At 65.5% G+C, this 85267-nt stretch carries 71 protein-coding genes (2 of these 71 running past the window's edge); 24 read left to right on the plus strand and 47 right to left on the minus strand.

What is annotated here, in order from left to right; genetic code table 11:
- Together QXZ94_RS13690 and QXZ94_RS13695 are read right to left on the minus strand one after the other, a co-directional pair.
- Window positions 1-212 carry the beginning of an AraC family transcriptional regulator gene (locus tag QXZ94_RS13690; protein WP_315720846.1) on the minus strand. The gene continues 613 nt to the left of window position 1, outside the view, so 212 of the gene's 825 nt are visible here — the first part of the coding sequence; it begins with the start codon at window positions 210-212; its stop codon lies off the left edge, out of view.
- 124 nt (window positions 213-336) lie between these two features.
- On the minus strand, window positions 337-1587 hold the full coding sequence (locus QXZ94_RS13695) for an ABC transporter substrate-binding protein (protein WP_172113363.1): 1251 nt from the start codon (window positions 1585-1587) through the stop codon (window positions 337-339).
- A 485-nt stretch (window positions 1588-2072) separates the two neighbouring features.
- Between QXZ94_RS13695 and QXZ94_RS13700 the strand changes: the two genes are divergently transcribed.
- The 6 genes from QXZ94_RS13700 to QXZ94_RS13725 all read left to right on the plus strand — a co-directional run bounded on the left by QXZ94_RS13700 (window position 2073) and on the right by QXZ94_RS13725 (window position 9203).
- Window positions 2073-3212, plus strand: a complete 1140-nt coding sequence (locus QXZ94_RS13700) for a sugar ABC transporter substrate-binding protein (RefSeq protein WP_172134389.1) — start codon at window positions 2073-2075, stop codon at window positions 3210-3212.
- Between the two features lie 76 nt (window positions 3213-3288).
- Window positions 3289-4830 carry a sugar ABC transporter ATP-binding protein gene (locus QXZ94_RS13705; protein ID WP_315720847.1) on the plus strand — a complete coding sequence of 514 codons (1542 nt, stop codon included), beginning with the start codon at window positions 3289-3291 and terminating at the stop codon, window positions 4828-4830.
- Window positions 4827-5807, plus strand: coding sequence for an ABC transporter permease (locus QXZ94_RS13710; protein WP_172113359.1), 981 nt, complete (start codon window positions 4827-4829; stop codon window positions 5805-5807). The genes QXZ94_RS13705 and QXZ94_RS13710 overlap by 4 nt, the downstream gene beginning before the upstream one ends.
- On the plus strand, window positions 5804-6784 hold the full coding sequence (locus tag QXZ94_RS13715; protein ID WP_315720848.1) for an ABC transporter permease: 981 nt from the start codon (window positions 5804-5806) through the stop codon (window positions 6782-6784). Before QXZ94_RS13710 ends, QXZ94_RS13715 begins: the two co-directional genes overlap by 4 nt.
- Window positions 6785-7041: 257 nt before the next feature.
- Window positions 7042-8877: a hypothetical protein gene (locus QXZ94_RS13720; protein WP_315720849.1), complete on the plus strand. Its 1836-nt coding sequence runs from the start codon at window positions 7042-7044 to the stop codon at window positions 8875-8877.
- A 23-nt stretch (window positions 8878-8900) separates the two neighbouring features.
- On the plus strand, window positions 8901-9203 hold the full coding sequence (locus tag QXZ94_RS13725) for a hypothetical protein (protein ID WP_315720850.1): 303 nt from the start codon (window positions 8901-8903) through the stop codon (window positions 9201-9203).
- A gap of 515 nt (window positions 9204-9718) precedes the next feature.
- On the opposite strand, the gene QXZ94_RS13730 is transcribed toward QXZ94_RS13725, so the two are convergent.
- On the minus strand, window positions 9719-11044 hold the full coding sequence (locus tag QXZ94_RS13730) for an FAD-binding oxidoreductase (RefSeq protein WP_315720851.1): 1326 nt from the start codon (window positions 11042-11044) through the stop codon (window positions 9719-9721).
- 239 nt (window positions 11045-11283) lie between these two features.
- Here QXZ94_RS13730 and QXZ94_RS13735 point away from each other — a divergent pair, with 239 nt between their 5' ends.
- Complete coding sequence (locus tag QXZ94_RS13735; RefSeq protein ID WP_172134578.1) at window positions 11284-11760, plus strand: Lrp/AsnC family transcriptional regulator; 477 nt, start codon at window positions 11284-11286, stop codon at window positions 11758-11760.
- Between the two features lie 14 nt (window positions 11761-11774).
- Here the strand turns inward: QXZ94_RS13735 and QXZ94_RS13740 are convergent, their stop codons facing one another.
- The 7 genes from QXZ94_RS13740 to QXZ94_RS13770 form a co-directional block, all read right to left on the minus strand.
- A complete protein-coding gene (locus QXZ94_RS13740) occupies window positions 11775-13430 on the minus strand; it encodes an ABC transporter ATP-binding protein (protein WP_315720852.1) in 1656 nt (551 codons plus the stop codon).
- Window positions 13431-14285 (minus strand): ABC transporter permease, encoded by an 855-nt coding sequence (locus QXZ94_RS13745; protein WP_315720853.1) that lies wholly within the window; start codon window positions 14283-14285, stop codon window positions 13431-13433. It lies immediately after the preceding gene.
- Window positions 14282-15232, minus strand: coding sequence for an ABC transporter permease (locus QXZ94_RS13750; protein ID WP_315720854.1), 951 nt, complete (start codon window positions 15230-15232; stop codon window positions 14282-14284). The genes QXZ94_RS13745 and QXZ94_RS13750 overlap by 4 nt, the downstream gene beginning before the upstream one ends.
- A gap of 85 nt (window positions 15233-15317) precedes the next feature.
- The gene (locus tag QXZ94_RS13755) at window positions 15318-16925 is read right to left on the minus strand and encodes an ABC transporter substrate-binding protein (RefSeq protein ID WP_315720855.1); all 1608 of its coding nucleotides are present in this window, start codon (window positions 16923-16925) and stop codon (window positions 15318-15320) included.
- Window positions 16926-16976: 51 nt separating this feature from the next.
- Window positions 16977-17687: an HAD-IA family hydrolase gene (locus QXZ94_RS13760; RefSeq protein WP_409998748.1), complete on the minus strand. Its 711-nt coding sequence runs from the start codon at window positions 17685-17687 to the stop codon at window positions 16977-16979.
- Between the two features lie 167 nt (window positions 17688-17854).
- Window positions 17855-19231 carry an aspartate aminotransferase family protein gene (locus tag QXZ94_RS13765; RefSeq protein ID WP_315720857.1) on the minus strand — a complete coding sequence of 459 codons (1377 nt, stop codon included), beginning with the start codon at window positions 19229-19231 and terminating at the stop codon, window positions 17855-17857.
- A 13-nt stretch (window positions 19232-19244) separates the two neighbouring features.
- A complete protein-coding gene (locus QXZ94_RS13770) occupies window positions 19245-20087 on the minus strand; it encodes a GNAT family N-acetyltransferase (protein WP_315720858.1) in 843 nt (280 codons plus the stop codon).
- 168 nt (window positions 20088-20255) lie between these two features.
- Between QXZ94_RS13770 and QXZ94_RS13775 the strand changes: the two genes are divergently transcribed.
- Complete coding sequence (locus QXZ94_RS13775; protein ID WP_315720859.1) at window positions 20256-20924, plus strand: haloacid dehalogenase type II; 669 nt, start codon at window positions 20256-20258, stop codon at window positions 20922-20924.
- 14 nt (window positions 20925-20938) lie between these two features.
- Window positions 20939-22213, plus strand: coding sequence for an FAD-binding oxidoreductase (locus QXZ94_RS13780; RefSeq protein ID WP_315720860.1), 1275 nt, complete (start codon window positions 20939-20941; stop codon window positions 22211-22213).
- A 21-nt stretch (window positions 22214-22234) separates the two neighbouring features.
- On the opposite strand, the gene QXZ94_RS13785 is transcribed toward QXZ94_RS13780, so the two are convergent.
- Window positions 22235-23158 carry a glyoxylate/hydroxypyruvate reductase A gene (locus QXZ94_RS13785; protein ID WP_315720861.1) on the minus strand — a complete coding sequence of 308 codons (924 nt, stop codon included), beginning with the start codon at window positions 23156-23158 and terminating at the stop codon, window positions 22235-22237.
- A 198-nt stretch (window positions 23159-23356) separates the two neighbouring features.
- On the opposite strand from QXZ94_RS13785, the gene QXZ94_RS13790 reads away from it, so the two are divergent.
- Window positions 23357-24244: a GNAT family N-acetyltransferase gene (locus QXZ94_RS13790; protein WP_315720862.1), complete on the plus strand. Its 888-nt coding sequence runs from the start codon at window positions 23357-23359 to the stop codon at window positions 24242-24244.
- Between the two features lie 45 nt (window positions 24245-24289).
- Here QXZ94_RS13790 and QXZ94_RS13795 read toward each other — a convergent pair whose 3' ends face one another.
- The 10 genes from QXZ94_RS13795 to QXZ94_RS13840 form a co-directional block, all read right to left on the minus strand.
- On the minus strand, window positions 24290-25798 hold the full coding sequence (locus QXZ94_RS13795) for a glycerol-3-phosphate dehydrogenase (protein ID WP_172113344.1): 1509 nt from the start codon (window positions 25796-25798) through the stop codon (window positions 24290-24292).
- The gene (locus tag QXZ94_RS13800) at window positions 25795-26556 is read right to left on the minus strand and encodes a class II aldolase/adducin family protein (protein WP_315720863.1); all 762 of its coding nucleotides are present in this window, start codon (window positions 26554-26556) and stop codon (window positions 25795-25797) included. Before QXZ94_RS13800 ends, QXZ94_RS13795 begins: the two co-directional genes overlap by 4 nt.
- A 15-nt stretch (window positions 26557-26571) precedes the next feature.
- Entirely contained in the window at window positions 26572-27612 is a 1041-nt protein-coding gene (locus QXZ94_RS13805) for a 2-hydroxyacid dehydrogenase (RefSeq protein WP_315720864.1), read from the minus strand.
- Window positions 27605-29185: an FGGY-family carbohydrate kinase gene (locus QXZ94_RS13810; RefSeq protein WP_315720865.1), complete on the minus strand. Its 1581-nt coding sequence runs from the start codon at window positions 29183-29185 to the stop codon at window positions 27605-27607. Before QXZ94_RS13810 ends, QXZ94_RS13805 begins: the two co-directional genes overlap by 8 nt.
- A 2-nt stretch (window positions 29186-29187) precedes the next feature.
- Entirely contained in the window at window positions 29188-30297 is a 1110-nt protein-coding gene (locus QXZ94_RS13815; protein ID WP_315726250.1) for an ABC transporter ATP-binding protein, read from the minus strand.
- A gap of 15 nt (window positions 30298-30312) precedes the next feature.
- Window positions 30313-31416 carry an ABC transporter ATP-binding protein gene (locus QXZ94_RS13820; protein WP_315720866.1) on the minus strand — a complete coding sequence of 368 codons (1104 nt, stop codon included), beginning with the start codon at window positions 31414-31416 and terminating at the stop codon, window positions 30313-30315.
- Between the two features lie 6 nt (window positions 31417-31422).
- Window positions 31423-32280, minus strand: a complete 858-nt coding sequence (locus QXZ94_RS13825) for a carbohydrate ABC transporter permease (RefSeq protein ID WP_315720867.1) — start codon at window positions 32278-32280, stop codon at window positions 31423-31425.
- A 12-nt stretch (window positions 32281-32292) separates the two neighbouring features.
- Entirely contained in the window at window positions 32293-33219 is a 927-nt protein-coding gene (locus QXZ94_RS13830) for a sugar ABC transporter permease (protein ID WP_315726252.1), read from the minus strand.
- Between the two features lie 104 nt (window positions 33220-33323).
- Window positions 33324-34763, minus strand: a complete 1440-nt coding sequence (locus QXZ94_RS13835) for an extracellular solute-binding protein (protein ID WP_315720868.1) — start codon at window positions 34761-34763, stop codon at window positions 33324-33326.
- 36 nt (window positions 34764-34799) lie between these two features.
- Entirely contained in the window at window positions 34800-35789 is a 990-nt protein-coding gene (locus QXZ94_RS13840) for a sugar-binding transcriptional regulator (protein ID WP_315726254.1), read from the minus strand.
- 180 nt (window positions 35790-35969) lie between these two features.
- Here QXZ94_RS13840 and QXZ94_RS13845 point away from each other — a divergent pair, with 180 nt between their 5' ends.
- From QXZ94_RS13845 to QXZ94_RS13855, 3 genes are read left to right on the plus strand one after another with little or no spacing between them, the layout of a single operon-like run.
- The gene (locus QXZ94_RS13845) at window positions 35970-37244 is read left to right on the plus strand and encodes an FGGY-family carbohydrate kinase (protein WP_315720869.1); all 1275 of its coding nucleotides are present in this window, start codon (window positions 35970-35972) and stop codon (window positions 37242-37244) included.
- The gene (locus QXZ94_RS13850) at window positions 37241-38110 is read left to right on the plus strand and encodes a TIGR01459 family HAD-type hydrolase (RefSeq protein WP_315720870.1); all 870 of its coding nucleotides are present in this window, start codon (window positions 37241-37243) and stop codon (window positions 38108-38110) included. Before QXZ94_RS13845 ends, QXZ94_RS13850 begins: the two co-directional genes overlap by 4 nt.
- Before the next feature lie 12 nt (window positions 38111-38122).
- On the plus strand, window positions 38123-39148 hold the full coding sequence (locus QXZ94_RS13855) for a class II aldolase/adducin family protein (RefSeq protein ID WP_315720871.1): 1026 nt from the start codon (window positions 38123-38125) through the stop codon (window positions 39146-39148).
- A 45-nt stretch (window positions 39149-39193) separates the two neighbouring features.
- Here the strand turns inward: QXZ94_RS13855 and QXZ94_RS13860 are convergent, their stop codons facing one another.
- Both QXZ94_RS13860 and QXZ94_RS13865 read right to left on the minus strand, forming a co-directional pair.
- Window positions 39194-40102, minus strand: coding sequence for an amino acid ABC transporter substrate-binding protein (locus tag QXZ94_RS13860; protein WP_315720872.1), 909 nt, complete (start codon window positions 40100-40102; stop codon window positions 39194-39196).
- A gap of 128 nt (window positions 40103-40230) precedes the next feature.
- Window positions 40231-41130 (minus strand): LysR family transcriptional regulator, encoded by a 900-nt coding sequence (locus QXZ94_RS13865; RefSeq protein ID WP_315720873.1) that lies wholly within the window; start codon window positions 41128-41130, stop codon window positions 40231-40233.
- A 117-nt stretch (window positions 41131-41247) separates the two neighbouring features.
- On the opposite strand from QXZ94_RS13865, the gene QXZ94_RS13870 reads away from it, so the two are divergent.
- Window positions 41248-41880 (plus strand): RraA family protein, encoded by a 633-nt coding sequence (locus QXZ94_RS13870; RefSeq protein ID WP_315720874.1) that lies wholly within the window; start codon window positions 41248-41250, stop codon window positions 41878-41880.
- Window positions 41881-42778: 898 nt separating this feature from the next.
- The gene (locus QXZ94_RS13875) at window positions 42779-43003 is read left to right on the plus strand and encodes a hypothetical protein (protein WP_315720875.1); all 225 of its coding nucleotides are present in this window, start codon (window positions 42779-42781) and stop codon (window positions 43001-43003) included.
- An 859-nt stretch (window positions 43004-43862) separates the two neighbouring features.
- Here the strand turns inward: QXZ94_RS13875 and QXZ94_RS13880 are convergent.
- The 5 genes from QXZ94_RS13880 to QXZ94_RS13900 form a co-directional block, all read right to left on the minus strand.
- Window positions 43863-45314 (minus strand): aldehyde dehydrogenase, encoded by a 1452-nt coding sequence (locus tag QXZ94_RS13880; RefSeq protein ID WP_172113331.1) that lies wholly within the window; start codon window positions 45312-45314, stop codon window positions 43863-43865.
- Between the two features lie 9 nt (window positions 45315-45323).
- The gene (locus tag QXZ94_RS13885; RefSeq protein ID WP_172185507.1) at window positions 45324-46061 is read right to left on the minus strand and encodes an ABC transporter ATP-binding protein; all 738 of its coding nucleotides are present in this window, start codon (window positions 46059-46061) and stop codon (window positions 45324-45326) included.
- Complete coding sequence (locus QXZ94_RS13890; RefSeq protein ID WP_315720876.1) at window positions 46054-47727, minus strand: branched-chain amino acid ABC transporter ATP-binding protein/permease; 1674 nt, start codon at window positions 47725-47727, stop codon at window positions 46054-46056. The genes QXZ94_RS13885 and QXZ94_RS13890 overlap by 8 nt, the downstream gene beginning before the upstream one ends.
- Window positions 47724-48599, minus strand: coding sequence for a branched-chain amino acid ABC transporter permease (locus QXZ94_RS13895; RefSeq protein ID WP_172113329.1), 876 nt, complete (start codon window positions 48597-48599; stop codon window positions 47724-47726). Before QXZ94_RS13895 ends, QXZ94_RS13890 begins: the two co-directional genes overlap by 4 nt.
- Window positions 48600-48677: 78 nt before the next feature.
- Window positions 48678-49895, minus strand: coding sequence for an amino acid ABC transporter substrate-binding protein (locus QXZ94_RS13900; protein ID WP_315720877.1), 1218 nt, complete (start codon window positions 49893-49895; stop codon window positions 48678-48680).
- Window positions 49896-50036: 141 nt separating this feature from the next.
- Here QXZ94_RS13900 and QXZ94_RS13905 point away from each other — a divergent pair, with 141 nt between their 5' ends.
- Both QXZ94_RS13905 and QXZ94_RS13910 read left to right on the plus strand, forming a co-directional pair.
- Entirely contained in the window at window positions 50037-51005 is a 969-nt protein-coding gene (locus tag QXZ94_RS13905) for a helix-turn-helix domain-containing protein (RefSeq protein ID WP_315720878.1), read from the plus strand.
- A 248-nt stretch (window positions 51006-51253) separates the two neighbouring features.
- Window positions 51254-53614 (plus strand): polysaccharide biosynthesis tyrosine autokinase, encoded by a 2361-nt coding sequence (locus tag QXZ94_RS13910; protein ID WP_315720879.1) that lies wholly within the window; start codon window positions 51254-51256, stop codon window positions 53612-53614.
- A gap of 10 nt (window positions 53615-53624) precedes the next feature.
- On the opposite strand, the gene QXZ94_RS13915 is transcribed toward QXZ94_RS13910, so the two are convergent.
- Window positions 53625-53885 carry a hypothetical protein gene (locus tag QXZ94_RS13915; RefSeq protein WP_315726256.1) on the minus strand — a complete coding sequence of 87 codons (261 nt, stop codon included), beginning with the start codon at window positions 53883-53885 and terminating at the stop codon, window positions 53625-53627.
- A gap of 160 nt (window positions 53886-54045) precedes the next feature.
- Window positions 54046-55251, minus strand: a complete 1206-nt coding sequence (locus QXZ94_RS13920; protein WP_315720880.1) for a WecB/TagA/CpsF family glycosyltransferase — start codon at window positions 55249-55251, stop codon at window positions 54046-54048.
- A 303-nt stretch (window positions 55252-55554) separates the two neighbouring features.
- Between QXZ94_RS13920 and QXZ94_RS13925 the strand changes: the two genes are divergently transcribed.
- The gene (locus QXZ94_RS13925) at window positions 55555-56949 is read left to right on the plus strand and encodes an O-antigen ligase family protein (RefSeq protein ID WP_315720881.1); all 1395 of its coding nucleotides are present in this window, start codon (window positions 55555-55557) and stop codon (window positions 56947-56949) included.
- A 39-nt stretch (window positions 56950-56988) separates the two neighbouring features.
- On the opposite strand, the gene QXZ94_RS13930 is transcribed toward QXZ94_RS13925, so the two are convergent.
- Window positions 56989-58977, minus strand: coding sequence for a glycosyl hydrolase family 28-related protein (locus tag QXZ94_RS13930; RefSeq protein ID WP_315720882.1), 1989 nt, complete (start codon window positions 58975-58977; stop codon window positions 56989-56991).
- A 215-nt stretch (window positions 58978-59192) separates the two neighbouring features.
- On the opposite strand from QXZ94_RS13930, the gene QXZ94_RS13935 reads away from it, so the two are divergent.
- The 3 genes from QXZ94_RS13935 (at window position 59193) to QXZ94_RS13945 (ending at window position 62529) form a co-directional block, all read left to right on the plus strand.
- Complete coding sequence (locus QXZ94_RS13935; protein WP_315720883.1) at window positions 59193-60143, plus strand: glycosyltransferase; 951 nt, start codon at window positions 59193-59195, stop codon at window positions 60141-60143.
- Between the two features lie 76 nt (window positions 60144-60219).
- Entirely contained in the window at window positions 60220-61497 is a 1278-nt protein-coding gene (locus tag QXZ94_RS13940; RefSeq protein ID WP_315720884.1) for an acyltransferase, read from the plus strand.
- A gap of 174 nt (window positions 61498-61671) precedes the next feature.
- Window positions 61672-62529 (plus strand): SDR family NAD(P)-dependent oxidoreductase, encoded by an 858-nt coding sequence (locus tag QXZ94_RS13945; protein ID WP_315720885.1) that lies wholly within the window; start codon window positions 61672-61674, stop codon window positions 62527-62529.
- A 39-nt stretch (window positions 62530-62568) separates the two neighbouring features.
- Here the strand turns inward: QXZ94_RS13945 and asnB are convergent, their stop codons facing one another.
- The 11 genes from asnB to QXZ94_RS14000 form a co-directional block, all read right to left on the minus strand.
- Window positions 62569-64509 (minus strand): asparagine synthase (glutamine-hydrolyzing), encoded by a 1941-nt coding sequence (gene asnB / locus QXZ94_RS13950; protein ID WP_315720886.1) that lies wholly within the window; start codon window positions 64507-64509, stop codon window positions 62569-62571.
- 103 nt (window positions 64510-64612) lie between these two features.
- The gene (locus QXZ94_RS13955; protein WP_315720887.1) at window positions 64613-65644 is read right to left on the minus strand and encodes an NAD(P)-dependent oxidoreductase; all 1032 of its coding nucleotides are present in this window, start codon (window positions 65642-65644) and stop codon (window positions 64613-64615) included.
- Window positions 65641-66681 (minus strand): Gfo/Idh/MocA family oxidoreductase, encoded by a 1041-nt coding sequence (locus QXZ94_RS13960; protein WP_315720888.1) that lies wholly within the window; start codon window positions 66679-66681, stop codon window positions 65641-65643. Before QXZ94_RS13960 ends, QXZ94_RS13955 begins: the two co-directional genes overlap by 4 nt.
- Window positions 66678-68009, minus strand: a complete 1332-nt coding sequence (locus QXZ94_RS13965; protein WP_315720889.1) for a glycosyltransferase family 4 protein — start codon at window positions 68007-68009, stop codon at window positions 66678-66680. Before QXZ94_RS13965 ends, QXZ94_RS13960 begins: the two co-directional genes overlap by 4 nt.
- Before the next feature lie 95 nt (window positions 68010-68104).
- Window positions 68105-69604 (minus strand): lipopolysaccharide biosynthesis protein, encoded by a 1500-nt coding sequence (locus QXZ94_RS13970; RefSeq protein WP_315720890.1) that lies wholly within the window; start codon window positions 69602-69604, stop codon window positions 68105-68107.
- A 183-nt stretch (window positions 69605-69787) separates the two neighbouring features.
- Window positions 69788-70945, minus strand: coding sequence for a glycosyltransferase (locus QXZ94_RS13975; protein WP_315720891.1), 1158 nt, complete (start codon window positions 70943-70945; stop codon window positions 69788-69790).
- Window positions 70942-72297, minus strand: coding sequence for a DUF4910 domain-containing protein (locus tag QXZ94_RS13980; protein WP_315720892.1), 1356 nt, complete (start codon window positions 72295-72297; stop codon window positions 70942-70944). Before QXZ94_RS13980 ends, QXZ94_RS13975 begins: the two co-directional genes overlap by 4 nt.
- Before the next feature lie 23 nt (window positions 72298-72320).
- Window positions 72321-73289: a phytanoyl-CoA dioxygenase family protein gene (locus QXZ94_RS13985; RefSeq protein WP_315720893.1), complete on the minus strand. Its 969-nt coding sequence runs from the start codon at window positions 73287-73289 to the stop codon at window positions 72321-72323.
- A gap of 105 nt (window positions 73290-73394) precedes the next feature.
- Window positions 73395-73937, minus strand: coding sequence for a dTDP-4-dehydrorhamnose 3,5-epimerase (locus tag QXZ94_RS13990; protein WP_315720894.1), 543 nt, complete (start codon window positions 73935-73937; stop codon window positions 73395-73397).
- Between the two features lie 10 nt (window positions 73938-73947).
- Entirely contained in the window at window positions 73948-75210 is a 1263-nt protein-coding gene (locus tag QXZ94_RS13995) for a class I SAM-dependent methyltransferase (protein WP_315720895.1), read from the minus strand.
- Between the two features lie 60 nt (window positions 75211-75270).
- Entirely contained in the window at window positions 75271-76308 is a 1038-nt protein-coding gene (locus tag QXZ94_RS14000; RefSeq protein WP_315726258.1) for an SDR family oxidoreductase, read from the minus strand.
- Between the two features lie 331 nt (window positions 76309-76639).
- Here QXZ94_RS14000 and QXZ94_RS14005 point away from each other — a divergent pair, with 331 nt between their 5' ends.
- Window positions 76640-77740 (plus strand): hypothetical protein, encoded by a 1101-nt coding sequence (locus QXZ94_RS14005; protein WP_172185479.1) that lies wholly within the window; start codon window positions 76640-76642, stop codon window positions 77738-77740.
- Between the two features lie 176 nt (window positions 77741-77916).
- Here the strand turns inward: QXZ94_RS14005 and QXZ94_RS14010 are convergent, their stop codons facing one another.
- Together QXZ94_RS14010 and QXZ94_RS14015 are read right to left on the minus strand one after the other, a co-directional pair.
- Window positions 77917-78570 carry a PIG-L deacetylase family protein gene (locus QXZ94_RS14010; RefSeq protein ID WP_315720896.1) on the minus strand — a complete coding sequence of 218 codons (654 nt, stop codon included), beginning with the start codon at window positions 78568-78570 and terminating at the stop codon, window positions 77917-77919.
- Window positions 78567-79364 carry a sugar phosphate nucleotidyltransferase gene (locus QXZ94_RS14015; protein WP_315720897.1) on the minus strand — a complete coding sequence of 266 codons (798 nt, stop codon included), beginning with the start codon at window positions 79362-79364 and terminating at the stop codon, window positions 78567-78569. Before QXZ94_RS14015 ends, QXZ94_RS14010 begins: the two co-directional genes overlap by 4 nt.
- Window positions 79365-79847: 483 nt before the next feature.
- Between QXZ94_RS14015 and QXZ94_RS14020 the strand changes: the two genes are divergently transcribed.
- Window positions 79848-81323 carry an undecaprenyl-phosphate glucose phosphotransferase gene (locus QXZ94_RS14020; RefSeq protein WP_315720898.1) on the plus strand — a complete coding sequence of 492 codons (1476 nt, stop codon included), beginning with the start codon at window positions 79848-79850 and terminating at the stop codon, window positions 81321-81323.
- A gap of 219 nt (window positions 81324-81542) precedes the next feature.
- Here QXZ94_RS14020 and QXZ94_RS14025 read toward each other — a convergent pair whose 3' ends face one another.
- The 3 genes from QXZ94_RS14025 to QXZ94_RS14035 form a co-directional block, all read right to left on the minus strand.
- Entirely contained in the window at window positions 81543-81926 is a 384-nt protein-coding gene (locus QXZ94_RS14025; RefSeq protein WP_315720899.1) for an H-NS histone family protein, read from the minus strand.
- A 1137-nt stretch (window positions 81927-83063) separates the two neighbouring features.
- Window positions 83064-83405 carry a hypothetical protein gene (locus QXZ94_RS14030; RefSeq protein ID WP_315720900.1) on the minus strand — a complete coding sequence of 114 codons (342 nt, stop codon included), beginning with the start codon at window positions 83403-83405 and terminating at the stop codon, window positions 83064-83066.
- 502 nt (window positions 83406-83907) lie between these two features.
- Window positions 83908-84186: a hypothetical protein gene (locus QXZ94_RS14035; RefSeq protein WP_409998483.1), complete on the minus strand. Its 279-nt coding sequence runs from the start codon at window positions 84184-84186 to the stop codon at window positions 83908-83910.
- 419 nt (window positions 84187-84605) lie between these two features.
- Between QXZ94_RS14035 and QXZ94_RS14040 the strand changes: the two genes are divergently transcribed.
- Window positions 84606-85267: the 5' portion of a polysaccharide biosynthesis/export family protein gene (locus QXZ94_RS14040; protein ID WP_315720901.1), read on the plus strand. It continues 634 nt past the right edge of the window; only the first 662 of its 1296 coding nucleotides appear in the window; it begins with the start codon at window positions 84606-84608; the stop codon falls past the right edge of the window.

Genomic DNA, 85267 nt, shown 5'->3' on the forward strand with positions numbered 1-85267 from the left:
ACGAAATTGTGCGGCTCCCACGGATTGACCGCGACGATGGATTCCTCGCCCATGAGATGGCGCCGGTCGCAGACGTCGATATGGGCCGGCGTTCCACCGACGTGAAAGATCAGATGCCCCTCGCGGTGCGCGTGCACGTTGAACGGTCGATTGAGCTGATAGACCGTCGCGCGGCCGAAGCGAGCATGAAAGACGGCGAGCGCCCTACTCATCACTTCCTCACCGAAATGTCTTGTTGTTTGCCCTTCAGCGTCGATCATTGCCCCGGAGAATGCAAGAGACGCGACGACGCGGCCGGAGCGGGCTCCGGCCGCGTTGGCTGCTGACCATAATTGGTCAGTACTTCTTACATTCAGGCACGGTCCGGCTCGGCAGGCCGATCTTGGCGAAGGTCGCCGCGTCATAGCCCAGCGTCTGGTTGACGTCGGGGATCACCTTCACGACCTTGCTGAACAGGGCGCCCTTGCCGTCATCCACCACCTCGGTCACGAAGTTGGTACCGATCGCCTGACGGTTGGAGTCGAGCTTGATCTTGCCGTTGGGCGCATCGATCTCGATCTTGGCCAGCGCCGCCTTCAGTTTGGCCTGGTTGTTCGACAGATCGCCATTGACCTCGCGCAGCGCCAGGATCAGCGCCATCGTCGAGCCGTAGTAGTTGGTGGCAAGCAGCGACGGACTCGGGAAGCGCTTCTCCGGCGGGAACGAGTCCTGATAGGCCTTGACGAATTTCTGCCAGCGCGGATCCTCCCAAGTATCGGCCTGGCCCGACGCCGCGATGGTGCCGACGAGCGCGTTCTTGGCATTGCCCTTCGACGACAGGATGGTCTGGTCGATCATGATCGAGCCGCCCATCAGATGCGCCTTGCCGCCGGCCTGCTGGTACTGGTTGAGGAAATTGACGGCGTCGGCGCCGCCCAGGCCGAGATAGATCGCGTCGACGTCATCGGGCAGCGCCGCGATCACGGACGCGAAGTCCTTGGTGCCGAGCGGCACCCATTGCCGGCTGGAAATCTTGCCGCCGAGGCCGCAGAACTCCAAGGCCAGGCCGAATACCTGGGTATAGATGAAGGAGTAGTCCTCGCCGACGGTTGCGATCTTGCGGTACCCCTTGGTCTCATAGGCGTATTTGCCAAGGCCGACCTGCCACTGCGCGCCATCCATGTTGAAGCGGAAGAAGTTCGGCGCCGGGTCGACGTAGGTCGTCTCCTGCGCGCCGGAGGCGGCATTGACGAAGGTCAGCTCGGGATGCGTCTTGGCGAAGTTCTTGACCGCGATGCCCTCGTCACCCGACAGCGGCGACAGCAGGATCTGCACCTTGTCCTGCTCGATCAGCTTGCGCACGGCGCGTACGGCCGAGTCGGGCGTGGCGTCGGTCGATGCGACGACGAATTCCAGCTCCTTGTCGCCGATCTTCTTGCCGAGCACGTTGAGCGCGGTGACGTGGCCGCGCATGCCATCTTCGCCGAGCACCGTGTAGGTGCCCTCGAGCGTCGCGGTGACGCCGACCTTGATCTTGTCCTGAGCGTACGCCGTACTGGACAGCAAAAGCGCCGTGACCACGGCGAACCCTACGCGTCGCATGTGCATCGAACTCCCTCCCTTGTTGCCCATTGCTGGAGCACACGAATGTGCCGGCCAGTCGTTGCTGGCCGTGTTGGCAGCAGGTCTCACCAAGTTCTGGCAGGAAGCGGTGAGCCCCCATCACCTGCGGAGGCTAGCTGACGGCGCGCCGCCTCGGATGGGGTGCCGAGCGACCACCTTGACGGGCAGTCTCATTTTCCTTGGTGCGACGCAGAAATCGCGGCGTCCTGCTGATAGCGCTGCCATTCGTCATGCCGCAACACGGCCGTCGTTCAGCGCAGTCGACACATTGTATATAGTACGATTGTGCAGTGCGCTCCGAACCCAGCAGCGTTTCAGAAGCCGGCGGGCGCTAATTGACAGCGCTGTCATTGGTCAGTAACGCTGCGCTCGTCGAGATGACGAGCGAAGCTCGAACAACCTCCGCACAGAAGTGAGGCGTCTCGCAAATGCGTCGATGATTGGCGCTGCAAAAACAGGGGAGGTCACGAATGTCGTCCAAGTCGATCAGGGCGCGATGCCTTGCCACGTGTGCATCACTGGTGCTGCTGTCGGCGTTCGCCGGCAAGGCGCTGGCAGAGCCGGAGATGGTCAAGGGTCCGGCGGCCGAGCCCGAATGCATGGTGCCCTGGACCGCGGATACCAAGTTCTTCAAATTCCCGGCCAAGAAAGGCCCCTACCGCATCGCGCTTGCGAATGGCTACATCGCCAACACCTGGCGCATCCAGATGATTCAGACCGCGAAGGCCTATGCGGCGCAGCCCGAGGTCAAGGCGAAGCTGAAGGAATTCAAGGTCGTCTCGACGGGCGAGGACGTGCCGGCGCAGATCTCGGCGATCAACAACTTCATCGATTCCGGCTATGACGCCATCGTCGTCAACGCGCAGAACCCGACGGCGTTCGGCCCGGTGATCAAGCGCGCGAAGCAGGCAGGCGTGATCCTGGTCGCGTTCGACAACATCCTGGCGACGGAGGACGCCATCAACGTCAATGTCGACCAGAAAGGTCTCGGCGAGCTCTGGGCGCGATGGCTGGTCAAGAACGTGCCCGATGGCGGCAAGGTGCTCGAGGTGCGTGGTGTCGCCGGCACGTCGGTCGACACCGACCGGCACAACGGCTTGCACTCCGTGCTGAACGGCTCCGGCAAGAAGTGGCAGATCACCGAGGTCGTCGGCAAATGGGATGACGGCGTCGCGCAGAAGGCCACGGCAGATGCGATCGCAACCAACGGCCCGTTCGACGCGATCTCCGGCCAGGGCGGCGATACCGGCATCGTGCAGGCGATGCTCGACGCCAAGCACAAGATGGTGCCGTTCGGCGGCGAGACCGAGAACGGCTTCCGCAAGTTCTGCGCCGCCAAGGCGTCGGAAGGCCTGAAATGCTCGTCCGCCGGCACCGGGCCTGCGCAGGTCGCGGTCGCCATCAAGGTCGCGCTCGCCGCACTGGAAGGCAAGGTCGTGCCGCAGTCGGTCAAGCTGCCGCTCGCCGTCGTCGAGGATCCGAACTTCAAGAAGGACGTCGACTACTTCCCGTCGCAGTCCGACAATTTCTTCGTCGGCAACTCCTTCCCGACCTGCGGCATCAACTTCACGGCGCAGGAGATCATGGGCCAGTCGAAGGACAATCAATAGCCCCGGATGTGATCGCTGGCCGCGAGCCCGCTTGCGGCCAGCCCGTCTTTATTGCTGAGGATCGAGGAAAGCGAGCATGAGCGCGGCCGAGCCGCTGTTTCGCGCGGAAGGATTGTCCAAGCGCTATGGCGGCGTCATTGCTCTCGACCGGGCGGACCTCGAGGTTCACCCCGGCCGCATCCACGCCATCCTCGGCGAGAACGGCGCCGGCAAGTCGACGCTGATCAAGCTCATGGTCGGCGTCGTCGCGCCGGATGAAGGCCGCATGATGCTTGGGGGACGCGAGGTCGCGTTCAGCAATCCGTCTGCCGCGAACGATGCCGGCGTGGTGTGCATCTTCCAGGAGCTGTCGCTGATCCCTGATCTGTCGGTGGCCGACAACATCATGATCTCTCGTCCGCCGACGCGGCTCGGCCTGATCGACCGGCAGGCCCAGCGCCGCATCGCCGAAGAAGCACTGGAGCGAGCCGGCGCCGGCGACATTCATCCGCGCGCACTGGTGAAGGACCTGCCGCTGTCGCGCCGGCAGATGGTCGAGATCGCCAAGGCGCTGTCGCGCCGGCCGAAGATCCTGATCCTCGACGAGGCGACGTCGGCGCTGACGGCCTCCGACGTCACCAAGGTGTTCGAGGTGCTGAAGCGCCTGCGCAGCGAGGGACTGGCCCTGCTCTACATCTCCCATCGCATGCACGAGATCGCCGAGCTGGCCGACGAGTGCAGCGTGTTCCGCAATGGCCGGAGGATCTCGACCTTTGCTGCCGGCACCAGGACGGATGCCGAAGTGATCGAGCTGATGATCGGCCGTGAATACAAGCATGCCTTTCCCGACAAGCCGGTCCGCGCGCCCGACGGCCGGCCGCCGGCCCTGCAATGCAGGAAGCTCGGCTGGGGCGATCGGCTGAGGGACATCTCCTTCTCGCTGCATGCCCGCGAAATCATCGGGCTCGGCGGACTCGACGGCCAGGGCCAGCGCGAGTTGCTGCTGGCGCTGTTCGGCGTGCTCAGCGATGTCAGTGGCGACATTCTCATCGATGGCGACAAGGTCGTGATCGACAGCCCCGTCGCCGCCAAGTCCGATCGCATCGGCCTCGCTCTGATCCCGGAGGATCGCAAGACCGAGGGATTGATGCTACCGATGTCGGTGCGAGACAATCTGTCGGCCGCCGCGTTCGACCGCTTCGCGCAGTTCGGCATCATCGACCGGCAGCAGCAATCCGCGCTGATCGACGAGATGATCCGCCTCATCGAGATCAAGACCGCCTCCCCCGATCTTCCCGTCAGTGCGCTGTCGGGCGGCAACCAGCAGAAGGTCGTGATCGCGAAATGGCTGATGAACAAGCCGCGCATCATCCTGCTCAACGATCCGACGCGCGGCATCGACGTCGGCACCAAGCAGGAGATCTACCGGCTGCTGCGCCGCCTCGCCGACGAAGGCGCCGCGATCCTGCTCTATTCGACCGACTATGACGAGCTGATCGGCTGCTGCGACCGCGTTCTCGTGATGTATGATGGCGCCATCAGGCGCGAGCTCGCAGGCGCCGAGATCACCGAGCGCGCGCTGGTCAGCAGCGCGCTCAACGTCGACGACGGCGAACGAGCGGAAGCGAGCGCGCAATGACCGAGTGGCGGTACTGGCTCGCCGAGCAGCGCGGCACCTTGCTCGCGATCGGCATCTTCGTCGCGATGTTCCTGATCTATGCCACCAACCATCCAGCCGGCTTCAGCGCCAACATGGTGCAAACCGCGTCCAACAAGGCGACCTTGCTCGCCTTCGTCGCCATGGCCCAGGCGATCGTGGTGATCACCGCCGGCATCGATCTGTCCGTTGGCATGATCCTGACGCTCACCAACTGCCTCGCGTCCTGGATCGTGGTCGGCACCGCCACCGAGACGGCGCTCGGCGTCGCCGGCGTGCTCGGCACGGGCCTCCTCTGCGGCATGATCAACGGCGCGATCGTGATCTTCGGCCGGCTGCAGCCGATCGTCACCACGATCGCGACAGGCGCGATGTATTACGGCGTCGCGCTGATGCTGCGGCCCAATCCCGGCGGGTCAGTCAACGAGACGCTGGCCGATGCGCTGACGGGACGCCTGTTCGGCGTCCTGCCGACCAGCCTCGTCGCGCTGGCCGCGGCGGCACTGCTGATCTGGGTGCCCTACAGCCGCTCGGTCATCGGCCGCGCCGCATTCGCGACCGGCTCCTCGGAGGTCGCCGCATACATGTCCGGCGCGCCGATCCGCGCCGCCAAGTTCGCCGCCTACAGCCTGGCCGGCCTGCTGTCGGCGATCGGCGGCCTGTTCCTCACCTTCTTCTCCTATACAGGCGAGGCCGCCTATGCGAGCGGCAACGCCTATACGCTGTTCTCGATCGCGGCCGTCGTGCTCGGCGGCGTCTCGCTGATGGGCGGACGCGGCAGCGCGATCGGCGCGATCTTCGGCGCGCTGGCGTTCCGCACCATCGGCGATCTCCTGTTCGTGTTCGATTTCGATCCGCTGTGGCAGCCGCTGTTCCAGGGGATCGTGCTGATGCTTGCGGTCTCGATCGGGGCGTTCGGCCTGCTTCGCGTGCGCAACCGGCTGGAGTGGTTCGGATGAGCGAGGCGACGGCGTCACAACCGGCCCAACGCGGGGTTGCCATGCTGCGCCGGATCGATCCGGCGGTGGCGGCCTCGTTCGGCTGCATCCTGCTGTTGCTGCTGGTGGGCAGTCTGTATTCGCGCAGCTTCCTGTCGCCGGACTATCTGCTGCAGCAGCTGAAGGTCGCGAGCTTCCTGGGCGTGATCGCGACCGGCATGATGCTGGTCATCCTGCTCGGCCAGATCGACCTGTCGGTGCCGTGGGTGGTGACGTCAGGCGCGATGATGGCCTGTGCGGCGGCCGCGCACGGGACCACCGGCGCCATTCTCGCAATCCCCTGCGGCATTCTCTGTGGCGCCGCGATCGGTCTCTTGAACGGCATCGGGGTCGCCTACCTGCGCATTCCCTCGATGATCATCACGCTCGCGACCAACGCGGTCGCGCAGGGCCTGATGGTCGCCTACACCGGCGGCTTCGCGCCGCAGGATTCCGCCTCGAAGGCGATGCGCTATCTGGCGACCGGCAATGTCGTCCCCGGGCTTCCCAACGCGGTGCTGGTCTGGGCGATCATCGGCGGCGCGGCGATCTGGCTGCTGTCGCGCACGACCTTCGGCCGTGCGATCTACGCCATCGGCAATCGCGAGCGCGCCGCCTATCTCTCCGGCATCGACACACGCCGCGTCACGATGCTGGCCTTCGCTCTGTCGGGCGCCCTGTCCGCCTTCGGAGGCGTGCTGCTCGCGGGCTACGCCTCCAAGGCCGCGCAGTCGATGGGCGACGCCTATCTGCTGCCGTCGATCGCCGCCGTCGTGCTCGGCGGCACCCACATCCTCGGCGGCCGCGGCAGCTATCTCGGGACGATCGCCGGCGTCATCCTGATCACGCTGTTGCAGTCCATCCTCTCGGTGATGCAAATCAGCGAAGCCGGCCGGCAGCTGATCTATGGCGTGGTCATCATCCTGATGCTCCTGATCTACGGCCGCCAGAAGGCGTAATAGCAGGTCTACCCCCATTCACGACTTGACCGTTCCGCAGGTCCGTAATTCGCCCTGTTGAATCATGTCGGCGAACGCCGAGCACGTCTGTTGCTCGGGGCAGACCGGAAGGGGCCGCTCGACAGCCAAAGTGACACGATCAGCCCAAAGGAGCAGTCGAGCACACCGAGTGACCGGGCATTAGGAACTCATCCAGTCATTGCCATTTGCCGGCCACAGCACGATGGTGCAAAGGTGCGGGAGGAGTCAGGAACGTCATGGTCTGGACAACAATCATCAGCCCGTTCATCCTCGCTTTAGCATGCTGTGCAGCCGCTGAATCCGTCGCGAACGCGTCCGACGCCAGTTGGGCTGAATGCCTCATAGCCCCGAGACGGGCCTGCGTCCTACGTGAGGCCACAAAGGTCGCCGGCACCATCGACGACCCGGATTTGTCTGCGCACAAGCTAAGCGAGATTGCCAAGGCACAGTTGAAGGCCGGCCTGTTCACTGAGGCCACCACGACGATCGATCTGGCCGTGCAGGCCGCGAAGTCAATCGCGAAGGATAGCTATCGTCGCGACGACGCATTCGAGGCCATCACGCAGGCTCAGGCGCAGGCCGGCACGCTCGCCGACGCGCTGAAGACCGCCAAATCGATCGAGAACCGTCACGTACAGGCCGCGGCGTTCGGGGCGATCGCGATTGCAGAGGGGAACGCCGGCCGGCTGGACGATGCGCTTCGACGGGTGCAGGCGATCAAGGACTTGCCGGACCGTGCCCTCATCATGCGCCGGGTGACCTGGGACCTGCGCGCCAGCGCAGTGGCGCGAGGAGAGGACGAAAAGATCGTGGCCGCGCTTCAAACCGTGCTGGCGGTCGAACAGCGGTATCCGCCGCCCATAGCGATGACTGGAGTTCATCATCCCTCGGAATTCATTCCGGCGCTCGCCATCATCGCGCAAGCGCAGGCCCGCGCGGGAAAAGTCGCCGACGCCATACGGGTTGCGAGACTGGTCTCGCGCTCGATGGAGCGCGCCCAGACGTTTGCAGCCATTGGCGTCGCGCTAGCACGGGCCGGTGCGACCGGTTCGGCCTTGGAAGTTGCGCGCTCGATCGACGACCGATGGGAGCGCGGCATCGTGCTCGGGCACATTCTCGAGCCTCGGCTAACGCCCGATCTCATCGCCGATGAGGCGACGATGCCCGGTTCGCCTGTGAAAGTCGAGCTCCCTAACAAGGTCCAGGATTTCGTCGCCGCCTTCACGGATCGCGAGCAGCGCGCCACCGTGCTCTGTCTTATCGCGATGACATGGGCGAACAACGGCCGCCTGGACGAAGCCATCGCGCTCGCGGAGCCCATCGATCAGGACAAACCACGCGCTTTCGCTTGGCACGCCATTGCCAAGGCGCAAGCGAAGGCCGGCATGGCCACACAATCGATCGCGTCCTTCGACCGGGCCGTCCAGGCTGCGTTGTCGTTCCAACCGAACGACGGGCTTCTGTCGAAAATCGCGGTCTCACAAGCGGATGCCGGTCAGATCGACGAAGCCCTCCATGTCACCCGACTGATCGGCGGGACCATGGCTACCGCGGGATATGTCGCAAAGGTCGTGAGCGATGGCAAGCTCGTCAGCACCGACTATGACCGTCGCGTTGCACTGCGCGCGATCGCCAAGGCGCAAGCGAGAGCGGGCAGGACGATGGACGCCCTTCTGAACGCGTCGGCGCTCAGGCTGGGTCCTGATATCATGTCCCCAGGGCCCGGCGTCGTCGCCGAGGGGCTGGCCGAGGCCGGACGGATCGCCGAAGCGATCGATGCTGCCTCGGCCGAGGACAATCTCTATCGTCGCTCCGAGCTGCTCGCATCGATTGCCAAGGCCCGGGCTGAAGCGGGCCGGGTCGACCAGGCGAAGCAGGTGACGCAACACGTCACCTGGGGGCCCGATCAGGTCGAAGCCCTGGCGTCAATCGGCGGCGCGCAGGCGAAGGAAGGCCTCACGGCCGATGCTCTGGCGAGCTTCGCCGAGGCCATGCAGATCGCGTACGCCCCGACTTACAAGAACAATACAGCCGAGGCCCTCGTAAAGATTGCAGACCGATTATCGGACTGAGCTCGCAGACCTGCGATTGCTATATGAACGCGTTGCATGAGATCACCCCAATATTTCGCAACATGGTCGGGCGCCTCTGTCATGTCCGCCTTTCGCCCGTCTCGGACCTTCCGGTCAACGCCAAAGACGTCCGCTTGCTGGGCTTAACCGAAGAGATCGCCGGGAAACCGAGAATGCCCAAGGTCACCCGCGCGCAACTGATGGCAGGCTTGGTGCCCATGCGCCAAAATCCTCATTTCACGCGCAGCCTCAAGCACATCACCCCTGTCCAGTCCTCTCGCGAAAAATATTCCTCTTTCGCTTTTCCGAAAATCATGATTGTCTAGGCCCATCCCGTCCCGCCGAGGGGCGCTTCGCGGTCGTCACGAAACGTGGGTGCGGGATGCGGTGGGTGCATCGGATCGCAGCATGAGCGATCGTGCGGACGAACGAGCCCGATGCGCCGGCGAAATCGTAGGGTCCTGGCCTCCCGACGCTGAGGCCACGCGGTTGGTGATGATGATCCGGCCGTTACGGGGGCAAGACAGCCGGTCCCCGGGGAGAGGACGTATAAGCCGCTAAAACCATCGCGCGGGGAATGCCGGGATGTCTCGGCTGAACCTGTGGTACCTGCCGCCAGCATTTTCTTTCGCTGGCGGGCCATGGGTGCGGCCAGCGCCCGGCATTCCCTGCGCCCTCTGTTGGCAGAGGGTGGAACGATCGCACAGCTCGGACGCATCAGGCGTCGCGAGGCCGGACCATCATGGCCTGACGGATGGCATTTTGACCGATGTCCAAACAGATCTCGGCAATGCGAGCGTGTCGGCGAATTCGAGAGGCGATGGACGTCGCGTATGGGCCGTCAGAAATCCGCGACCTTCGTTGCCCCGGGACGCGCGAAACGCTCGGGTGCATAAGGCTTGGGATCGACGATCGGCGTGGCGGCGGTGACGAGATCGGCGATGAGATGGCCGGCGCCGGGGCCGATGCCGAAGCCGTGTCCGCTGAAGCCGGCGGCGACGATCAGGCCGGGCAGCGCGGCGAGCTCGCCGATGACGGGCACGCCGTCGGGCGTGGAGTCGATGTAGCCCGCCCAGGTCGCCGTGACCTGGCTCTGCTTCAGGGCCGGCAGCAGCTCCAGCGCGCGCGCATGGGTGAGGCGGATGGTCGCCTGATCCGGCGCGGGATCGAGGATGCGCATGTGCTCCATCGGCGTCGGCTCATCGAGCCGCCAGCGGCCGAGCGTCTCATGGCCGGAGCGCAGGCCTTCGAGGCCGCCGGGGAGAAGGTTGCGCCAGCGCTTGGCGAACATCGGCAGGAAATGCGGCGCGAAGCGCAGCTGCTGCAGGGTCGGATCGACGCGGCCACGGCCGCTGATGGCGAGCGTATGCCCGCCGTCGCCGCGTCGCGTGATCGAGACCGCGGCGGTGTGCAGCGCCGGCGGCAGCGGCTCTGCGGATGGCGACAGCGCGAGCGCCGAGGAGCGGATGGAGGCGATCGGGAGGGCGACTCCGAGCTGATGGCAGAACGACGATGTCCAAGCGCCAGCCGAGAGCACAGCAAGCGACGTGCGAATGGTGCCACGCTCGGTGACGACCGCGGAGAGCCGGCCGCCGCGGCTCTCGACGCCGCGCACGGCGCACATCTGATGCACCGTGCCGCCCTGCTTCAGGATCGCGCGCGCCACCGCAGGCGCCGCATCGGCGGGGCTGGCGGTGCCGTCGGTCGGCGAAAATACGCCGCCCTTCCAGCGTCGCCCGGTGGCCGCGCCGCGCTCGCTGGCCTGACGGCCGTCCAGCATGTGCGTGGTCACGCCGGCCGTCTTGGCAAACTCGCCCCAGCGCGCCCAGCCGGCGAGCTCGGCCTCGTCATTGCTGAGATAGAACAGCCCGCAGCGCGAGAAGCCCGTCGCCTCGCCGCTGTCGCCGGCAAAACGCTCCCACAGATCGAGGCTCAGCGTCGCCATCGGCAGCTCACGGGCATCGCGGTTCTGCTGCCGGCACCAGCCCCAATTGCGGCTGGACTGCTCGGCACCGATCCGTCCCTTCTCGATCAACGCCACCGCAAGCCCGCGCCGTGCCAGATAGTAGGCCGCGAACACGCCGACGATGCCGCCGCCGATGACCACGGCATCTGCACGCTCGGGCAGCGTTGGCGACGTTTCGACGTGCACCAGGGGTGCGGGCATGGTGTCTCTCCGGCCTTCAGCCGCATCAAATTAAAGCGGTATCCGGCACGGGAGAATCCGGATTCGACAGCCGGACCGGCATTTGATTCTGCTGGCGCCCACGCCAGCGGCGTATTGTTTTGCATCGCATAATCCGGACGACGCGGCCTCATTCTTGCTTTGCGAAACTTCCGATGGCCCAAGCGCAGAATTTTCTGCTGTAATGGACCAGGACGCGTCATCACACGGACCTTCGCTGCATGAAGCTCGATCGCATCGACATCAAGATCCTGCACGAGTTGCAGAAGAACGGCCGGGTCACCAATGTCGAGCTCGCCGAGCTGGTCAACCTGTCGCCGAGCCCGTGCCTGATGCGGGTGAAGAAGCTGCAGGCCGAGGGCTATATCGAGGGCTATTCGGCGCAGATCTGCGTTTCCAAGCTCGGCCAGACGCTCACCGTGTTCACCGAGGTCACGCTGAAGAACCACCGCCAGATCGACTTCGCCCGCTTCCTCGCCGCGGTCGAGAAGATCGACCAGGTGATCGAGTGCCACCTCGTCTCCGGCGGCTACGACTACATGATGAAGTTCGTCACCGCCGGGATCGGCGAGTACCAGACCATCATGGAGCGGCTGACCGACATGGACATCGGCATCGAGAAATATTTCAGCTTCGTCGTTCTGAAGTCGCCGATCGTCAAGCCCTATTTGCCGCTCACCAGCCTGTTTCAGGTGTAGCGCGCACTGCGCGCTCAGCGCTGGCAATATGCGCGGACCTGCTCGGGATCCTGGCGCAGATTGTCGAGCCACGCCGGATCGAGCTTCGGCACCGACGACAGCAGCAGCTGCGTGTAGGGATGACCCGGCCTCGCCATGGCTTCAGGCGTGATCTGCTCGATCTTGCGGCCGCGATACATCACGACGATGTCGTCGCAGATCGCCTCGACCACCGACAGATCGTGGCTGATGAAGACGTAAGCGAGATCCAGCTCGCGCTGCAGTTCCTTCAGGAGATCGATGACCGCCGCGGCCACCACGGTGTCGAGCGCCGAGGTGATCTCGTCGCAGACGATCAGCTTGGGATCGGCGGCAAGCGCCCGCGCGAAGTTGACGCGCTGCTTCTGTCCGCCGGAGAGCTCGGCCGGACGGCGCAGCCGCAGGGCGCGCGGCAGCTTCACCATGTCGAGCAGCTGATCGATGCGCGCGCTGCGCTGCTTGCCCGCCATGCCGTGATAGAACCTCAACGGACGGCCCAGAATGTCCTCGACCGTCTGCGCCGGATTGAGCGCGGTGTCGGCATGCTGGAACACGATCTGCACCTGGCGCAACTGGTCCGGGCTGCGGCTTCGCGCGCTACGCCCGAGCTCGCGCCCGTCGAACACGACCCCGCCGGCGAACGGAGGCAGAATGCCGGCAATGGCCCGCGCGAGCGTCGACTTGCCGCAGCCGGATTCGCCGATGATGCCGAGATTGCGTCCGCGCGCGACGCGCAGGCTGACATTCTCGACCGCCAAGATCGCGGGCCTGCCGTCCGAGCGCAGCGGACCGTAGCCGACCGACACCTCGTGGACCTCGAGCAGCGCTTCGGCCGTCGTGGCGGATGTTTCGGGTCGAGATCCATGATGTGGCGCGACGGCGGCCAGCAGTTGCTGCGTGTAGGGATGTTGCGCGCGCTCGAGAATGTCGGCGGTCGTGCCGGTCTCCTGCACCTCGCCGTTCCTCAGCACCACGATGCGGTCGGCGATCTGGGCGACAACCGCGAGATCATGCGACACGTAGATGCCGGCGATGCGGTTCGCCGAGATCACCGACTTGAAGGCGCGGAGCACCTCGACCTGGGTGGTGACGTCGAGCGCCGTCGTCGGCTCGTCGAAGATCAGCACCTTCGGGCTGGCGATCAGCGCCATGGCGGCGGCGAGCCGCTGCAACTGGCCGCCGGACACCTGGTGCGGATAACGATCGCCGATGCTGTCCGGGCTGGGCAGCGACAGCGCGCGGAACAGCGAGACCGCCTTGGCGCGCGCCTCCTCGATCGGCATCACGCCGTGGATACGCACGACCTCGATGACCTGGTCCATGATCCGGATCGCCGGATTGAACGCCGCGGCAGCGCTCTGCGGCACATAGGCGATCGTGGCGCCGCGTACCGCGGCCCTGCCCTTCTCCGGAAGCGTCACCATGTCGACGCCGTCGACCACGACCGAGCCGCCGACGATCTTGCACCCGGCGCGCGCATAGCCCATCAGGGTCATCGCAATCGTGGTCTTGCCGGAGCCGCTCTCGCCGATCAGCGCGACGATCTCGCCCTCGGCAATGTCGAGACCGACGCCCTTGATGATCTCGATGGTGCGGCCGGAATCGGTGGTCGCCTCCACGACGAGATCGCGGATCTGTACGAGGCTCCCCATCTAGGAAGCCTCCCGGTCGCGGATCTTGGTCGGGAGATTGTCGATCAGCAGATTGACCGCGATGGTCAGGCTCGCAATCGCGAGCGACGGGACGATCACGGCCGGCGCGGCATAGGGAAGACCGCCGATGTTCTCGCGCACCAGTGCGCCCCAATCGGCATAGGGCGGCTTCACCCCCAGGCCGAGGAAGGACAGCCCCGACAGCAGCAGCACGATGAAGACGAAACGCAAGCCCAGATCGACCATGACGGGCCCGATGATGTTGGGCAGGATCTCCGCGCGGATCAGATAGAACAGGCTCTCGCCGCGGATGCGGGCCACGACGACGAAATCCATGGTGTTGATGTTGACCGCAAGGGCACGCGCGAAGCGGTAGGCGCCGGGAATGTAGATCACCGCCATCGTCACGATCAGGACGGGAATCGACGAGCCCACGGCGGCGACGACGACGAGGCTGAACAGCTTGCTCGGGATCGAGTTCAGCGCATCGAGGAAGCGGCTCAGCACCATATCGACGGCGCCGCCGGTGATCGCGGCGATCATCCCGAGCGTCACGCCCGACACACCGGCGATGATCACCGCGGCAACGGAGATGCCGAGCGTATAGCGGGCCCCCATCAGGATGCGCGAGGTCATGTCGCGCCCGAGATAATCGGAGCCGAGCCACAGCTCCCGGCTCATGGGGCCGAAATAGTCGGTGTCGACGATGTCGCCGATCGGGTGCGGGATGATCGCAGGCGCCGCGAACGCCACCACGATCCAGAATGCCACGATCAGCGCCCCGGCGACGCCGACCGCATTGATGCGGTAGCCGAAACGCGGCCTGCGCGGGGTGGATGTCACGGCGCTCGTCATCGCAGCCTCGGATTGGACAGGATGGCGATGATGTCGGCCGTGGTGGTCAGGAGGAGATAACCGAAGCAGAAGATGATGGCGCAGCTCTGGATCAGCGGCAGATCGCGCGTCGAGACCGCGTCGACCATGAGCTTGGCGATGCCGGGATAGTTGAACACCGTCTCGACGATGATGACTCCGCCGAGCAGATACGACAATGACAGCGCAACGGCATTGACGATCGGGCCGAGCGCATTCGGCAGCGCGTGGCGGAGCACGAGCCTTCCGCGCGAGGCGCCCTTCAACAACGCCATCTCGACATAGGGCGTGTTCAGGGTCTCGATCACCGCCGCCCGGCTCATCCGGATCATCTGCGCCGAGATCACCACGGTGAGCGTCACGACCGGCATCGCATAGGCGCGCGCGAAATCATACGCCGTGCGGATCTCGCTGGTGAAGGACACCGCCGGGAGCCAGTTGAGATAGACCGCGAACAGCAGCACGGCGAGCGTCGCAATCATGAACTCCGGAACCGAGACCACGCCGATGACAGCGATAGTGAGGCAGCGATCGTACAGCGTGTCACGCAGCATCGCCGCGGTGATGCCGAGCGTCAGCGCGAGCGGCACCGAGATGGCTGCCGTGAGACCTGCGAGCTTGAGCGTGTTGACCAGCCTTCCGCCGATCAGCTTGGCGACCGGCATGTTGTTGGCATAGGAGGTGCCGAGATCGCCGTGGAGAACGCCGACCAGCCAGCGCAGGAAGCGGAAAATCGCCGGATCGTCCAGATGCATCGCCTTGCGCAGGCCCTCGACCGCTTCCGGGGTCGCGGCCTGGCCGAGCAGGATGGTCGCGGTGTCGCCCGGCAGCATCGCGGTGGCGAAGAACACGGCAAATGAAACAATGATCGCAGTGACCAGCGCGATGGCCAGCCGGGCAAGGACGAGTGAGGCGATCCGATGTTTCACACTGGGCGTCCGTGAGCCTGATCAGACAATAGCCATCGCACGGACGCCGGTCGGAGTGACCGACGTCCAGTGTCTGAGGCCGCATTCACGAATCGAGCCAGACATACTCCGCGAAGGCATAGCCCATCATGCCGCCAAGCGGGCTCGGCTCCAAGCCCTTCAGCTTGGACGAGGTGGCATCGATGTTGGAGATGTAGGCCGGAATGATGGTGCCCGCCTCCTCCGCGATCATGGCCTGCATCTCGGCATACATCTGCTTGCGCTTGGCCTGGTCGAGCAGGCCGCGTGCCTCCATCATCATCTTGTCGAACTTCTCAGACTTGTAGCGGCTCTCGTTCCACGGCGCCTCCGAGGCGTACAACAGCGAGAACAGGATGTCCGGCGTCGGCCGCGGATTGATGTTGCCGAAATGGACCGGCGCCTTCAGCCAATAATTGTCCCAATAGCCGTCCGACGGGACGCGCTGCACGTCGAGCGTCAGGCCGATCGCCGCAGCGGAGGCCTGGATCACCATCGCCATCTCGATTGCGGAGTTTGCGGCCTCCGAGGCCACGACCGGGATCGAGGTGCCGAGCACGCCGGCCTTCTGGAACAGCGCTTTCGCCTTGTCCGGATCGAACGGTTTGGGCTTGAGATCTGGATTGTGAAAGAAGTTGGCCGGAGAGACCGGCTGGTCGTTGCCGACGACCCCGAAGCCGCGCAGCACCGATTTGACGATCTGCTCGCGGTTCACGAGGTGCTTCATGCCGTCGATGAAGTCCCTCTTGTTGCCAGGCGCCATGTCGAGCCGGATGTTGAGGTCGGTGTAGTTGCCGGTCGTCGACTTCGACAGCGCGATCCCCTCCTTGCCCTCGATGAGCCGGAGCGAGCGCGGGTTGATGCTGGCCGCAAGCTGGATGTCGCCGGACAGCAGCGCGTTGACGCGCGCATTCTCCTCCGTGATCGCGATGAACTCGATCTGGTCGAGATAGGGACCATCCTTGAAATAGGTCTTGTTGCGCACGCCGATGGAGCGCACGCCGGGCTCGAAGGCCTCGCGAACGAAGGCGCCGGTGCCGTTGCCCTTGGAGAAATCGGTGGTGCCGTCGGCCACGATCATGAAGTGATGCAGCGCCAGGATCATCGGCAGATCGGCGTTCGGGCTCGCCAGCGTGATCTCGACCGTGGTCTTGTCGACCGCCTTGAAGCCGGTCATCTGTGCCGCGATCTTCGCCACCTTGGAGCCGGTGGCCTTGTCGAGGTGCCGCTTCAGCGAGAACACGACGTCGTCGGCCGTCAGCGGCTTGCCGTCGTGGAAGGTGACGCCCTTCTTGAGCTTCACGGTCCAGGTCTGCGCGTCGGTCGACTCCACGGAGTCGGCGAGCTCCATCTGCGCCGCGCCGTTCTTGTCGAGCGTGGTCAGCCGATTGTAGAACGAGCAGCAGCGGACATAATCGGTCGAGAACGAGGCCTTGGCCGGATCGAGCGTGTCGGCCGTCGAGGTCGACCAACCCGCCGCCTTGATCGAGCCTCCCTTCTTCGGCGTCGCCGCGAAGGCGCGCTCGGCGTGGCCCAGGATGGTGCTGCCGGCAGCGAGCGCGACGCCGTTCGCGAACATCATCTTCAGGAGATCGCGGCGCGACGCGCCACGCCGGATCGCCGCCTCGATCAGCCCATCGTCACTCGCCGTCCAGTTGGTGATCCCGTTGCTCATGTCATCCGTCCCCTGTTTGCGATCCGGCAGAATGCAGTCGTCAGCAGCGCGTCATGTCGCAGGCACGTGGTCCACCGCGTCAGCCAGCTCGGCCATCGAGTGGAAGTGGAAATCTGGCTTGGTGAAAGAAGCAGGCGCGATCGTGCCGCCATAGCCCTGCTTGTCGTGGCGCCGCTCGATCCAGCAATTGGCGATGCCGAGCTGCCGGGAGATGCCGATGTCGTGATACTGGCTCTGCGCGACGTGCAGGATCTGCGACTTGGCACCGCCGTCGCGTTCGATGTAATCGAACACTTGCGTAAAGAAGACCGGGTCCGGCTTCTCGGTGCCGGTGTCGTCGACCGTGAACGTCGCGTAGAACGGCGCCCCCAGCTCGCGCTCGAAATGATCCAGCGCCCAGCGCCGCGCATTGGTCATCGCGATCAGCCTGTAACGCTTGGCCAGACGCGCCATCGCAGCAGTGCTATCGGGAAACGCCTGCCAATGCTTGGCGGACTCGCGGAAGCGCTCGCCAAGTGCCGCCTGCCTGGGCAAGCCCAGCTGCGGCGCAATGACGTCGTAGACACGCACGAGGTCATCGGGAAAACGATCGGCATCCGCGGCATAGCGTGCAGCGCGGTACAGCCCGAGCGCCTGCTCGCCATCGATCTGCGTCCCGAATTCAGCCGCAATCTCGCCCAGGCTGGCAACGATCCCGCCTTCGAAATCGATCAAGGTGCCGACCACATCGAAGGTCAGATACCTGAATTGGGCGAGATTCATCCTGCACATCCTGCTCTGCGACGACTGCTATCTGCTGGTCTAGTGTGGAGCCGGGTTCCGGCGAAAACTTCCGAATTGCAGGGACCCGACGGCACAAAATTGCGAAGTGGAGCACGCGCCGACATATCGGCGCTGCTGCACAGGCGGCGATCTGCCCGTGCCCGCTTTCACGGCATGGCCTGCCGCACGTCCGGATCGGCCAGGGTCTGGTCGAGCGTCCGTGCGGTCCGCTCGATGATGGCATCGATATCGGCGTCGCTGCAGCACAGCGGCGGCGCGTAGCCGAGCACGCCGGTCGGGAAGGCGCGAATGACGAGCCCGTTGGCCCAGGCCCGATCGAAGATGCGTCGCGACGGCTCGGCTATGGCCGGCAGCGGCGTCTTCTTCTCCTTGTCGACCACGAGCTCGATGGCGGCCAGCAGGCCGCGGCCGCGAACCTCGCCGACCAGCGGATGATCCTGCAGCGCACGCAGCCCCGCCATCAGCCGCGCGCCGGCGCGCCGGCCATTCTCCAACAATCCGTTCTCATACAGATCGAGTACGGCGAGACCGACGGCCGCGCTCACCGGATGCGCCGAATAGGTATAGCCATGTCCCACGGCCGCCGCCCCTGCCCCGTCAGCGATCACGCCGTAGACATGATCGGACATCAGCACCGCCCCCATCGGCACATAGCCGGAGGTCAGCCCCTTGGCCACGGTCATGAAGTCCGGGACGATGTCGTCGTCGGTGCAGGCGAACAGCGGCCCGGTGCGGCCGAAGCCGGTGATCACCTCGTCGGCGACGAACAGGATGCCGTGGTGCCGGCAGCGCTCGCGCATCGCCTTCATCCAGCCGTCGGGCGGCACCAGCACGCCGCCGGAGCCCTGAATCGGCTCGGCGTAGAATGCGGCCACCCGCTCCGGCCCGCCGATTTCGGCGATCTTGGTCTCGAGCGCGGCCAGCGATGCCGCGATGACAGCCGCAGGATCGCTGCCCACCGGATTGCGGTACGCGTAGTGGGAGGGGATCTTGTGCTGCCAGTTGAGCGGCACGCCGAAATTGGCATGGAAGGCGGGCAGCGCCGTCAGGCCGGCGCCGACCGTCGACGAGCCGTGATAGCCCTGCTGCAGCGTGATGAACTGGTCGCGCTGCGGCTGGCCCTTCACGTGCCAATAGTTGTGAATGAAGCGCACGGTGCTATCGACGGCATCAGAGCCGCCGAGCGTGAAGTAGACGTGGTTGAGATCGCCCGGCGCGCGCTCGGCGAGCGCGGCTGCCAGCCGGATGGCCGGCTCGGAGGCGAGACTGAAGTAGCCGGTGGCGTAAGGCAGCTCGCGCATCTGCTTGGCGGCCGCCTCCACGATGCTATCATGACCGTAGCCGGCATTGACGCACCACAGCCCCGCGAAGCCATCGACGAGCTGATGACCGGAGGCGTCGGTGACGACAGCCCCCTTGGCCGAGGCCAGCACGCGCGCGCCGGATGCCTCGTGTCCACGATAGGACGCGACCGGATGCACCAGATGGGCGCGGTCGAGCTCGATGAGCGAGTTGCTGAGCATGATGATCTCCGGTTCAGCCGAATGCCTGGCTGGCCAATGCAAATGACATCGCTGTCGGCGGGATCGCGGCGCCGGTGACCGGACGGCGCATGACCATGCCGCCGCCGACATCAGCCAGGCCGAGGCCGGCCAGCCACGGCGCGAGCCCGGTCTCGGTCCCCGTGTCGAGCCGGATGAAGTCCCCCTCGCGCCCGGCGAGAAAATGCGCAATCAGCGCCTGCGCGTCATCGAGCGCGGGCGCGACCACAGGACCGATCACGAAGCCACGGCCGAAGCGGCGCAGCATGGCGAAGCCCGCGATGCGGCCGTCTCGTTCGAACACCGCGACCTCGCCGATCCCGGCGAGACGCACAACCAGATCCCTGCGGTCCGCCCCGAACGCCGCCGCATCGAGTGCAGTGACTGCGCCGAGATCGTCGTGCACGGCCGCGCGGACGCGCTCCGTTCGTGCGATCGGCAGTCGGAGATGTCCCTGATGCTGGACGATCTCGCCGGTCCGGCGGAAGCCGAGCTTCTCGTACAGCGGCAGGCCGTCCGCGGTGGCGACGAGCTGCAGCCGCCGGTCACCGGCAAGCGTCAGCGCCTCCAGCATCAAGCGCCGTCCGAGCCCCTGCCCACGCTCGCCTTCATCGACGATGACCATGTTGATGGTCCCGGCGTCGCCACCGTAGGGCGTCATCAGCACGGTGCCGATCACGCGCCCATCCGCGGCAACGGCAACGCACCCTTTGCTGACGGTGAGCGCGACCTGCCAATCCTCCCGGCGATGCGGCCAGCCGGCCTGCTGCGACAGCCGCGTCGCAGCCTCGAGATGCTCCGGGCTGAAAGCGGTGAGCGTTGCCGCGGCGGAAATCATGTCTGCACTCCCTGTTCGGCATGGAGTCTGGGCGAGGCACACCCGGCAGATCGTCTGAAGGCGCCGACGCCCACGACATCTTCCGCCGCAAAATCAGGGCAAAGCCGCATCTTATGCTGGCGCCCCCGCCTATCATCAGGGCCGAGATCATGACCGGCATGAGGACCCATGAGCCGCTTTCGCCCGAAATATGTGACCTTCGACTGCTACGGCACGCTGATCAATTTCGAGATGGCGAAGGCCGCGCGCGATCTCTACGGCGCAATCCTGTCCGAGCCGGCCATGACCGAGTTCGTCAACGTCTTCTCGGCCTATCGCCTCGACGAGATCCTCGGCGCGTGGAAGCCCTATGCCGAGGTGGTCGGCAATGCGCTGGCGCGCAGCTGCCGCAGGATGGGGATTCCCTACAAGCCCGCGGACGGCGAGACGGTCTATCAGCGCGTGCCGACCTGGGGGCCGCACCCGGACGTGCCGGCGGGCCTCGCCAAGGTGGCCAGGGACATCCCCCTCGTCATTCTCTCCAACGCCATGACGGCGCAGATCCCGTCCAACGTCGCCAGGCTCGGCGCACCGTTCCATGCCGTGTTCACCGCCGAGCAGGCGCAGGCCTACAAGCCGCGGATGCGCGCCTTCGAATACATGTTCGACATGCTCGGCTGCGGTCCGGAGGACATCACACACTGCTCGTCCTCGTTCCGCTACGACCTGATGACGGCGCACGATCTGGGCATCAAGAGCAAGGTCTGGGTCAATCGCGGCCACGAGCCGGCCAATCCCTATTACGGCTACACCGAGATCAGGGACGTCTCCGAACTGCCCGGCGTGTTCGGTCTCTAAGCAGAGTGCCTGCGATGAAATATGTCTCCTACTGGCGCGACACCGCGACCGCTTTTGCCGGCGGTCACACCGGGCCCGTGGAGGGGCACTACGACGTTGCCGTCATCGGCGGCGGCTTCACCGGACTCGGTGCCGCACGGCAGCTCGCCAAGGCCGGCGCCAAGGTGATCGTGCTCGAGGCTGATCAAGTCGGCTCCGGCGCGTCGGGGCGCAATGGCGGCCACCTCAACAACGGGCTGGCGCACAGTTATCTCGCCGCGAAAGCCGAGCTCGGGACCGAGCGCGCGATCGCCCTCTACAAGGCGTTCGACGACTCGATCGACACGCTGGAGCGCCTGATCGCGGAGGAGAACATCGCCTGCGATTTCCGTCGCTGCGGCAAGCTCAAGCTCGCCTCGAAGCCCGGACATCTCGATGGGATCGCCAGGAATTTCGAGGCCATCCACCGCGAGGTCGATCCGGATACGGCGCTACTCACGGCGGAAGACCTGACATCGGAGATCAGCTCGCCGTTCCATGGCGGCATGCTGTTCAAGAAGAGCGCGATGATGCATATGGGCCGCTTCGCAGCCGGCCTGGCCGCGGCTGCAACCCGCCATGGCGCCGTCATCGTCGAGCAGGCCGCCGTCACCGAGCAGGTGCAGGAGGCCAAGGGTTTTCGCCTGACCACGGCCAAGGGAACGGTGCGCGCCGAGCAGGTGCTGCTCGCCACCGGCGCCACCACGCCGTCGGCCTTCAGCTATTTCCGCCGGCGGATCATCGCCGTCGGCAGCTTCATCATCGCGACCCGGCCGCTCACGGTGGCCGAGGCGTCGTCGGTGCTGCCGGGCAACCGCACCTATGTCAACTCGATGAACATCGGCAACTACTTCCGCCTGTCGCCGGACAATCGCCTGATCTTCGGTGGCCGCGCGCGCTTCTCGGCGACATCGGATCAGCAGTCCGACGCCAAGAGCGGCGCCATCCTGCAGGCGGCGATGCTGAGAATGTTCCCGCAGCTCGCGGGCGTCGCGATCGACTATTGCTGGGGCGGCCTCGTCGACATGACCGCCGACCGGTATCCGCGCGCAGGCCGCCAGGACGGGCTATGGTACGCGATGGGCTATTCGGGCCATGGCGCGCAGCTCTCGACCCATCTCGGCATGATCATGGCCGACGCGATGCTCGGCCGCGCCGATAAGAACCCGATGAAGGACGCCGGCTGGCCGGTCGTGCCCGGCCATTTCGGCAAGCCTTGGTTCCTGCCGCTCGTCGGAGCCTACTACAAGACGCTGGACTGGATTCGCTGAGCCGTGGCGGTGCGCCGGTCATCAGTAGCCGCGTCGGCGGTCGACGAGACCGACCGGCGCAAGACCCGCGCGGTGCCGCTTGATGTTCTCGGCCACCGCGAGCGCTGCCGATTCCGGCTGCGTGACGCTGGCGACATGCGGGGTGATCAGGACACGCGGATGCCGCCACAGCGGATGATCTGCGGGCAGCGGCTCCGGATCGGTCACGTCGAGCACCGCGCCGGACAAATGGCCGGTGTCGAGCGCGGTGAGCAACGCCGCCTGATCGAGCTGCGCGCCCCGCCCGGCCTGCACCAGCGCGGCGCCGCGCGGCAGCTTCGCGAGCAGCCCGGCATTCAGCAGACCGCGCGTCTCGTGCGTCAAAGGCAGAAGACAGATCAGGATGTCGGTCGTCGCCAGCATTTGATCGAGCCCGTCGGCGCCGTGATAGGTGGTCACCCCGTCGACCGTACGCGGGCTGCGACTCCATCCGGACAAGGGAAAGCCGAACGGTTCAAGCCGTTGCAGCACGGCCTGCCCGAGCATGCCCAGGCCGAGCACGCCGATGCGCCGCTGCTGCGCCTGAGGCTGCGCCACGGCCCGCCACTGCTGCTGTCGCTGCTGATCGAGATAGACCGGCCAGCTCCGATGCAACGCCAGCACGGCCAGCGTGACGTATTCCTGCATCATCCTGACGATGCCGTCCTCCACCATGCGGACGATCTTGACCTGTTCGGGCACCGCCGCGGCGTTGAACTGGTCGATGCCGGCGCCGATCGAGAACAGGATCTCGAGATTGCGATAGATGCCGAGATCCGGCGGCACCAGCCAGCTGATCATGTAGCGGACGTCGTCAGGATCGGCTTTGGCCGGGTCGATTTCGAACGGGAGGTCCGGCAGCTCGCGCGCAAGGACCTCGCGAAAGATCGCGCCGCGCCGGGCATCCGAGTTGAACAGGAAGCTCATGGCCGTCATTCCGAGCGGACCGGCCGGACCGATCCGGCCTCGCCCACATCCGTCATGCTAGCGGCGCGGAGCATGTATTCCATGCCGAATACGGACGAGGATTGAGTGGAATGTTGCGCGGATCTGTCCGAAAAACATCGATGCGGCCGCCTGATGCCGGCATCAACGGCGCGGAAGCGACCGACAGGGAAGACGGACATGGATGATCCCAGCGTCGAATCTCGCGCCGTCGACGTCTTCGAGATGCGCCTGGCCGATATCGAAACGGTCGACGTCGCGCAGCTGCTGGCGTTGTCGATCGCGGTCCGCTGGCCTCACCGCGCGGCGGACTGGCAGTTCATGCGCAGCCAGGGACGCGGCCTCGTCGCGCTCGACGAGATCGGCCGCGTCTGCGGCTCGGCGATGTGGTTTCCCTACACCGAGACGTTTGCCGCCGTCGGCATGGTCATCACCTCGCCTCGCCTCCAGGCGCTCGGCACCGGCAGCTGGCTGATGACGCGCGTGATCGCGGAATGCGGCGGACGCGCGCTTCGGCTCAATGCCACCAACGCGGCGTATCGGTTGTACAGCTCGCTTGGCTTCCAGCGCGAGCGCACCTTGTACCAATGTCAGGGCAAGGCGAACGGCGCAGCCGCGAGCTCGGTTGCGGCCGAGGGCGTCCGGCTGCTGGCGGAGGCCGAGCTGCCATCGGTGATCGAGAATGATGCCCTGGCCTATGGCGTGGCGCGAGCGAAGCTGATCACCGCTCTGTTCCAGCGTTCGCAGGGCTATGGCCTGTTTCGAGCCGGCCGGCTCGCGGCGTTTGCGCTGTGCCGGCCGCTCGGACGTGGGCACGTGATCGGGCCCGTCGTGGCGTCGTGCGACACGGACGCGATCGCCGTCATCGCTCCGCATGTCGCAGCCCATAGCCGCCAGTTCCTGCGCCTCGACACGCACAGCGAGGGCGACGAATTCCGCGCCTTCATCGCTGGTGCCGGCCTCGCGCTCCACGATACGGTGACGACGATGTCGTTGCGGCCCCACGGAGCCGAACCGCCGACTGGCGGGTCGACCTGCTATGCGGTCGTGAGCCAGGCATTCGGCTGAGGGACGGCAGGCCCGTCGCTGTCGGCTCCAGATTCGCCGGATCGATCAGAGCCCCGCCTCGAACGCCTCGCGCTCGGCACGGCTCAGGTGCAGGCCGTGCTTGGTGCGTCGATCCAGGATATCGGCTGCCGTGACTGCCCATTCCCGCTCGCGCAGATAGGTCAGCTCGCGCTCGTAGAAGGTGCCGCCGAAATGGCGGCCGAGATCGTCGGCACAGCGCGCCGAACCGAGCAGGTCGCGCGCGCACGTGCCGTAGAGCCGCGCGTAATGCGCGACGGCCTTCCGCGGCAATCCCTGATACTGCGCGGCGAGATCTTCGAGGAACTGCTCGAACGATGCGCCGATGTCGCCGCCGGGAAGGCAGGCGCCCGCCGTCCATGCCGGTCGCATCTGCGGAAACCATGGCGCGAGGCGCTCGAGCGCCTGCTCCGCGAGCCGGCGGAAGGTCGTGATCTTGCCGCCGAAGATCGACAGCAGCGGCGGCTGGTCGGAGCCGCCATGCACCTCGAACACGTAGTCTCGGGTGACCGCGGACGGATTGTCAGCGTTGTCGTCGTACAGCGGCCGCACGCCTGAAAACGCGTGAATGATGTCGGCCTTGCCAGGGGCAGCGCGGAAGTAGCGGTCGAGCACGGCCAGAAGATAGTCGATCTCGCCGCCCTCGATCGCGACGTCCTCGGCACGGCCATCATGCACGATGTCCGTGGTGCCGATCAGTGCGAGATCGGTCTCATATGGGTTGACGAAGATCACGCGGCGGTCGGTGTTCTGCAACAGATAGGCTTGCGAGCCGCTCCAGAATTTCGGCACGACGAGATGGCTGCCCTTCACGAGCCGCACATGATGCGCGGAGTTGAGGCCGGCGACGCCCTGCACCACGTCCTGCACCCAGGGACCGGCCGCATTGACCAGGGCCCGCGCGCGGGCGATCTGCACCTCGCCGCGCTCGGAGCGCATCTCCAGCCGCCAGCAATCAGCTTCGCGTCGCGCGCTGACCGCGCGGGTGCGCGGAAGGATCGTCGCGCCGTTCCGCGCGGCATCGACGAGATTGAGGATGACGAGCCTGGAATCATCGACCCAGCAGTCCGAATATTCGAACCCGCGCCGGAATTCAGGACGCAGCGGCGCGCCCTCCGGCTCATGCGCGAGATCGACGTTGCGGCTCGCCGGCAGCTGCTTGCGGCCGCCGAGATGGTCGTAGAGAAACAGCCCGGTGCGCACCAGCCAGGCCGGGCGCTGCTCCGGCGAGTGCGGCAGCACGAAGCGCATCGGCCAGATGATGTGCGGTGCCGACGCCAGCAGCACCTCGCGCTCGATCAGCGCCTCGCGCACCAGCCGAAACTCGTAGTATTCGAGATAGCGCAGGCCGCCATGGATCAGCTTGCCCGAGCGTGACGAGGTGCCTTGCGCGAAATCGTCCTTCTCGCACAGCAGCACCTTCAGGCCGCGGCCGGCGGCATCACGGGCGATACCAGCGCCATTGATGCCGCCGCCGATCACGGCGAGGTCCAACAGACCGTGATCGGTTCCGCTGCGTGAGACCGTCCCGTTCATCGCGCGCTGCTGCGCTTCTTCTCAGGTCTGCGACCAACAGCAGCGGCGCGCGTCTTCGGTGCCGGCTTCGCTGGGGTCTTGGCGGACTTCGCCGCTTTGACCTTGGGCTCCTGCAGCCCATAGGTGGAAAAGCCCTGCGCCGTCTCGGCGATCTCGGCGTCGCCGAGGATGTGCGGCTGGCCGAGCGCGAGCGACAGGTAATACTGCTTCGCAATGGTCTCGAGCTCGACCGCAAGCCACATCGCCTTGTCGAGGTTGGCACCGACCGCGATCATGCCGTGATTGGCGAGCAGGCAGCCGTTGCGTCCCTCCAACGCTTCCAGCGCCAGCTCCGAGAGCTCGGCCGTGCCGAAGCGCGCATAGCCGGCGCAGCGGATATCCGTGCCGCCGAACGCCGCCATCATGTAGTGGCAGGCCGGGATCGACTTGCGCGCGATGGCGAGCACCGTGGCGTAGGTCGAATGGGTGTGCACGACGCCGCCGACATCGGGGCGCCCCCGCATGATGTCCAGATGAAACCGCCATTCCGTCGACGGCTTCAGCGGGCCGTCCCAGGAGCCGTACTCGCCGTCGAGCGGCATCGATGCGATCATCTCGGGCTTCATCGAATCATAGGGCGTGGCCGACGGCGTGATCAGCATGCGATCCTTGTAGCGGGCGGAGATGTTGCCCGAGGTGCCCTGATTGAGACCCGACGCGTTCATCCACCGGCACTTGGCGATGATGCTCTCGCGTAGCTGTCGTTCCTCACGATTCATTTGAAAGACCTTTCGTCAGCAGGGATTGAGCGGCGGCTCGCCGGCGAGATAGCGGCGAACCTCTTCGGCCGCCTGATCGGCGGCAAAGGTGACGGTGCGCACCGAGGCGCCGGCGATATGCGGCGTCAGCGTGACGTTGGGGAGCTGCAGCAGCGGCCAGTCCGGCGGCGCGGGTTCGATCGCGAAGGTGTCGAGCATCGCGCCGGCAAGCCGCTGCGAGCTGAGCGCGTCATAGAGCGCGTCGTAGTCGACCAGCGGGCCGCGCGCCGTATTGATCAGGATCGCGCCCGGCTTGATCTTCGCCAGCGCCTCGCGATCGATGAAGCCGGTGGTCTCCGCGGTCACCCGGGCGTGCAGGCTGATGACGTCGGCCCGCGCCAGCAGCTCGGAAAGCGCGACATGCTCGACGCCGTCGCTGCGGTCCTGCGCGCTGAGCTGGACGTAGGGGTCGGTCACCAGGATCCTGCAGCCGAACGCCTTCAAGAGCTTCACCACGCGGGTGCCGATCGCGCCATAGCCGACGATGCCCACCGTCATCTCGCCGAGCTCGCGCCCCGTCCGGTCGGCGCGGTAGAGATCACCGCGCCAGTCGCCGCCACGCATCGATTCATGGCCGCTGCGAATGAGCCTGGTCTCCGCGAGCATCGCGCCGATGGTGAACTCGGCCACAGCGCTGGCGTTGCGTCCGGGTGTGTTGACCACGAGCACGCCGTGATCGCGCGCCGCCTGCATGTCGACATTGACCGGGCCGCCGCGCGAGACCGCGATGAATCTGAGGCTCGGCAGCCGCTGCAGCATCGCGCGCGAGATCGGCGCGAGATGCGTCACCAGCAGCGGCGCTTCGCCGATGAATGCGGCGAGCTCATCCGGATCGCCCATGAACTCCTTCAGCCCGTCGAGCTTGGAGCCGGCATAGCCGTGCTCCATCGGCTCGTCCGGCCAGGGCTGCTCGAGCATGCGGATGTCGATGGCATCGCCGCAGATCGCGGTGATGCGCTCGGCGAACACCGAGGGCAGCATGAAGCGGTCGCCGATGATGGCGATGGAGCTAGACATGATTGGCTCCTGCACGCTGAGCGGCGAGTTGCCTCCACACCGGTCGCGCGGCAAGACGCGCTTCGACATAGGCCGGAAACAGCCGCGCATAGCGTTCCGCGAGCACCGCATCCGGCGGCTGCGGCTCATCGAGATACGGTCTCACCCATTCCTCCGCGCAATCCATCATGTCCGGATAGAGCCCCGTCGCGACGGCGGCGATCATCGCGGCGCCCGAGGCGCCGGCTTCCTCGCGCCGGCAGACCCGGATGGTGCTGCCGAGCACGGCCCCCAGAATCGTTCCGAGCGCACGGCTGCGGGCGGCGCCTCCCGTCAACCGGATCTCCGTCGGCAGTGATCCCATCGCCGCGTAGCAGTCGCGTGCCGCGAAGGCCAGTCCTTCCATCACGGCGCGCATCAGATCCCAGTAGCCATGACGGGTGCGCAGGCCGATCAGCTGCGCCGAAGCCTCGTGGGACACGAACGGCCCGCGCTCGCCGGCGTCGGAGATGAACGGATGATAGAGCAGCTCGCCGGCCTTGGCCGCGAGCACGCGCTCATCCAGGCGCCGGATCAGATCGTTGCGCGACCGCGCGATGCCTTCCATCGCGAGCACGCCGCGCGCGACGTCGAGCAGCCAGTCGATGTTCAAGGTCGCCGCCATCGTCGACTGCATCTGCGCGTAGTGACCCGGCGCGGGGAACGGCATGGTGTAGCCGGTCGCCTCGGCATTCAGCTTGACGTCATCGGCCGATGTCGCAAGCCGCATATGCATCCCGGTCGAGCCGATGATGGTGCAGCCGACATCCGGCGAGGGATCGTAGAGTCCGCCGCCCAGCGCGTTGCAGATGACGTCGACATAGCCGAGCGACACCGGCACGCCCTCGGGCAAGCCCGTCTCCGCCGCCGCAGACGCGGTCAGCGCATGCGTCGTCACCACGCCATCGACGACGTCGGGAAACAGGCGCGTCGACTCCGCGATGCCGATCAGTCGCGCCGCTTCATCGTCGAAGCAGCGCCCGCGGAAATCGCCGCAGGAGAACGCGGCCTCGGACGGATCGGTGGCGCGCGCGCCGGTGAGCTTGAAATAGAGCCAGTCCTTGCAATGGAAGACGGTGCTGGCGCGCACCAGCGTCTCGGCATCATGCGCCTGAAGCCAGGCCAGCTGCGGCCCCTGCTGGCAGGCATTGAGTCCCGACCCGGTGCGCCGATAGTGCGCCGTGTTGTGCTCACTGCCGCGGAAGGACTCGACGAAGCCGGCCGCGCGGGAATCGAGCCACAACAGAGCGGGCGCGACGGGACGGCCGTCGGCGTCGATCAGCCAGGTGCCGTCGCCCTGCCCGGTCACCGCGATCGCTGCGACCCGGCGGGAGATGTCCGGCAACGCGGCCGCAATCCCGCGCAGGGCCGCGACCGTGTCGCTCCAGGTCCGGTTCATGTCCTGCTCGACGCGGCCACCGGGCGACGTCGTGTAGCTGTTGGGAATCGCGAAGTCGCCCAGCTGGCGGCCGTCCCGCGCGAATGCGACTGCCTTGATCACCGACGTCCCGGCGTCGATGCCGATGATCACGTCGCGGGTCGCCGAGGACGCCATGTTCAGCGTGCCTCCGCGTGGCGAACGCAGACGCCGTCAGCGCCGAAGATGTGGAGATGGCGCGACTCCAGCGCGCACGGCACGATGTCACCGGGCCGCGCGGCGACCTTGCCCGACGTCACGGCGACCAGCAGATGCCCGGCGCATTCGCCCGCGATGTGCGACTGATCGCCGAGCCACTGGTTGGAGACCACGCGCAGCCGCGCCTCGCCGCTGCCGATCGCGATCCGCTGCGGCCGGATGCCGACCTTGATCCGGTCGCTTTGCACCAGTGCCTGCTGGGCGGCGACGTCCAGCGTCTGCCGGGGAACATCGAAGGCAAGATCGGCGCCCACCGCCAGCCGGAAGCCGCTGTCCTCCTGCGTCACCGCCGTGTCGAGCAGGTTCATCGGCGGCTCGCCGATGAAGCTCGCGACGAACAGATTGGCCGGGCGGTCCTTCAACTCGCGCTCCCCGGCGAACTGCTGCAGCACGCCATCCTCCATCACGGCGATGCGGTCGGCGAGTGCGCTCGCCTCGGTCTGGTCGTGGGTGACGAAGATCGCGGTCATGCCGCGCTCGGCCAGAAGGCCCTTGATGCGGCCGCGCAGCACGGCGCGGAGCTGCGGCTCGAGCTGCCCCATCGGCTCGTCGAGCAGATAGAGGTCGGCATCGCGCACCAGCGCGCGCGCCAGCGAGACCCGCTGCTGCTGGCCGCCCGAGAGCGCGCGGGGATGATGATCGAGAATGTCCTCGATCTCGACCAGACGGGCGATGCTGTCGACGCGCTGCGCGATCTCGGCGCGCGACAGCTGCTGCGCCTTCAGCGCGAACGCGATGTTCTCGCGCACCGTGAGCGGCGGATACAGCGAATAGCCTTCGAACGCCATCGCCACCTTGCGCTTGGCCGGCGGCAGATCATGGATCGGCCGCTGCGCCAGCGCGATGGAGCCCGCGCTCACGCTCTCGAAGCCCGCGATCATGCGAAGCGTGGACGTCTTGCCGCATCCGGACGAGCCGAGCAGCGCGACGATCTCGCCCGACCTGATGTCCATGTCGAGCGCGCGCACGGCGTGGACCGGCGGCTTGCCGCGGCTGTGATAGATCTTGTCGACGTTGCGGATCTCGAGCATGCCCATGTCAAACCCTCACGCGGCCTGCCGGCGCGGCGGTTGGCCGATGCGCTCGCCGCTGGCATGATCGAACAGCAGCGCCGCCTCCGGCGCGAACCGCACGAATACGTCATCGTCGGCACCGGCCTGCAATGCCTCGGGCACCATTGCGGCCAGCCATTCCGAGCCGTCGGCGAAGCGCAGCAGCACCACTGCCCGCTCGTGGATCGGCGTGACCGCCACGATGCGTGCGGGGATCGCGCCCTCGCCGCCTTGGCGCGCCACCATGACATCGTCAGGCCGCACCCCGAGCCAGCAGCGCGCTCGTGCGTCGCAAGGCAGGCCGTTGGCATCGAGCCGGATCTGGGTTCCGGCCACGGTCGCCGTCAGCCGACCCTGCTCGGCGACCGGCGCGACCTCCGAGAGATTGATGCTGGGATCGCCGAACAGCCGCGCCACCGCGACCGATGCCGGCCGGGCATAGATCTCCTCCGGGCGCGCCACCTGCACGAGCCGGCCATTGATCAGCACCGCGATCCGGTCGGCGATCGCCATCGCCTCGCGATAGTCCTGCGTGACGTAGAGCACCGCGGCAGAGCCTCGGCGCAGCAGGCTCGGCAGCTCCAGCCGCATCTCGTAGCGCAGCTTGGCGTCGACGTTGCGCAGGGGATCGTCGAGCAGCAGCACCTCGGGATTGCCGATCAGCGCGCGGGCGAGCGCCGTGCGCTGCTTCTGGCCGTTGGACAATTCGCGCGGCCTGTGGCCGAGCACATGATCGATCTTCAACAACCGGCTCATCGATGCAATCTTGGCCGCGATGTCGCTCGCCCCGGTCGCGCGCAGGCCGCTCGCGATATTGTCGCGCGCGCTCATGTGCGGAAACAGCGCGAAGTTCTGGAACGCCATGCCGATGCCACGCTGCTCCGGCGGCGCGTCGACGATCGAACGGCCGCCGACCAGGATATCCCCCGCATCAGGCTCGAACATGCCCGCGATCATGCGCAGCAGCACGGTCTTGCCGCTGCCCGACGGGCCGAACACCGCAACGATCTCGCCGGGCTCGACCGTCAGCGACACGCCCTTGGCGCAGCTGACGGCGCCGAAGCTCTTGTCGACGGATTTGAGTTCGAGACGCGCCATGACTGCTCAACCCTTCACTGCACCGAGCGAGAGACCTTCGACCAGATAGCGCTGCGCGTAGAGCGCGAGCAGCAGGGTCGGCGTCACCGACAGCACGATCGCCGCGGCGATCTGGCCGTATTGGATACCCGACGCCGTGACGAAGGCCAGCGCGCCGACCGTCACCGGCTGCTTGTCGGCGGAGGCCAGGATCAGCGCGAAGACGAAATTGTTCCAGCAGAAGATGAACGACAGCAGCCCTGCCGCCGCGATGCCGGGACCGGCGAGCGGCACCGCGATGCGCGTGAACGCCTCGCGCCAGGAATGCCCGGCCAACCGGTAGGCGTGCTCGATATCAGGGCTGATGTCCTCGAAATAGCCGCGCACGATCCACAGGATCAGCGGCAAGGCGATCAGCTGATAGACCCAGACGATGCCGAAATAGGTGTCGTTGAGCCCGAGCTGCTGGTAGTAGAGCGACAACGGCAGCAGCACCAGGAGCGGCGGCGCGAAGCGGAACGACAAGAGCGTGAACGCGATGGTCTCGCCGAGCCGGAACTTGAAGCGGGCGAAGGCGTACGCCGCGGGCACGCCGAGCAGCAGCGCCAGGATGACGGACGCGCTCGACAGCACGAAGCTGTTCATCAGATTGCGCATGAACGAGATCTGCAGATTGCCGGCGGCAGTCTTGAGCTGCCCCGAGATCAGCGCCTCGTAATTGGCGAGCGTCGGCTCGAACAGGATGCGCGGCGGAATGCGCAGGATCTGCTCGTTGGTCTGGAACGACATCAGGAGGATCCAGGCGATCGGGAACATGAAGAACACGAGCACCATCGCCAGCGCAATGCCGCGGAAGATGCGTCCGGCGAGACTGGAGTGATCCATCGGCGACCTCCCTCAGGCGTGACCATGGGCGCGAGCGCGTAGCCGCAGCCAGTTCTTGATGAAGATGTTCGACAGGATGTTGGTGATCAGCCACAGGATCATCAGCAGCGCCGCCGAACGTCCGACATTGGTGTACTGAAAGAACTCCAGATAGGCCTGGACCTGGAACACCATCAGCCGGTCCCCTGGACCGCCCTGTGTCATCGCATAGACGATGTCGAACTGCTGGATCGAGTCGAGCAGCCGGAACAGCGACGCCGTGATGATATAGGGCGCGAGCATCGGCAGGGTGATGCGGAAGAACACGAAGCTCGCCGGCACGCCGTCGAGCGCCGCCGCCTCGAACGGCTGCCGCGGCAGCGAGCGCAGGCCGGCCAGCAGCAGGATCATGATGAAGGGCGTGTAGACCCAGACGTCGACCAGCACGACCGTGAACAGCGCGGTCGACGGATCGGACGCCCATTTGAAGTCGTGGGCGCCGAGCAGCCCCACGAGATAGGACAGGATGCCGAAGCTCGGATTGGTCATCAGCTTCCACATCAAGGCGGCGATCGCCGGCGCCGTCATCAGCGGCAGCAGCAGCATGATCGAGACGGCGTTGTGGAAGCGCGTCGGCCGCCGCAGAAGCAGCGCGATGCCCAGGCCGAGCAGCAGCTCGGCGATGACGGTCACCGCGGTGTAGACGAGCGAGATGCGCAGCGTGTTCCAGAACGCAGGATCGGACAGGAAGTCGATGTAATTGTCGACGCCGATGAAGCCGCGCAGATACGGCAGATTGAGCCGATAGCGCTGCAGCGAATAGATGGCGGCGGTGATGAACGGCACCAGGATGGCGATGCACACCAAGAGCGCCGGCAAGCTCAGGAGATACGGCAGCAGCCGCCCGCGCCAGCGTTTGGTGCGGCGCGGCGCCGCCTCGGTCTCGACAAGTTGGGCCATGCTCATGACAAGGTGTGATCGCATCGTCGCGGGTATGGAGCCGGTCCGGACGCTTGTGGGGAGCGTCCGGACCGGTGGGCGGTCAGGGAGGTGCCGACGCAGCCTCAGCCGAGGCCGGCCTGCTTCAGCTGACGGTTGATGCTCTCGGCAAGCTTGTCGAGGCCCTCGTCGACGCTGATCTCCTTGGCCACCATCTTCTGCAGCGACGCCGCCCACTCCGTGGTGAGATCGAAGAACAGCGGCTGCGCCGTGAAGTAGATCTTCGCTCCGGGCGCCGAGAGATCGTGCTGCTCGAGATAGCCCGGATAGGACTTGGCGATGCGGTCGCGGAACTCGCTGTCCTTCCATACGGAGGTGCGGACCGGATTGACGAAGTCCATCTTGCGCGCGCCGAACAGGTCGTGCTCGACCGAGGCCGCCCATTGCATGAACGTCCAGGCCGCGTCCTTCTGCTTGGAGAAGCTCGACATCGCCAGCGACCAGATCCAGACGTTCGGCGTCGGCGCCTTGGCGGCCGGGTTGGCCGCGAACGGGGCGTAGCCGAGATTGCCGCGCTCCTTGTTCTCACCGCCGTTCATGAAGTAGCCGAGAATGTCGGCGTCGAAGATCATGCCGGAGGCGCCGGCGCCGAGATCGGTGCCGACCTGGTACCAGGTGTAGGTCGACCAGTTCTTCGGACCCGAGCCCTGGATCATCTTGACCCACTTCTCGTGGAAGTCCTTCGAGGCCTTGGTGTTCATCGCGGCCTTGAGCTTGCCGCCCTCCATCACGAAATCCTTCTGGCCGAAATTCGCGTAGGCCGACAGGAAGCCCGGATGGATGGTCGCCCAGGAGCGCGAGCCGCGCACGCCGACGCCATAGGGGCCACCGGCATCCTTGGTGATCTTGGCGGCGACCTCCAGCATCTCGTCGAGATTGCTCGGCGGCTTGACGCCGACCTTGCTGAAGATGTTGCGGTTATAGGTGACGTTGTTGAGCTCGTAGCCCCACGGGATGCACCACTGCTTGGCCTTGCCGGAGCCGAGCTCGGAACCGGCGACGCCGTCCCAGGCGGTCGAGGAGCGCAGGCCCGGCAGCACGTCATCCCAGGCAAACGCCGGATTGGTCTTGGCCGGATCCTTGATGTAGGTGTTGAGGTCCTCGATCCAGCCCGCCGGACCGTAGGTCCAGGTCATGTAGGCTCCGGTCATGAAGGCGTCGTACTGATCCGACTTCGACGACAGCGCCGCCGTCACCTTGTCAAAATAGACGTCCTCCGGGAAGATGTCGTAAGTGACGTTCATGCCGGTCAGGCTCTTGAACGCCTCGATGTCGCCGATCATCGCATCGACGTACGGATGCTTGTTCAGCAGCAGCTTGACGGTCTTGCCGCTATGCGCCTTCCAGTTGAAGTCGGCGGCCATCGCCTTCGACATTGCCGAGGCGAAGGCGGCATTGGCGGCGGCGCCGGCGATGCCGAGCTTGGCGGCGCCGTCGAGCAGATCACGCCGGCTGATGCGTTTGCCGGCGTAGGACGCAAAGAGATTCTTCTCACGATCGTGCATGTTACCCTCCCTTTGTTTTTATAGAGATTGATCGCGTTACCTGCCCTTCCGACTTTTGTTTTTGGAGTGACCGGATGTTTTCTCCGGCTTGTCGGTAGATAGTGCCTGAGCGGTCACCTCATCGATGATGAGGCCGTTCAGGAAGCCGCTGCGCAGCACCGCGCGCAGCGCCGTGATCTTCGCCCCGCCGCCGCCGATGGCGACGATGCGGTGTTTCTTCAGCTCGCTCGCCGCCATCGAGGTCGCGCGTGCGGAGAGATCCAGATCGAGCAGTTCGCCGTCGGCATTGAAGAAATGCCCGAGCAGATCGGCGCAGGCGCCGGCGCGCTTCAGCTCGACGACCTCGTCCGGCTTGATCATGCCGCTCGACACCAGGAAGCCGTCGGCGTGGATCTGCCCGATGCCGACGAACAGCAGCGAGGCCTGCTGCGCCAGCGCGAACACGTCGGCGATACCGAACTGCTGCATCAGGACGCGGCGGTCGGCCACCGAGTTGGCGAACACGGGAACGGGCAGCAGATAGGCCTCGGCGCCGGTTCGCTCGGCGAGACGATGGATGACGTCGAACGGATTGGCCGCGAATTTGCGCGTGAGCCCACCGAGCAGCGAAACGAACTGCACGCCGCGCGCGGGCGTCTGCGGCAATTGCGCGACGACGGCCGCGAGCGTGCGGCCATGGCCGACGCCGATGATCTTGTCGTCGCCACGCTCCAGCACCTGGCGCAGGAAGCTCGCGCCCTCCAGCGCCAGCGCCTTCAGCGGCAGATCGCCCTCGCCGAGGTCCGGCGCGACGCGGCAGAAATCGAGGCCGTAGCGGTCGGCGAGTGCATTCTCCAGCGCGACGCATTCGGCGACCGGCCCTTCCACGAAGACGCGGATCATGCCCTCGCGGCTGGCGCGCGCGATCAGCCGGTGCGCCTTGGTGCTCTGGATGTTGAGGCGGTCGGCCACCTCCGACTGCGTCAGCCCGGCCGCGAAATACAGCCACGCCGCGCGCGTCGCCAGCGAAGCCTCGCCGTCCACCATGGGCGCCCTGTCGGAAGCTGTCGTCACGCGCGATTGCCTGCTTGCAAATTTCTTCACGTCTTGCAAAAAATTGCAGACACCGATCCGGCCGTCAATCCCCCAAACGTGCTGCAGCGCGTCAGGGACTGACGGGATCGCGCGGGCCGGCATGCTCGCCTGGTCACAACGAGAAGAGGTCGCATGAGGGAGTTGTTTGTCGGCATCGATGTCGGAACGAGCGGCGTACGCGCCTGCGCGATTGATGCCAGTGGCGCGATCCAGGGCGCAGCTTCCGTGCCGCTGGCATCGCCGCGTCAGGATGGCGCAGCCATCGACCAGGATCCCGAGCTATGGTGGCGGGCGACCACGGCGGCGCTCGGCAAGCTCGGCGAAGCCGTCGATCTGCGCGCCGTCGCGCGCATCGCGGTCGACGGCACGTCGGGCACGCTGCTGCTGATCGACGGCGACGGGCGTCCCCGCTCCCTTGGACTGATGTACAACGATGCGCGCGCGGCCGATGAGGCCAGACGGATTGCCGCGGTCGCACCGCCGGAGAGCGGCGCGCATGGCACGAGCAGTCCGCTCGCGAAGCTGATGCATCTGCTGGCGTCGACCGGCGGCGCTGTCCGCGTCGCGCATCAGGCCGATTGGATCGCAGGCCGGCTCGCCGGCCGTCATGGCGTCAGCGACGAGAACAACGCGCTCAAGCTTGGCTATGATCCCGTGCAGCGCCGCTTTCCGGATTGGTTCGATCAGCTCGGCGTGCCGCGCGAGGTGCTGCCGACCATTCTGGTGCCCGGCACGCCATTCGCCGAGATCGATCCCACGATGGCGCGCGCGCTGGGCATCGCGTCCTCCGCGCGCCTCGTCGCCGGCACCACCGATGGCGTGGCCGCCTTCATCGCCACCGGCGCCGACGCGCCGGGCGACGCCGTCACCTCGCTCGGCACCACGCTGGTGGTCAAGCTGATCGCGACACAGCCGATCTTCGCCGCCGATCAGGGCGTCTACTCGCACCGGCTCGGCGACAAATGGCTCGCCGGCGGCGCGTCGAACTCCGGCGGCGCCGCGCTGCTCGCGCATTTCTCCGCCGACGACATGGACCGCATGACACCCTTGCTGTGCCCCGACGAGCCCATCGGGCTCGGCTATTATCCGCTGCCGAAACCCGGCGAGCGTTTCCCGATCGCCGATCCCACGCTGGCGCCGCGGATCACGCCGCGGCCGGCGGAGGATCATCGCTTCTTCCAGGCGCTGCTCGAAGGCATTGCCGATGTCGAGGCGCTGGCCTATCGGCGCCTGCAGGCGCTCGGCGCGCCGACATTGCGGCGGGTCATCAGCATCGGCGGCGGCGCCAGGAACCACGCTTGGATGCGGATGCGCGAGCGCGTCATCGGTGTGCCCATCAGCGTCGCGGCGCAGACCGAAGCGAGCTACGGCACCGCCCTGCTCGCCTTGCAGGGGCCGCCGCAATGACCGCCGCGGCGTGTGAGATCAGCGGCCTTTCCGCGATTGCCGACCGGTTCGATCACGTGCTGCTCGACCAATGGGGCACCTTGCATGACGGCCGCATGGTGTTTCCGGCCGCGCTGGACTGCGTCGTCAAGCTGCGCCAGGCCGGCAAGCATATCCTCGTGCTGTCGAACTCCGGCAAGCGCGCGAGCCCCAATGCCGAGCGGCTCGCACGGCTCGGCCTGCCGCGCGCGGCTTATGACGGCATCCTCACCTCGGGCGAAGTGACCTGGACGGGCCTGCGCGACCGCAACCGCGCGCCGTTCACCGATTGCGGCGACGCCTGCTTCCTGATCACGCGCGGCGGCGACGGCTCGCTGGTCGAGGGGCTCGACCTCGTGATCGTATCCGATACGCGCGATGCCGATTTCATCCTGCTCGGCGGCCTCGACGACGATCTTGCCGAACCCGACCTCTGGCGCGACCCGTTCACCCGCGCAGCCGGCCGGCGCGTGCCGATGATCTGCGCCAATCCCGACCTGATGATGTTCGGTGCGAGCGGCCTCGTCCCTGCCCCCGGCACGCTGGCGCGCGCTTATGAATGGCTCGGCGGTGCGGTGACCTTCGTCGGCAAGCCACACGCGCCGATCTTCGAGGCGGCGCTGCAGCTGCTCGGTCATCCCGATCCGCATCGCGTGCTGATGATCGGCGACTCGCTCGACCACGACGTCGCCGGCGCGCGCGCCATGGGCCTGCAGACGCTGCTGCTCGCCGATGGCGTGCATCGCACGGCGCTGGCGGGCGCGCCTGATCTGGCCGCGGCGACGCGAAAGCTCGCGGCGTCGACGAGCCGCATGCCGAACTGGACGATGCAGCAACTGAGCTGGTGAAGGAGACGAGCGATGCGCCAACCCGCCGAGCTTGATGCGTTGCGCCGGATGTCGGCGCGCGTCGGCTGCAACATGCTGCTCGTGCAGGGCGCCGGCGGCAATTCCTCGATCAAGGACGGCGACGTCCTCTGGGTGAAGGCCTCCGGCACCTGGCTGTCCGACGCCAATGACAAGGAGATCTTCGTGCCGGTCCTGTTGACGGCGGCGCGCGAGGCGCTCGCCCGCGACGACGAGCGCATCCCGCTGGCCGCGCCCGGTGCCCTGCGCGCCTCGATCGAGACCTCGCTGCATGCGCTGATGCCGCACCGGGTCGTGCTGCACGTCCATGCCGTCAACACCATCGCCTGGGCGGCGCGCCGCGATGCGCGCGATGAATTTGCCGCGCGGCTCGACGGGCTAGCCTGGCGTCATGTCGACTATGTCCATCCGGGGCTGCCGCTGGCGCGCGCGGTCGGCGCGATCGTCGCAAGCGAGAGCGTCGACGTGCTCATCCTCGGCAATCACGGCCTGGTCGTCGGCGCCGAGACCTGCGAGGATGCCGAGGCGCTGGTGCGTGACATCGAGACCCGGCTGGCCTTGCCGGTGCGCGCGACACAAGCGCCAGACGACGCCGCCTTGCGCCGGCTCTGCGCCGGCACAGACTATCGCCTGCCGGCCGACGCAGGCTGTCATGGCATCGCCACCGATCCCTTCAGCCGCGCGGTCGCGACCGGCGGCTCGCTGTATCCGGACCATGTGGTGTTTCTCGGCCCGGGCCTGCCGACGATCGAAGGCGCCGACGGTCTCGCCACGCTGCTTGCGCGCGCGGGCGCAGCCGGCCTCGCCGCGCCCGTTGCGGCCTTGGCGCCGGGTCTCGGCGCCATCATCCGCAACGATGCCAGTCCCGGCGCGGAGGCCATGCTGAGCTGCCTCGCGCTGGTGACGAGCCGCCTGCCGCTGTCGGCCGAGATCAGCTATCTCTCGTCACAGCACGAGCAGATGCTGCTCAACTGGGACGCCGAGCGCTACCGGCAGCAGCTGACGGCGAGCCGCGGGTAGATCGGCTGCATCAGCTGCTCGGATCAGCCGACGCGATCCGTGGCTTCATTCGGCTGCATAGGCATCCGGATCGGGGCTGCTGCTGGGCTTCTTGAACGCAGCGCGCAATGCGGCGGACATCGGATAGTTGAAATTGGTCCCGGTCGGCGGCACCGGCGATTCGAACCAGGTCCTGTAGAGCTTTTCGATCTCCGGGCTCTGATACAGCTCGGCCGTGACGCGGTCGGCGATGGCCTTGAACGGGGCATCGTCCTTGCGCAGCATGATGCCGAACGGCTCCGCCTTGGAGAACGCATCTTCGCTGATGACATAGGCGGCCGGCTCCTTGGAGCGCGCGATCGCGACCGCGAGCTGGACGTCGTCGAGCACATAGGCCTGGGCTCGGTCGGTCTCGAGCATCAGGAACGCCTCGGCCTGGTCCTTGGCCGGAACGATGGTGATCCCGAGCTTGCGCTCGACATTGACCTTGTTCAGTTGCGCGATGTTGGTCGACCCGGCGATCGCAACCGCCGTTTTGCCCTTCAAATCGTCGATCCGCCGCAGCGAGCTCGACGCCTTGGCGGCGAAGCGCGTTGCGCTGAGAAAATGCGTGTTGGTGAAGGTGACGAGCTTCTGGCGCTCCGCGTTGTTGGTGGTGGAGGCGCACAGAAGGTCAATGGTGCCGTTGGTCATCAGCGGGATGCGGGTGGACGAGGTGACCGGAACGGTCTCGACCACGAGGTTGGGCAGCTTGAGCTCCCGCTTCACGGCGTCGGCGATCCGCGCACAGATGTCGAGCGCGTAGCCCACCGGCTTCTGGTTGCCGTCGAGATAGCTGAAGGGCACCGCCGCTTCCTGGAAGGCGATCGCGATCTTGCCGGTTTCCTTGATCTTCTGCAGCGTGCCGCTCAACTCCTCGGCGCCGGCGGCATGTGCCGCCAGAACCAGTGCCAGTACGCATCCCCATCGGCGCATCGAAGCCCCTCCTCGTCGTCATTCCCTGCATGGTGCAGCGGGCCGCAGCCTCGCTTCGGCCGACCGCGATGAAAAGGGATAAAAACGCTTCTCCGCCCATTCCAAAAAGTGATGTCTATCTCGGACCTCTAGCCCTGGAGCTGGCGGCTGAAGTCGCAGGTCCTGCGCGCCAGTTCGGCCACGATGGCCGTCAGCGCCGACGGCCTGTCATTGCGATACATCGCCGAATACGGCACGGCGGGGAGCGCCGGCCTGACCGGCACGACGGACAACTTTCCCTCCGCAAAGAGTGGCCGGAAGCAGCGTTGCGGAAGATAGCTGATGCCGAGGCCGGCTACGGCGAGACCGACGAGAGCGGTGAGATTGTCGACGGTAATCGCACGCTTGAAGGCGACGCCGTTCGCCGTCAGCCACCGATTGATGTAGAGCCCCTGCCCGGAGCGGCGGCCCTGCATCAGGAGAGTATATTCCCCGAGCTCCTCGAATCCGAGCGGGCGGCGCGACCGAACCAGACCAGGGCGTGCGGTCCAGACGTTCTGCACCTCGGCGAGCCTGACAGAGGTCACATCCGGGTCGGAAAACACCTCGGGAACCACGATCAGGTCAATGCTGCCTTCCATCAGGCGATCGTAGAGCGTGCGGGTGGTCTCCACCTCGGGCTCGATCACCACGGCAGGATGCTGCTCCCGAATGGCCGAGACGAGGCGCGGCAACCATGTCAGCGCCGACAGTTCCGTGGCGCCGAGGCGCAGCCGGCGGGCTGGGGACTGCCGTCCGTCCCTCAGCGCCAGGATCTGCTCCTGCAGCGTCAGCATCTGACGGCCCAGAGCGAGGATCTCCTCGCCCCGCTCGGTCAGGCGCGCACCGCGCTGGCGGCGGTCGAACAGCGGCACGCGCGCGGACGCTTCCAGCTCCTGGACGCGCTTGGAGATCGCCGATTGCGTCGTGTTGAGCTTCGCCGCGGCGCGCTCGAACGTGCCGAGCTCCGCGATCCAATGCAGCGCCTCGAGCTGCTTCAGCGTGATCATGAGACATTCTCAAAAGCGATGATATGACATCGTCATTTATCTGTTTTCTGAATTTGGCGCGAGTCCTACACCGGTGCCTGCGCAGCCATCCGACGGCACGCATCGAGGAGAACGACAATGAGTGACACCGAACCGCCGCCGGTTGCGACAGTCGATCCCGGCCTGATTGCCGCCTTCAGGCAGATCCCGACCGCCGTGATCAGCGACAATCTCGAGCGTTTGCCCGGCGCGATCGGCCTCAAGCCGTTCTACAAGGGACCGCCCATGGCCGGGATCGCGTTCACGGTCGACACCGCGCCGGGCGACAATCTGTTCATCCATCGCGCGCTCGATCTGATCAAGCCCGGCGAGGTGCTCGTGATCAATGGCGGCGGCGACGAGACGCGCGCGCTCGTCGGCGAGATCATCGCCGCGATCGCCGAGCAACGCGGCGCGGCCGGAATCGTGCTCGACGGCGCCATCCGCGATTCAGCCGTGCTGATGTCGTCGCCGTTTCCGGTGTTCGCGCGCGCCGCCAACCATCGCGGCCCCTACAAGAACGGACCGGGCACCATCAACGCGCCGGTCTCGATCGGCGGCATGGTGGTGGCGCCCGGCGACGTCGTGGTGGGCGATGCCGACGGCGTCGTTGCCTTCGCGCCGGAACGCGCTTCGCTGCTGTTGGAGATGGCGCGGGCGCAGGAGCAGCGCGAGGCGGACATCCTGGCGAGCATCCGTGCCGGCCGCTATACGGGAGCCTACGGAAAATAGCCGCGGGCGGCGGCGCTGCGCCACGACGGCGTCGCTGCAAGACCATCGACCGCACACCTGCCCGACGGGCGACTCATGCCCTCGCGCAGACTCTCACCTGTCCCCGCCGGGCAAGCCAAAGCCGTGCGCCGGAAAACTGATTTCGTCCGTCGTCTCAGTCAGATGACCTCTGTCCAGTCGTCCCACGAAAAATAAATCGATTTCGTTTTCTGCGAAAACGTGTTTGGGTGCCCTCGTCCCGCCTCGCCAAGAGGGGCGCATCGCGATCGTCACGACGCGCGGGGTGGGATGCGGTGGGTGTGTCGGCTCGCAGCGTGGCCATGGGTCATGCGGACGAACGGGCCCGATGCGCCGGCGAAATCGTAGGGTCCTGGCCTCCCGACGCTGAGGCCACGCTGGTGGTGATGATCCGCCGGTTACGGGGGCAAGACAGCCGGTCCCCGGGGAGAGGACGTATAAGCCGCCCAACCATCGCGCGGGGAATGCCGGGATGTCTCGGCTGAACCTGTGGTTCCTGCCGCCTGCATTTTTTTCGCAGGCGGGCCATGGGTGCGGCCAGCGCCCGGCATTCCCCGCGCCCTCTTGATATCCGAGGGCGAAACGACCCGGACAACTCGGACGCTTTTGCGCCGCGAGGCCGCAGCGTCACGCGAGAACAAAATAGAAACAAATCGCTTATCGAGGGGGATGATATCGAGCGGAATGCTAGAAGAGGATCGTCGGAAAGCGGAATATTGATCTTGTTGAGAGAATTCTCGCTACAGTAGAACGTCGCGATTTTCCAATCTACCCAGGGAAACTTTCCTCATGCCAAGCGTGCATGGTACCAAGCCTTAGATCGAAAAGACAAACCCGAGCTATTGCCCTCTCAACCCTAAGGCAACAGGAGTGGTTTTGATTGACCGATAAGACCGAAAGAGCACTTAACTTGATCATCAGCGCCATGCTGGAGCATGCGATAGCCACGTTGGAGCTACGAGGTATTTTGCTCACCCTCTTGAAAGAGCCAAGTATCTCCTCCGAATTAAAGGAGGAAATGGTTCCACTTTTAGAGCAATCCTTCAAGCGCACAGACGGCTTGCTGAAAAGACTAAATGAGGTTTCCGACGTTCTGAAGAGCTAGGGCTTCGTCAAATGGCTAACGACAATAATGTAGTTACATTTCAACAGCGTCAGAGAGAGCAAGCTGAAGCACTCGATCAATCTCGTCAGAGATTTGGAGGTGGCGGATCGTCTGGCACCTCAGGAGGAGACGGTGAAAAGCTCGCACGGTTGGAAGGCATTGTCGAGGGCTTGAGAACCAATCACACCCTGTTGATGTCGTGCATCGGTTTGGTGTCGGCACTACTTTTAGCGTTAGGCTCATACACCCTGGTCAAGTTGGATCAGTTGAGTTCTCGCGTGGGAGAACTTCCATCCAGAATTACTACTGACATCCAGGCGCTAACCTCGACATTGTCTCAGTCGATCACAGCCGCCAAACAGCCGCAGCCGCAAGTTATTCTGATTCCGCCCCCCCCATCTTCGCCTACCGGAAGCCCGACGAAGCCATGAACACGCATCCGGACTTAGTGCGATCGCCCGAAAACGAAGCACGCGTTACAACATCACCTCGAAGCGACGGACGTATCGCGATCGCCACAACGCACCACGTGGGAAGCGCTGGCAGTATTGGCTCGCAGCATTGCGAAGGTACATGCGGACGGAGAGGACGTATAAGCCGCCCAACCATCGCGCGGGGAATGCCGGGATGTCTCGGCTGAACCTGTGGTTCCTGCAGCCTGCATTTTTTTTCGCAGGCGGGCCATGGGTGCGGCCAGCGCCCGGCATTCCCCGCGCCATCTTGATATCCGAGGGCGAAACGACCCGGACAGCTCGGACGCTTTTGCGCCGCGAGGCCGCAGCGTCACGTCGCATGTGCAACGCGCGCTGCGGACGCGGGCCCCGCCTCGCCGCTCGAAGCAAGCGAGGCGACGATGCGCTCAGAACGGATAGTGCCGTTCGCCGGTCTGCACCGTGATCCAGCGCAGCTCGGTGAACTCGTCGATCGCGGCCTTGCCGCCGAACCGGCCATAGCCCGAGGCCTTGACGCCGCCAAACGGCATCTGCGGCTCGTCATGCACGGTCGGCGCATTGACGTGGCAGATGCCGGACTCGATGCGCTTGGCGACGCCGATCGCGCGGGCGATGTCGCGGCCGAACACCGCCGACGACAGTCCGTACTCGGTGTCGTTGGCAACGCGCACCGCCTCGTCGATGCCGCCGACGCGCACGACGGTGACCACGGGGCCAAAGCTCTCCTCGCCATAGATGCGCATCGCCGGCGTCACGTGGTCGACGATGGTCGCCGGCATGATCGTGCCGGTGCCGCGACCGCCGGCGGCGAGCACCGCGCCCTTGGCCACGGCATCCTCGATCAGCGTGCCGACACGGTCGCAGGCGGCGGCGCTGACCAGCGAGCCCAGCACGACATTGCCCTTGCGCGGATCACCATACGGCAGGCCCTTCGCCTTGGCGGCGAACTTCGCGACGAATTCGTCGGCGACCTTGTCGTCGACCACGATGCGCTCGGTCGACATGCAGATCTGGCCCTGGTTCATGAAGGCGCCGAACGCGGCTGCATTCACCGCAGCGTCGAGATCGGCATCGTCGAGGATGACCAGCGGCGCCTTGCCGCCGAGCTCGAGCAGCGCGCGCTTGAGATGCTTGGCGCAGGCCATCGCGATGAGACGGCCGACGCGGGTCGAGCCGGTGAAGTTGACGCGGCGGATCGCAGGATGCGCGATCAGCGCCTCGACCACGGCCTGCGCATCCTCGGGCGCATTGGTGACGACGTTGACGACACCGTCACCCAGTCCCGCCTCATGGAGACAGGCGCCGATCAGCCGGTGCACGCCCGGGCTCATCTCCGAAGCCTTGAGCACGACGGTGTTGCCGCAGGCGAGCGGCATTGCCACCGCGCGCACGCCGAGAATGACCGGCGCGTTCCACGGCGCGATGCCGAGCACGACGCCGGCCGGCTGGCGATAGGCGAGCGCGAGATTGTCGGGCACGTCGGTGGGAATGACCTCGCCGGAAATCTGCGTCGTCATCGCCGCAGCCTCGCGCAGCATGCCCTCGGCGAGATGCACGTTGAAGCCGGCCCAGCCGGCGGTGGCGCCGGTCTCGGCCATCATCAGCGCGGTGAACTCGGCGGCGTTGCGCGCCAGCGCGTCTGCCGCCGCACTGAGCCGCTTGCGGCGCTCGCCGGGGCTGAGCCGGGACCACGCGGGAAACGCCGCCGCGGCGGCATCGGCGGCGCGCAGCGCGTCGTCGATCGAGGCGGCCGCAACGATGCTCGCGATCTCGCCGCTGATCGGATTGAGGCGCTGGAAGGTGCGCTGGTTGGCGGCGGACTGGTCCTTGCCGCCAATCAGGAGATTGATTGCGTTCATGGGGTTCTCCTACTTGGACTTGGATGTAGCTGGTTCGCGCGACTGGCCGAGATAGGCGCGCTGGATGTCGGCGTTGCTCTTCATTTCGGACGCCGCGCCATCGCCGGCATTGCGTCCCTGCTCGATCAGATAGACACGGTCGGCGATATCCAGGCTGGCGCGGGCGTTCTGTTCGACCATCAGGATGCCGACGCCGTCGCCCCGGATGGTCTTGAGCGCGCGGAACACCTCGCGGCTGAGCAGCGGCGACAGGCCGAGCGAGGGCTCGTCGAGCATCAGGAGCTGCGGCCGCGACATCAGCGCGCGGCCGATCGCCACCATCTGCTGCTCGCCGCCGCTCATGGTGCGCACCGCCTGGCCCATGCGCTCGGTCAGCCGCGGAAACAGCGCCAGCACATGGGCGAGCCGCGCGTCCTCGCCGTCGCGGGCGCGCGCCGGATAGGCGCCGAGCTGCAGGTTCTCCGCCACGGTGAGGTCGCCGAACACCCCGCGCCCCTCCGGCACGAGCGCGATGCCGCGCTCGACGATCTGATGCGGCAGGAGCTGCGCGATGTCTGAGCCGTCGAAGCGGATCACGGCGCCCGCCCGCGGCCGGATCAGGCCGGCGATCGCCTTCAGCAAGGTCGACTTGCCGGCGCCGTTGGCGCCGAGGATCGCGATGATCTCGCGCGGCGCGACGTTCAGGGTGACGTCGGCAAGCGCCTGGTGCTTGCCATATGCGTGCGACAGGCCGGAGATCTCAAGCATCGGGCTCTCCGAGATAGGCTGTTATCACGGTGGGATCGGCGAGCACCTCGTCCGGCGTGCCGCGCGCGATCACGACGCCCGCGCTCATCACGACGCAGCGGTCGCAGAGCGCACGGATCGCATCCATGACATGCTCGACCATCACGATGGTGATGCCGCGAGCGCGCAAGGAGGCGATCAGGGCGATGCCGGTCTCGAGCTCGGTCGGATTGAGCCCGGCCAGCCACTCGTCGAGCAGCACCAGCCGCGGATGCAGCGCCAGCGCGCGCGCCAGCTCCAGCCGTTTCTGGTCGATATAGGTGAGATCGCCCGCCGGGCTGTCGGCCATGTCGCCGAGCCCCACCATCACCAGCAGCTCGTGGATGGATTCTTGCGCCGCGCTGCTGCGGCTGCCGCGGAACAGCGCCGCGGTGGCGACGTTCTCGGCGACCGTGAGATCGGGCATCACGCGCACCAGCTGGAAGGTGCGGGCGAGCCCGAGCCGCGCGATCCTGTGGGCGGCCATGCCGTTGATGACGGCGCCGTCGAAGCGGATGGTGCCGTCCGACGGCACCAGCGCTCCGGAGAGCATGTTGAGCAGCGTGGTCTTGCCGGAGCCGTTGGGCCCGATGACGCCGAGGATCTCGCCGGCGCGGACGTCCAGGCTGACCTTGTCGACGGCGCGCAGGCCACCGAAAGACTTGCCGACGGTCTCGGCCGCGAGCAGCGTTCCGCCGCCCGACAGCGGCTTGACCGCGGCGACCTTGCTGCGCTCGCGGCGCCAGACCTGATCGACCAGCCCGACCACCCCCTTCGGCAGCGCCAGGACGATGCCGATGAAGATCAGACCGAGCACGATGCTGAAATGGTTGGGCAGCGCCGCGGTCAGCACCTCGAACAGCAGCACCAGCGGGATCACGCCGAGCACCGGCCCGATCAGCGCGCCGGCGCCGCCGAGCAGCGCCATGATCACGACCTGGAACGAGATCATCGGGTTGAAGGCGATGGCGGGATCGATATAGGTCCAGCGCGGCGCCATGATCGCGCCGGTCACCGACATGAAGACGGCGCTGACGATGAAGACGCCAAGCTTCACCGCCGTGGCGTCGATGCCGGAATGGCGCGCGGCGGTCTCGTCGGCGCCGATCGCGCGCAGTGCAAGGCCAAAGCGCGAGCGCGTCAGCACGAAGCCGGTCAGGAACACCAGCGCGGTCAGCGCGCAGAGCTGCCAGTACAGCATCTCCTGGGTGATGTCGCTGAACAGATAGCGGCCGACCGATTTGTGGATGTTGACCTCGTACCAGATCACGAGCTGGCGGATCAGCTCGGCGAGGCCGAACGAGAAGATGATGAAGTAGATGCCGGACAGCCGCAGCGTCGACAGGCCCGTGATCGCCGCGACGACCGCGCCGACGCCCGCGGCGGTCAGCAGCTGCAGCGGCCAGCTCAGCGTTTCACCGGTGACGGCAGCCGTGTAGGCGCCGATGCCGAAGAACGCCGCCGTCGCCAGCGACACGTAGCGGGTCGGGCCGGAGAACATCGCCCAGGCGGTCGCCAGCACCGTGAAATAGAGAATGCTGATGCCGAGCGCGAGATAATAGCCGTTGGCATAGAGCGGCAGCGTGATCGCAGCCGCAGCAACTGCGAGCCCGATACACCAGGCGAGAATTTTTCCGGGCGAGGTCACGACGCCGCCTTTCCGAACAGTCCGGTCGGCCGGATCAGCAGCACAGCGAGGAACAGCGCGAAGGTCGCCGCCAGGGTCAGCCCGGGATCGACCAGGCGGGCCACCGCGGTCTCGACCACGCCGAGCAGCAGCCCCGCGACCAGCGCGCCCATGACGTTGCCGACGCCGCCCATGATGACGACGACCAGCGCCTTCATGGTGAAGACGACGCCCATCGAGGCGTTGAAGGTGAGAAACATGCTGACCAGCACGCCGCCGGCGGCGACGAGCCCGCCGCCGAACGCGAAGGCAAGGCCGGCAAGCTGGCCGACATCGATGCCGACGAGCTGCGCGGCGTTGGGATCGACGGCGACCGCACGCACGGCGGTGCCGAGCCGCGTCCGCGTCAGTGCGAGATACACCGCAGTGCCGATCAGCGCGGCGAAAGCGAGCGCGACCAGGCGATTCACGGCCAGGGTCGAGCCGAGCACCGTCACCGGAATGGAGAGATAGCTATAGCTGTAGTATTGACCACCGAACGCGACCAGCATGACGCCCTGGATCACGAACAGCACGCCGAACGTCACGAGGATGCTGTCGACCTCCTGCGCGCCCCGATCCTTGCTGCGGCGGATCAGGCGCTGCAGCAGCAGGCGATAGAGCAGCCAGTTGAGCAGTGCGGCCGCGGGGATCGCGAGCACGAGCGCCAGCAGCGGGCTGAGCTTGAGGCCCGAATACAGCGACAGCGTGCCGAAGGCGGCCGCGACCAGCGACTCGCCGTAGGACAGGTTCATGATCCGCGCGACGCCATATTGCAGCGTCAGGCCGAGCGCGATCAGGGCATACATGCCGCCCAGCACGAGGCCGGGCAACAGGATGTCGAACAGCAGCATGGGATGGGTGCCTCTTGCGCGAGGCCCGCGGGCGCGCATGACATCACGCGCGCCCGCAAGCTCACGGTCTCGTCTCGGCTATTTCCACTCGGGCTTCGGCACGACCGCCGCGCGGGCGCCCGGCAGCGAGGCCGGCGACAGCGCGTAGAACTCGCCGTTCTGCCACTGGCCGACGCTCCAGACCTCCTGCAGCAGGCCGTCCTTCAGCTTGACCTTGCCGATGATGGTATCGAAGGAGCCCTCGCGGATCTCCTTGGCGACCGCCGCACGATCGACCTTGCCGACCTTCTCGATCGCCTGCTGCAACACTTGAAGGCTCGCATAGGTGATCGAGCTCGCCCAGCGATCGGGCTCCTGCCCGGTCGCGGCCTTGTGGCGGGCAAGATAGTCCTTCAGCGGCGGAGAATCGGCATTCCAGCCGCCGATCCCCATCACGCCGTCGCTGTTGGCGGCGAACTTGCCCTTGAACAGCGGGAACGCGGTGCCGACGCCGACATAGAACACCTTCGGATTGTACTTCAGCAGCTGCGCCTGCTCGGTCAGCCCGATCGTATCCGGCGGATAGCTGAAGGCGATGAAGGCATCGGCATTGGCCGCGATCGCATCCTTCAGCAGCGGCTGCAGGTCCTGCGAGCCCATCGGATAGGTCTTGTCATAGGCGATCGTCAGCCCGGCCTTCTTGAACGCCTCGCGTCCGGCCGCGGCGAGCTCGATGCCGAACTGGTCGGCGACGCTGACCATCGCCACGGTGCCGCCGATCTTGCCCTCGCTCTTGAGCTTGCCGAGCAGCTCGGCGAGGCCGTTGGAGATCTGCGCCGAGGTGCCGAGCCAGAAGGTGGCATTGGCCCAGCGCTTGGCGAGCTCCGGCGCCTTGTCGGTCACCGAGGTGACCGCGAGATGCGGATAGCCAAGCTTGTTGAGGGTCGGACCAACCGCGAGGTTGAGGCCGGTGCCCCAGGGCGACAGGATGAAATCGACCTTGTCCTGGTTGGCGAGGCGCTCGATCGCCTTCACCGCCTCCTCCGACGAGCTGCGGTCGTCATATTCGACGATCTCGACCGGCAGCTTCTTGTCGCCGAGCTTGATGCCGCCCGCCGCGTTCACGTCCTTCACCCACAGCTGGTAGTTGGGCAGCGTGGTGATGCCGGCGCCGCCGGCATAGGGGCCGGTCTTGGAAATGGCGTAACCGATGCGGATCTTGTCGGTTTCGGCCTGCGCGGCCGTGGCGCCAAAGCCGGCCGCGATCGCCGCGGCCCCCGCGATGCGCAACAACTGACGACGGTTCGTCGAAGTCATCCGTTTGTCCTCCTCCGGTGTTCACGCGCGCGCTGCGCGGGTGAAGCATTGACGTTCCTCTGCTCCCCGCCTCGGTCCGCGGTTTTTGTTTGCGGTCGTTGGGGGCTTGACGAGGGAAACACCGCGGGCTTGGGTGGCGCAATGGACAGTTCCGGCAAAAGAGTGTACTTTTCTGGCCCGGCGGCCGCGCACAATGACGCGGCCCTGGCCCTGCGCCCGCCGCGCGGCAACCCCGCCACGGTCGGCGCCGAGGCCATTTCCTCGCATTTCGAGCCGAGGCGTTGGTCGCTCCGCTCCGACGCCGCCCGGCCCTTCATTCACCTGCTCTGCCTGTCGACGGGACAAGCCTCGGTGCGCTTCACAGCCGAGGAGATGCCGATCTGGAGCGGTCCTTCGCTGGTCTGGCTGCCGGCAGGATGCGCCGAGCAGCTCGACATCGCGGCCGGCGCGGCCGGTCACCTGCTTCGGCTGCGCTCCGGCCTCTGGCACCGCCATCTGCCGTCCTCGGCCGAGCCGGCCTATCTCGACCTCGCAGGCACCGAAGCCGTTCTGGCGTTCGCCGTCTCAGCCGAGCTTGCAGCAGTGATGGCGCGCTCGATCGCGGCCATCGCCGCGGAGCTCGAAAATCCGGCCAGGCGCGGCGCCGTCTCGATCCTGTCGGCGGAGCTGACCCTGTGCGTGCTGCGCTTCTGGAGGCTGTTCGCCGACGAGAGCGCCGGCGAGGCGCAAGGCTCGAGCGCCGAGATCCTGAGCCGCTTCCGCCGGCTGGTCGAGGAACGCTTTCATCAGCAATTGCGCGTGGCCGACTACGCAGCCCTGCTCGGCGTCACGCCGGACCGCCTGCATGCGCTGTGCACCGGCGCGCTGAAGCGCTCGCCGAGCGCGCTGATCCAGCAGCGCGTCGTCCAGGAGGCTGCGACCCGCCTGGAGACCACCACCGCGACGATCAAGCAGATCGCGTTCGCACTGGGCTTCAAGGACAGCGCCTATTTCAACCGCTTCTTCGTCAAGCACACCGGACAGGCACCGGGGGCGTGGCGCAAGGGGGTCTCGTCGCAACGAACCGCCGGACAAGCCCGCGCCGTTCTCGATTTCGCGGATTGGCCGTGACGCGCCCGGCCCGAGCAAGATCAGGTCCGTCCCCGACAACCTCATGCCGGCATCCCGCGGCGCCACATGCTTTTGCCACAGACATTATTTAATTTTAAAAGGCCACTTGCTGGGCAAAATTAGATTTAATATAAATTAAATCAAGCGCCCCCTCTGATAATTTAATGACCCAACACATCAAATCCTTGTCTTGGCAGGCATCCGGACGGCTCCGACGTCCGCAGCGCAACTGATGAAGCTTCAAAAACATGCTGCACAATCCCAACGCAAGCGCAGTTGCCTACAATCCTCAACAGGACCATGGCTGGGAGCGGGCCGGCCCCGGACCATTTGATCTGGCGCTGGGATTCCTGCGCCGGCATTATCTCGTGATCGCGATCACCGCCACAGTCTCGCTCGCTGCGAGCTTCGCCGTTCTCAAGATCGTGCCGCCGACCTATTCGGCGGACGTGAAGATCATGCTGGGCGGCGCCAAGCCCCCCGTCCTGCAGCCGCAGCCGGCGCAGGACGATCCGCCGCTCGACATGGAATCCCAGATCGAGATCCTGAAATCCAAGTCGATCGCGACGGCCGTCATCACCAAGCTGAACCTGGCCGATGATCCCGACTTCAGCGGCAAAGCGAGCCCCCTGCATGGCGCCGTGGATGCCATCCGCCGGCTGGTGAGCGCCACGCCGGAGCCGACGACGCCATCCATGGACGACCTGCTCGACGAGTTTCAGCGTCGCATGAACGCCTTCAGGATCGGCACCAGCACCGTCGTCGAAGTCGACTTCAGCGCCAGCGATCCGAAGCGGGCCGCAATGATCGCCAATGCGATCGTCAAGGAATATTTCGACCAGCAGCTGAAGGCGGAGGCCAACGAGCACCGCACCGTCACGGCATGGCTGCACGATCGTCTACAGGACCTCGGCAACGACGCCACCGCGGCCGAGCGCGCCGTGAACGATCTGAAGAGCCGGCACAACATCGTCACGGCCGACGGCAAGTTCATCGATCAGCAGCAGGTCACCGAACTGACCAACCGCCTGGTCGCCGCCCGGACGCATACGGCCTCGCTGATGACCCGGCTCAACCGGTTCGACGAGATGCTGGCCGCGACCAATGCCGACACGCCGATCGAGAGCTTTGCTGCGGTCTCTGACTTCTCCCCGGCCGAGCTGAGCGGCAATCTCAATCCGCCCGACGGGCTGTCGCTCAGCAATTCAAACAGCACGCTGATCATCAACAGCCTGCGTCAGCAATATCTCGACAATGCGAAGCGGGAATACGAGTACGCCGCCAAATACGGCAAGGACCATCTGGCCGTCGTCAACATCCGCGCCGCGATGAAGAGCATCCGCCAGGCGATCTTCGACGAGGTGCGACGCCTTGCCGACGTCGCCAGGCACGACTATGCGGAAGCCAAGCAGCAGCAGCAAGAGGTCGAAAAGCAGCTGGCGCAGGCCGTGGCCCGATCGCAGGACACCCGGGCCGCCGAGGTCAGCATCCGCGAGCTCGAGACCAGCGCCAAGGGATACCGCGCGCTGTACGATACCTTCCTGCAGCGCTACATGGGCTCGGTCCAGCAGGGCTCGTTTCCGATCACGAAGGCCCGCGTCATCTCCGCCGCGACGCCCCCGAAGAAGAAGAGCAAGCCGAAGTCGATCATGCTGCTGGCGATCGGGCTGTTCGGCGGCCTTGCGCTCGGCGGCGGCCTGGGGCTGCTGAGAGAAGTGCGGGATCGCAGCTTCCGAACCACCCATCAGGTCGAAGATCGTCTGCGTCTGCCCTGTCTCTCGGTCGTGCCCCTGCTGAAGCAGGACGAGGTCAACAGGATCACCAAGGAGGCCGCGCCGGGCTCGGTCGACAAGGCGGACGCGGATTGCAGCCCGCGCCTGGTCGCAAGAGGCGCGGGAACGTGCTGGGCCGCATCAGCCATGCCCTCCTCTCGGTTCGCGGAATCGATCCGCTCGCTGAAGGTCGCGATCGATCAGGATCCGAGCCGGACGTCGCGGAAGGTGTTCGGACTCACCTCCGCGCTGCCAAACGAGGGCAAATCGATCATCGCTGCCTCGCTCGCGCAGTCGATTGCCAGCTCGGGAAAGCGGGTGATCGTGGTCGACTGCGATCTCAGAAACCCGTCCCTCTCCGGCATGCTCGCTCCCGACGCCGGCATGGGCATCGCCGACGTCGTCTCGGGCGCGCAGCGGCTCGAAGACGCCGTCTGGACCGATCCAGTGACGCGGCTGCAGTTCCTGCCCGGCAAGGGCGCGGCACATCGCGACACCAGTGACATCCTGGCCAACGAGCAGATGCGCAAGCTGTTCGAGCGGCTGCGTGAGAGCTACGACTACGTCATCGTCGATCTTCCGCCGCTCGCGCCGGTTGCCGATGCGCGCGCCGTCTCGGGGCTGCTCGACAGCTTCGTCCTCGTCGTCGAATGGGGGCGGACACCGGCCGAGGTGGTCGAGCATGCACTGAACACGGCGCCGAATGTCTATGACGCGCTGCTCGGGGTCGTGCTCAACAAGACCGACATGAAGGCGCTGAAGCTCTATGCGAACCACTTCGGCGACTACTACAACCATGAATATTACGCCCGCTACGGGCGCGTCATGGCCGAATGAACGGGCGCAATCAGCGCTGATGCTCGGGCCGGATGGAGGGATGGGCGAGGCCGGCACGCTCGAGGACGCTGCGGAGATAGATGCCGACGAGATAGCCGACCTGGACGGCAACCAGACCGCCGGCCGACAGAAGCGCAGTCGACAGGCCGCTCGCGGCCGCAACCGCGATGCACTCCACGGCGACGAGGGCGACGAGCACAATCAGCGTGCGAACGTTGAAGATCGCTCCCGCAACTGCCCCGGCCCCGAAATGAAGCGCGATCACCCACATCAATCTTCATGCCTCCTCGGCCGTGTCGAGAGGCTAGCGGCGAATGGTTAGCGATGAGCTAAGCCGCTCGGGCGGATTCGGGCAAGCGCATGGCGGCAACACTGCACCGCGGAAAAAGCTGCTCGCGGCCCGTCGGCGAGAGCTCAGAACGGCAGCGGCCTCAGGAAAGATCCAGGCCGCCGAAGCGGAATATTCTCGCCATCAGCGGCGAGACTCCGACGAAGGATGCAACGCAGCCCTGAGCCTCCAGCTGCTTCCTCAGCATCAGCAGCAGCCCAAGGAAGCGCGCATCGATGGCGCAGACATTGGAGAAATCGACCGTCACCCGCTTGCGGGCCGCAGCTGCGGCACGAAATACCGGAATGGCCCGGTCGACGTGACGTGCATCTGCCGGCCCGGAGAGGCTCAAGGTCACCACCCGCGCGCCATGGTCCTGCGTGATCGTCAGCGCCTCCCCGCGCTCATGCGTGCGCCGCATCCACCAGGTGCAGAGCACGAAGGGCATCACGTGAGTGAACAGCAGCCCCAGCATCGCGGTCCCGTCGTTCCAGTAGCGTCGCCAGAGATAAGGCTCCTCCTTGATGCGCCACATCCACTCCAGGCCCAGGCTGCGCAGGACCGACGGCGCCCGCCTGACCGTACCGGCCTGGAAGTTGAGCGCGGCGCCCAGATGGGCGCGTATCGGAATCGCGAGCCGGTCGTGGTTGCGCAGCAGCCAGGATTGCCCCTTCTGACTGCTCAAGGACGCAACCAGGAAGTCCGCACCACTGGCGTTGATCTCCTCGATGATATGATCCCGGCTCATCTCCTCGGCAGAGCAGTAGCCCGGGTTCGACCAGCCGACACAGCGAAGCCCGCCCGGCTCGCCGTTCAGCGTCCGCGCAGCACGTTCTGCGGCACCCTGCGGTCCGCCAAACAGAAACAGCTTGAGAGCGTCTGCAGACCCGGCGTCCGACTTCAGCGCATCGAAGATGTCGGCACCGGCGGTGCGGCTCTTGATCGGAATGCCGATGAGCCGGGCGATCCACACCACCGGCATGCCATCGACTGTGCAGAGGTCGCTCAGGATCAGCGACTGCCTGAAGCTCCGGTCCCACTGGCTCGCGACCAGGAAATTGAGATTGGGAGTGGAGATCAACAAACGGGTCTTGCAGCGAGCCGCGTCGCGAATGCGACCGAGCACACCGCGCATGCCGATGGCGTCGATCGGCACTCCGAGGATGCAATAGACGTCGCGCGACAAGTCGTCGTGGACCGCCGGATCGAGCGTCACCGCGTCGACTTCGGGCCGTCCGCGGCCCGTGCTCTGACCGCCCACGCGATAGGAGGATCGCCCGACCTCCTGCAACTCCTGCGTGGTGAGCATCGACCGAACTCCCTCAATCTGTCCGCTGCACGAGGATGGCCGCCTTATGGATCCCGACGGCGGCGCCGGCCCCCCGAAGAGCGGGACAGCCCCAAAAATCGATCATTTAATTTTAAATCATTTGATTTATTTAATGTGGTTTATCTGTGAAAGAAAGAGCATATTTCCGGCAGCCACCCGGCAATGCGCAGAGGCCTCGACGAAACGTCTTTATTTAAAACCGCATCGGGATAATGTTCACAGGACCTGCCGCGGGGCGGCCCGCCGGATGGTCCATTCGGACAGTTTGGAAGCAGAACTCGGATGCCCAGATTTCAGCTGACGACATCCTCAACGGCCGCGGCGCCGCGCTCCTCTGCGGGCGCGTTCGACATCTGCGCGGTGATCCCGGTCCTGGCCTTCGCCTATTCGTCGCTCATTCAGCCGCTGATCTATTTCAGCTTTCCGCCGTCGCCCGGGCTTCAAGGCCTGCTGGAAAGCCGCACGGAGAACCGGATCTTCTGGCCCGCTTTGGCCGCGGTCGCCATCATCGTCGCCGCGCAGCGCCTGGCGCGCGGGACCCGTCTGACCGCGCCGCCCAACATCGTCAGCCTCTGCGTATACTTTGGTCTGGCCGGCGCCAGCGTCGCCTGGGCCTTCAAGCCGGAGTTCGCCTTCGTCCGTTTCGTTCAGGAAGCGATGGTGCTGACCGCCGTGGTGCTGCCGGCCCTGTTGTCGAATCCGAGAGCGGACCTTCTGCGCGGCATGTTCGCCTGCTTTGCGATCGGGGCGATCCTGAACGTGCTGCTGATCCCCGGCGGCTACGCCACCTACGCGCAATACGGCACGGCTCTGGTGGACATCGGCTATCAGGGCTATTTCTCGGGGAAGAACCTGTTGGGCGAGTTTGCCGCGCTCGCCTTTCTGCTGTCGGTCCACGAGCTGCTCTATCCCGGCCATCGTCGTCTGCTCGGGCTCCTGGTTGCCGCCGGAGCGGTCGTCCTGATCTTCCTGTCCAGCTCCAAGACGGCGCTTGGTCTTGCGCTCCTCGCCCCCGTCCTGGCGATGCTGACGCTCGTGACGGCGCGCGCGCTGCGGCTTGCGCCCGTCCTCGTGCTCGCAGTCATCGTTCTGAGCTACTTCGTGATCGGCCAGCTCGCCGGCTTCAACACCGGCCGGATCGCCTATCTGTTGACGGGCGATTCCAGTTTCACGGGCCGAACGACCATTTGGGCCTTCTCCGAAACGCAGATCGCGCAGAGGCCGTTGCTCGGATGGGGCTATCAGAGCTTCTGGCTGGTCGGAGCGGACGCGCCGAGCATCACCGAGGCCCCTGGCTGGGTGAAAGCCATGCCGAACTCGCACAATGGCTACTACGATGCGATGCTGGAGCTCGGCTACGTCGGCCTCACGTTCCTGCTCGTCTTTCTCGTGACCACTGTACACGTCATCGGGCGTGTCATGAAACATGACGCCAAGCGAGCATGGATCCTGCTGTCGGTCGCGTTGTTCGTAATGTTCTACAACTTCCTCGAGACCTTGTGGCTCCGCGCCTTCGACGTCTCCTGGGTCGTGTTCGTGCTCGTCACGGTCGAAGCCGCGCGATACTGGCGCCGGTCGCCGCTGAGCATGCCCTCCCGTCAATCAGCGTCCAGGCAATCGATTGGCTCCGTCCGTGCGCGACTCGCGTGGCGGCCTCGGCTCGGCATCCGCACATGACGGACGCCGCCGCGCCCTCGTAGCGAGCATCGGGACGGTCTATTGCGTTGCTCCTGGCGCCGCGGCGAAGGGCGCCCCGGCATCGAGCCTGGCCTTTGCCGGAAGCACGTGAAGCTTGGTCTCGGCAACCGGATCGACCCAGGGCCAGCGATGGTCGCCGAAGAAGCCGGGCTTGGCCCGCAGATAGAGCGAGGCCGGTAGCGGCTGCGCGGGCAGGCCATCGGTCCAAACCACCTGATTGGTGAGATAATCGAAATTGCCGCCGCGGATCACCGTCGCCAACGTCTTCGGATCCGGAGCCATCGTCCATCGTTCCGGATCATAGCCGAGCATCCAGATGTTGCCTGCCCCGCCCTGCCCCCAACGGGCAACGTTTGCCCGCATCGACGGATCGTCATAGACCCAGCCGCCCATGCGCCCCGGGCGTCCGAGCACGTTGCCGACGAAGGAGTCCCACCACGATCCATAGGCGAGGCCAACAGTGCGAATTCCGGATCGGTCGACGAAACGCTGACGCTGCCCGGTCAGATGGTTGCGGAAGAAGGTCAGATAGATGGCGTTGCCATGCGTGTAGTCGCTGTCGGCGTTGTGAGACAGGTTGCCCTCGAACAGCACGTGATGCGAGCCGGCCATGTGTGACGCATTGATGCCGACCTCGACCCAACCGGGATTGTCGAAATCGAACGAATCGTCGGCGTAGTTGTAGCCGACGACGGTGCCTGCACCTGCGGAGCGAAACACCATGTTCTTGCAGACATCGACAAGAATGTTGTTCTCGACCAGCACCTCCGACGAGCCCAGAGCGAGACTGATGGCGTATCCGGCACCACCCGGTTGAGGCCACGACCCGGAGTGAATATAGGAATCGCGCAGCTCGATCCGGAACGAGTTGTTGATCGCGACGCCTTCACCGAGCCACTGCGTCACTTCGATGGATTTGGCCCATGAATAGGCGGCGGCCTCGAACCGCAGGGCGCCATCCGCACCACCCAGGATGCTCAAATGTTCGACGCCCGCATTGGCGATGTGGATGTCGCGATTGTTGGCAGCGTGACCCCCACTGTTCGGGTCGGTGCTGTAGGGCGTGAGCTGCGCCTGATGGCTGACGCGGTAGCTGATCGTCAGGGGTGAGGTGAACGTGACCGTGGTGGGCGAGACGGATGCGATCTGCTTGATCTCGGCGGTCGCCCGGTCGGTCCGCGCGAACCACGACATCGACTTCGGGAGCACGCCGGGCGTCTGGTCATACGGTCCTGCCGCATTGGAGCCGCCATTGTCGTCGCCCGGTTGGACCGGGTGATGCATGTTCCAGGCGACGCGATCGCCCTGCCAGACTTTCGCTGTCCCCGGGAAGCCTGCCGGCGTCGCCTGCCATGATGCGCCCGACGTCTCATCGAGCAGCACGACGTCGCCGACCTTGAAATTCGCTGTGCCGGCCACCATGATCGTCGTCGCGCCCTGCGCGCCGTCAGCCGCCAGGTTCTGCGAGGCCGTGCTGTCGGGGCCGTTGTTCCAACGCGAGGGTCCGACGATGATGACCGGCTTCGGATCATAGCTGTACGAGCCGGGGTCGACAGGTGTGAGGATTCCCCGGGTACCGGCCATGACCGCTGACGTTCTGGCGCGGGCCCCGTTCGGCTTTACCAGCCGAGTCGTGCCTGCACCGGAGCCGCGCAACGTCACCGGGCGGCTGATCAGCAACGGTTCGCTGACGATGAATGTGCCGGGTCCTAGCATTACCACCTGCCCGGCCGGCGCAGCGCCGAGCGCCGCCTGGATCGCACCGGTGTCATCTGCGCCGCTTGGAGACAGCGTCCGGTAGATGGTGGTGCGGTTCGGAATGCCCCCCGACGACATCAAGCCCGGATTCCAGGCGACCCAGCGATCCGCCGGCAACAGACTGCGGTCCGATGCTGGCGGCAACCCAGGCGGCTCGGCGGCTTCGGCAACGCCGCCAAGGCTGAGCACCGCGAGCGCGGCCGCGCTGAAGATCCAGCCGCGTGGAAGACGGCTCGACGCGAACGGCAAGGCCCACCCCTGGGCCTTCCCAGCGGCCTCGCCGCATGCCGCCTCCATCCGCCTCGTCCGGGTCCGCCGGCACCCGCCAAGATTTAAAATCACCATGATTTTGACACGCCGCATGTCATAATATTAAATCAGGATTTAAATTATTGAAAGTCGTGAGCGACGCAGCTCGACGGGCCTCACATTCGACCAGCCGCCTTCTGCAAGGGATTTTGACCGTGACGCCATCGCGACGCTATCTGCTGATCTCGCCGTGCCGGGACGAGGCTGAGTATCTGCGCCGCACGCTCGACAGCGTGGCGGCCCAGACGGTGCCGCCGACGCTGTGGATCGTGGTCGACGACGGCTCGACCGACCAGACCCCAGCCATTCTCGAGGAGTATGCGAGGCGCCTGCCCTATCTGCGCGTCGTGCGCCGCGCCGACCGCGGCGGACGCAAGGTCGGCCCCGGCGTGATCGAGGCGTTCTATGCGGGCCTCGAGACCGTCCGGCTCGAGGACTACGACTATCTGTGCAAGCTCGACATGGACCTCGACCTGCCCCCGCGCTACTTCGAGCTGCTGATGGCGCGCATGGAGGCCGATCCGCGCGTCGGAACCACATCGGGCAAGCCATGGTTCGTCCACCCGCAAACCGGCGCCCTCGAGCCGGAGGTCTGCGGCGACGAGATGTCGGTCGGCATGACCAAGTTCTACCGCGTGGCCTGCTTCCAGGAGATCGGCGGCTTCGTGCGCCAGGTGATGTGGGACGGCATCGACTGCCACCGCTGCCGCATGCTCGGCTGGATTGCCGAAAGCGTCGACACCGAGCCGCTGCGCTTCATTCATCTGCGTCCGCAGGGCGCAAGCCACAAGGGCATCTGGACGGGACGTCTGCGCAAGGGTTTCGGCCAGTATTTCATGGGCACATCACCGCTCTATCACCTCGCGGTCGCCGTCTATCACCTGCCCGCCTATCCTGCACTGATCGGCAGCACCGCCATGTTGTGGGGCTATTTCCGGAGCTGGCTGAAGGGCCTGCCGCGCTACGACGATCCGGAGTTTCGACGCTTCCTCCGTACCTATCAGCGCGCCTGTCTGCGGCTGGGCAAGCGTGCCGCGACGGCACGGATCAATGCCGAGCGGGCCCGGCTCTGGCAAGCCAGTCACCCCCTCGCCGACACCAGATGATCGGCCCGCGGACCGCGGCGATGAAGCGACCTTTTGCGAAGCAAATCATTCTCGGGCTCGACCGGATATCATGGCCATGAATTTCGCATTCAGCCGTCTTCGCGCCGCCTCGTTGTCCGCTCCGCTCGGGGATCCGGGTGACGGCGTCTCATCTGCAGAGACGGCCGCCGCAACGAATGGGCAAGCCGGCCCTTCTCCGGTCATTCCCTCCCTGGACGGCATCCGCGCGCTCTCGGTCCTGATCGTCGTTCTCGGCCATTCCGGGCTTCAGACGGTGATTCCAGGCGGCTTTGGAGTCACGATCTTCTTCTTCCTGAGCGGATTTCTGATCTCGACGCTCATGCTGTCGGAGCACGAGCGCACCTCGACCATCAACGTCCCAAGCTTCTACGCACGGCGCGTGTTCCGGCTGATGCCGCCCTTGCTGCTCACATTGGCGATCGCCTATGGGCTCACCTTTACCGGCCTGCTGGATGGCGGGATCACCGCCAAGGGGCTGGCGGCGCAGCTCCTCTATTTCGCCAACTACTATGGCCTGTTCTTCGATCCCGGCAATACGGTTCCGGACGGCACCGGCATTCTCTGGTCACTTGCGGTCGAGGAGCATTTCTATATCGCCTATCCCTTGCTGATGATCGTGCTGCTCGGGTCTGCACTGCGCCCCCGCACCATCGGCGTGCTGCTCGGGCTCGTCTGTCTCGCCGTGCTCGCCTGGCGCATCCATCTGGTGCACGCGCCCGGCTTCTTCTCCGACCGCACCTATTACGGGTCGGATACGCGCATCGACTCGATCGCCTATGGCTGCATCCTGGCGCTCATGACGAATCCGATGCGGCAACGGAGGGAACACGGCGCGATGTCGGCAGCGCACTGGGCGCTGCTGCTGGGCGCCGCGGCCGTGCTGCTGCTCTCCCTGCTCTACCGCGACCCGACCTTTCGGGAGACGGCCCGCTACAGCATTCAGGGACTGGCCTTGATGCCGCTATTCTACCTCGCCGTCCGTTTCGCCGACGCGCCGCTGTTCCGTGAGCTCAACCGTTCCTGGATGATGACGCTCGGCACCTACTCCTATGCGATCTATCTGATCCACAATGTCGTGATCCGAACCATCGACAAGAATGTCCCCGCGATCGCAGCCAAGCCCTATCTGCTCTTTCCGCTGACGCTCCTGATCGCGGTGGTCTATGCGGCTGCGATCGAACGTTTCATCGAGCCGTATTTCAGGCAGCTCAGGCACAGGTTCAGGCCTGCGCCAGCCGGCGCCCCGGCCACCGAGCAGGCGCAGGACTCGAGCCGCAAAAGCTGGCAGCTTCGCGATCGTCTCGTCGAGAGCCCGACGACGCACGCGTCCTGATCACTCCGGCGGAATCAGAACACGACATCGCAGCACGCGGCACGAGCAGCGCCGGGCATCCGCCAATCTGCCGAGCCATCGTCAGGTAGAATGCGGCAAATTGTGTAATTTAATTCGTGCGCCGGCCATTTAATGTCGTTCCGTTGACATTGAATGATGGTTGGAGGCCGGCGTATGCGGATCGCGAGCGCTGTTGCACGACGAATTCGACGAAATACGCTGGGCCCCCTGCCGGACGACCCGGCGCTGAAGCCCCTGAGGTCGCCGCTGCAGATCGATTTGTCGGGCAGGGTCGCGCTCGTCACCGGTGCGGCGGGAGAAATCGGCCGGCCGATCGCACGAACCTTGGCGGCCTGCGGCGCGAAGGTCGCCATCCACTACCTGACGGCACGCGATACCGCCGAGCGACTGCGCGACGAGTTGAACGAACTCGCCCCACAGCGCGCCTGCACGGTCTCGGGTGACGTTGCAAAGCTCGAGGATGTCGAGGCAATGCGCGGGATCGCGGAGAGCCAACTCGGCCCGGTCGACATCGTCGTGAACAATGCGGTGACCTGGTTCGACGAGCGCCCCGTCGTCGATCAGACGGCCGACCAGTTCGATCGGGTGTTTCGCTCCTCCGTCCTGCAGGCCTGGGCGACCGCACGGGTGTTTTCCGGCCCGATGATCGAGCGCAGATGGGGGCGCCTGATTTCGCTCGGCACGGAAATGACGAGTCTGGCGCTGCCGAACCGCGCGCCCTACACCGCAGCCAAATGCGCGATGGACGGCATGCTGCGCTCGCTGGCGAAAGAACTCGGAGAACACGGCATCACGGTCAATCAGGTTGCGCCGGGCTGGGTCATCTCCGACAAGGACCGCCGCGACCGCGACGAGGTGCAGCCGCTCTATGAGCGCTCCGTGCCGCTTGGACGCCGTGGCTACGACCAGGACGTCGCCAACATGATCGCCTTTCTGGCCTCCGACCTCGCAAGCTTCGTCACGGGGGTGCGCGTGCCGGTGTGCGGCGGAATCGTCATGCCGGAGGCCTGAGCGGTCCGGCGTCGATGCCGGCGCCTCGCTCGTCTTCCGTCAGCGGAAGACGCGGTGGCGGTGGCACCAGCGGACGAACACGTAGATCGACCAGACGCGGGACCAATAGATTCCCGGGGCGCCATCGAGAAAGGCGCGCCAGAGCCGTTCCACCGCCGCGGGCGCAAGACCCACTGCCGCGATCGCCTGCGGATCGCGCAAGGTCTCGTCCATCGCATCCTGCAAGCCGCGCCGGATCCAGCGATCCAGCGGCAGCACGAAGCCGCTCTTGGGGCGATCGAACAGCGAGAGGTCGAGGCCGCGCAGGCCGATGCGCCGGAGCATCGCCTTGCTGCGCAGCGGCTCGTAGCGCGTCGGCTCGGGCAGCCGGTCGACGCTTTCGAACAGCACCTGATCGACCAGCGGTACGCGCTGCTCCAACGAGGCTGCCATGCTCGCCACGTCATTGTCGCGCAGCAGGCGCTCGCCAAGAAACAGGCGCTGCTCCATCACGCTGATCGCCGATAGCGGCGTGCGCGCGCGGGTCTCCGCGGTGATCTTCGCCTTCATCGCCGCCGGCAGACCGTCGTTCAACGTCGCGACGAGGTCGGACGCGAGCAGCTCGCGCTGGAAGCCGGGAAGGAACAGCGCATAGGCCATCTGATAGAGCGCCAGGAGATCGTCGCTACGCCGAACCATGTCCGGCAGCTTGGCCCAGCGCGTCTGCGGCGCGACGGCGCCGCCGGACGGCGACAGCATGCGCAAGGCCAGCGCCGCTGCGGCGACCTTCAGAGTGTCGGGCAACCACGCCGTGCGCCGCGACCATTGCTGCAGAACCGGCAAGTCGCGGAAGGACGTGTAGCCGCCGAACAACTCGTCGCCGCCCGTGCCCGACAAGGCCACGGTGAAGCCGGCGCCGCGGATCGCGTGCGACATGTAGTAGGCATTCAGACCATCGAAGGTCGGCTGGTCGAGGCTGTCGAGCGCTGCATCGAGATTGTCGACGAAGTGCTGCTCGGTCAGCACCACCTCATGGTGCTCGGTGCCGATGGCCCCCGCAATGCGGCGCGCGATCGGCCCCTCGTTCAGCTCCTGCTCTTCGAAGGCGAGCGTGAAGGTGTGGATCGGGCTCTTGGCCGCACGCTGAGCCAGATTGGCCATGACGGAGGAATCGACGCCGCCGGAGAGGAACACCGCGAGCGGCACGTCGCTGGCCAAATGCAGGCCCAGCGTGTCCTGGAGAATGGCGGCGAGCTGCTCTTCGTCCATGCCTTGCTGCGGCGCATGGCCGGGGATGGTCCAGAAATCCTCGTCGCGAACCGTGCGGCCGACCCCGTCGAAAGCGGTGAGATGACCGGGAGGCAACAACTCGACGCCCTTGACCGCCGTTCCCGGCCCGACCACGAAGCCGTTCCAAACGCCGCTGGAAACGGCCTGCGGATCGAGTTGCGGCTTGCCGAGAAGGCCCGACGCCAGCAGCGCGCGCAGCTCCGACGCGAACGCCAGCGACCAGCCCGCGTCGGGACTCGCCGCACGGGCCACGTAGAGCGGCTTGATGCCGAGCGGATCGCGCGCCAGCAGCAGCCGGCGCTGCTTCGGATCCCAGCAGGCGAACGCGAACATGCCGCGCAGCCAGGCCACGGCCTCAGGGCCGTGCAGGCCGAGCGCGCGCAGCATCACCGCGGTATCGCCCGTCGAGTTGAACGTCTGCCCCTCCGCGGCCAGGCGCTGCCGCAGATCGGCGAAGTTGTAGATCTCACCGTTGAAGACGATGACATGTCCGGTGACCGGATCTGTCATGGGCTGCACACCGGCCGGCGAGAGATCGAGAATGGCAAGGCGACGGTGGCCGAGCAGCGCACCCCAGCCTCGCTCATCCGGCTCGGAGACCCACGTCCCTCCGGCATCGGGACCCCGGTGGAGCATGGCGTCGTTCATGCGCTGCAGCGCTGCGCGATTGTCGTCGTCGACCCGGCCAATGATCCCAGCAATGCCACACATCAGGGAAGTCCGTCTGCAATGCGCGAGGTCAAGACGAGAGATGGGCAACGACGTCGAGCCTGCTGGGCTCGACGATCCCAGTCCGGGGTCGCGCGCGCGGCCCTCAAATCGAAGCCGCCGTTCCGGACGACCACGACGCCGGCGCTTCAGTGGGCACCGGCACAGGGCCGTAGGTGCGTGCCAGGCATTGCTGATAGCTCAGCGGCGGCGTCCAGCCGAGCGTCTCCCTCAGCCTGCGATTGTCGAAATGCAGCGGCTTGAGCATTGCATCGAACTTCTTCGGCGTCAGGATTGCCGGCACTTTGGTCGCTTGCCTGAACAAGGTGACGAACGCCAGCCGTATCACGGCGCTGGCGAGCCAGTGCGGAACGGGCAGCCGCCAGCCGCGTTCGCCCGTGCCGCGCATGTAGTCGGACAGATACGACCAGACGTGCTCACCGGGGCCATCGACGATGTTGAGCGTCTGCCCCCGGGCACGCTGATCCACGGCGGCGAGCGCGAAAACGTCGGCGCAATTCTCGACATGGGTCATCGGGATGCGCGTCAGCGGCCCGATCACCACGTGATGTCGTCCGATCTGCTGTCCCAGCGCCGCGAGATAGCCGTGGTCGCGGCCCCAGATGAATCCGGGGCGAAGCACGGTAAGATCCCAGCCATGCTGCTCGACAGAGCGGCGCGTCACCCGCTCCTGCCACCATTTCGCGACGGTGTAGCCGCCACGCGTGTAGACATCGGGCGTCTGCTGCAGCGGCGAGGCCTCGTCGAGGACACCGCGTGCGGCCGTGTAGTCGTAGACCGAGAAGCTGCTGCACAGGACGAGCCGGCGGCAGTTGCTGCCGGCCATCGCGTCGAGCAGCCGCTCGGTGCCGCCGACGGTGCCGGCGAATTGCGCGTCCTCGCCGCCGGAGACCACGGCCGCCAGATGAATCAGCACATCGACGTTCTCGAAAGCATCCACGAGATCGCGCGAGGTGCGCAGGTCGGCCCTGACGACATCGACCGACGCCGGCCAGCCGAGAGCTTCGACCCGGGTCGCCGGACGCACCATGGCCCGGACCTCGACGCCGCGGGCGAGCAGCGCATCGACGACATGCCGTCCGAGAAAACCATTGGCGCCCGTGACGAGAGCCTTCATATTCCCTGCTCCGTCGGCTTCATGGCCTCGACCATCCGATTGACCGCGAGAACGTCCTCGACCGTGATCGGCAGAACGGCTCGGGCCGCGAGTGCCTGATAGGTACGCGCCAGGCACTCCCACAGCCCTTCATAGGCGCCGGGTCCCTTGAACTTGCGCAGCAATGTCGACAGCGCCGCACGCCGGATGTCGCTGCCCTCCTCCAGGCCGCTGAAGAACGGTCGCAGCGGCTTCGGCACGTTGCGCGGTCCATCGAAGGTGAGCCGCGTCTCGAACAGATTGGCCGTCGCCTGCATCCGTTCGCCATAGACGCGCAGCCAGAACGCGTCCGGCTGGGCGCTGGCGCTGAAGCTGAGCGTGGCCGTGCCGCGTTCGGCCTCCACCACGCTGCGGAACTCGTCGAACGGTAGCGGCGACGGCTTGCGCTTGCTCCAGACCGTCTGCGCGCTGCGGTGCGGCCCGACGAACGCATGGGACAGCGAAGCGAGGTGCGGCAGGAAATCGGCGATCGCGCCGCCGGCGAGCTTGAGCGCCGGATGCGGCGAGTTCGGATCGGCAAAGCCGCCGGGGCCGAGGATGTCGAGACAGATCAGCACGTCGACATGGGTGACCGCGCCGAACTCGCCGCTCTCGATGCGGCGCAGGATCTCCTGCGGGGCCCGGTTGAAGACGTAGTTGTAGTCCTCGACGACATGGCGGCCGGTCTGCTTGGCGCGCAAGATCAACGTCTGCAGCTCCTCGAAGGTCGAGGTCGCCGGCTTCTCAACGATCACATGCGCACCCGCCTCGAGCGCATCCATCGCCAGGCGAAAATGCGAGGTCGGTGGCGTCGTCACGTGCACGACGTCGGGTCGAACGGTCTCGAGCATCGCGCGGTAATCGGTGAACCAGGATGGAATGGCGTAGCGTTCGGCCGCGGCTTCCGCGGTGGCCGGCGACAGGTCGCAGATGGCAGCCAGTTGAACGCCGGGCAGCGTATTGAGGCAGGCCAGATGCTGGCGGGCGATCTGCCCGGCTCCGATGAGCGCGGCCTTCATGACGGAGTGGCCTCCAGGATGTCGTAGTAGAAGCTCTCCAGCGCCCGAGCCGCCGCGCTCCAGGCATATTTTTCCACGGCGAGATCGCGCGCGGCGCCACCGATGCGCGCCGCCAGATCCGGCTCCGCGAGCAATCGACTGACGGCCCTGGCGAAGCCGCGCGGATCATCTTCGATGAGAATGTCGCGGCCGGGCTTCGCGTCGATTCCCTCTGCGCCGAGGCTGGTCGAGACGATCGCCTTGCCCATGGCCATCGCTTCCACGATCTTCAGCCGCGTGCCGCCGCCGAGCCGCAATGGCACGACCACGGCCGCCGCAGCCGCCAGATGCGGCCGAAGGTCGGGCACGAAGCCGGTCAGTTCGACGCGCGGTCCGGCCAGCGCCAGCAGCGATGCCGGCGGCCGGCCGCCGATGATCTTGCAGCGCGCGTCGGGATGCCGCGCGGCGACACCAGGCCAGATGTCCTGGACGAAGTGCATGACGGCATCGATGTTCGGCACCGTCGACAGCAGCCCGAAATAGACCAGCGTGCGTCCGTCCGGCGCTGGATCGGTGCCGCGCGGCTGATAGAACGCGATGTCGGCGGCGTTGGGGATCACCGCCGTGCGGGTGCGCGGAAGGTCCTCGTGGAGACGCTTCTCGTCGTCGGTGCTGCAGAGACAGACGCCGTCGGCGCCGCCATAGGCGGCGAGCTCCTCGCGCCGGAGCTTGCGCCAGTTCGCTCCGGCATAGAGACGGCGGCCGAGGCTCGCACCTGTTTCCGCAAACTGCCGGGCCAGATCATACGCAATCTCATGCGAGTCCACGATCAGCCGCGGGGGAGGCTCTCCGGCCGGAGCCTGCCGCAGGTCGCAATGACCCAGATAGGGAAATTCGAGATTGACGACGTCGAAGCGGGTCGCACGCAACACCCGGTCCAGCACCCGCTGCAAGTCGGGCAGCGCGACCCGCAGCCGGTCGAAGCTCCGGCCCGACACCATCGATCGCAGTTGCAGAAGCCGCTTGGCAAGACCGTCGCGGCCGTAGGGATTGCGGACGAGAACCACGTCGCGGCAATAGGCCTGCATCGCCTGGCGGCACTCGTCGATGTCGAAGGCGTCGTCGACCAGCATCACCGCCGTGAGATCGTGGCGGCGCGCGAGCTGCGTCATCAGCCCATGCATGCGCGCCTGCGCCCCGAAGCGCGGCGGGCTCGCCGGCATGTGCGAGACGCAGAGGATGCTGAGACGGCGCCGATCGGGCCCGCGCCCACGCAACCTCCATGCATCGCCGGTCGGCGGCGCAGGCATGGGGTCGATGACGTCAGGGCTCGAGGTGCGGTGGTCCATGGCCGTTTAAATATTGAATTACAACGATATTATATAGACGATTTAATAAAGGGCGAGAAATAATCTCGCCGCTCCGGCTTCGGCCCGGCCCCGGCTCACCGCTTCCTGATGAAATCCTGGATGATCGTACCAGCTATCCTCAGCGGCTCGCCGTGCCGGAACACGCCGACGACGATTGCGAGGTAGAGGCAGCCGCAGAAGCACCCGGAGAGCATCATGCGCAGCAGAGCGGGAGTGGCGGTGAGGAGCTCGGACTGCAGCCACCAGCCGGCCGCAGCCGCGGCAATGGCGCCGACCGTCTGCGGACCCGCAGCCCGGGCCACGAGCGCCGCACCGATGCCGATCGGCTGGCCCGCATAGATGACCGATGGCAAGGCGATCAGCGAATATCCGATGACCACTGCCCAGGCGACGCCGACCGGGCCGAAAGGCAGGCCCGCGAGCACGGCCGCGACCTGCACGACCAGCGAAATGATCCCCCATGTCTGCCAGCGATCAGCCCTTCCGAGCGACAGATGCAGCCAGCCCTGCGAGCCCTCGACGACGTGCGAAATGCCGCGCAAGGCGATGATGCTGAGCAGCCCGCCGGCCGCCTGCCACTTCTGGCCGAGCAGAACGACGGTCAGATCCTCGGCCGTGACGGAAAGGATCGCCGCCGCCGGCATCAGGAAGAAAGCCAGCATCGACAGCGCCGCCTCGTATTTCTGTCGAAGGGCAGCCGGATTCGACTGCAGCTTGCTGAGCGCCGAGCTGCCGACGGCATGCGTCTGATTGAGCGCCGCATAGATCGAGTTGTCGTACAGGTTCATGGCATTCTGGTAGTACCCGACCTGATCGGGGCGGTACATCAGGCCGAGCGCGATCCGGTCTGCCGCCCGCGACAGCGTGTAGGCGACGGTAAAGCCGACCACGTGGAGCCCGAACCGGACCATCGACTTGACCTCATCGTCGAACACCGGAGCCCCCGGGCGCCAAGCGCATGCCGACCAGGCCGCGATCACCACGCAAACCGAGCTCGTCACCGGCCGGAGCACCAAGGCCCAATAGCCGTAGCCCGCGATGGCGGCGGCGATGGCGACGATGGTCCCGGCCAGCGTGCCGAACAGTTGGATCCGACCGATGCGACCGAACTGCATCGTGCGCCGCAGCAGCGCCATGTGCTGATTGGTTAGTCCCGACAGCACGAAGGTGATTGCCACGCACAGCGAGATTGGCTGCAGCCGCGCATCACCGTAGATCCAGGCGATCAGCGGACTGGACGCGGCGACGATCACCGCGACCGCCACCCCGATGCCGGTGCTGACCCAGAACAGACCGCTGACCTGGGCTGGCGTCACCTTGCTTCTCTGCGCGGTCGCGTCGAGCAATCCGAAATCGATCAGGAGCGGAGCGAAGCTCGTCAGAACGGTGACGATGGCGACGAGCCCGAAATCTTCCGGCGCGAGCAGCCGGGCCAGCACGATGGCCGCCACGATCTGGAGCGCAGCATTGCCATATTGGATGACGATGGAAATGATCCCGCCGCGCAACGCGCGGCGTCCGAGATCCTTCGATTCCCTGTGCTCTTCGAAATAGGCGGAGAGGGCTTCCGACATGTCAATCGCCTGCCAGGGTCGATGCCGACCGTCGAACGCCTCGCTGCGAGCCAGTCAAGTTCGTCGGGGGCATGAAAACCCATCGTTCAAAATGGAAAGACGTCGCGAAAAACCCCTGCGTCCGATCATGTGCGGGGCAGACGAGCGATGAACTCACTTTGTGGCGGAGAAAAGGATTTAAAATCACGACCTCGCCAATATCGGCGCGCGATTTAATTTAGCGTGTCTTGCCGGGCGTTGGCCTGAAGCCATCTCGGCGAGCGCCTTGAGACGATCCTTGCGCACCGCAAGTCCCGGCAGCGGTTGGAGGCCTACGGCATCGAGGATCGTCTCCCACCGATAGACCCAATCGTGCCGCAGCAGGGTCTGCGCCATGCCGGTCCGCCGCATCGTCTCCTGCCGGTCGAGATCCCGGTCCAACTCCCGGATGACCCGATCGATGTCACCGGAGGTGTGAGGCACGTGGACCATGGCATCCGGCCAATCGAACAATCTGGGGAACAGCTCATTGTCGGGACGCTCGCCAAGCATGATCGCGCCCGCGGCAGCGCCTTCGAAATACCGGTATCCGAACTCGACCTGGCGTCCCGTTTCGCCCGGTTCGTCGAACTTGCCGGGGTTGACGAGAAAATACCTGCTCCTCTTGGCGAGGTTCGCGACCTGCGTCCGGTGCTCGCCGAGATCGATGGCCTGGCTGCCGCCGATCGTATCGTGCAGATAGAAGAAGTCGCCGTCCTGCGCCATCGCGCGCAGCGTCTGATGAATGACCGGCGAGCGACGTCCCATGCTGTAGACGTCGATGACCCGTTCCGGCGGGTCGGGATAGGGACAGAACCGCATCGTGTCGATGGCGAGCGGCAGATGCACGCAAGCCTGCCCGATCTCCTCGCTGAGCGGCTTCACCGTGTTGATCTGGAACGGCATGACGATGTCGAACTTGGCGAGCACCTTGAGGAAGTGGCGATGCTTGGCAATCTCCTTGATCCAGAGCTCGTCCAGCAGACACACCGAGGTCTTGCAGGCCGCTCTGAGATCCTCGATCGCATCGAACATGATGAGATCCTGCGGAAAGCCGCAGATGGCGAACAGAACGTCGTATTGCTGCTTCGGCGGAACGCGCGGCAGGCCGGGATTGAGCAGCACGGGCGCATGATACGCCAGCCGCGTGGCGAAGCTCGCCCGCCGGCTCGACGGGTCGAGCATGGGCGCGAGCAGCTCGGCGGAATCGACCTCGCAGATGATGTCTTCGAGCTCGACATGAGGGCCGCGATTGAGGGCGCGTCCGAAAATGTTTCGGAGCGAAAAGACCAGAACGCGAGGATCGTCGGACTGCGGATTCATGGTGCCTCACTGCGTCCCGTGCCGTCGCCGACGTTTTCGAGGGAAGCCGCCGGCCTGATCAGACTGGCATCCAGTGCGAGCCGCGCCGCCGCCTCGATCCGGCCGAACGGCACATCGGCGCGGATCGCCATGTCGAGCAGGCTGTGCTTTCCATCCGCCAGGTTGAGGACCCACAACAGATCCATTTGCGTTGCGCCGCCAGCCTCGCGCTGTCCAGCGATTGCGCGGTAGAGGCCGCGCCGGCCCAGCTGCGGCTCACCTCGCCCGTCGACGCGTTCATAGACGCAATCACGATCGAGCAGATCGAGCACCTCCTCGATCACCGCGTAGGACTGGTCGAGGCATTCTGGCTTGACGAAATCGAGGTTGTCTGCCGAGGTGTGATACTCCGGAAACGTGCCGTGCACCCCGCGCATCAGGCAGCCCACCGGCAGATCGAAGCCCGGCGAGCAGAACTGCCGCTCGTCATAGCCATAGGGGCTGAACGGCAAGATTTCGTGGGAATGACCGGAGTGCTTCAAGACATGCGCGACGGCGCGGTCGATCGGCGCGCTCTTGCGGCTCTGCTTGTAGTGGAATCCGCTCGGATCTCCGAGACATGTCAGGACGAGGCCGTGCTCCACCCGATCCAATTGGCTCTGATTCCGATCGAGCCAGGCCAGCGCGCCAATCGTCGCCGGCATGAACAGAAACCGATAGCCGAGCCGGCGCGTCTGACGGGCCTGCCGCATGGCGAGCGCGGTCATCACCGCGATGCCCGACAGATTGTCGTTCGCCAGACTCGGATGACAGATGTGGCAGGTGATCAGCACTTCCCGGCTCGTCGACCCCGGGACGAACAGCTCACCATAGGTCAGCGCACCCTGGGTGAGATCGCTATCGATGTCGATGCGGTAGCTGTCGTCCGTCATCTTGCGCCAGAGACGATCCGGCAGGCAGAAGCCCCAATCATCCGCATAGTAGCCGGTCCGGTATGGAATGAGGTCCGGCTGCTCCGGCAGCGTATGAATGTGCTTCGCCAGTTCGGCCCGGCTGATCACCGCCTGCACCGGCCGGCTGTATCCCATCACATGGAGATTGTGATCGGCGAAGTCGACCACACGACGCCCCGCCATGTCGGAGATCGTCGCGCGGCGGATGTTCCACTCCGCCGGGACGTGCCAGTCGAGGATCGGCGTGCCGCTCGGGACCTCGTGGATGGCAAGATCGACATGCCGGGCGACGACCGCGAGCGTCTGCCTGACACCCGCGCCGGTGAGGCTGCGGTTGATCGGAAACAGCTCCGTCACCAGATCGTGGAGATCGATCGCCGGCGTTCGCGCTCCCGTCGGTGATTTCAGCCTGTCCAGCATTGCGCACGCGTCCCCTTCAGCCGTCAGACCGATTCCTGCGCCGCATCGGCGGCGAGATCGCCGGTCGCCCGCGGCACGATGGTCGGCTGGTAGATCAGATGGTCCTGCGGTACGGAGCCCTGATCATAGGGCGCGACCATCTCTTCCGGCAGCCGCGCGAGATCCGAGACGCGCAGGAAGTCGCGCAGATTGGTGCCCGTCGACTCCGAGTCGAGATTGACGGCCCCGCGCCTGCCACCGACATCGGCGACGTGAACCGTGCGGAAATCGATGCTGAACCGGGTGAGTCCGGACGTGTTCGGCACAGAGGAATGGAGGTGCGCCGCCGAGAATATCGTGACGCCCCCGCTCGGCGCCACGAAGCGGAGCTGTGGATCGAGGGCAATCTCCTGCTCGGGCTTCGGCTGCACGCGCGTATCGGTCTTGATGTGTTGCGCGGCCGACGCACGCGACGTCCGGTTCCACTCGTAATAATCATAGTTTCTCGAGCCGTTCTTGATGGCCTCGTCGAAATAACGCGGATGGAAGGCAAGGCCGTTATCGGGCGTGATGTCATAGACCGGCAGCCACCAATTCAACTGGCACGGCGGCGCGGAGTACCAGGTGTCGCGGTGCGGATGGAATGCGAACGCGATGCCCGTCGTCAAATAATCGTTGCTCGTGGCCGACCGCAGCCGCGGCACGTCGAAATAGGTCAACTCGGGGTCGCAGCCGAGCTCGCGCAGAATTCCTCCCACCAGCTCTTTCGAACGGGGGTGATGAATGAAGAACGGCTTGAGCTTGGCGAGAATGTCGACGTAGCGCTCGACGGGCAGCTCGAACTGGGCGGTGCGCGGATCGTAGGGACGAAAGGCCTCCTCGATCAGCTGCCTTGCGAACGCCACCAGCGCCTGGACGGACGGCGTCGGCGAATACAGGAACAGCGCGCCGTCATACAAGCTCTGGCGCCGCTGGTCGTCCGGCATCGTGGCATCAACGAAAATATTCGTCATTCCGTAGCCCTCCTGGCTCGTCGTCATACCTTGGGCGACCTGGCGGCTTCTGCCGCTCGTTCATTCGTCCGTGCGCCGACCGACCGCAGCAATCGCGAAGCCGCATCACCAAAGCCCCCGCTCGGCCAGCAAGGGCCATGCGGCATCCTTCGCCGACATCACCGTGACCGGCTGCGGCCATCGGATGCCGATCATCGGATCGTCGTGTCGAAAGCCGTCCGACAGCCCCTCGACATAGTCGATGCCCATCAGGTACTCGACCGTCACGTCGTCCGTCAGCGCCTGGAAACCATGAGCAAAGCCGGCCGGGATATAGAGCATCCGTGACGTCGACGGCCCGAGCTCGCAGGCATGGACCTCGCCTCGCGTCGGAGACTCCGGCCTGACATCGACGATGACGTCATGGATCAGGCCTGCCGAGCACCGGACGATCTTGGCGTCGGCCTTCGGCGCGCGCTGGAAATGCATGCCACGCACGGTGCCGCGCAGACGCGTCACCGAGCTGTTGCCCTGCACCGGCTGGAAGGCGATGCCCTCCCGGGCGAACGTGTCCGCGCACCAGGTTCGGGTGAAGCTGCCACGCTCATCGGCACGAACCGTGAGCTCGATCAGCCGCGCATCCGATCGCCCCAGCTGGACAAACCTCATCGCTGCCGCCCTACTCCTCGATGCTGGCCTTGGGCACCGGCACGATGAAGCGGCCGCCCCAATTTCGGATCTCGGCCATCTGCGCCTTGATCTCGTTCTTGATGTTCCACGGCAGGATCAGCACGTAGTCGGGCCTTGCTTCGAAAATCGCCTCCGGCGGCAGGATCGGAATGCGGACACCCGGCATGTAGCGTCCCTGCTTCGAGGGCGCGCGATCGACGGTGAAGTCGAGGAAGTCGGTCCGGACCCCGCAATAATTGAGCAGCGTGACGCCCTTGGCCGGCGCGCCGTAGGCGACGATCTTCTTGCCGTCGCGCTTCAGCGACGTCAGCAGTTCGAGCAGCGCCCGCTTGGTCTCCTTGACCTGCTCGTTCCAGGCCGTGTAGATCGCGTCCTCGTGCAGGCCATAGGCCCGCTCGCGCGCCAGCACGTCGGCCACGTTCGGGCTCTCTGCATGCGCCGCGCCCTCATGGCAGACGAAGAACCTGATCGAGCCGCCGTGAGTCTCCGGCAGCTCGACATCGAACACCCGCAGGCCGGCCCGGGCGAAGATGCGCAAGCCGGCGATCAGGGACAGATACGAGAAATGCTCGTGATAGATCGTGTCGAACTGATGCCGCTGCATCAGCGTCAGCAGGTGCTGGACCTCGAAGGTCGCGACGCCCTGCGGAGCCAGCAGGATCTTGACCCCGCCGACGAAGTCGTTGATGTCCGGAACGTGCGCCAGAACGTTGTTCGCGGTGAGCAGGTCGGCTGACCAGCCCTCGTCAGCAAGAACCTTCGCATAGGCGCGGCCGAAGAATTCGACACGGGTCTCGATGCCCTTGGCGCGCGCGGCCAGCGCGACGCTCTCGCAAGGCTCGACGCCCAGGCAGCTGACCCCCTTCTGCAGCGAATACTGCAGCAGATAGCCGTCGTTCGACGCGATCTCGACATGACGCGAGGACGGGCCGAGCGCGAAGCGCGCCGTCATCGCCTCGACATAGCCGCGCGCGTGCTCCAGCCACGACGTCGAGTGCGAAGAGAAATACGCATAGTCCGCGCGAAAAATCTCGGAGGCTGCCAAGAGATCCCGCGTCTGCGCCAGACGGCACTCGCGGCAGACGAACGTCTCCAGCGGATAGAACGGCTCGGCCCTCATGTAGTTGGCGGGGTCGACGTAGTCGTTGGCGACCGGTGAGGCGCCGAGGTCGATCAGCTTGAGCGTGAGGTCATCGCCGCAGTGCCGGCACTTGGGCGCGACACCTACGGCCGTGGGAAGGCTCAGTTCCATGGTTTCTCCGTCACTGTCCTGTCTGGCGACGCTATGGCCTGCTGCACGGGCCGTGCGGCGTCAGGTCCATTGCAGCCTGTCGTTGATCCTCGCGGTCTCCATGTGGTCCTGCAGGACCTTGAGACGGATCAGGTCGGATGAGCGGAACTCGGCATCCTTGAAGTTCATCCGCTTCAGGCCATTGACCAGGTTGGTGATCGACTGATCCAGCGTGACGCGCGGCTGGTGATCGGGCGCGAGCGCCCGGTACAGGCCGAAATCGACCTTGTAGGAGCGGCTGTCCACCGGCGCGGAGGTATTGATGGACACCGCGGTCCCCGGGACCCTCGCGGCCACCGCGTCGGCGAGATCCTTGACCTGGTAGTTGCGATCGTCCGAGCCGGCGTTGACGGTGAGGAAGCGGCCGCCGGTCGCCGCCGGCCTGTCGATGGCCCAGTCGATCGCCCGCGCCATGTCGGCGACGTCGATCAGGGGACGCCACGGCGTGCCGTCGGAGAGCACGCTGATCTGCCGGCGCGTGAGCGCGCAGGCGACGAAATCATTGAGAACCAGATCGAGCCGCAGCCGATCCGACATGCCGCACGCCGTCGCGAAGCGCAGGCAGGTGATGGTCATGCCGGTATCGATCGCAGCCAGCTCCTGCTCCGAGCCGATCTTCGACTTGGCATAGGCGGTGATGGGGTTGAGCGGATCGCCCTCCTTTCGCGGCGGGCCGTCAGCGATGCCATAAACACTGCAGCTCGACGCGAACACGAAGTTCTTCACTCCCGCCGCAGCGGCCGCCCTGGCCAGCGACACGGTGGTCGTCTGGTTGATGTCGAGCGTCACGTCCTGGAAGCGATTGCCCATCGGGTCGTTCGAGATCGCCGCCAGCTGGATCACGGCATCGTAGCCGCGCAGGTCCAGCGACATCTCGCGGACGTCGCCATGGAACTGCTCGTCGAGATATCGCTCGGGCAGAACCGGAGCGCCGGTCAGGCAGTGCGCGAAATAGGCGTTGTCGAAGCCGTGCAGCACCGCATCCGGCCGCTGCGCGCGCAGATGCTTTGCCACCTCCGGCCCGACATAGCCCATGTTTCCAGTGATGAGCACCTTCAGCATCGTCACCTCTTACGCCACCAACCAAAGCACGATTTAAAATGATCCAAAATGCATTATAATATATAATGCACTTCCGTCCAGTAAATCCATCGCCGCCTTTGTCCAGAGGCCGGGGGAGGAGCAAGCGAGACGATGAACACGGGCAGGACCGCACTTTTCCGCGACATTCGGCGGCCGGAAGCCCCCCGCACCGGCATGCCGATCCGGCCACCACCCATTTAATTTTAATCCAGCCAAATTAAATAAATGCCTTGAATCGGACAAACCGGAACCGCAAATCTGGGCAGCTTTATTCGAGCGCTTTCATTGAAGATTTGAGAGACAGAGCATGACGCTATCCGCCGGCGACTGGGTTGTGGTGCGCAGCAAGGAAGAGATCCTGGCCACGCTCGACGCGAATGGGCGCCTCGAAGGGCTGCCGTTCATGCCGCAGATGTTCAAATGGTGCGGCCAGCGTCTCCAGGTTCACAAGCGCGCCCACAAGACCTGCGATACGGTGACCGGATACAACACCGGCGAATGGCTCGGAAGACGCCTGCCCCATGCGGTGCATCTCGACCTGCGCTGCGACGGCGAGGCCTATGGCGGCTGCCAGGCAGCGTGCCTGATCTTCTGGAAGGAGGCCTGGCTGTCTCCGGTCGACCCGGCGCAAGCCGCCGCGGCCGATCGCGATCACGCCGCCGCGCGCCAGCCTTCCGGCGGATGCACGGCGCGCGCGGTGTGGGACGCGACCAAGTCGCCCGACCAGATCGCGGGAAAAGGCCCCAGATATTCCTGTCAGGCCACCGAGCTGCCGAGCTACACCCAACCGCTCAAATGGTGGGACGCGAGGCAATATGCCGAGGACATCGCGTCCGGCAACGTCTCGGTCGGCAAGATGCTCCGCGGCCTGCTCTACTTTGCCTATGTCGGCGCGACGATGGCACGACGCCCGCGGCTCGGCCGTCCGGCCCGCTGGGTCTATGACCGCGTCCAGTCGCTATGGGGCGGCGTGCCGTTTCCGCGGCGGCGTGGCGACCTCTTGACCGACAAGGACGCCCCGATTGCCGATCTCGGGCTGCAGCCGGGCGACCTCGTCCGCGTCCGGCCGCACAAGGAGATCCTCGCGACCATCGACAAGCAGACCAACAACCGCGGCATGGGCTTCGATGCCGAGATGGTGCCTTATTGCGGCAAGGTCTTCCGGGTCCGGACCCGGGTCGAGAAGTTCATCGACGAGCGGACGGGCTTCATCCGGCGCATGAAGACGCCAGCGGTCATCCTGGACGGCGTCTACTGCCAGTCGCGCTATAGCGAGAACCGCCTGTTCTGCCCGCGCGGCATCTTTGCATGGTGGCGCGAGGTCTGGCTGGAGAAGGTGCCGGCCACCGCGATCGAGCGTCCGCCGGTGGCTGAGACCGTCGACGTTCCCAGACGGGCGACGGGCTGACGGCCAGACACATCGTCGGCCGCGATCGAAGGGATCGCGAGGTTTCCGCCGGCTCCGCAGGACCCTGCCGCCTCTGTGTACGCACCAGACAGCGCGGCAAGATCACCGCAGGGCCGTGCTCCGACGCTTGAGAGTCGCGCGGACTTTGCGTCCGCGCCAAGCGCAGCGGCTGCGGCTCACCCCAGCGACAGCTTGCGCGCGACGAAGGCCTCGGCGTAGCGCTCGGGCGCGCGGCATTCCATGCCGCGCAGCCGCGCCAGGCCCATGAACGTCTCCGGATCGAACCATTGCTTGGAGCGTTGGCTGCCGAAATGCGACATCAGCAGCGCGACCTTGCGCTTCATGACGATCTCCGGCACCGGCATGTAGACGTTCGGCCGACCGAGATCGCCGTCCCACTTCGGGATCTCGTATTCGAGGACGAGATGATCGCGAAACGTGTTCCAGACGAGCCGGTTGACCTGGCGATGGTCCTGATGCGCATCGTGGCGGCGGTGGGCGAGAATGACGTCCGGTTCGATCCGGCCCTTCAGCGCCTCGAACCAGGCCTTGATCTCCTCGCCCTGCTCCGGAAAGAAGCCGTCGCGGAAATTCATGATCTCGAGGCTGCGCCCCGCCGCCTCGGCGAGAAAGTCGTCGGCCGATGCCTTCGCCTCGGTGCCGCGCTCGCCATTGCCGCTCAGCACGCACCAGTGGACGTCGAGGCGAACCCCCTGGTCGAGCCAGGTCAGAAGCGTGCCCCCCGCGCCGATCTCGATGTCGTCGGAATGCGCGCCGAGACAGAGGACCGAAAGCCGGTCGCCGCGACCGGCGAGCTTGAGGGCTCTCATCCGTTCACCACGGCCGGAAGGTTTCCGCCGAAATGCCAGGGCGTGTCGCCGCGCTCGATCATCTCCTCGAGCACCTGACGGTCCCTGAGCGTGTCCATGGCCCGCCAGAACCCTTCGTAGCGATAGGCCATCAGCAGGCCGCGATCGATCAGCCGCTTGAACGGCTGGACGACGAGTTCGTCGCCTTCCTCGATGTAATCGAAGATCTCCTTGCGGAAGATGAAGTATCCGCCGTTGATCCAGATGTCGGAATCATTGCTCGCCGCCATGCGGCCGACCTTGCCGCCGGCATCGAACTCGGCGAGGTGAAAGCTGATCGGCGGATGAATCGCGATGAAGCAGCCGATCATGCCGCTTCGCTTGAAGCGATCGATCATGTCCGGCAGCGGTGCATCGGTCAGACCGTCGCTGTAATTGGCGAGGAAGATCTCCTCATCCTGCACCATGTGCCGGACGGCCCGCAGGCGCTGGCCGATGTTGCGCCAGATGCCGGTGTCGACGAGCGAGACGCGCCAATCCGCCGGGCGCTCGCCCAGCAGTTCGACCTTCTTGCCGAATTGCGAGATGGTGCAGTCGGTCGTGGCGGCCTGATTGTAGTTCAGGAAATAATCCTTCACCACATTGGCCTTGTAGCCGAGGCAGAGAACGAAGTCGCGATGCCCGTACTGGCTGTAGTACTGCATCACGTGCCAGAGGATCGGCTGGTGGCCGATCGGAATCATCGGCTTCGGGATGCTCTCGGAATATTCCCTGATCCGGGTACCAAGTCCTCCACAGAACAACACGACCTTCATGGCTCGACGTCCTTCGGATTCGTAATCTCGGAAATGAGCAACATTATCTTTCAACCTCGCCGGCCAGCCTCGACGACGGCTCGCCGCCTCCTCCGGTCGGGGAGCGCCCTTGCGACGATTCCGTCCGGCAGCGGAATTCAACCTGTCGCAAAGCAGCGCCCCGCCCGCAATTAATAATCCTGTTGTATTTTATTTTAAACGATATTTTTGGCGGCCAGCATTGAAATATCCGCTTCGCCGACATTAATCCGCCACACGCATCGGCCGATCGCCCGTTACGCGGCATCCCATAGCAAAAACAGGAGCTCCGGAGCGCTGGACGGCGCGTCGGCATTGTTCATTCCCATGCCAGTCCCGGTATTTCGGGACCATTCGACAGCGTCCGCAAAAACGGCCGTCGATTTTATTTGTTTAAATTAAATGCCAGATTATATAGTGCCGGCCGAGCCGCTATTTTAACCGAGTTTCGAACACCGATATCCCATGCATTACGTGGATCAGCCCGAGACTCTCGATCGGAACGGCATGCCGGCCGCCATCATGGCGGAGCGGCAAGTCCAGGGGCGCAAATGGCCCGTCCACTACGCCGCGGTGGAGCCTTTCGCGATCGCGGCGGACATCGCGACGATTACCGCATCCAGTGTGCTGTCCGGCTTTCTCTATCATCTGCAGGACGCCGTCGGCGCCAACGACGTCAGCAAATCGGTTGGCCTGGCGATCCTGGTGTCGGCGCTGTTCGTGTCGCTGATGAAGGTCCGCGGCATGTACCGCCCGGCCGAGCTGCTGATCCTGCGACACCAGATCCGCGCGGCCTGCCTGACCTGGATCACCGCCTTTCTCGTGCTGGCCGGCGCGCTGTTTGCGCTGAAGATCGGCAGCGAGTTCTCGCGCGGCACCAGCATCGTGTTCGCGACGCTCGGGCTGATGGCGCTGATCCTCAACCGCCGGATCACCGAATACCTGCTGGCGAAGGGCCTCGCCGAGAAACGGTTCTCAGGCCGCAACATCGTTCTCATCACCGACGAGGCGGGCAAGGACAATGCCGGCCTGACCCAGGCGCTCACGGACACCGGCTTTCGCGTCAAGCGACACTTCCTGCTTCCCGCCCCGGGATCCGATTCCGATGAGCGACGGCGGATTGTTGCGGGCGTGATCGATTTCGTGCGCGGCTCCGACATCGAGGAGATCGTGGTCGGCGCCGGTCCCGCTCCCTGGTCCGAGTTGCGCTCGCTGGGCGCCGAGTTGCGCGTCCTGCCATTTCCGGTGAGCTTCGTGCCGGTAGGCACCGCCTCCGAGATCTTCAAGCGTCCCCGCCACGAGCTTGGCAGCGCCGTCTGCATCGAGCTGCAGCGCGGCCTGATGAGCCCGCTCGAGCACGCGACGAAACGGCTCATGGACCTGGCGCTCTCGGCGGCTGCGCTGACGCTGCTTTCGCCGCTGCTGCTGCTGGTCGCGCTCGCCATCAAGCTCGACTCGCCGGGACCGGTGCTGTTCCGGCAGCAGCGCTGCGGATTCAACGGCCGATCCTTCCAGATCTACAAATTTCGCACGATGTCCGTGCTCGAGGACGGCCCCTCCATCGTGCAGGCGCAAATCGGCGACAGCAGGTTCACGCGCCTCGGGGCGTGGCTCCGGAGAACCAGCATCGATGAGCTGCCGCAGCTTCTGAACGTCTTGAACGGCAGCATGTCCCTGGTCGGACCGCGTCCGCACGCTTTGGCCCACGACAACGAGTTCGACAAGCTTGTCCGCAACTACGCGTTTCGCCGCCGGGTCAAGCCGGGATTGACCGGGTGGGCGCAGGTGCACGGTTGCCGAGGGCCGACGCCGACGCGTGCCTCCATCGAGGAGCGCGTCGAGTTCGACCTGTGGTACATCGACAATTGGAGCCTGTCGCTGGACATCGCCATCCTGCTCCGGACGCCGATCGAGCTGATTCGCGGCAACAACGCCTATTAGGCCAGATGCGGAGAATGAAGCTGCGGACCAATCCGGTGAATTCGCCCGCCGGAACCAGGACCATGCCGCGGCGCTCGACCGCCTGTCTGCGCAAGGCGCGCCAGCGAATCGGCCAATCGGGTTCGCGGATCCCGCGAGTTCAAACCAGCCGCACGTCCGAGAAGCGACTTCGCCACGCAGCACAGCTTTTTAGCAGACCGGCCTGGCACCTGACGCCGTTCAAGCCCGCTGACGGCGCCCCTTCGGGACACCGCTGCCGTTGATCGCGAATTCCTCGATCCGATGCCCGGTCTTGATCGCCGCGACCAGCCAACGCGGCTGCTTGCCGCGGCCGGACCACGTCTCCGACGTCTGCGGATTGCGATATTTCGGCAGGACCCGGGGATATTTGCGTCGCGCCTTGCCGTTGCCGTTGTAGGGCTGCGCGCCCTCGCTGCCAGCCCCCTCGATGGCGCCGCGACTGCGGTTGAGAACCGCCAGGCGACGTTCGAGCTCGCGCTTCTCTGACGTGATCCTCACGGCGAGGATCTGACTGATCTGCTCGTGGAGAGACCAGAGGTCATCGAAAGACATCGCCTCGAAATCGATCTTCTTGGTGGACATGCAGCGACCTTTATCTGTGATCTCTATCCTGCCGGATTAATGTCATATAATTCGGTATTTCGATCCGCAAGAGGCCCGCTGTCGGAAAAACTGAATATTTGAGATATATCCACTTGCCGACGCATTTGGTTGTAACTCAACAAATAATCAACCCGCAACCCCATTTCGGGGAAATGTGTCTTTCAATCACCCTGCGCCGGCCAACGACCTGCTCGACCGAGTCAAAAAACGCCGAATAGCCGCGATCTGCAAGGAATTTCGATGTCGTATGGCAAAAGCGCGCCAGAATGACGCGATTTTGAATGACGAAAACGGACACGTTTCGGCAGCCGAGCGGGTCCGGTGAGGACGCACGCGCGAAGTGCGCAACAACCTACACAACCTATTCTGGCGAAACAGCCAATAACCCGGATCGAGATATTTATGCATCTGCACAAAATGCCAGAAGCAGGTTTAATTACGCACAACATCTGGAATATGCCGCCGAGCTGCCGAAATGCGTTCATCGGCACGGACGGTCGCGCGCCGGCGGGGCCGCAAGATGTTCAGGGCACAGGCCCGCGAATCACAGCGCGCGGAGCCCGTCGCCCGATGCGACTCCAGCAAGAGACTTCCTGCAGGAGACGACTGGCTGTCGTCAGTCGCATCTTCGGTTTGGAAGACTACTCGGTCTCCGCGCGGCGACGCGTTCTCTCGCCGGCAGCGTCATCCCGCCCCTGCCGCGGGTTCTGCCTCGCGTTCCGGCTGCTCGCGATCGGAGCCGAGCCGGCAGGCCTCCACACACGCGGCTTCACCGCTGCGCCGTCAGCGCCGAGCGCACGCGGTCGCCACCTGCCCCCCAATGGCACTGCTCGGGAAGGCAAACATCTGATGCCGGCGCGGGAAGTTCTTCAAGGACGTGACAGATCGGCGGCGTCCCCCAGCAGCGCTACAAGGACCTCGGCGAGATGAACCCGGAGCAGCCCTGGGAGCCACGCTCGACACCGAGGCGCGCACGCCGCTGCCGGTGAAGATCGTCCTCGGCTTGGCGGCCCTGGTCGAGGACCGGACGCTGGCGCGGCAGCTTCTCGATCGACGGAGACGCGGCGGCAGCGTCTGCCGTCGACAGACGCCGTGCCAGCGGCAAGGTCTGCCGTCCTATTTCCGTTGTTTGGTCCGGCCGGGCACAGTGCGCTGCGGCGCAACCAGGTGAGCCGTGCCACGCCGATACCGGTTCGCCACGGCGCGACGACTGGGCGTACTGGATGGCTCGGCGCGCTTCTCGACGCTGCAGTTGATGGACTGGAGTTCGTCAAGGAGAAGGTCGCAGAGCTCGATCTGCGAGATCAAGACTGCTGGCGTCGACGGTTCCGACGACAGCACTTGCAGGCGTGATCTGGCAGCCCGCATCGTCTTCAATGATTTATGCACGGCATTCGAAGCGCCGCCGCCAATGTCCAACTCGTCTTCAATCAACGCGGTACTCAACTCGTCACACAAGGACGGACCCCACTCGTTGGCGAGATTTGAGGGATTTTTTCTCGAACGCCCGCGAACTGCCGTCGCGGCGACGTACGGCTCCGATGACCGGAATTAAATTAACCACTCGCGACAAGTTAATTTACCATCTGAACGGCAAGATAATTAAATACTTCCGGCGCAAGCCGCGGTTGGGAGTAATTTTTTACCGCGTCCCCGAAAGGACTTATTAACCACCCTTGGTCGATGATAATTGAAGCTTTAGTTTGTTCTCATTACAATTTTTTGTGTCGCAACGGTATTCGAGGGCGCGCAGGAAATTATTTAATTTTAGATTGCGTAAAACAAATAACGCAACCACTCGATTTAATACGCCGGACTGAGCGCACAAGCGATCGGTCAGGACGTGGCGCCTCGAGCCCGCCGTTTCGAAAGGCCCGCCCGTCGCCAGATCCGACGCCCGGGCGCGAGGAGCGATACCGACGCCCGGGATTCGGCTTAGTCACCAATGCAAGCGGCTGCTTCACCAGATCATCGGCCGTTCCGGCGCTCCGCAGACCACGGCATGTCGATACCGGAGCCCCCGAGGCGTCATCACCGCCACGCGCCGGAGGCATCCCGGATAGATCGCGAGATTGTAGTGAAACGGAGTGGCCTCGAAGGCGCCATGCAGCCGGCACAGCCGGCTGAGATCCGGGCCGCACTCCGTCAGCGGATAAAGCCGGCCCGCCAGCGCCGGGGCGGACGTGCCGGTCATGAGAATGACGACCGCGGCAGCAGCGATCCTGATGGCGTTCGACAAGGCATGCTCCTTCGAACCAATGACCTGCCGAGCAGCATAGACTTGGATGGCGGCCGGCGACAACCGATCGTCCGGGCGGCACGAGCACGCGGGCCGGCGGCTTCGGGAAACGCCGCCGCGACTCGGATAACCGTTGCTCAACTGCTTTCTGCTTAGATTTTCAGGCGTTTCGTCGGGTCTGATGACGCGCGGCGGCACCTATGCACAGCCGTTGCGATGTCGGCCTGGCAAGAGGTAATTTGGTGAGGTCTGACTGTGACCTAATTAGCACGTCACGGCAAAAGCGGGCTGGGACGAACAGTGGTCCGCTTTCGCCAGGGGGGACCGCCGGGTAGGTTGGGAACTAGTGGGATGGCGTTGTCCCTCCGTGGGGGAGGGAATGGCGTGGGGACGTATTTTTGTCGTATCCGGGAATGCGTTTGAAGATCTTGATCAAGCCGCCTGGATCGACCGGCGGTGCAGGGTCTGTCGTCGGCAAGGGTGCAGCGAGCCCGATGGGTCTACGCCGCCTTGGTCGTGCCTCGCGTGGTCTCGCGATGGCAGCGATGCTGGCGCTGCTGCCGGCCTGCTCTTTGCTGCCCGGGACCGGCCCGACCAGCGACGCGGTGAACGACAACGCCACGTCCAGCGTCCGGTCCAATACCGCCCTTCCCTATGCCCTTGTCGACGTCAGCTCGGAGACGATCGGCTTCCTGTCCCAGCCCAATCTGGTGACCTTCCAGGGCGTATTTCCCGACAAGCGGCCGAAGCCGGTGCAGGTCGCCGGTGTCGGGGACGTCCTGAACGTGTCCATCTTCGAAGCGGCCCCAGGCGGATTGTTCACGCCGCCGACCGCGGCCGGGGCCCGTCCGGGCAACTTCGTGGATCTGCCGGCGCAGGCGGTGGATCAGCAGGGCAACATCCGCGTTCCCTATGCCGGCGAGATCGCGGCCGCCGGCCGGACGCTTCCCCAGATCGAGCAGGAGATCGTCTTCCGCCTGCAGAAGCGCGCGCTCGAGCCGCAGGTTGTCGTCAGCCTGAACCAGCAGCATTCGAGCGTGGTCAGCGTTCTCGGCGACGTCAACACGCCCGGCGTGCTGCC

Source organism: Bradyrhizobium sp. SZCCHNS2022 (assembly GCF_032377575.1).
GTDB lineage: Bacteria > Pseudomonadota > Alphaproteobacteria > Rhizobiales > Xanthobacteraceae > Bradyrhizobium > Bradyrhizobium aeschynomenes.

Excerpts from the sequence above, each read along its gene's own strand:
- QXZ94_RS13695 (WP_172113363.1), bottom strand. The coding sequence starts at position 1,587 with ATGCACATGCGACGCGTAGGGTTCGCCGTGGTCACGGCGCTTTTGCTG.
- QXZ94_RS13700 (WP_172134389.1), top strand. The coding sequence starts at position 2,073 with ATGTCGTCCAAGTCGATCAGGGCGCGATGCCTTGCCACGTGTGCATCA.
- QXZ94_RS13705 (WP_315720847.1), top strand. The coding sequence starts at position 3,289 with ATGAGCGCGGCCGAGCCGCTGTTTCGCGCGGAAGGATTGTCCAAGCGC.
- QXZ94_RS13710 (WP_172113359.1), top strand. The coding sequence starts at position 4,827 with ATGACCGAGTGGCGGTACTGGCTCGCCGAGCAGCGCGGCACCTTGCTC.
- QXZ94_RS13715 (WP_315720848.1), top strand. The coding sequence starts at position 5,804 with ATGAGCGAGGCGACGGCGTCACAACCGGCCCAACGCGGGGTTGCCATG.
- QXZ94_RS13720 (WP_315720849.1), top strand. The coding sequence starts at position 7,042 with ATGGTCTGGACAACAATCATCAGCCCGTTCATCCTCGCTTTAGCATGC.
- QXZ94_RS13725 (WP_315720850.1), top strand. The coding sequence starts at position 8,901 with ATGAACGCGTTGCATGAGATCACCCCAATATTTCGCAACATGGTCGGG.
- QXZ94_RS13730 (WP_315720851.1), bottom strand. The coding sequence starts at position 11,044 with ATGCCCGCACCCCTGGTGCACGTCGAAACGTCGCCAACGCTGCCCGAG.
- QXZ94_RS13735 (WP_172134578.1), top strand. The coding sequence starts at position 11,284 with ATGAAGCTCGATCGCATCGACATCAAGATCCTGCACGAGTTGCAGAAG.
- QXZ94_RS13740 (WP_315720852.1), bottom strand. The coding sequence starts at position 13,430 with ATGGGGAGCCTCGTACAGATCCGCGATCTCGTCGTGGAGGCGACCACC.
- QXZ94_RS13745 (WP_315720853.1), bottom strand. The coding sequence starts at position 14,285 with ATGACGAGCGCCGTGACATCCACCCCGCGCAGGCCGCGTTTCGGCTAC.
- QXZ94_RS13755 (WP_315720855.1), bottom strand. The coding sequence starts at position 16,925 with ATGAGCAACGGGATCACCAACTGGACGGCGAGTGACGATGGGCTGATC.
- QXZ94_RS13760 (WP_409998748.1), bottom strand. The coding sequence starts at position 17,687 with ATGAATCTCGCCCAATTCAGGTATCTGACCTTCGATGTGGTCGGCACC.
- QXZ94_RS13765 (WP_315720857.1), bottom strand. The coding sequence starts at position 19,231 with ATGCTCAGCAACTCGCTCATCGAGCTCGACCGCGCCCATCTGGTGCAT.
- QXZ94_RS13770 (WP_315720858.1), bottom strand. The coding sequence starts at position 20,087 with ATGATTTCCGCCGCGGCAACGCTCACCGCTTTCAGCCCGGAGCATCTC.
- QXZ94_RS13775 (WP_315720859.1), top strand. The coding sequence starts at position 20,256 with ATGAGCCGCTTTCGCCCGAAATATGTGACCTTCGACTGCTACGGCACG.
- QXZ94_RS13780 (WP_315720860.1), top strand. The coding sequence starts at position 20,939 with ATGAAATATGTCTCCTACTGGCGCGACACCGCGACCGCTTTTGCCGGC.
- QXZ94_RS13785 (WP_315720861.1), bottom strand. The coding sequence starts at position 23,158 with ATGAGCTTCCTGTTCAACTCGGATGCCCGGCGCGGCGCGATCTTTCGC.
- QXZ94_RS13790 (WP_315720862.1), top strand. The coding sequence starts at position 23,357 with ATGGATGATCCCAGCGTCGAATCTCGCGCCGTCGACGTCTTCGAGATG.
- QXZ94_RS13795 (WP_172113344.1), bottom strand. The coding sequence starts at position 25,798 with ATGAACGGGACGGTCTCACGCAGCGGAACCGATCACGGTCTGTTGGAC.
- QXZ94_RS13800 (WP_315720863.1), bottom strand. The coding sequence starts at position 26,556 with ATGAATCGTGAGGAACGACAGCTACGCGAGAGCATCATCGCCAAGTGC.
- QXZ94_RS13805 (WP_315720864.1), bottom strand. The coding sequence starts at position 27,612 with ATGTCTAGCTCCATCGCCATCATCGGCGACCGCTTCATGCTGCCCTCG.
- QXZ94_RS13810 (WP_315720865.1), bottom strand. The coding sequence starts at position 29,185 with ATGGCGTCCTCGGCGACCCGCGACGTGATCATCGGCATCGACGCCGGG.
- QXZ94_RS13815 (WP_315726250.1), bottom strand. The coding sequence starts at position 30,297 with ATGCTCGAGATCCGCAACGTCGACAAGATCTATCACAGCCGCGGCAAG.
- QXZ94_RS13820 (WP_315720866.1), bottom strand. The coding sequence starts at position 31,416 with ATGGCGCGTCTCGAACTCAAATCCGTCGACAAGAGCTTCGGCGCCGTC.
- QXZ94_RS13825 (WP_315720867.1), bottom strand. The coding sequence starts at position 32,280 with ATGGATCACTCCAGTCTCGCCGGACGCATCTTCCGCGGCATTGCGCTG.
- QXZ94_RS13830 (WP_315726252.1), bottom strand. The coding sequence starts at position 33,219 with ATGGCCCAACTTGTCGAGACCGAGGCGGCGCCGCGCCGCACCAAACGC.
- QXZ94_RS13835 (WP_315720868.1), bottom strand. The coding sequence starts at position 34,763 with ATGCACGATCGTGAGAAGAATCTCTTTGCGTCCTACGCCGGCAAACGC.
- QXZ94_RS13840 (WP_315726254.1), bottom strand. The coding sequence starts at position 35,789 with ATGGTGGACGGCGAGGCTTCGCTGGCGACGCGCGCGGCGTGGCTGTAT.
- QXZ94_RS13845 (WP_315720869.1), top strand. The coding sequence starts at position 35,970 with ATGAGGGAGTTGTTTGTCGGCATCGATGTCGGAACGAGCGGCGTACGC.
- QXZ94_RS13850 (WP_315720870.1), top strand. The coding sequence starts at position 37,241 with ATGACCGCCGCGGCGTGTGAGATCAGCGGCCTTTCCGCGATTGCCGAC.
- QXZ94_RS13855 (WP_315720871.1), top strand. The coding sequence starts at position 38,123 with ATGCGCCAACCCGCCGAGCTTGATGCGTTGCGCCGGATGTCGGCGCGC.
- QXZ94_RS13860 (WP_315720872.1), bottom strand. The coding sequence starts at position 40,102 with ATGCGCCGATGGGGATGCGTACTGGCACTGGTTCTGGCGGCACATGCC.
- QXZ94_RS13865 (WP_315720873.1), bottom strand. The coding sequence starts at position 41,130 with ATGATCACGCTGAAGCAGCTCGAGGCGCTGCATTGGATCGCGGAGCTC.
- QXZ94_RS13870 (WP_315720874.1), top strand. The coding sequence starts at position 41,248 with ATGAGTGACACCGAACCGCCGCCGGTTGCGACAGTCGATCCCGGCCTG.
- QXZ94_RS13880 (WP_172113331.1), bottom strand. The coding sequence starts at position 45,314 with ATGAACGCAATCAATCTCCTGATTGGCGGCAAGGACCAGTCCGCCGCC.
- QXZ94_RS13885 (WP_172185507.1), bottom strand. The coding sequence starts at position 46,061 with ATGCTTGAGATCTCCGGCCTGTCGCACGCATATGGCAAGCACCAGGCG.
- QXZ94_RS13895 (WP_172113329.1), bottom strand. The coding sequence starts at position 48,599 with ATGCTGCTGTTCGACATCCTGTTGCCCGGCCTCGTGCTGGGCGGCATG.
- QXZ94_RS13900 (WP_315720877.1), bottom strand. The coding sequence starts at position 49,895 with ATGACTTCGACGAACCGTCGTCAGTTGTTGCGCATCGCGGGGGCCGCG.
- QXZ94_RS13905 (WP_315720878.1), top strand. The coding sequence starts at position 50,037 with ATGGACAGTTCCGGCAAAAGAGTGTACTTTTCTGGCCCGGCGGCCGCG.
- QXZ94_RS13910 (WP_315720879.1), top strand. The coding sequence starts at position 51,254 with ATGCTGCACAATCCCAACGCAAGCGCAGTTGCCTACAATCCTCAACAG.
- QXZ94_RS13915 (WP_315726256.1), bottom strand. The coding sequence starts at position 53,885 with ATGTGGGTGATCGCGCTTCATTTCGGGGCCGGGGCAGTTGCGGGAGCG.
- QXZ94_RS13920 (WP_315720880.1), bottom strand. The coding sequence starts at position 55,251 with ATGCTCACCACGCAGGAGTTGCAGGAGGTCGGGCGATCCTCCTATCGC.
- QXZ94_RS13925 (WP_315720881.1), top strand. The coding sequence starts at position 55,555 with ATGCCCAGATTTCAGCTGACGACATCCTCAACGGCCGCGGCGCCGCGC.
- QXZ94_RS13940 (WP_315720884.1), top strand. The coding sequence starts at position 60,220 with ATGAATTTCGCATTCAGCCGTCTTCGCGCCGCCTCGTTGTCCGCTCCG.
- QXZ94_RS13945 (WP_315720885.1), top strand. The coding sequence starts at position 61,672 with ATGCGGATCGCGAGCGCTGTTGCACGACGAATTCGACGAAATACGCTG.
- asnB (WP_315720886.1), bottom strand. The coding sequence starts at position 64,509 with ATGTGTGGCATTGCTGGGATCATTGGCCGGGTCGACGACGACAATCGC.
- QXZ94_RS13955 (WP_315720887.1), bottom strand. The coding sequence starts at position 65,644 with ATGAAGGCTCTCGTCACGGGCGCCAATGGTTTTCTCGGACGGCATGTC.
- QXZ94_RS13960 (WP_315720888.1), bottom strand. The coding sequence starts at position 66,681 with ATGAAGGCCGCGCTCATCGGAGCCGGGCAGATCGCCCGCCAGCATCTG.
- QXZ94_RS13965 (WP_315720889.1), bottom strand. The coding sequence starts at position 68,009 with ATGGACCACCGCACCTCGAGCCCTGACGTCATCGACCCCATGCCTGCG.
- QXZ94_RS13970 (WP_315720890.1), bottom strand. The coding sequence starts at position 69,604 with ATGTCGGAAGCCCTCTCCGCCTATTTCGAAGAGCACAGGGAATCGAAG.
- QXZ94_RS13975 (WP_315720891.1), bottom strand. The coding sequence starts at position 70,945 with ATGAATCCGCAGTCCGACGATCCTCGCGTTCTGGTCTTTTCGCTCCGA.
- QXZ94_RS13980 (WP_315720892.1), bottom strand. The coding sequence starts at position 72,297 with ATGCTGGACAGGCTGAAATCACCGACGGGAGCGCGAACGCCGGCGATC.
- QXZ94_RS13985 (WP_315720893.1), bottom strand. The coding sequence starts at position 73,289 with ATGACGAATATTTTCGTTGATGCCACGATGCCGGACGACCAGCGGCGC.
- QXZ94_RS13990 (WP_315720894.1), bottom strand. The coding sequence starts at position 73,937 with ATGAGGTTTGTCCAGCTGGGGCGATCGGATGCGCGGCTGATCGAGCTC.
- QXZ94_RS13995 (WP_315720895.1), bottom strand. The coding sequence starts at position 75,210 with ATGGAACTGAGCCTTCCCACGGCCGTAGGTGTCGCGCCCAAGTGCCGG.
- QXZ94_RS14005 (WP_172185479.1), top strand. The coding sequence starts at position 76,640 with ATGACGCTATCCGCCGGCGACTGGGTTGTGGTGCGCAGCAAGGAAGAG.
- QXZ94_RS14010 (WP_315720896.1), bottom strand. The coding sequence starts at position 78,570 with ATGAGAGCCCTCAAGCTCGCCGGTCGCGGCGACCGGCTTTCGGTCCTC.
- QXZ94_RS14015 (WP_315720897.1), bottom strand. The coding sequence starts at position 79,364 with ATGAAGGTCGTGTTGTTCTGTGGAGGACTTGGTACCCGGATCAGGGAA.
- QXZ94_RS14020 (WP_315720898.1), top strand. The coding sequence starts at position 79,848 with ATGCATTACGTGGATCAGCCCGAGACTCTCGATCGGAACGGCATGCCG.
- QXZ94_RS14025 (WP_315720899.1), bottom strand. The coding sequence starts at position 81,926 with ATGTCCACCAAGAAGATCGATTTCGAGGCGATGTCTTTCGATGACCTC.